The organism is Crossiella sp. CA198, from assembly GCF_052078295.1.
Taxonomy (GTDB): domain Bacteria; phylum Actinomycetota; class Actinomycetes; order Mycobacteriales; family Pseudonocardiaceae; genus Crossiella.
The window spans coordinates 56,374-171,716 of the sequence record NZ_JBQJIM010000023.1 but is presented as its reverse complement, the minus strand read 5'-3'; the positions used below and the strand labels follow the sequence as shown (position 1 = coordinate 171,716).

The 115,343-nt window shown below is 70.8% G+C and carries 82 protein-coding genes, 1 pseudogene and 1 riboswitch (2 of these 84 only partly in view); of the genes and pseudogenes, 44 read left to right on the top strand and 39 right to left on the bottom strand.

Annotation, left to right across the window (positions count from 1 at the left end):
- Positions 1-135, top strand: the final stretch of a protein-coding gene (locus tag ACTOWY_RS33405; RefSeq protein ID WP_441313585.1) for a multicopper oxidase family protein. 1,431 nt of this gene lie to the left of the window's left edge; only the last 135 of its 1,566 coding nucleotides appear in the window; the start codon falls outside the window, past its left edge; the stop codon is at positions 133-135.
- A gap of 131 nt (positions 136-266) precedes the next feature.
- On the opposite strand, the gene ACTOWY_RS33400 is transcribed toward ACTOWY_RS33405, so the two are convergent.
- The 3 genes from ACTOWY_RS33400 to ACTOWY_RS33390 form a co-directional block, all read right to left on the bottom strand.
- On the bottom strand, positions 267-1,019 hold the full coding sequence (locus tag ACTOWY_RS33400) for a class I SAM-dependent methyltransferase (protein WP_441313584.1): 753 nt from the start codon (positions 1,017-1,019) through the stop codon (positions 267-269).
- 96 nt (positions 1,020-1,115) lie between these two features.
- The gene (locus ACTOWY_RS33395; protein ID WP_441313583.1) at positions 1,116-2,132 is read right to left on the bottom strand and encodes a DUF4037 domain-containing protein; all 1,017 of its coding nucleotides are present in this window, start codon (positions 2,130-2,132) and stop codon (positions 1,116-1,118) included.
- Positions 2,133-2,176: 44 nt separating this feature from the next.
- Complete coding sequence (locus ACTOWY_RS33390) at positions 2,177-3,424, bottom strand: sulfite oxidase (protein WP_441313582.1); 1,248 nt, start codon at positions 3,422-3,424, stop codon at positions 2,177-2,179.
- A 139-nt stretch (positions 3,425-3,563) separates the two neighbouring features.
- Between ACTOWY_RS33390 and cobF the strand changes: the two genes are divergently transcribed.
- Positions 3,564-4,334 carry a precorrin-6A synthase (deacetylating) gene (gene cobF, locus ACTOWY_RS33385; RefSeq protein WP_441313581.1) on the top strand — a complete coding sequence of 257 codons (771 nt, stop codon included), beginning with the start codon at positions 3,564-3,566 and terminating at the stop codon, positions 4,332-4,334.
- Between the two features lie 39 nt (positions 4,335-4,373).
- Positions 4,374-4,580: riboswitch (cobalamin riboswitch) on the top strand.
- A 119-nt stretch (positions 4,581-4,699) separates the two neighbouring features.
- The gene (gene metE, locus ACTOWY_RS33380; RefSeq protein ID WP_441313580.1) at positions 4,700-6,934 is read left to right on the top strand and encodes a 5-methyltetrahydropteroyltriglutamate--homocysteine S-methyltransferase; all 2,235 of its coding nucleotides are present in this window, start codon (positions 4,700-4,702) and stop codon (positions 6,932-6,934) included.
- A gap of 66 nt (positions 6,935-7,000) precedes the next feature.
- Here metE and rraA read toward each other — a convergent pair whose 3' ends face one another.
- The 3 genes from rraA to aceA are packed head-to-tail and all read right to left on the bottom strand — an operon-like array spanning position 7,001 to position 10,355.
- Positions 7,001-7,495 carry a ribonuclease E activity regulator RraA gene (gene rraA, locus ACTOWY_RS33375; RefSeq protein WP_441313579.1) on the bottom strand — a complete coding sequence of 165 codons (495 nt, stop codon included), beginning with the start codon at positions 7,493-7,495 and terminating at the stop codon, positions 7,001-7,003.
- A complete protein-coding gene (aceB, locus tag ACTOWY_RS33370; RefSeq protein ID WP_441313578.1) occupies positions 7,492-9,054 on the bottom strand; it encodes a malate synthase A in 1,563 nt (520 codons plus the stop codon). The genes rraA and aceB overlap by 4 nt, the downstream gene beginning before the upstream one ends.
- A gap of 32 nt (positions 9,055-9,086) precedes the next feature.
- Entirely contained in the window at positions 9,087-10,355 is a 1,269-nt protein-coding gene (gene aceA, locus ACTOWY_RS33365) for an isocitrate lyase (RefSeq protein ID WP_441313577.1), read from the bottom strand.
- Between the two features lie 145 nt (positions 10,356-10,500).
- Between aceA and ACTOWY_RS33360 the strand changes: the two genes are divergently transcribed.
- Genes ACTOWY_RS33360 through ACTOWY_RS33350 form a run of 3 tightly spaced genes read left to right on the top strand, consistent with a single transcriptional unit; the run spans position 10,501 to position 14,400 of the window.
- Entirely contained in the window at positions 10,501-11,922 is a 1,422-nt protein-coding gene (locus ACTOWY_RS33360) for a short-chain fatty acyl-CoA regulator family protein (RefSeq protein ID WP_441313576.1), read from the top strand.
- Positions 11,919-12,689 carry an SDR family NAD(P)-dependent oxidoreductase gene (locus ACTOWY_RS33355; protein WP_441313575.1) on the top strand — a complete coding sequence of 257 codons (771 nt, stop codon included), beginning with the start codon at positions 11,919-11,921 and terminating at the stop codon, positions 12,687-12,689. Before ACTOWY_RS33360 ends, ACTOWY_RS33355 begins: the two co-directional genes overlap by 4 nt.
- A 49-nt stretch (positions 12,690-12,738) precedes the next feature.
- Positions 12,739-14,400, top strand: coding sequence for a serine/threonine-protein kinase (locus tag ACTOWY_RS33350; RefSeq protein ID WP_441313574.1), 1,662 nt, complete (start codon positions 12,739-12,741; stop codon positions 14,398-14,400).
- A gap of 133 nt (positions 14,401-14,533) precedes the next feature.
- Here the strand turns inward: ACTOWY_RS33350 and ACTOWY_RS33345 are convergent, their stop codons facing one another.
- Complete coding sequence (locus ACTOWY_RS33345; protein ID WP_441313573.1) at positions 14,534-15,586, bottom strand: hypothetical protein; 1,053 nt, start codon at positions 15,584-15,586, stop codon at positions 14,534-14,536.
- A 132-nt stretch (positions 15,587-15,718) separates the two neighbouring features.
- Between ACTOWY_RS33345 and ACTOWY_RS33340 the strand changes: the two genes are divergently transcribed.
- Positions 15,719-17,080: an NAD-dependent succinate-semialdehyde dehydrogenase gene (locus ACTOWY_RS33340; RefSeq protein ID WP_441313572.1), complete on the top strand. Its 1,362-nt coding sequence runs from the start codon at positions 15,719-15,721 to the stop codon at positions 17,078-17,080.
- 59 nt (positions 17,081-17,139) lie between these two features.
- On the opposite strand, the gene ACTOWY_RS33335 is transcribed toward ACTOWY_RS33340, so the two are convergent.
- Both ACTOWY_RS33335 and ACTOWY_RS33330 read right to left on the bottom strand, forming a co-directional pair.
- Positions 17,140-18,273 (bottom strand): serine hydrolase domain-containing protein, encoded by a 1,134-nt coding sequence (locus tag ACTOWY_RS33335; protein ID WP_441313571.1) that lies wholly within the window; start codon positions 18,271-18,273, stop codon positions 17,140-17,142.
- Positions 18,274-18,417: 144 nt separating this feature from the next.
- Positions 18,418-19,431 carry a saccharopine dehydrogenase NADP-binding domain-containing protein gene (locus tag ACTOWY_RS33330; protein WP_441313570.1) on the bottom strand — a complete coding sequence of 338 codons (1,014 nt, stop codon included), beginning with the start codon at positions 19,429-19,431 and terminating at the stop codon, positions 18,418-18,420.
- 71 nt (positions 19,432-19,502) lie between these two features.
- On the opposite strand from ACTOWY_RS33330, the gene ACTOWY_RS33325 reads away from it, so the two are divergent.
- From ACTOWY_RS33325 to ACTOWY_RS33315, 3 genes are all read left to right on the top strand, one after another.
- A complete protein-coding gene (locus ACTOWY_RS33325; RefSeq protein ID WP_441313569.1) occupies positions 19,503-20,465 on the top strand; it encodes a helix-turn-helix domain-containing protein in 963 nt (320 codons plus the stop codon).
- A gap of 404 nt (positions 20,466-20,869) precedes the next feature.
- Entirely contained in the window at positions 20,870-21,991 is a 1,122-nt protein-coding gene (locus ACTOWY_RS33320; protein WP_441313568.1) for a DegT/DnrJ/EryC1/StrS family aminotransferase, read from the top strand.
- Between the two features lie 98 nt (positions 21,992-22,089).
- Positions 22,090-23,064, top strand: a complete 975-nt coding sequence (locus ACTOWY_RS33315; RefSeq protein ID WP_441313567.1) for an ATP-binding cassette domain-containing protein — start codon at positions 22,090-22,092, stop codon at positions 23,062-23,064.
- Between the two features lie 79 nt (positions 23,065-23,143).
- On the opposite strand, the gene ACTOWY_RS33310 is transcribed toward ACTOWY_RS33315, so the two are convergent.
- The 3 genes from ACTOWY_RS33310 to ACTOWY_RS33300 are packed head-to-tail and all read right to left on the bottom strand — an operon-like array spanning position 23,144 to position 26,592.
- Positions 23,144-23,992: an ABC transporter permease gene (locus ACTOWY_RS33310; protein ID WP_441313566.1), complete on the bottom strand. Its 849-nt coding sequence runs from the start codon at positions 23,990-23,992 to the stop codon at positions 23,144-23,146.
- A 43-nt stretch (positions 23,993-24,035) separates the two neighbouring features.
- Complete coding sequence (locus ACTOWY_RS33305) at positions 24,036-25,400, bottom strand: NDP-hexose 2,3-dehydratase family protein (RefSeq protein ID WP_441313565.1); 1,365 nt, start codon at positions 25,398-25,400, stop codon at positions 24,036-24,038.
- Positions 25,401-25,410: 10 nt separating this feature from the next.
- Positions 25,411-26,592 (bottom strand): glycosyltransferase, encoded by a 1,182-nt coding sequence (locus ACTOWY_RS33300; protein WP_441313564.1) that lies wholly within the window; start codon positions 26,590-26,592, stop codon positions 25,411-25,413.
- A 354-nt stretch (positions 26,593-26,946) separates the two neighbouring features.
- Here ACTOWY_RS33300 and ACTOWY_RS33295 point away from each other — a divergent pair, with 354 nt between their 5' ends.
- The 11 genes from ACTOWY_RS33295 (at position 26,947) to ACTOWY_RS33245 (ending at position 43,398) form a co-directional block, all read left to right on the top strand.
- A complete protein-coding gene (locus ACTOWY_RS33295) occupies positions 26,947-27,945 on the top strand; it encodes a DUF1702 family protein (RefSeq protein ID WP_441313563.1) in 999 nt (332 codons plus the stop codon).
- Entirely contained in the window at positions 27,942-29,873 is a 1,932-nt protein-coding gene (locus ACTOWY_RS33290; protein ID WP_441313562.1) for a CRTAC1 family protein, read from the top strand. The genes ACTOWY_RS33295 and ACTOWY_RS33290 overlap by 4 nt, the downstream gene beginning before the upstream one ends.
- A complete protein-coding gene (locus tag ACTOWY_RS33285; protein WP_441313561.1) occupies positions 29,870-30,904 on the top strand; it encodes an enediyne biosynthesis protein in 1,035 nt (344 codons plus the stop codon). Before ACTOWY_RS33290 ends, ACTOWY_RS33285 begins: the two co-directional genes overlap by 4 nt.
- Complete coding sequence (locus tag ACTOWY_RS33280) at positions 30,897-36,602, top strand: SDR family NAD(P)-dependent oxidoreductase (RefSeq protein ID WP_441313560.1); 5,706 nt, start codon at positions 30,897-30,899, stop codon at positions 36,600-36,602. Before ACTOWY_RS33285 ends, ACTOWY_RS33280 begins: the two co-directional genes overlap by 8 nt.
- On the top strand, positions 36,602-37,114 hold the full coding sequence (locus ACTOWY_RS33275) for an acyl-CoA thioesterase (RefSeq protein WP_441313601.1): 513 nt from the start codon (positions 36,602-36,604) through the stop codon (positions 37,112-37,114). The genes ACTOWY_RS33280 and ACTOWY_RS33275 overlap by 1 nt, the downstream gene beginning before the upstream one ends.
- Positions 37,095-37,733: a hypothetical protein gene (locus tag ACTOWY_RS33270; RefSeq protein ID WP_441313559.1), complete on the top strand. Its 639-nt coding sequence runs from the start codon at positions 37,095-37,097 to the stop codon at positions 37,731-37,733. Before ACTOWY_RS33275 ends, ACTOWY_RS33270 begins: the two co-directional genes overlap by 20 nt.
- A 240-nt stretch (positions 37,734-37,973) precedes the next feature.
- Positions 37,974-38,693: a class I SAM-dependent DNA methyltransferase gene (locus tag ACTOWY_RS33265; RefSeq protein ID WP_441313558.1), complete on the top strand. Its 720-nt coding sequence runs from the start codon at positions 37,974-37,976 to the stop codon at positions 38,691-38,693.
- Between the two features lie 11 nt (positions 38,694-38,704).
- The gene (locus ACTOWY_RS33260; RefSeq protein WP_441313557.1) at positions 38,705-39,790 is read left to right on the top strand and encodes a diiron oxygenase; all 1,086 of its coding nucleotides are present in this window, start codon (positions 38,705-38,707) and stop codon (positions 39,788-39,790) included.
- A 170-nt stretch (positions 39,791-39,960) separates the two neighbouring features.
- Complete coding sequence (locus ACTOWY_RS33255) at positions 39,961-40,323, top strand: VOC family protein (RefSeq protein WP_441313556.1); 363 nt, start codon at positions 39,961-39,963, stop codon at positions 40,321-40,323.
- Complete coding sequence (locus ACTOWY_RS33250) at positions 40,320-41,645, top strand: aminotransferase family protein (RefSeq protein WP_441313555.1); 1,326 nt, start codon at positions 40,320-40,322, stop codon at positions 41,643-41,645. The genes ACTOWY_RS33255 and ACTOWY_RS33250 overlap by 4 nt, the downstream gene beginning before the upstream one ends.
- 4 nt (positions 41,646-41,649) lie before the next feature.
- The gene (locus ACTOWY_RS33245) at positions 41,650-43,398 is read left to right on the top strand and encodes an NAD(P)-binding protein (RefSeq protein WP_441313554.1); all 1,749 of its coding nucleotides are present in this window, start codon (positions 41,650-41,652) and stop codon (positions 43,396-43,398) included.
- Between the two features lie 21 nt (positions 43,399-43,419).
- Here the strand turns inward: ACTOWY_RS33245 and ACTOWY_RS33240 are convergent, their stop codons facing one another.
- Positions 43,420-44,484: a cobalamin-independent methionine synthase II family protein gene (locus ACTOWY_RS33240; protein WP_441313553.1), complete on the bottom strand. Its 1,065-nt coding sequence runs from the start codon at positions 44,482-44,484 to the stop codon at positions 43,420-43,422.
- A 538-nt stretch (positions 44,485-45,022) separates the two neighbouring features.
- Here ACTOWY_RS33240 and ACTOWY_RS33235 point away from each other — a divergent pair.
- Both ACTOWY_RS33235 and ACTOWY_RS33230 read left to right on the top strand, forming a co-directional pair.
- Positions 45,023-46,273 carry a methyltransferase domain-containing protein gene (locus ACTOWY_RS33235; RefSeq protein ID WP_441313552.1) on the top strand — a complete coding sequence of 417 codons (1,251 nt, stop codon included), beginning with the start codon at positions 45,023-45,025 and terminating at the stop codon, positions 46,271-46,273.
- Positions 46,270-47,223, top strand: coding sequence for an NAD-dependent epimerase/dehydratase family protein (locus ACTOWY_RS33230; RefSeq protein WP_441313551.1), 954 nt, complete (start codon positions 46,270-46,272; stop codon positions 47,221-47,223). Before ACTOWY_RS33235 ends, ACTOWY_RS33230 begins: the two co-directional genes overlap by 4 nt.
- On the opposite strand, the gene ACTOWY_RS33225 is transcribed toward ACTOWY_RS33230, so the two are convergent.
- Positions 47,173-48,462: a cytochrome P450 gene (locus ACTOWY_RS33225; RefSeq protein WP_441313550.1), complete on the bottom strand. Its 1,290-nt coding sequence runs from the start codon at positions 48,460-48,462 to the stop codon at positions 47,173-47,175. The two genes, ACTOWY_RS33230 and ACTOWY_RS33225, sit on opposite strands and share 51 nt — an antisense overlap.
- Positions 48,463-48,638: 176 nt before the next feature.
- On the opposite strand from ACTOWY_RS33225, the gene ACTOWY_RS33220 reads away from it, so the two are divergent.
- The 3 genes from ACTOWY_RS33220 to ACTOWY_RS33210 all read left to right on the top strand — a co-directional run bounded on the left by ACTOWY_RS33220 (position 48,639) and on the right by ACTOWY_RS33210 (position 50,467).
- Positions 48,639-49,211 (top strand): TetR/AcrR family transcriptional regulator, encoded by a 573-nt coding sequence (locus ACTOWY_RS33220; RefSeq protein ID WP_441313549.1) that lies wholly within the window; start codon positions 48,639-48,641, stop codon positions 49,209-49,211.
- A gap of 21 nt (positions 49,212-49,232) precedes the next feature.
- Entirely contained in the window at positions 49,233-49,712 is a 480-nt protein-coding gene (locus ACTOWY_RS33215; RefSeq protein WP_441313548.1) for a DinB family protein, read from the top strand.
- A 104-nt stretch (positions 49,713-49,816) separates the two neighbouring features.
- Positions 49,817-50,467: a hypothetical protein gene (locus ACTOWY_RS33210; protein ID WP_441313547.1), complete on the top strand. Its 651-nt coding sequence runs from the start codon at positions 49,817-49,819 to the stop codon at positions 50,465-50,467.
- A 120-nt stretch (positions 50,468-50,587) separates the two neighbouring features.
- Here ACTOWY_RS33210 and ACTOWY_RS33205 read toward each other — a convergent pair whose 3' ends face one another.
- Both ACTOWY_RS33205 and ACTOWY_RS33200 read right to left on the bottom strand, forming a co-directional pair.
- Entirely contained in the window at positions 50,588-51,328 is a 741-nt protein-coding gene (locus tag ACTOWY_RS33205) for a GAF and ANTAR domain-containing protein (protein ID WP_441313546.1), read from the bottom strand.
- Positions 51,325-52,047 (bottom strand): ANTAR domain-containing protein, encoded by a 723-nt coding sequence (locus ACTOWY_RS33200; RefSeq protein WP_441313545.1) that lies wholly within the window; start codon positions 52,045-52,047, stop codon positions 51,325-51,327. Before ACTOWY_RS33200 ends, ACTOWY_RS33205 begins: the two co-directional genes overlap by 4 nt.
- 199 nt (positions 52,048-52,246) lie before the next feature.
- Between ACTOWY_RS33200 and ACTOWY_RS33195 the strand changes: the two genes are divergently transcribed.
- Entirely contained in the window at positions 52,247-52,588 is a 342-nt protein-coding gene (locus ACTOWY_RS33195; protein ID WP_441313544.1) for a hypothetical protein, read from the top strand.
- A 32-nt stretch (positions 52,589-52,620) separates the two neighbouring features.
- On the opposite strand, the gene ACTOWY_RS33190 is transcribed toward ACTOWY_RS33195, so the two are convergent.
- Both ACTOWY_RS33190 and ACTOWY_RS33185 read right to left on the bottom strand, forming a co-directional pair.
- Positions 52,621-53,469 carry a hypothetical protein gene (locus ACTOWY_RS33190; RefSeq protein ID WP_441313543.1) on the bottom strand — a complete coding sequence of 283 codons (849 nt, stop codon included), beginning with the start codon at positions 53,467-53,469 and terminating at the stop codon, positions 52,621-52,623.
- Between the two features lie 146 nt (positions 53,470-53,615).
- The gene (locus ACTOWY_RS33185) at positions 53,616-54,404 is read right to left on the bottom strand and encodes a hypothetical protein (protein WP_441313542.1); all 789 of its coding nucleotides are present in this window, start codon (positions 54,402-54,404) and stop codon (positions 53,616-53,618) included.
- A gap of 477 nt (positions 54,405-54,881) precedes the next feature.
- Here ACTOWY_RS33185 and ACTOWY_RS33180 point away from each other — a divergent pair, with 477 nt between their 5' ends.
- The 3 genes from ACTOWY_RS33180 (at position 54,882) to helR (ending at position 59,217) form a co-directional block, all read left to right on the top strand.
- On the top strand, positions 54,882-55,565 hold the full coding sequence (locus ACTOWY_RS33180) for an SPFH domain-containing protein (RefSeq protein ID WP_441313541.1): 684 nt from the start codon (positions 54,882-54,884) through the stop codon (positions 55,563-55,565).
- Positions 55,566-55,702: 137 nt separating this feature from the next.
- Complete coding sequence (locus ACTOWY_RS33175; protein ID WP_441313540.1) at positions 55,703-56,926, top strand: glycosyltransferase; 1,224 nt, start codon at positions 55,703-55,705, stop codon at positions 56,924-56,926.
- 89 nt (positions 56,927-57,015) lie between these two features.
- Complete coding sequence (gene helR, locus ACTOWY_RS33170; RefSeq protein WP_441313539.1) at positions 57,016-59,217, top strand: RNA polymerase recycling motor ATPase HelR; 2,202 nt, start codon at positions 57,016-57,018, stop codon at positions 59,215-59,217.
- A 39-nt stretch (positions 59,218-59,256) separates the two neighbouring features.
- Here helR and ACTOWY_RS33165 read toward each other — a convergent pair whose 3' ends face one another.
- Positions 59,257-59,796: a DUF5994 family protein gene (locus ACTOWY_RS33165; protein ID WP_441313538.1), complete on the bottom strand. Its 540-nt coding sequence runs from the start codon at positions 59,794-59,796 to the stop codon at positions 59,257-59,259.
- Between the two features lie 155 nt (positions 59,797-59,951).
- Positions 59,952-60,515, bottom strand: a complete 564-nt coding sequence (locus ACTOWY_RS33160) for a hypothetical protein (RefSeq protein WP_441313537.1) — start codon at positions 60,513-60,515, stop codon at positions 59,952-59,954.
- A 124-nt stretch (positions 60,516-60,639) separates the two neighbouring features.
- Between ACTOWY_RS33160 and ACTOWY_RS33155 the strand changes: the two genes are divergently transcribed.
- On the top strand, positions 60,640-61,641 hold the full coding sequence (locus tag ACTOWY_RS33155; protein ID WP_441313536.1) for a TerC family protein: 1,002 nt from the start codon (positions 60,640-60,642) through the stop codon (positions 61,639-61,641).
- Between the two features lie 319 nt (positions 61,642-61,960).
- Here ACTOWY_RS33155 and ACTOWY_RS33150 read toward each other — a convergent pair whose 3' ends face one another.
- From ACTOWY_RS33150 to ACTOWY_RS33140, 3 genes are read right to left on the bottom strand one after another with little or no spacing between them, the layout of a single operon-like run.
- Positions 61,961-62,434, bottom strand: a complete 474-nt coding sequence (locus ACTOWY_RS33150; protein ID WP_441313535.1) for a DIP1984 family protein — start codon at positions 62,432-62,434, stop codon at positions 61,961-61,963.
- A 42-nt stretch (positions 62,435-62,476) separates the two neighbouring features.
- On the bottom strand, positions 62,477-62,857 hold the full coding sequence (locus ACTOWY_RS33145) for a hypothetical protein (RefSeq protein WP_441313534.1): 381 nt from the start codon (positions 62,855-62,857) through the stop codon (positions 62,477-62,479).
- Positions 62,851-63,459, bottom strand: a complete 609-nt coding sequence (locus tag ACTOWY_RS33140) for a 2'-5' RNA ligase family protein (RefSeq protein WP_441313533.1) — start codon at positions 63,457-63,459, stop codon at positions 62,851-62,853. The genes ACTOWY_RS33145 and ACTOWY_RS33140 overlap by 7 nt, the downstream gene beginning before the upstream one ends.
- Before the next feature lie 317 nt (positions 63,460-63,776).
- On the opposite strand from ACTOWY_RS33140, the gene ACTOWY_RS33135 reads away from it, so the two are divergent.
- Complete coding sequence (locus ACTOWY_RS33135; protein ID WP_441313532.1) at positions 63,777-65,882, top strand: amidase; 2,106 nt, start codon at positions 63,777-63,779, stop codon at positions 65,880-65,882.
- 44 nt (positions 65,883-65,926) lie between these two features.
- Here the strand turns inward: ACTOWY_RS33135 and ACTOWY_RS33130 are convergent, their stop codons facing one another.
- On the bottom strand, positions 65,927-67,531 hold the full coding sequence (locus ACTOWY_RS33130; protein WP_441313531.1) for an alpha/beta hydrolase: 1,605 nt from the start codon (positions 67,529-67,531) through the stop codon (positions 65,927-65,929).
- Between the two features lie 78 nt (positions 67,532-67,609).
- Positions 67,610-68,431, bottom strand: coding sequence for an SMI1/KNR4 family protein (locus tag ACTOWY_RS33125; RefSeq protein WP_441313530.1), 822 nt, complete (start codon positions 68,429-68,431; stop codon positions 67,610-67,612).
- A 101-nt stretch (positions 68,432-68,532) separates the two neighbouring features.
- On the opposite strand from ACTOWY_RS33125, the gene ACTOWY_RS33120 reads away from it, so the two are divergent.
- The 3 genes from ACTOWY_RS33120 (at position 68,533) to ACTOWY_RS33110 (ending at position 71,882) form a co-directional block, all read left to right on the top strand.
- A complete protein-coding gene (locus ACTOWY_RS33120) occupies positions 68,533-69,771 on the top strand; it encodes a sugar efflux transporter (RefSeq protein ID WP_441313529.1) in 1,239 nt (412 codons plus the stop codon).
- Positions 69,768-70,271 carry a peptide-methionine (S)-S-oxide reductase MsrA gene (gene msrA, locus ACTOWY_RS33115; RefSeq protein WP_247765247.1) on the top strand — a complete coding sequence of 168 codons (504 nt, stop codon included), beginning with the start codon at positions 69,768-69,770 and terminating at the stop codon, positions 70,269-70,271. The genes ACTOWY_RS33120 and msrA overlap by 4 nt, the downstream gene beginning before the upstream one ends.
- 111 nt (positions 70,272-70,382) lie before the next feature.
- Positions 70,383-71,882, top strand: a complete 1,500-nt coding sequence (locus tag ACTOWY_RS33110; RefSeq protein ID WP_441313528.1) for an alpha/beta hydrolase — start codon at positions 70,383-70,385, stop codon at positions 71,880-71,882.
- A gap of 46 nt (positions 71,883-71,928) precedes the next feature.
- Here the strand turns inward: ACTOWY_RS33110 and ACTOWY_RS33105 are convergent, their stop codons facing one another.
- The 5 genes and pseudogenes from ACTOWY_RS33105 to ACTOWY_RS33085 all read right to left on the bottom strand — a co-directional run.
- Positions 71,929-72,105, bottom strand: a complete 177-nt coding sequence (locus tag ACTOWY_RS33105; protein WP_441313527.1) for a hypothetical protein — start codon at positions 72,103-72,105, stop codon at positions 71,929-71,931.
- Positions 72,106-72,301: 196 nt separating this feature from the next.
- A complete protein-coding gene (locus tag ACTOWY_RS33100; RefSeq protein WP_441313526.1) occupies positions 72,302-76,306 on the bottom strand; it encodes a type I polyketide synthase in 4,005 nt (1,334 codons plus the stop codon).
- 51 nt (positions 76,307-76,357) lie between these two features.
- Positions 76,358-81,853 carry an SDR family NAD(P)-dependent oxidoreductase gene (locus ACTOWY_RS33095; RefSeq protein WP_441313525.1) on the bottom strand — a complete coding sequence of 1,832 codons (5,496 nt, stop codon included), beginning with the start codon at positions 81,851-81,853 and terminating at the stop codon, positions 76,358-76,360.
- A gap of 33 nt (positions 81,854-81,886) precedes the next feature.
- On the bottom strand, positions 81,887-83,146 hold the full coding sequence (locus ACTOWY_RS33090; RefSeq protein ID WP_441313524.1) for a cytochrome P450: 1,260 nt from the start codon (positions 83,144-83,146) through the stop codon (positions 81,887-81,889).
- Between the two features lie 284 nt (positions 83,147-83,430).
- A pseudogene (locus ACTOWY_RS33085) lies at positions 83,431-92,649 on the bottom strand (SDR family NAD(P)-dependent oxidoreductase); the annotation flags it as partial.
- A gap of 734 nt (positions 92,650-93,383) precedes the next feature.
- On the opposite strand from ACTOWY_RS33085, the gene ACTOWY_RS33080 reads away from it, so the two are divergent.
- Positions 93,384-94,340 carry a cyclase family protein gene (locus tag ACTOWY_RS33080; RefSeq protein ID WP_441313523.1) on the top strand — a complete coding sequence of 319 codons (957 nt, stop codon included), beginning with the start codon at positions 93,384-93,386 and terminating at the stop codon, positions 94,338-94,340.
- Positions 94,341-94,347: 7 nt separating this feature from the next.
- Here the strand turns inward: ACTOWY_RS33080 and ACTOWY_RS33075 are convergent, their stop codons facing one another.
- A complete protein-coding gene (locus ACTOWY_RS33075; protein ID WP_441313522.1) occupies positions 94,348-95,133 on the bottom strand; it encodes an SDR family oxidoreductase in 786 nt (261 codons plus the stop codon).
- The gene (locus ACTOWY_RS33070) at positions 95,130-95,810 is read right to left on the bottom strand and encodes a TetR/AcrR family transcriptional regulator (RefSeq protein WP_441313521.1); all 681 of its coding nucleotides are present in this window, start codon (positions 95,808-95,810) and stop codon (positions 95,130-95,132) included. Before ACTOWY_RS33070 ends, ACTOWY_RS33075 begins: the two co-directional genes overlap by 4 nt.
- 237 nt (positions 95,811-96,047) lie before the next feature.
- Here ACTOWY_RS33070 and ACTOWY_RS33065 point away from each other — a divergent pair, with 237 nt between their 5' ends.
- Entirely contained in the window at positions 96,048-96,695 is a 648-nt protein-coding gene (locus tag ACTOWY_RS33065) for a maleylpyruvate isomerase family mycothiol-dependent enzyme (RefSeq protein WP_441313520.1), read from the top strand.
- 55 nt (positions 96,696-96,750) lie between these two features.
- On the opposite strand, the gene ACTOWY_RS33060 is transcribed toward ACTOWY_RS33065, so the two are convergent.
- The 3 genes from ACTOWY_RS33060 to ACTOWY_RS33050 form a co-directional block, all read right to left on the bottom strand.
- Positions 96,751-97,254, bottom strand: coding sequence for an RICIN domain-containing protein (locus ACTOWY_RS33060; RefSeq protein WP_441313519.1), 504 nt, complete (start codon positions 97,252-97,254; stop codon positions 96,751-96,753).
- Between the two features lie 28 nt (positions 97,255-97,282).
- Positions 97,283-102,955, bottom strand: coding sequence for a tetratricopeptide repeat protein (locus ACTOWY_RS33055; RefSeq protein ID WP_441313518.1), 5,673 nt, complete (start codon positions 102,953-102,955; stop codon positions 97,283-97,285).
- A 203-nt stretch (positions 102,956-103,158) separates the two neighbouring features.
- Positions 103,159-107,379, bottom strand: a complete 4,221-nt coding sequence (locus ACTOWY_RS33050) for an nSTAND1 domain-containing NTPase (RefSeq protein WP_441313517.1) — start codon at positions 107,377-107,379, stop codon at positions 103,159-103,161.
- Positions 107,380-107,477: 98 nt separating this feature from the next.
- Between ACTOWY_RS33050 and ACTOWY_RS33045 the strand changes: the two genes are divergently transcribed.
- Entirely contained in the window at positions 107,478-108,281 is an 804-nt protein-coding gene (locus tag ACTOWY_RS33045; protein WP_441313600.1) for an alpha/beta fold hydrolase, read from the top strand.
- 6 nt (positions 108,282-108,287) lie between these two features.
- Here ACTOWY_RS33045 and ACTOWY_RS33040 read toward each other — a convergent pair whose 3' ends face one another.
- Positions 108,288-109,208 (bottom strand): M56 family metallopeptidase, encoded by a 921-nt coding sequence (locus ACTOWY_RS33040; protein WP_441313516.1) that lies wholly within the window; start codon positions 109,206-109,208, stop codon positions 108,288-108,290.
- The gene (locus tag ACTOWY_RS33035; protein WP_441313515.1) at positions 109,205-109,567 is read right to left on the bottom strand and encodes a BlaI/MecI/CopY family transcriptional regulator; all 363 of its coding nucleotides are present in this window, start codon (positions 109,565-109,567) and stop codon (positions 109,205-109,207) included. Before ACTOWY_RS33035 ends, ACTOWY_RS33040 begins: the two co-directional genes overlap by 4 nt.
- A 98-nt stretch (positions 109,568-109,665) precedes the next feature.
- Here ACTOWY_RS33035 and ACTOWY_RS33030 point away from each other — a divergent pair, with 98 nt between their 5' ends.
- Together ACTOWY_RS33030 and ACTOWY_RS33025 are read left to right on the top strand one after the other, a co-directional pair.
- The gene (locus tag ACTOWY_RS33030; RefSeq protein ID WP_441313514.1) at positions 109,666-110,673 is read left to right on the top strand and encodes a C40 family peptidase; all 1,008 of its coding nucleotides are present in this window, start codon (positions 109,666-109,668) and stop codon (positions 110,671-110,673) included.
- Between the two features lie 55 nt (positions 110,674-110,728).
- Positions 110,729-111,598: an aminoglycoside phosphotransferase family protein gene (locus ACTOWY_RS33025; protein ID WP_441313513.1), complete on the top strand. Its 870-nt coding sequence runs from the start codon at positions 110,729-110,731 to the stop codon at positions 111,596-111,598.
- Between the two features lie 29 nt (positions 111,599-111,627).
- Here ACTOWY_RS33025 and ACTOWY_RS33020 read toward each other — a convergent pair whose 3' ends face one another.
- The gene (locus ACTOWY_RS33020) at positions 111,628-112,464 is read right to left on the bottom strand and encodes an MBL fold metallo-hydrolase (RefSeq protein ID WP_441313512.1); all 837 of its coding nucleotides are present in this window, start codon (positions 112,462-112,464) and stop codon (positions 111,628-111,630) included.
- A gap of 177 nt (positions 112,465-112,641) precedes the next feature.
- Here ACTOWY_RS33020 and ACTOWY_RS33015 point away from each other — a divergent pair, with 177 nt between their 5' ends.
- From ACTOWY_RS33015 to ACTOWY_RS33005, 3 genes are all read left to right on the top strand, one after another.
- Positions 112,642-112,881: a helix-turn-helix domain-containing protein gene (locus tag ACTOWY_RS33015; RefSeq protein ID WP_441313511.1), complete on the top strand. Its 240-nt coding sequence runs from the start codon at positions 112,642-112,644 to the stop codon at positions 112,879-112,881.
- A 46-nt stretch (positions 112,882-112,927) separates the two neighbouring features.
- Complete coding sequence (locus ACTOWY_RS33010; RefSeq protein ID WP_441313510.1) at positions 112,928-113,431, top strand: GNAT family N-acetyltransferase; 504 nt, start codon at positions 112,928-112,930, stop codon at positions 113,429-113,431.
- 79 nt (positions 113,432-113,510) lie between these two features.
- On the top strand, positions 113,511-114,380 hold the full coding sequence (locus ACTOWY_RS33005; protein ID WP_441313509.1) for an AraC family transcriptional regulator: 870 nt from the start codon (positions 113,511-113,513) through the stop codon (positions 114,378-114,380).
- Positions 114,381-114,443: 63 nt separating this feature from the next.
- Here the strand turns inward: ACTOWY_RS33005 and ACTOWY_RS33000 are convergent, their stop codons facing one another.
- Positions 114,444-115,094 (bottom strand): O-methyltransferase, encoded by a 651-nt coding sequence (locus ACTOWY_RS33000; RefSeq protein ID WP_441313508.1) that lies wholly within the window; start codon positions 115,092-115,094, stop codon positions 114,444-114,446.
- A 72-nt stretch (positions 115,095-115,166) separates the two neighbouring features.
- Here ACTOWY_RS33000 and ACTOWY_RS32995 point away from each other — a divergent pair, with 72 nt between their 5' ends.
- Positions 115,167-115,343: the 5' portion of a TetR/AcrR family transcriptional regulator gene (locus ACTOWY_RS32995; protein ID WP_441313507.1), read on the top strand. It continues 432 nt past the right edge of the window; only the first 177 of its 609 coding nucleotides appear in the window; it begins with the start codon at positions 115,167-115,169; its stop codon lies beyond the right edge, outside the window.

Here is a 115,343-nt window from a genome sequence, read left to right as displayed (position 1 = left end):
ACCGTCGACCTGAGCCCCGGCGAGGCGGTGGAGGTGATCACCCGCTTCGAGGGCTATCGCGGACGCTATGTCTTCCACTGCCACAACGCCGAACACGAGGACATGGCCATGATGGCCAACTTCGAGGTGATCTAAGCCCCCACCGTGTTGGCCGTTGTCGTACGGTGTGTTGGCCGTTGTGGACGGTGTGTTGGCCGAAGGGCGTACCAGATCGGCCAACACCGTGTACGACAACGGCCAACACGCCGGCGAGGTGCGGGCTGGACCTAGGCGGGTAGTTCGCCGGTGATCAGCAGGAACGGCGCGCGGTCGCGTTCGGCGGTCCAGCTGCGTGCGCGCAGCAGCCCGGGATCGGCTACCCCGGCCGCGTCCGCCAGTCGCGGGGTGCGCCGGGACATGACCCGGAAACCCGCGCCGGTCAACAGCTCCAGGTAGGTCGACTCCGGCCAGTGCACGTCCACCGTGCCGATCCAGCTGCCGTCGGTGCGCTGTACCTGGACCGGCAACGGCTCACCGGCCGCGTAGCTGTGGCCGGGCACGCCGCGCCGGAACCCGCTGAACTCGCCGTTGGCCTGCGCCGGATTCGGGCCGAGCACGGTGAACCGTCCGCCGGGCCGCAGCACCCGGCTGACCTCGGCGACCATCCGCTGCAGCCGGTCGAGTTCGGGCACGCAGATGAACATGAAGCAGGACATCGCCGCGTCCACCGAGTCATCCGGCAACGGCAGCAGATCGGCCTCGCTGAGCCGGTAGTCGATCCGCGGATGGGGTTGCCTGGCCGCGATCTCCAGCATGGCCGCGGAGAAATCCGTTGCCACCACCGAGATGGCGTGCCGGTCGGCGAACCACCTGGTGACCGTGCCCGGCCCGCATCCCAGGTCCAGCAACCGGTTCCCGGCCCGCAGACCGAGTTCGCCGGGCACGAACGGGTAACCGAGCAGCCAGCATGCCCCGTCGTCCCAGGTGTCGTAGTCCTCGGCGATGTCCTGGGTCGCCCAGCTCTGCGCGGCGTGGGTCACAAGGAGGTCAGGGCGGTAGTCACGGTGGTGATTCCCTTCGCGGACGATGTTGACCACTCACCGTGGCACCGATGATCGGCTCAGCGGTACAGCCGATCAGTGAAATCCGCGATCCATGGGCAGTTCGCGCAGCTCGGGATCGCGGATGGTGGCGCGCAGGGCCGCGGTGAAGCGCTCGGCGTGCAGCACGAGGTAGGGGCGGTCGTGGAACGGGCGTGGGCTGGGATCGACCGGGTCGGTGAGAGCGGCGTCGTTGTGCAGGGCGGCCACCATCGCGCTGGCTGCGCTGAGGTGCTGTTCGCGGTCCGGCCAGTCGGTGGCGGCGATCGCGGCGGTGAGCAGTGGGGTCAGCCGGGCGGCGCAGGGCAGGCGGGCGAAAGCGCTGCCGAGCCATTTGCCGTAGGGCGGGTAGACCCGGTTCAGCAGCAGGCACAGCCGGATCAGGTCGCGGGCCAGCCGGGCGGCGATAATCGCGGAACCAAGATCGTCGCCGACCTCCGCGCAACGGCCGGGGAAGGGTTCTTCCTGGCTGAGGCGTTGCCATTGGCAGGCCAGCAGGTAGCGCCACACGTCGTCGGGGTACCAGGCCAGCGCGCGCCGGGCCGGTTCGAGCTGGGCCAGGCCGTCGTGCCAGACCGCGCCCGCGGTGACCTCGGCGAGTGCCTGCGTTGGCGTGCCCAGCCAGTCGCGGGTGCTGATCCCGTCTCGTGGGTCGAAGCCGAGCCGGCCGGTCAGCCAGGCGCCGAGGTCGGCGATCTCCACCCCGTGCTGGACAGGTCCGCTGGTCGGGCGCAGGTGCCGGGTGCCCCGCTCGCCGGTCGGGACCAGGTTGGTCGGGTAACCGGCGATCGCGGTGGGCAGCCGCTCGGCCAGCAGTCCGGACACCTCCACGCCGTGTTCGGCGAGGTCAGTCGGGTGCAGGAACAGTTGCAGGCGTGGTCCCCAGTCGTGGTCGGTGGAGCGGGCGGTGTCGAAGCCGAGGACCTCGGAGCCGGGGCCGATCAGCGCCGCGCTGTGCGCCAGCCCGGGGAAATGCCGGTCCAGCAAAGGGCGGACGGCTTCCCGGTAGAGGCGGGCGGCGAGTTCCACACCCGGGATGAACGCTGGTGGCACGTCCGGCAGCGTGCCCGGGGCAGGGCCGGTGAAGCGAGCGGGTTTCAGCCGACCGTCACCGGGTGCCGCACCACCGCGCCGAAGAGGTAGCCGAACCGGTTGAACGGCACCTCCCTCGGCTGGGTCGCGCCAGTGCTGTCGGTGGCCTCGGCCAGCAGCGTGTACGGGCCCGGCCGCTCCGGCCGCCAGGCGAAGGTCCACGGCAGCCACGCCTGGTCCCGGCTCAGGCGACGGGGGTGGGCGGGTCGCCAGCTCGCGCCGCCGTCGGTGCTGATCCGGACCCCGCGCACTCGCCCTGCGCCCGACCAGGACCGCCCGGTCAGCAGGCGCGTCCGCCCCACGGCCAGCCGGGCCTCGCGCGGCAGCTCGAAGGCGCTCTTGGTGACCTGGCTGGTCAGCGGCGCGCTGCCCTCCTGCGGGTAGCTCGGGCCGAACAGGCGGTAGAACTGAGTGTTCCACGGCGAGAACAGCGGCCGGTCCGCCACCTCGATCTCGCCAACCCACTTGATGCTGGAGATCCCGGTCCAGTTCGGCACGATCAGCCGCACCGGGAATCCATGGTCGGGCGGCAGCGGTTCGCCGTTCATCTCATACGCCAGCAGGGTGTCCCGCAGCGCCTTGGCCACCGGCAGCGGCCTGCGCACCCGGCCCAGGTTGACCTGCCCGTCCACGAACTCCGGGTCCAGGCCGCTGGGCAGCACGTCCACCGCGGCCCCGGTCAGCCCGGCCCGCTCCAGCACCGTGGCCAGCCGCACACCGCGCCAGCGGGCCACGCCGACCCCGCCCAGCGTCCACGGGGTGCCGGGGGCCGGAGTGCCCTGCTGGGAGCCGTAGAAGCTGCGGCCGTTGCCCGCGCACTCGACGAAAGCGGTGCTCGACTCGGCGGGCATGCCGAGCAGGTCCTCGTAGCTGAACTCGACCGCCCGGTCCCGGCCCGGCGCGCCGTGCAGGCCGGTGCCGAACAGCCGCAGCCGCCAGCTGCGCGCGTCGATCAGCGGGGTGCCGGTGTGGTTGCGCACGAAGAACCGGTCGGTGGGCACCAGATGGCCCTGGCCACGCATGGCTTCCCAGCGCATCTCGGCGTTGGTGCCGTGCGGGATGAACAGCTCGGGCGGCAACGGTTTGACGATGGTGGCCGGGCGATCGGCCGCGGTGGCCAGCGGTCCGGCGGTCGCGGACAACGCCGCGGCGGCCCCCAGACCGGCGGTCAACCGGAGCAGTCCGCGGCGGGACAGACCCGCCAGCCGCTGCCGGTCGTAGGCCGTCTCATCCGTCAGGTCGCGATAGGACATTGGGCCAGTATTGGCTGGTCCAGGGCCTGAAAAGGCTAGTTGCCCCGAGGGCCACCCCATCGAGCCGACTCCGGGGAGAACTGCGAGATCCGTTGTGACGGACAATCGGTGCACTGGGACGGCGAGGAACGGGGTACGGGTGCGGCGGGTGGTCGAGGTGGTCGGCATCGGGGCGGGCGATCCCGGGCAGATCACGGTGGAGGCGGTGGACGCGCTGCGGCGCGCCAATGTGGTGTTCTTCCTGGACAAGGCCGGGCAGGCGCGCGAACTCTCGGACCTGCGCCAGGTCATCCTGGACACGCACGTGCCCGGCGGCGGGTACCGGGTGGCGCGGGTGGACGATCCGCAACGGCGACGCGACTACGACGGTTACGTCGAAGCGGTGGCGGACTGGCGGGCGCGGCGGGTCGAGCTGTGCGCCCGGATGATCGCCGAGCACCTCGGTCCCGAGCAGACCGGGGCGTTCCTGGTCTGGGGCGATCCCGCGCTCTACGACAGCATCATCGCGGTGGTCGAGGGCGTGCTGGCCGGCGGCGCGGACTTCGAGGTGCGGGTGCGGCCCGGCATCAGCAGCCTGTCCGCGCTGGCCGCCCGGCACCGGATCACCTTCAACCAGATCGCCGGTGCGGTGCAGATCACCACCGGACGGCGGCTGGCCGCGGGCTGGCCCGAGGGCGTCGACGACGTGCTGGTGATGCTGGACGCGGGCAACACCTTCCTGAAACACCTGGACGAACCGGGTGCCACCATCCACTGGGGCGCCTACGTGGGCACCGCGGACGAGATCCTGATCGCCGGGCCGCTGGCCGAGGTCGCCGAACAGATCGTGGCCAGCAGGCAACGCGCCCGCGACGCCAAGGGGTGGATCATGGACTCCTACCTGCTGCGCCGTCCTGCCGGTGGGTCGTAAGGAAAATCCCAGATCCTGAGCGAGGCTCCCGCGGTGCGCTACGCTCGCGTGGCTGGTGGTTCGCCCGGCCGTGGAACGGCTTGGCGAGGCAAGAGGGAACCCGGTGTGAATCCGGGACTGCCCCGCAGCGGTGAACGGGAACGAAAGCCGTCATCAAGCACTGCGCGCGAGCGTGGGAAGCGACGGCCGGTAGGAGCGAGCACGGCGCCCGTGAGTCCGAAGACCTGCCACTGGTCCGTGAGCCCGCCGGGTTCACGGTGGTCCGGAAGCCTCTCGGGTGGGCTTGTGCGGACGCGGCTTCGTGCCGCCCGCCGGCGTGCCCTGGGACCAATCCGGACTCCCGCACGCTCGCGAGGAGAGAGCTTGTGACCAGCGGTATCGGCGCCACCGTCCTGGGCTATCCGCGGATCGGTCCGCGCCGGGAACTCAAGCGCGCGGTGGAGCAGTACTGGGCGGGCCGCATCGGCCGGGACGCCCTGCTCGCCACCGCCAAGGAGTTGCGCACCTCCACCTGGCTGGAACTGCACGACGCGGGACTGGACTCGGTCCCCTCCAACACGTTCTCCTACTACGACCAGGTGCTGGACACCGCGGCCCTGGTCGGCGCGGTCCCGGCACGCTTCCGCCAGGACCACGACCTGGACACCTACTTCGCCGCCGCGCGGGGCACCGACGAGGTGCCGCCGCTGGAGATGACGAAGTGGTTCGACACCAACTACCACTACCTGGTGCCCGAGATCGACCAGGACACCGTGTTCTTCCTGGCAGGCGGCAAGCCGATCGAGGAGTACCGGGAGGCCAGGGCGCTGGGCGTGGACACCCGCCCGGTGCTGCTCGGCCCGGTCACCTTCCTGTTGCTGGCCAAGGGCGCTGACCCACTGGCCCGGCTGGACGACCTCCTTGCCGTCTACGTCGAGCTGCTCGGCGCACTGGCCACCGAGGGGGTGTCCTGGGTGCAGTTCGACGAACCCGCCTTCGCCGCGGACCGCACCGAGGAGGAGCTGGCCGCGCTCGGCCGCGCCTACGACCGCCTCGCCGCGGTGCCGAACCGGCCGAAGCTGCTGGTCACCGGCTGCTACGGGTCACTCGGCCCGGCACTGCCGGTGCTGGCCGGGAGCGCTGTCGAGGCCATCGCGGTCGACCTGGTGGCCGGGAGCACCGAGGGCATCGCCAGCGTGCCTGCGCTGCGGGACAAGACCCTGGTCGCCGGGGTGATCGACGGCCGCAACGTGTGGCGCGCGGACCTGCGCCAGGCGCTGGCCAAGGCGGTCTCCCTGGCAGGCGCCGCCAAGGAGGTCGTGGTCGGCACCTCGTCCACGCTGCTGCACGTGCCCTATGACCTGGACGCCGAGACCGGTCTGGCGCCCGAGGTCCGCTCGCGGCTGGCCTTCGCCCGGCAGAAGGTGCGCGAGGTCGTGCTGCTGGGCCGGGCACTGCGCGAGGGCGCCACCGGCGAGTGGGCGGAGCAGGCCGTGCAGGCCACCGCCGAGCCGCGGCGCGACGACGCGGTGCGCGCCAAGGTGGCGGCCCTGCGGCCCGCGGACCGCCTGCGCGCGCCCTACGCCGAGCGCGCGGCCGCCCAGGACGCGTTGCTGGGCCTGCCCCCGCTGGCCACCACCACCATTGGTTCCTTCCCACAGACCGGCGAGATCCGCACCGCGCGGGCCGGCCTGCGCACCGGGGACCTCACCCAGGCGCAGTACGAGGAGCGGATGCGCGCCGAGATCGCCAGGGTGATCAAGCTCCAGGAGGACATCGGCCTGGACGTGCTGGTGCACGGTGAGCCCGAGCGCAACGACATGGTGCAGTACTTCGCCGAGCACCTGGACGGCTTCGCCACCACCGAACTCGGCTGGGTGCAGTCCTACGGCTCGCGCTGCGTGCGGCCGCCGATCATCCACGGCGACGTCACCCGGCCCAGGCCGATCACCGTGGACTGGGCCAGCTACGCCCAGTCGCTGACCGGCAAGCCGGTCAAGGGCATGCTGACCGGCCCGGTGACCATCCTGGCCTGGTCCTTCGTCCGCGACGACCAGCCGCTGGGCCAGACCGCCGACCAGGTGGCGCTGGCCCTGCGGGAGGAGATCGCCGACCTGGAGGCCGCGGGCATCCGGATCATCCAGGTCGACGAGCCCGCGCTGCGCGAACTGCTGCCACTGCACGCGGCCGACCAGCCGGAGTACCTGGAGTGGTCGGTGGGCTCCTTCCAGCTCGCGGTCGCCGGGGCCGCGGTGGGCACCCAGATCCACACCCACCTGTGCTACTCGGAGTTCAGCGAGGTCATCGACGCCATCGACGGTCTCGGCGCGGACGTGACCACCATCGAGGCCGCCCGGTCCAAGATGGAGGTGCTGGAAGACCTGCGCGCCACCGGTTTCAGCCGCGGCGTCGGTCCGGGCGTCTACGACATCCACTCCCCGCGGGTGCCCAGCCAGGACGAGGTCATCGACCTGGTCGCCGCCGCGGCCGCCGCGGTGCCGCCCAAGCGGCTGTGGATCAACCCGGACTGCGGGCTGAAGACCCGCGGTTACGCCGAGGTCGAGCCCGCCCTGCGGCACCTGGTCACCGCGGCCCGCAAGGTCCGCGAAACCCTGGGCTGATAACGAGAAACGCGGGTGGTGCGCGGGGGAGACATCCCGCGCACCACCCGCGAACCCGCCCGATCCCTAGACGGGCGGGTGATCAAGCACGACCACGCCGTCGTGGTCGCTGACCAGGAAATCGCCAGGGCGGAAGGTGATCCCGCCGAACTCCACCGGCACGTCCACCGCCCCGGCCCCGGTTTTGGCGCTGCGCCTGGGATTCGTGCCGAGCGCCTTGATCCCGAGGTCCAGGGTGCGCAGCGCCGCGGCGTCCCGGACCGCGCCGTGCACGACCAGGCCGCGCCAGCCGTTGCGCCGGGCCAGTTCCGCGATCAGGTCGCCGACCAGCGCGGTGTGCAGCGACCCGCCACCGTCGACCACCAGCACCCGGCCCTGTCCCGGTTCCGACAGCACCGCCTTGAGCAAGGCGTTGTCCTGCAGACAGGAGACCGTGCGGACCGGTCCGGCGAAGACCAGCCTGCCGCCGAACTGGCGCAACTGGGTGTCGCAGCTGCGCACCGCGTCGCCTTCCCGGTCGGCCAGATCGGCGGTGGCCCACCGCGTGGTCGCGGTGGTCATGACGCGCGCACGGCCAGGTGAGCAGCGTAGGCCGTGGTGGTGAAGAACGACGGTGGCCGCTCGGCCAGCGCGTTCGCGGTGAACAAGGCACGCACCGCGTCCCGGCGTTCCGGCCGGATCTCCAGCAATTCCTTGTCCAGCATGGCCTGCACCAATTCCTCGCTGACCATCCCGCCCTCGGCCAGCGGGGTGATGTGGTACAGCCACTGCCACACCTGGCAGCGGGCGATCTCGGCGGTGGCCGCGTCCTCCATCAGGCCGCCGATCGAGGCCGCCCCTGTCCCGTCCAGCCAGGCCTGGAAGTACTGCGCCGCAACGGAGATGTTGCCGCGCAACCCGGCCTCGGTGACCCGGCCGGGCGTGTGGTCCACGGCCAGCAACTCGGTCGCGGTGACTGTGACGTCCGGGCGCTGGCGGTCCAGCTGGTCGGGTTGGGTGAACGCGGCCGCGCACACCGGGACCAGGCCGGGGTGGGCCACCCAGGAGCCGTCGAAGCCGTCCCCTGCCTCACGTTCCTTGTCCTCACGCACTTTTTCCAGGACCACGGTGTTGGATTCGGCGTCCCGGCTGGGGATGAACGCGGCCATGCCGCCGATGGCGTGCGCGCCGCGCTGGTGGCAGGTGCGCACCAGCAGTTCGGTGTAGGCACGCATGAACGGCACCGTCATGCTCACCTGGCCGCGGTCGGGCAGCACGAACTCCGGGCGGTGGCCGAAGTTCTTGATGACACTGAAGATGTAGTCCCAGCGGCCCGCGTTGAGCCCGGCGCTGTGCTCGCGCAGTTCGTAGAGGATCTCTTCCATCTCGAAGGCGGCGGTGCTGGTCTCGATCAGCACGGTGGCCCGGATGGTGCCTTGCGGGATGCCGAGTTCCCGTTGGGCGTAGGTGAAAACGTCGTTCCACAGCCGGGCTTCGAGGTGGTTCTCCAGCTTGGGCAGGTAGAAGTACGGCCCGTGCCCGCGCTCGATCTGCCGCTGGCCGCAGTGGAAGAGGTAGAGGCCGAAGTCGAGCAGACTGGCCGAGATCGGCCTGCCCTCCACCACCACGTGCTTGTCCACCAGGTGCCAGCCGCGCGGCCGCACCACGATGGTGGCCACTTCCTCGCCGAGTGCGTAGTGCTTGCCGCCCTCGGCGGTGAAGTCGATCCGCCGCTCGATCGCGTCGATCAGGTTCAGCTGGCCCGTCACGATGTTGGACCAGGTGGGTGCGGTGGCGTCCTCGAAATCGGCCATCCACACCTTCGCGCCGGAGTTGAGCGCGTTGATCGCCATCTTGCGCTCCGGCGGCCCGGTGATCTCCACCCGGCGGTCGCGCAGGCCCGGCGCGGGCGGGGCCACCCGCCACGTCGGATCCTCGCGGATGGCCCGGGTCTCCGGCAGGAAGTCGGGCAGCCCGCCCTCGGCGAAGAACTCCCGCCGTTCCCGCCGCGCGGCGAGCAGTTCGGCGCGGCGGCCGGCGAACCGGTCGTCCAGCCGCACCACGAACTCGATCGCCTCCGGTGTCAGGACCTCCTCGAACCGCTCGCCGCGCGGGCCGGTGAGCTGGACTCTGCTGGGCACGATGCCTCCTCTGCGGTCGCTGGGACGGGGACTCAGGCGAACTGGGCGGCTTCGGTGGACTCGGCCAGCGCGGTGGTCGAGGCCGCCGGGTTGATCGCGGTGCTGACCAGGTCGAAGTAGCCGGTGCCGACCTCGCGCTGGTGCTTGGTCGCGGTGTAGCCCTCGGCCTCGGCGGCGAACTCGCGCTCCTGCAGCTCCACGTAGGCGGTCATGCCGGTGGCCGCGTACCCCTTGGCCAGGTCGAACATGGAGTGGTTGAGCGCGTGGAAGCCGGCCAGGGTGATGAACTGGAACTTGAAGCCCATGTGCCCGAGTTCGCGCTGGAACTTGGCGATGGTGGCGTCGTCCAGGTGCCGCCGCCAGTTGAACGAGGGCGAGCAGTTGTAGGCCAGCAGCTGGTCCGGGTACTCCGACTTGATCGCCTCGGCGAAGCGGCGGGCCACCTCCAGGTCCGGCGTGCCGGTCTCCATCCACAGCAGGTCGGCGTGCGGGGCGTAGGCCAGGCCGCGGGCGATGCAAGGCTCGATCCCGTTGCGCACCCGGTAAAAACCCTCCGCGGTGCGCTCGCCGGTGACGTAGGGCTGGTCCCGCTCGTCCACGTCACTGGTGATCAGGTTGGCGGCCTCGGCGTCGGTGCGGGCGATCACCAGCGTGGGCACGCCGGCGATGTCGGCGGCCAGCCGGGCGGAGGTCAGCGTGCGCACGTGCTGGCCGGTGGGGATGAGCACCTTGCCGCCCAGGTGGCCGCACTTCTTCTCCGAGGCGAGCTGGTCCTCCCAGTGCACGCCTGCCGCGCCGGCCGCGATCATGCCCTTCATCAGCTCGAAGGCGTTGAGCGGGCCGCCGAACCCGGCCTCGGCGTCGGCCACGATCGGCGCCAGCCAGTGCGGCGCGCCCGGCTCGTTCTCGGCGTGGCTGATCTGGTCGGCGCGCAGCAGCGCGTTGTTGATCCGGCGGACCACCTGCGGCACCGAGTTGGCCGGGTACAGGCTCTGGTCCGGGTAGGTCTGGCCGGACAGGTTGGCATCGGCGGCGACCTGCCAGCCGGAGAGGTAGATGGCCTTGAGCCCGGCCCGGACCTGCTGCACCGCCTGGTTGCCGGTCAGCGCGCCGAGGGAGTTGATGTAGTCCTCGGTGTGCAGCAGCTCCCACAGCCGCTGCGCGCCCAGCCGGGCCAGGGTGTGCTCCTCGACCACGCTGCCGCGCAGCCGGACCACGTCCTCGGCGGTGTGCGTGCGCTCGATACCGGCCCAGCGGGGGTCGGTGGCCCAGTTCTCCGCAATCTGCTTCGCGCTCAACATGTTCTCGACATTGGCAGGAATTCACCGCACCGGTCGAGACCCGCAACCTGCCAATTTCTGAAAATCTTCAACCGCGATTCTGCGAATCTTGCGAATTCGAGAATTAGCCACAATGCCCTAGGGTGGTCATCACGGGAGGTGCGGGATGGCCAAGACCTTCGTCGGCGGCAGGGTGCGCAGGCTCCGCGAGGAGCGCGGGCTGAACCAGGTCGACCTGGCCCGCTCGCTGGGCATCTCGCCGAGTTACCTCAACCAGATCGAGCACGACTCCCGGCCACTGACCGTGCCGGTGCTGCTCAAGATCACCGAGACCTTTGGCGTGGACGCCTCCTTCTTCGCCGCCCAGGACTCCGCCCGGCTGTTCGCCGAACTACGCGAGGCCCTGTCCTCGACCGACGTATCAGCAGATGACCTGCGAGAACTCGCCACCGCCCGGCCCGAGCTGGCCAAGGCGGTGATCGCGTTGCACCGGCGCAACCAGCACCTCGACGAGCAGCTCGGCCTGCTCGCCGGGGACCGCGCGGCGGAGTCGGTGATCGGCGCGCACGAGCGGGTCCGCGACTTCTTCTACACCTACGCCAACCACTTCCCCGGCCTGGACGACGCGGCCGAGCAGGTGGCCGGGGTGATCGGCATCCGGCCCGGCGAGGTGCGGGCCGCGCTGACCGCCAGACTGGCCGACAAGCACGGTGTGCACGTGCGCACCATGGTGGGTGATGTAGCTCATAAGGGTTCGGCTGGTGAATTGCACCACTTCGATCCGGCCACCCGGACACTGAGTCTTTCGCTGAACATGCGACCGGGGCAGCAGGCATTCCGGATGGCCACCCAAATCGCGTTACTGGAATTCGGCGACGCCCTGGACGCCATTGTCCGGGACAGCGCCGAGCCGGAGGGCCCGGTCCGCTCGCTGATCCGGGTCGGGCTGGCCCGCTACGCCGCGGCCGCGCTGGTCATGCCCTACCGCGCCTTCCACCAGACCGCGGAACGGCTGCGCTACGACATCGAACTGCTGGCCGACCACTTCGCCATGGGCTTCGAGACCATCTGCCACCGGCTGACCACCCTGCAACGGCCCGGCGCACGCGGGGTGCCGTTCTCCTTCGTGCGGGTGGACCGGGCCGGGAACGTGTCCAAACGCCAGTCCGCCACCGGTTTCCACTTCTCCAGGGCAGGCGGCACCTGTCCACTGTGGAGTGTCTACAGCGCCTTCTCCGCGCCTGGCAGGGTGATCACCCAGGTGGCCGCGATGCCGGACGGCCAGCGCTACTTCTGGGTGGCGCGTACCGTCTCCCGCAGCCGCGGCGGCTACGCGAGTCCCGGCAAGTCCTTCGCGGTCGGCCTGGGCTGCGAGATCCGGCACGCGGGGCGCCTGGTGTACTCGGCGGGCACCGACCTGGACGACGCGGACGCGGCCACCCCGATCGGCCCCGGCTGCCAGACCTGCGACCGCCCACTGTGCCCGCAACGCTCGTCCCCACCGATCGGCAAACCCCTGCGGGTGGACGAGAATCGGAGCACGTTCGTGCCGTATCCACTGCAACCGTTCCGGGAGGGATCACGGTGACCGAGCCACGAGGTGTGCTGGTGACGGGGGCGTCCCGGGGCATCGGCCGCGCGGTCGCACTGGCCTTCGCCCGCGCGGGCGAGCGGGTCGCCGTGCACAGCACCCGGCCGCACGCCGAAGCCAAGTCAACCCTGGCCGCTCTCCCCGGTTCCGGCCACGCCCTGGTCACCGGCGACCTGGCCGACCCAGCCGCGGCCGCCCGGATCGCCGCCGACGCCATCGCGGCCCTGGGCCAGGTGGACGTCCTGGTCAACAACGCCGGCGTCGCCCCCACCGCCGACAATCGCCACGCCCCAGCCGAAGTCGCCTACGCGGACTGGGTCGCCACCTGGCAGCACATGGTCCAGGTCAACCTGCTCGGCGCCGCCAACGTCACCTGGGCGGTGACCCGCCACCTCATCGACCGCGGCGCCCCCGGCAGCATCGTCAACATCGGCTCCCGCGGCGCCTACCGCGGCGAACCCACCCACCCCGCCTACGCCGCGACCAAGGCCGCCCTGCACGCCCTCGGCCAATCCCTGGCCATCGCCCTCGCCCCGCACCACATCGCGGTGACCTCGGTGGCCCCCGGCTTCATCGCCACCGAACGCCAGCAACCCAAACTCGCCGCTGTCACCGGCGAGGCCCTCCGCCAGGAAAGCCCCTTCGGCCGGGTCGGCACCCCCGAGGAAGTCGCCCACACCGTCCTCCACCTCGCCGACCCGGCATCAACCTGGACCTCCGGCACCATCATCGACCTCAACGGAGCCTCCCACCTCCGCCCCTGACCCGCTGGATTCCGGCCACAAGCGCAGCCAGGCGGCCTAGGATCCCCGCATGCAGCCCGGCACGGTGATCGCGAACAGGTATCGGCTGGAGCGCGTCATCGGCGCGGGTGGCATGGGGGTGGTCTGGCAGGCGACCGATCTGGAGTTGCGCCGGGAGGTGGCGCTCAAGGTCGGTGAGAGCGAGCAGTTGCGCCGGGAGGCCCGGATCGGGGCCGGGCTTCAGCATCCGAATGTGATCGCCGTGCACGATGTGGCCGAGCAGGATGGCCAGCGCTGGCTGGTGCTGGAGTACCTGCCCTCCCGCAGCCTGGCCGAGATCCTGCACGAGGACGGTCCGGTGTCCGCGCGCACGGCGGCCGGGATCGGCGGGCAGATCGCGGACGCGCTGGTGGCCATGCACGAGCGGAACATGGTGCACCGCGACATCACCCCGGCGAACGTGCTGGTCACCGCCGAGGGCGTGGCCAAGCTGACCGATCTGGGCATCGCGAGCTGGTCCCAGGTCACCCGCACCGGCAGCGCCCAGGTGGCAGGCACGGACGGATTCCTGGCCCCGGAGGTGCTCGCGGGCGGGTTCGCCACCCCCGCGATCGACCTGTACGCACTCGGCGCGACCCTGTCCGCCGCGGTCGAGGGGCTGCCCGCGACCGGTCCGGGCCGCGCGCTGACCAAGGTGCTGGCCGAGTTGACCAACCCGGATCCGCGGCTCCGCCCCTCCGCCGCGCGGGCCAGGGAGCTGTTCCGCAAGGCAGCCGCTGACCTGCCCCGCCGCCGGAAACTCCTGGTCACGGCCGGCATCGGCCTGGTGGCAGTCACCGCGGCGGCCATCGGACTGGTGCCGGACTGGGGCGCCGTGCCACGGAACACCACCACCGCGGGTGCCACCCTCCCGGCCTCGGGCGCGGTCTTCGTCGGCGACCCGCGCACCGTCGAAGCCTGCGGGCTGATCGATCCCCGCGAGCTGGACCGGTTCGGCGCGACCAGGTTCGCGGCCGAGCGCGGGCCGTTCAACGCCTGCCAGCTGCACACCCAGCTGCGCCCGAACCTGGAGGTGGATCTGTACGTCCGGCTGGAAACCGGTCCGGACGCCGACTCCTTCGAGGTGCCACGGCCACCCGTGGCGGTCGCCACCGAACCGCTGCCGGTGCGCGAGGATCGCGACGGCGATCAGTGCCGGCGGATCGTGTACCTGCCGGGCGGATACCGGGTGGTGATCTCGGCCTGGCAGAACGAGCATCCGCCGGAACTGTGCTCGCTGGCCGAGGCCCTGGTGCCGGGTGTGCTCAAGGCATACCACCGCGGCCCGCTGCCCCGCCGCGTCACGCAGTCCGGCTCGCTGGCCGCGCGCACCGCCTGTGACCTGCTGCCCACCGCGAAGCTCACCGGTCCGTTCGGCACCAGCGAGATCACCCGCGAACCGGGCCTCGGCGGCTGGAGCTGCTTCTGGACGGCGCCCGGCGCCGACCCGGCGGTGCAGGTCAACTTCTACCGCACCGACCCACCCGAGGACGGCCAGGTGCGCACGATCGCCGGTCGTGAGGTGGTGCTGCTCCCGGAAGGCGCCGGGGACAACAAGTGCCTGGCCTCGATCACCTTTCGGCGCGACCAGCTTGAGCGGATCGAGATCATCTGGCGCAGTGCCCAGCCCTCGGCCCAGCGCTGCGCCGCGGTGACCGCGCTGGCCACCACGATCGCGGAAAGCCTGCGCTGACCCAACTCTGAGCGGGTAACGGCTCGACGTGCTGCCCCGGCAGCACCTGTCGGTTCCGGGGGTGGCCCTACCGGCGCTGAGTCCGGACCTGGCAAGGCCGCCCGCCGCTGCTAGACCGCCGGCGGGCGCACTCTCACGCCGGGTTGCAATTGCTGACGGGACCAACGGGAGCCGGGCTGAAGGTGCAGATGGCTCCGTCCCCGCCGCCGTCCACGACGCTCTCCTTGTAGTTGCTGTCGCCCTGCTTGCTCTTGTCGCTGTTCCGGCCACCGGTCAAGGTGATCTTGTCCACGCCCCGGCCGCCGTAGACCCTCCCGGAGTGCTCCATGTCGGGGTAGTCGAGGCCGTTGGCGGCACCACCCGCGAGGTCCTCGCAGCCGATCTCCAGCGCGTCCCCTCCGGTGAGGGTGATGGTGTCCGCGCCGTCCCCACCGTGGACCACTCCGTTGTTGGCGTTGTCCCCACAGGCCGCGGTCCCACTGTGACCAGCGGTCAAGGTGATGATGTCGTCCCCGTCGCCGCCAGTGACGATACCGCGGCCGGTATTGCCCGCCGGTACCACGCCGGTGGTGTCAGCGCCGGCCCAGCCTCCGGTGACGATGATCGTGTCGTTGCCGCTGCCGCCGTGGACCTCACCGCTGTTTCCGGATAGTTCCCGGTCGAGGAAACGCGGGTCGCCGCCGATGAGCAGAGTGTCGTCGCCGTCGTCACCGAAGACGTCACCCTCGTTGGCGGTGCGGGTGATGTTATGGGTACTGAACTTGTCGTTGCCCGGCCCGAGGTTGACCACATCGATCTTGGCGTCGACGAGGTCCACCCCGCCGAACTCCACATCGTCGTCGCCCGCTCCGGCGTTGACAGTGATGGGCTCGGTGCCATCCTGGTCTTCGGTGATGTGGCACTTGATGATGTCGGCGCCATCAGTGCCGGTGATCGTCGCGCGACCGGCCTCGCTGACGCCGTTGGTGCCCACACCGTTGACGGTGCAGACGAAGTCCTGCGCTGAGGCCACCGGGGCAGTCAGCACACCAAGCACAACGGTCATACCGGCGGTCAACGCCAGCACGGGATTCCTGCGACGCATTGTTGTCCCCTCCAGGTAGAAGGAACTCAGCATGACTGTCCGTACGCCCATGAGCACTATCCGCGACGGTGTTCGGTGCGTTTTACGCTCGTTGTAACTCATCGAACGAGTGAGAGCCCGTGCCCGGCGAGACCGGCGGTCCGGTGACCCCACCCACTCGCGACACGGTATACAGACGCCTGCATACGGTATACGTTTAGCTTTGACAGCGTGGCGAACGGAGGCTGGCGTCACATGTACACGGTCACCAACCCGGCAACGGGTGAACTGGTCGAGCAGATTGCCAACGCGTCCGATGAGGAGGTGCTGGCGGCCATCGAGCGGGTCCACCAGGGCTTCGCGGCGTGGCGGCGGCGGCCGGTGCAAGAGCGGGCCAGCATTGTGCTGCGGGCGGCGGAACTCTTCGCCGAGCGGGCCGAGGAACTGGCCGCGATCATGACGCTGGAGATGGGCAAGCGGGTCGGCGAGGGCCTCGGTGAGGTCGGCGTGGTCGTGGACATCTTCACCTACTACGGCGAACACGGGCCGACACTGATCGAGGATGAGCCCCTCGCCATCCGCGGTGGCGAGGCGGTGATCACCAAGGAGCCGCTGGGCGCGCTGCTGGGCGTGATGCCGTGGAACTTCCCCTGCTACCAGGTGGCGCGGTTCGTCGCGCCGAACCTGGTGCTGGGCAACACGATCCTGCTCAAGCACGCCTCGATCTGCCCGCGGTCCGCGGTGGCCATCGAGCGGATCCTGCATGACGCGGGCGTTCCGGACGACGTCTACGTGAACACCTTCGCCGCCAGCAGGCAGGTGCCTGCGATCCTGGCCGATCCGCGGATCCAGGGCGTGTCGCTGACCGGCAGCGAACAGGCCGGGATCTCGGTGGCCGCGGAGGCCGGGCGGAACCTGAAGAAGGCGGTGCTGGAGCTGGGTGGCGCCGATCCGCTGATCGTGCTGGACTCCGCCGACCTGGACGAGACCGTGCGGGCCACCGCGACCGCCCGGATGCGCAACTGCGGCCAGTCCTGCAACGCACCCAAGCGCATGATCGTGCTGGCCGACCTCTACGACGACTTCGTGGACCGGATCAGCAAGCGGGTGGCCGAGTTCTACCTCCCCGGCGATCCGGCCGACCCGGCGACCAAACTGCCGCCGCTGGCCTCGGCGGCGGCCGCGGACGAGGTGGCCGGACAGATCGAGAAGGCGGTCCAGCAGGGCGCGACGCTGCGGGCCGGTGGGCACCGGGTACCGGGGCCGGGGGCCTTCCTGGAGGCGACCGTGCTCACCGATGTGACGCCGGAGATGGACGCCTACCGGGAGGAGATCTTCGGGCCGGTGGTGCTGGTGTTCAAGGCCGAGACCGAGGAGGAGGCGATCGCGATCGCCAACGACTCGCCGTTCGGGCTGGGCGCGAGTGTGTGGGGCACCGATCCGGTACGACTGCGCCGGGTCGCGGAGCGGATCGAGGCCGGCATGGTCTACCTGAACAGCGCGGGCGGCTCGCAGGCGGACCTGCCCTTCGGCGGCATCAAGCGTTCCGGCATGGGTCGCGAGCTGGGCCCGGCCGGGATCGAGGAGTTCATGAACAAGAAGTCGCTGCGGCTGTAGCGCCAACGGTTCTCCGGCTCCGGTCGCCGACGTGGTCTCGTCGGCGACCGGAGCCGGAGTCACTTCCGGCAGATCGCGTGCTCGACCAGTCGGTCGGCGGCCGCGTCCTCGGCCCGGGTGCCGCCGTCCAGCGAGCGGGACACGATCACGCTGGTCCGGCCGTCCTCGGTGACCGCGTTGCCGGTGAGGTAACCGGAGGTGCCCCCGGCGTGCGACCAGACCCAGGTACCGCAGCCGAGTCGCTGCCGCGCCATGCCCAGCCCGAACTCGTACCCGGGCTTGCCCACCGGGACCGTGGTCTTCATCTCCGCCAGCTGGGCGGGCGGCAGCAGTCGCGCACCCAGCAGCGCCCGCCAGAACCGGCCGAGGTCCGCGGTGGTGGAGACGATCTCCGCCGCCGCGCCGACCCAGCCGAGGCTGATCTCGGTGCTGCGGAACAGGTTCCCGGTTCCGGTGTCCTTGGTGTAGCCCTCCGCGTGCGGCCGCGGCAGGTGCGGCGAGTCCCCCGGCAGCGAGGTGTGCCGCAGCCCCAGCGGCTCGATGATCCGCCGCCGCACCTCGGTCCGCCAGGACGCTCCGGTGACCTTCTGCACGATCATCCCGGCCAGCACGTAGTTCACGTTGGCGTATCCCCATGCCTTGCCGGGTTCGAAGACCGGCGGGTGCCGGACACCGCGGGCCACCACTTCCTCCGGTGGCAGCCGCAGGAACTGGTGCGCCCGGAACCCCTGCTCGGTCGTCAGTTCCCGTTCCACCTGGTGCGGGTAGTCGTAGAGACCGCTGGTGTGCTGCAACAACTGCCGGATACTGATCTTGTTCCCGTCGTTGCCGTTGCCCTGCACCAGGCCGGGCAACCACTTCTGCACACTGTCTACAAGGGACAGTCGTCCCTCGGCTTCGAGCTGGAGCAGCACGACCGCGACGAAGGTCTTGGTGTTGCTACCGATCCGGAAGTGCCCGTCCACCGGCACCGGCACCCGCCGCCCCAGCACCGCGGTCCCACTGGCCTCGGCGAAGCGACCGGTTGGCGACACCACCCTGGCCTGCACGCCGACCGCACCCGCGTCCCGGATCGCGTCCAGGTCCGGCCGCAACACCGACCGCCCATTCCCAGCGGCCAGTGCCGGACCGGCCGCCAGCGCCGCGATCAGCACCGCGATCGCCAGCGCACTCCACTTCGTCCTGCCACGCATGAACAGTTCCACTCCCCTGCCTCGGTCAACGGAACCGACGGTAGGCGGCCGGAGTCGGCCGGTCGCTGCGGCAGACTGCCGTCTCCGGGGTGGGGACAGCCCTACCAACCGGTCGGTCGGCCGACTGCCCCGGCGCGCGCAGCCCTACCTACCGATCGGTCGGGACAGGTGCACGGGCTCCAGCGACCGCAGGAACTCCCTGGCATCGAACAACTCCCCCGCGGTGACCGCGCCGACCGGCGTGACCGCGGCACCCAGCAGGCGGGCGACCGCACCGGCCGCCAGCGGTCCGCTGACCCCGTAGATGTCCCGCCCGGACGCGCTCGCCCGGCGTTGTTCGCCACCCCGGCTGACCACCACGTCCACCTGGAAGGTCTGCGCGGACCGGCCCAGTTCGTCCACCGGGACCGGCGGCGGCGTGGCCGGATCCTTGATGTCGGCCAGCGCGCCGGTGCTGATGTGCACGGTGATCCGCGGCGTGCGCAGGTGGTGCGCGATGGTCACCTGGTCGGCGCTGGACATCTCGGTGAGCTGCTGCTCGCCGATCGGGTCAGGGAACTTCCAGTTCAGCGTGCTCCGGACGCTGGGTGGCGGGACGAACCGGCCGTCGACGTAGACCACGTGGTTGCCCGCGTTGCGGGCGCCGGTGCGGCGGCTGCCCACGGTGGGCAGCCAGCTGTCCAGCGCGATGGCGACCTGCACGTCGTCGGCCTCGGTCCAGTCCGCCGCGGCCGCGGTGGCCAGCAGATCACCGAGCCCGCCGTAGAAGGCCATCGCCGGCACCACCGCGACTCCGGCCCGCCGGGCCGGTTCGTCGAAGCGCGCCAGCAGATCCAGGGTCACCGCCTGCTCGGCGGCGACGTCGACGTAGTGCGCGCAGGCCCGGATCGCGGCCTCGGCCACCGGCACGGCGGTGTCGATGAACGGCCCGGCGCAGTTGACCACCGCCGCCACCCCGGCGAAGGCCCGGTCCAGCGAGTCCGGGTCGTCAACGTCGGCCACCCGCGGCGGCTGATCGAGTCCCAGCGCCAGCAACCGTTCCCGGTCCCGGCCAACCGGGATCGGGGTAAAGCCCAGCTCGCTCAGCTGGGTCAGGACGAACTTCGCGGTGTGCCCGTAGGCCCCCATGACCGCGACCAGCTTGTTCTCAGTGCTCACGGGACCAATCCTGATCGTCCGCCAGCCTGCGCACGAGTGTCTGATTCGACAACATCCGTACACTTTCGGACATGCGTTCCGTCGTACTGGCCCTCTATGAGGGAGCCATGCTGTTCGAGGCCGCCACCGCGATCGAGGTTTTCGGCGTCGACCACGGCGCCCTGGCCAGTCCCTGGTACGACTTCACCGTCTGCGGCGCGAAAGCAGGTCAGCTCGGCGCGGTGGCCCGGGTGCCCAGCAGCACCGGCTTCGCCCCGGTCCGCACCGCGCACACGGTGATCATCCCGGCCTACCACGACATCGACCGCGACCCACCCGCCGACATCGTCAACGCCCTGCGGGCCGCGCACGCCCGCGGCGCCCGCATCGTCTCGCTGTGCACCGGCTCGTTCGTACTCGCCGCCGCCGGCCTGCTCGACGGCCGCCGGGTCACCACCCACTGGGCGCACGCCGACCAGCTCGCCCGGCGCTACCCGCGGATCACCGTCGACGCCGAGGTCCTCTACGTCGACGACCACCCGTTCCTGTCCTCCGCCGGCAAGGCCGCCTGCATGGACCTGTCCCTGCACATCGTCCGCACCGACTACGGCGCGAGCACCGCCAACGCCCTGGCCCGCAGCCTGGTCGTGCCCCCGCACCGGGCAGGCGGCCAGGCCCAGTTCATCACCGCCCCAGCCCCACCCGACGGCACCCACCTGCAGGACCTGATGCGCTGGGCCACCGAACACCTCGACCAGCCCCTCACCGTCCAGGATCTGGCCACCCGAGCCAGCATGAGCACCCGCAACCTGGCCCGCCACTTCATCGCCACCACCGGCAGCACCCCGTTGCGCTGGCTGCACAACCAGCGCGTGCACCGGGCGCAGGAGTTGCTGGAGACGACGGACGCGAGCGTGGAGGCGATCGCGCAGCGAACCGGAATGGGCACAGCGGCGACGCTCCGCAGGCACTTCAACCAAACGGTCGGCGTCGCACCGGACACCTACCGCCGAACCTTCCGCGGCCGCCGGGACACCCGGCCCGATCCGGCCTAAGCACCCAGCCAGCAACACCCACCCCCGCGCTGGCCGTTCCGGTCGGCGTGTTGGCCGTTCTGGACGGTGAGTTGGCCGTTCCGGACGGTGAGTTGGCCGTTGTCGTACGGCGCTGGTGGCGAGTTCGCCCTGGCGTGCCGATCTTCCGGCGAGTTGGGCCAACTGGTACGCCCGTTTTGCCCAAGCGGGCGTACCAGTTGGCCCAAGTGGTACGGAGGTGCGGATCACGCCGCCGATTCGCCAACAGCGTCGTCCTACGGTGTGTTGGCCGAGTGGGCGTACCAGTTCGGCCAACACCGTGTACGACAACGGCCAACACGGCGTTGTCCTAAGTGGACGGATGGGGGCTGGCTCCGTCCGGTCGGCGGTGCACCGCGGGCATTCGCCGCGCCACACTGGGATTCATGACCACTCATGTCTGGGACTACCTACCGGAGTTCGAGCGCGAACGGGCCGACATCCTCGACGCGGTCGACACCGTCTTCCGCTCCGGCCAGCTGATCCTGGGCGCCAGTGTGCGCGGCTTCGAGCAGGAATTCGCCGCCTACCATGGCATAAAACACTGCGTGGCCCTGGACAACGGCACCAACGCGGTCACACTCGCCCTCCAGTCCCTCGGCGTCGGCCCCGGCGACGAGGTGATCACCGTCGCCAACACCGCCGCCCCCACGGTCGTGGCCATCGACGGCGCCGGGGCGACGCCGGTCTTCGTGGACGTCCGCCCCGCCGACTACCTGATGGACACCACCCAGGTGGCCGAGGCGATCACACCGCGTACCAAGGCAATCGTGCCCGTGCACCTGTACGGCCAATGCGTGGACCTGGCCCCGCTGCGCGCACTCGCCGCCGAGCACGGCCTGCTGATCGTGGAGGACTGCGCCCAGTCCCACGGCGCCCGCCACCACGGCGAACCCGCGGGCACACTCGGCGACGCGGCGGCGTTCTCCTTCTACCCCACCAAGGTCCTCGGCGCCTACGGGGACGGCGGCGCGGTGCTCACCGGCAGCGCCGAGGCGGACCGGAACCTGCGCCGATTGCGGTACTACGGCATGGAACACGGCTACTACGTAACCGAGGTCCCTGGCCACAACAGCAGACTGGACGAGGTGCAGGCGGAGATCCTGCGCCGCAAGCTACGCCGCCTCGACGACTACATCGCGGCCCGCCAACGGGTGGCCCGGCGGTACGAGGAAGCGCTCGCCGACCTCGCCGCACCGGGTGGACTGGAACTGCCCGCCGTCTCCCCCGGCAACAACCACGTGTACTACCTCTACGTCCTCCGCCACCCGCAACGCGAGACGATCCTGGAACGCCTGCGGGAGCAGGACATCGCGCTCAACGTGAGTTACCGGTGGCCGGTGCATCTCATGTCCGGGTTCGCGCATCTGGGCTACGCCAAGGGATCCCTGCCAGTGACCGAGCGGCTGGCCGGGCAGATCTTCTCGTTGCCGATGTACCCCTGCCTGCCCACCGGCTTGCAGGACAAGGTGATCGGCGCACTGCGGACGGTGCTCGGCTCGCTGTGAGCGCAAAAATGCGATAGCCGGGATAGTTTTTCCGGCAAGGAAATGAGCGTCCGTTTTGGGGGATTGATCCCTTCGCCGGGTCTGGCTAGCGTGGGTCCATGCGTGCACCCGCGGAGCAGCCCGCGATCCAGGCAGTGGATCTGGTCAAGGAATTCGACGGGAAACGGGCCGTGGACGGGGTGAGCTTCGCGGTGCCGCCGGGCCGGGTGCTCGGGCTGCTCGGGCCCAACGGGGCGGGCAAGACCACCACCGTGCGGATGATGACCACGTTGCTGCGGCCCACTTCGGGCACCGCGCGGATCGCCGGGTACGACGTGCTGACCCAGCCGGATGAGGTGCGCCGCCGGATGGGCGTGATCGCGCAGTCCACCACGGTGGACGAGATCCTCTCCGGCCGGGAGAACCTGCGCATGATCGGCAGCCTGTACGGCATCACCGGCAAACGGCTGGCGGCCCAGGTGGACGCGTTGCTGGCGCAGTTCCTGTTGACCGACGCGGCCGATCGCGCGGTCAAGACCTACTCCGGCGGCATGCGGCGGCGGCTGGACCTGGCCGCCGGCCTGCTCGCCTCGCCGCCGGTGCTGTTCCTGGACGAGCCGACCACCGGACTGGACCCGCGCAGCCGCCTGGAACTGTGGGATGTGCTGCGGGAACTGGTCCGCGGCGGCACCACGCTGCTGCTCACCACCCAGTACCTGGAGGAGGTGGACCGGCTCGCGGACGAGATCGTGGTGATGGACCAGGGCCGGATCGTGGCCACCGGCACGCCGCTCCAGCTCAAGGACCGGGCCGGGAGTTCCGCGCTGGAGGTGATCGTGGCCAATCCGGGTGATGTGGCCGCGGCGGCGGAGCTGATCCGCACCCAGCGCGGCGAGGTGTTCCGGGATGAGGGCACCGGCAGGCTCACCGCCCCCGCCGAGGGCATCGACGACCTCATCCGGCTGGCCACCGCGCTGGCCGCACAGGGCATCGCGGTGGACGACATCGCGCTGGCCCGGCCCACCCTGGACGACGTCTTCCTCAGCCTGACCGGCCACCGCGCCGAACCGGTGGCCGCCCAGGCTGAGCAGTGACGTTGTCGGCGCCGAGTTGGCCCAAGTCGTACGCCGAGTTGGCCCAACCGGGCGTCCCAGTTGGGCCAACTCGACCGGGTCAGCGCTCGGTGCGGCGGTAGTAGGCGCGCAGCGACAGCGGTGCGAAGACGGCGATGATCAGCGCGGACCAGAGCAGGATGGACAGGATCGGGTAGTGCAGCGGGAGTTGGGCGTCCGCGGGGGCGGCGGCGCCGTTGCCCCAGAGTTCGCGCAGCGACTGGACGAGTGAGGAGACCGGGTTCCACTCGGCGATGGCGCGGATCCAGGACGGCATCGGCTCGGTGGGCACGAAGGAGTTGGCCAGGAAGGTGAACGGGAACAGCGAGGCGAACAGCAGGCCCTCCACCGACTCCGCGGTCCGCATCACCGAGCCGACCAGGATGCCCACCCACACCATCGCGAAGCCGAACAGCAGCACCAGCGCGAACCCGGCCAGCCCGCTCAACGGATCGGTGTTGACCCGCCAGCCGATGATCAGCCCGGTGATCGCCACGATGACCACCGCGATCGACTCGTGCGCCAGCCCGGTGACCGAACGGCCGACCAGCACCGCCGAGCGGGCGATGGGCAGCGAGCGGAATCGGTCGATGATGCCCTTCTCGATGTCTCCGGTGATGCCGGTGGCGACAATGAACGCGGCGAAGGCGATTGTCTGCGCAATGATTCCGGGCAGCATCCAGCCGCGGTAGTCGAATCCGCCCGGCACCGTGATGGAGGCGCCGAAGACGAAGGCGAACAACAGCACGAAGACAATCGGCTGGGCGGTGACATCGATCAGCATCTCCGGCATGCGCCGGGTGTGGGTCGCGCTGCGCTTGACCATGATGGCGATCTGCCGCGGATAGGACACCCGGAACGCGGCCGGGTCGAGCCGCGGGGTGTCGGCGGTGGGTGAGACGGTCGTCATCAATCCTCCCGATTGACTTCGTGCTGACGGGCGGACGCGCTGGTCAGAGCTGTACTCCCGCGCTGTTCACGACCGCGAGGAGGGTGCGCGCCGAGACGTTCACATAATGCGGATGCTGGGCCAAGGCGGTGAGCTGCCCCGGAGTTACCCAGAAAAATCCGGGTGGTGCGTCGACCTCCGCGTCGATCACGAGATACCTGCTCTCCGCATGGCGGAACCGGCCACCTTCCTCGGAGTGCACGGCCTCATACCGGACCTGTCCCAGCTCCGCCGATTGGACGATATCGAGAAATGCCGGCCGTTCACCAGGGGGTAGGTGCCGATAGTTCGCCGGGATGCATTGCACGGTGGGGCCGAGTTCGACCGTGGTGGCGAATCCGCCCTCCACCCTGGCCCTGGCCAACAGGTGCGGCACCCCGCTCAGCCGCCGGGTGAGGAAGGCGACCACGCCCTGCCCGACCGGCTCCAGCAACGGCTGGGTCCAGGCGGGCACCTCGCGGTTGCTCGCCTCCACCGCGTAGGCCTTCACCCGGAAGTAGCGGCCGTGCTCGTGCTCGATCGCGTGCGCGTCCCGCCGCCAGCCCGCGACCCTGGCCAGCGGGATCAGGTCGGTGCGGACCTGGTGCCGGGACCGCTCGCGGCCGAACCAGGAACGCACCTGGGCGTCGGAGTGCAGGGCGGTGCTGCCGGAGTGCACCGGCGCGCAGCCGAGCACGGTGCGGGCGTCCATGTTGACCACGTTGTCCCGCCGCAACAACTCGCCGAGCTGGCCCAGGGTCAGCCAGCGGAAGTCCTGGTGCGGCGGCACTTCGGCGGTGGTCTCCACGATCACGTTCTGGTTGGCCTTGCGCAGGAACCAGGCGCCGTGCTCGGACTGGAGCACATCGGTGACCACGGTGCCCGCCCTCGGCTGCCGGAAGTGCTCCAGGAACCGCACCGGCGCGCCCTGGTGCACCCGGGTGTAGTTGCTGCGGGTGGCCTGCACGGTCGGCGCCAGCTGCACCAGGTGCGGGTTGCCCGGCTCCATCTTGGCCTGGGTGAGGAAGTGCAGCACCCCGTCGAACTCCTTGACCAGGAAGCCGAGGATGCCGATCTCCGGCTGGTCGATGATCGGCTGCTGCCACTCCGGGAAGTGCTCCTGCTCGGTGCGCACGTGCAGTCCGGCGACCCGGAAGAACCGGCCGCTGCGGTGGCTTAGGTCGCCCGAACCAGGTTGGAAGGACCAGCCTTCCAGGGCGGCGAACGGGATCTCGCCGACCCGGTACCGGTTGGCCAGCACCCTGGCCCGCAGCCAGCCGCTGACCTCCTCGGTGCGCAGGCAGGCGCCCTCGCCGGTGACCGCGGCGGAGCGGGCCAGCCGCGCGGCCAGCCTGCCGTCCTCGCGCAGCTGCAAACCGGCCGCGATCACCGCGATCTCCTTATCCGATAAGGCTTTCCAGGTCGCGGATCAGCGTGTCGTCCACCGGGGGCAGGGCCAGTGCCCGGCGCTGGATCGCCTTGGCCCGGCGGCGGAACCCGGGTTCGGTGAGCACCCGCCGGCAGGCGTCGGCGACCTCGCCGGGGGTCAGCGCGGTCCAGTCGAGCTTGATCGAGATGCCCAGCTCGGTGCAGCGCTGGGCCACGTCGAAGGCGTCGAAGAGCAGGGGCACCGACACCATCGGCACGCCGTTGGCCAGCGCCATCCGCACCGTGGACGGGCCGGAGTGGGTCACCACCAGGTCCACGCAGCGCACCAGCAGCGCCTGCGGCACCCATTCGGCCAGGTGCACGTTGGGCGGCACCGCGTCCCGCGCGACCGGGGCGTCGGTCTCCCAGTCGGCCGCCTTGCCGGTGGAGACGATCGCGGTGCAGTCCAGCTCGCCGAGTCCGGCGATCACCGTGGACAGCGGTTTCGCGTACTCGGGCAGCGTGGCGGCCGCCGTGCCGAAACTGGCGTAGACCAGGGGTTTGTCCGGGTCCAGCTCGGTGATCCAGTCCGGCAGGTGCTGGCCGGGGCGGACCGCCTCCGGCCGGTAGTGCCGGATGTTCGGGATCGCGCTTTCCTCGGGCTGGAACTCCGCCGGGGCCAGATCCACGTGCAGGTGGGCGAAGGCGCGGCTGCCGTCGGGGTCCGGCGGCAGGTCGAGCTGGGCGCGCAGGTCGTTGAGCGCGGCGGTGACCCCGGGGACCAGGAACTTGTAGTTGTAGTCCAGCACCGCGACCGAGACGTGCGGCAGGCCGAGCTTCTCCGCGGCCAGGTAGCCGCCGAACTCGCAGGCGTCCCTGATCACCAGGTCCGCCTCCCACTTCTGGATCACCCCGGCCACCTCGCGGGCCATGATCGCCGCGCCTTCGCCGCAGAACATCTCCACCATAAAGCGGGTAGTGAAATCCGCCATTTGGTCAGGAAGCACCGTCTCTTCGGCGGAATCTATGAACTCGCGGACCCAGTCCTGCCCAGCCGGGATGAACTCCAAACCCAGCTCGGAGATGACCGGATTGCTGAAGCGTTCCGGCGCACAGATGGCGACCTGGTGCCCGCACCGGGCAGCCGCGGCGGCAATCGGCGCGAGGCTCAGAATGTGGTCGTAGGCCGGTGGGGCAGTGCACAGAATACGCATGTCAGGGCGTCCCCTCGACGCGGGTGTAAATTAATTGCCGAACGGTCTTTGCCCCCAGACCCCGGCCGTCCCGAAGCTACAACCAGCGACGAGACGACGCAAGCCTTGCTTGCTCCGGCAATCAACCGGCAATTAAGCTACACCGTAATGATCAAGGACAATTGTCTATGATCCGCATACCGGTAACGCAGACGCAATGAGACCGGCTGTTGACGATCGTCCGATTTGACCGGTATGCTCGCCGGAGATTGCGACCCGTCGCTTATATGCGACTGATTGTGCGTCGGGATATTGATTATCTCGATCGGTCCGGAAGCATGTCGCCAGCGCGTGTTATGCCCTGGGGGTGTCCAGTTGCATGCTGAGCGCACATTAATATCGCCACTGGTTCGGCTGGGAAAGCGGCTGCGCCGGCGGGCGCTGCTCCTCGATCCACGCGAGGCCACCCTGGATCACCGCGGCTTCGCGGTGACCACGCAGGCCAAGCGCGAGGTGCTGGACACCGTCGGCCGGTCCTTCGTGCACGGCTACAACGCCGGGGTGGACGAGCCCGATCCGCACCGGCTGGCCGAGCTGATCACCGCGGCCGTGCCCGCCGCGTACCAGGGCTTCGCCTTCGAGGGCGCGGCCATGTCTTACACCATCCTGGACACCCTGCCCCCCGGCGGTGATCGGCTGGCCGCGTTGCTGGCCGGACCCGGGCGGCCGCACCGCTACCTGGTGCACTGCGGTGCGGGCTGGGCCTTCGCCCGGCTGCGGCTGCACCCCCGGCTGGACCGCACCGACGACACCCTGCTGGCCTGGCTGATGTTCGACGGCTTCGGCTTCCACCAGGCCTATTTCGCCGCCCCGCACAAGGTGCACGAACTCCGGCCGAGCCCGCGCTGGCGGGAGCAGCAGCGCCGGGTGTTCGACCAGGGCGTGGGCCGGGCACTGTGGTTCGTCGAGGGCGCGGACGTGCGCCGGGTCGCGGGCCGGATCGGCGCGTTCACCGGTGGCAGGCACGCCGATCTGTGGGCGGGCGCCGGACTCGCCGCCACCTACGCGGGCGGGGTCAGCGACGAGGAGTACCGGCAGCTGGTCGAGCTGGCCGGACCGTATCGCCCCGAACTGGCCCAGGGTTGCTGTGCGGCGGCGACCGCGCGGGTCACCGCGGGCCTGATCCCCGAGGGCGCCCAACGCGCCTGCGCCGTGCTGGCCGAACGCAGTGCCACCGCGGCACACGAGCTGCTGCACGAACGCCTCGCCGCCCTGTCCGGGCACGGCGAGACACCGACCTACCAGCAATGGCGCGCCAGTGTGCAGGACGTGTTCCGCGGTGCGCCCGTTCGAGAAGCGCGGGCCACACCATGACTTTCCCCCAGCGACGGCAGGTTCCCGGACTGGTCGCGGCCGTGGTGGTCGCGGCACTGGCGGTGCAGACCGCGGCGATGGCCGGCGGGCCGGGCGATGATCCCGGACTGCGCGGCCGGTTCGACTTCCAGCGGCAGGCGCTCACCTCCAAGGCGGTGGACGGTATTCGGTTCGTGCGCGAGCTGCAGCCGGACTACCAGCGGATCGAGGCGTGGGTCTCGGCCACCGGCTCGGCGGTCGCGCTGACCGATCTGGACGGCGCGGGCACCGCACGCGATGTCTGCCTGACCGACCCCCGCACCAACACCGTCACCCTCTCCCCCGCCCCTGGCACACCACCGAGGTTCCAGCCGTTCACCCTGGAAGCGGGTCCGGTCCGGGACCGCACGATCGCGCCGATGGGCTGCCTGCCGGTGGATCTCAATGAGGACGGCAGGCTCGATCTGCTGACCTACTACTGGGGCCGCACGCCAATCGCCCACCTGCGCAAACAATCCCAGACCGAGCTGAGCCCGGCCGCCTTCACCACGGTGGAGGTGCTGCCCGGCTCGACCGAACGCTGGGCGAGCAGTTCCGTGCTGGCCACCGACGTGGACGCGGACGGGCACCTGGACCTGGTGGTGGGCAACTACATGCCGGACGGCAACCGGCTGCTCGACCCGACGGTGGCGCGGGACGAGAAGATGGAGATGCACTCCTCGATGTCGGCCGCGGCCAACGGCGGTCGTAACCGGCTGCTGCGCTGGACCGGGGCCAGTGGCGGGGACACGCCGACGGTCCGGTTCGCCGACGACTCGGCCGCGCTGCCGCAGGCCAGCTCCTGGACCCTGGCCGTCGGCGCGCACGACTTCGACCGCGACCAGCGGCCGGAGCTGTACTTCGCCAACGACTTCGGCCCGGATTACCTGCTGCGCAACGATTCCCGGCCGGGACAGGTCAGCTTCACCGTGTTGCGCGGCGAACAGGGCTTCGGCACACCCAAATCGAAGGTGATCGGCAACGACTCGTTCAAGGGCATGGGCGTGGCCTTCGACGACATGAACGGCGACGGGCACACCGACATCTTCGTCAGCAACCTCACCGCCCCCTTCGGCCTGCTGGAAACCCACTTCGCCTGGATCAACACCGGGCGCTGGTCCCAAGACGCGCCAAGGGGAATCGCGCCGTTCGAGGACCAGGCCGACCAGCTGCGGGTCTCCCGTAGCGGCTGGTCCTGGGACGCCAAGTTCGGCGACTTCGACGGCGACGGCACCCGGGAACTGGTGCAGGCCACCGGGTTCGTCACCGGCGAGACCAATCTCTGGCCGCAGGTGCAGGAACTGGCCATGGGCAACGACCTCATCCAGCGGCACGTGGGGCTGTGGCCGAACCTGCCCGCCGGCGCGGACGTTTCAGGCCGGGAGCACAACGCCTTCTTCGTCCGCGGCCCCGGCGCCGAGTGGACCAACGAGTCCGCCCGGCTCGGCATCGACGAACCCGGCGCGAGCCGCGGCATCGCCACCGGCGACGTGGACGGCGACGGACGGCTGGACTTCGCGGTGGCCAACCAGTACGCGGAAAGTTACCTGCACACCAACAAGTGCACCAGCTGCGGCCGCACACTGTCCCTGCGACTGTTGTTGCCGCCCAACGCTTCCTCGGGTTCGGCCAAGGTCCTGCCCACCGAACCCGGTCAGCTCGGCTCCCCCGCCGCGGGCGCCACGGCGAGCGTGCGGCTGCCGGACGGCCGGGTGCTGCGGCAGGAGGTCGACGGCGGCAACGGGCATGCCAGCGTGAGCAGTCCGGTGCCGCACTTCGGCCTCGGCGGCCTACCCGACACCACGGAGCTGCCGGTCGAACTGGCCTGGCGGGATCGCACCGGAACGGTCCAGCGCGCCACTGTCACGGTGCGCCCCGGCCGCCACACCGTCTTACTGGGGGCGTCGTGAGCACACCGAGGGACCGGGACTCCATCCCGCCGTTACGCCGACACCTGCTGACCATCGCCTCGATCATTCCGCCGCCGGACAAGCGGATCTCGGCGCTGCGCCGGTTCGCCACCTCGATCACCATCTTCACCGTCCTCGGCTACCTCTGGCTCGGCTTCGAGGCCTCCGCCGCGCAGATCGCGGTGCTGCTCGGCACCGCCTACGCCCTCGAAATCGGCCTGGAATCCCTGGAGGCGTGGGCCAACGGGTTCCGGCCGCGTTTCCTCGGTGGCGGGGTGATCGGATTCGTCAACTTCATGCTGCCCACGCACATCACCGCGCTCTCCCTCGGGCTGCTGATCTACGCGGGCAACCTGCTGTGGCCCTACGCCTTCGCCGCGGCGCTGGCCATCGGGTCCAAGTACATCCTGCGTGTGCGGATCAACGGGAAGCTGCGGCACTTCCTCAATCCGTCCAACCTGGCCATCGCGGTGGCGCTGACCGTGTTCCCCACGGTGATCGGCCCGGCGCCGATGTACCACTTCACCGCGCACGTCTCCGGCGCGCTGGACTGGATCATCCCGCTGATCCTGGTCGCCTTCGGCACCCTGCTCAACGTCAAGCTCACCCGCAGGGGCCCGCTGATCGCGGCCTGGCTACTCGGCATGGCCGCCCAGGCGGTGTTGCGCGGACTGCTGTTCCCGGAAGAGAACTCGATCCTGTCCGGGCTTGGCCTGATGACCGGCACCGCGTTCCTGTTGTTCACCAACTACATGATCACCGACCCCGGCACCTCCCCGACCGGTAAATGGCAGCAGGTGGCCTTCGGGCTCGGCTCGGCCGCGGTCTACGGCGTGCTGGTCAGCTCCGGCGTGGTGTTCGGGCTGTTCTACTGCATCGCGATCGTGTGCGCGATCCGCGGCGCCTACCACTGGAGTCTGGACCTGTCCGCGCGCTCGACGGCCAAGGCGAGCCAACCGCTGGTCGCGGTGGAGGCGCCCAGTCGCAACGGCCGCGCGGGCGCGGTGGCGCTGGAGAAGACCGATGCCTGAGTCGATCGCGGTCATCGGGCTGGGCTGCCGCTATCCGGACGCGGACAGTCCGCGGGAGCTGTGGGAGAACGTCCTTGCCCAGCACCGTTCCTTCCGGCGCATCCCGCCGGAACGGTTGCCGCTGGCCGACTACCACAACAACGATCCGACCGCGCCGGACCAGTTCTACAGTCCCTACGCCGCGGTGCTGGCCGACTACGCCTTCGACCGGCTGCGGCACCGGGTCAGCGGCGCGACCTTCCGGGCGGTGGACACCACGCACTGGCTCGCGGTGGACGTGGCAGAACGCGCGCTCACCGACGCGGGATTCACTGACCTGGCAGTGCATCCGGACCGGGTGGGCGTGGTCGTGGGCAATACGCTCACCGGCGAGTTCTCCCGCACCGCGGCCTTGCGGCTGCGCTGGCCGTACGTGCGCGGGCGGGTGGACGCGGTGCTCCGCCGCGGCGGCTGGTCAGCCGATACCCGCGCCACCCTGCTGGGCGAGCTGGAGATCGAGTACAAGGCGCCGTTCGAGCCGATTGGCGAGGAATCCCTGGCCGGTGGGCTGTCCAACACCATCGCCGGCCGGGTCTGCAACACCTTCGACCTGCACGGCGGCGCCTGGACGGTGGACGCGGCCTGCGCATCCTCACTGCTCGCGGTGATCAACGCCGCCGACACGCTGAGCCGCGGTGACGTGGACATCATGCTCGCCGGTGGCGTCGACCTGAGCCTGGATCCGTTCGAGCTGGTGGGTTTCGCCAAGGTCGGCGCACTGGCCCCGCGGCTGATGCGGGTCTATGACAAGGATTCCGAGGGCTTCTGGCCCGGCGAGGGCTGCGGATTCGCCGTACTGGCAAGGGAAGAGGACGCCCGCCGGTGGGGCGCCAGGATATACGCGGTGCTGCGCGGCTGGGGCGTGTCCTCGGACGGGCGCGGCAGCATCACCCGCCCCGAGCAACGCGGGCAGGCCCTGGCGGTGCGGCGCGCCTACGCCAGGGCCGGGTACGGCAGCGACACCGTGGGCCTGTTCGAGGGGCACGGCACCGGCACCGCGGTGGGCGACGCGATCGAGCTGGCCACCCTCACCGAGGCCCGCCGCGGCGCCGATCCGGCCGCGTCCCCCGCGGTGATCGGCTCGATCAAGGCCAACATCGGGCACACCAAGGCCGCCGCCGGAATCGCCGGACTGCTCAAGGCGATCATGGCCGTGCACGAGCGCACCCTGCCCCCGGTCACCGGCTGCGACACCCCGCACGACCTGCTCACCGGCCCCGACCCCAAGCTCCGGGTGCTCCGCGAACCCGAGGCGTGGGCGCCGGAGTTGTTGCCACGCGCGGGAATCAGCGCGATGGGCTTCGGCGGAGTGAACACCCACCTGACCCTGGAAGGCACCCCCGCGCCACGGCGGAGCGTGCCGATCGCCCGGCAGCGGCTGCTCGCCCGCACCCCGCAGAGCGCCGAGATCATCCCGTTCGCCGCCCCCGATCTCCGTGCGCTGGCCGAGGACATCGACCGGCTGCGCGCGCAGACCGAGCATCTCAGCTTCGGCTCGGTGCGGGATCTGGCCATCCTGCGCTGCTCGACCACCAAGGCCGGGCAGCCGGTGCGCGCGGCGATCGTGGCCGACACACCGTTCCGGCTGGACGGGCAACTGGCTCGGCTGCGGTCCTGGCTGGACGCGGGTCACACCCGGATCGACGTCGCCGCCGGAGTGTTTTTCGGGCAACCCCAACGGATCCCGCGCATCGGCTTCCTCTTCCCCGGCCAGGCCGCGCCGGTCTACCTCGGCGGCGGGGTGCTGCGCCGCCGCTTCGAGCAACTCGCCGAGCTGTACCCGGACGCACCGGGATCCGCCGTGGGCGACCGCACGGACACCGCGCTCGCGCAGCCCTCGATCGTGCGCGCCGCGCTGGCCGGGGTCGCCGCCCTGACAGAGCTGGGCATCCACGCGGACGCGGTGCTGGGGCACAGCATCGGCGAGCTGGCCGCGCTGTGCTGGGCGGGCGCCACCGCCCCGCACAGCGCGGTGGACCTGGCCGCCGTACGCGGCCGCGCCACCGCCGAGCACTCCGCCACCGGTGGCGCGATGGCCGAACTGGTCGCCGACGAGGATGTGGTGGCCCGGCTGGTGGACGACCTGCCGGTGACCATCGCGGCCCTCAACGCGCCGGACCGGATCGTGCTCGCGGGCGCCACCCCGGCGATCGAGGCCGCCTGCACCCGCGCCCGCGCCAGGGGATTCCGCGCCACCCGGCTGCCGGTCACGCACGCCTTCCACTCCCCACTGGTAGCCGAGGTGGCCCGGCGGTTCGCCACCGACCTCGCGGGTATCGCCTTCGATCCGGTGCGGCCCGGCATGATCTCCACCGTGCTCGGCGGCGAACTGCCCGCGGACACCAACCTCGCCGCCTACCTGGCCGGGCAGATCACCTCGCCGGTGCGGTTCAGCGCGGCCCTGCACCAGCTCGCCGACCGCTGCGACCTGCTCCTGGAGGTGGGCCCCGGCGCACTGCTCACCGGACTGGCCACCGCGCAGGTCAGCATCCCGGTGGTGGCCACCGACTGCGGCGGCGAGGACATCCGCGGCTTCCTCACCGCGGTCGCCGCCGCGCACGTGCACGGGGCCGAGGTGACCCTGGCCGGACTCGCCGCGGGCCGGGTGCAGCGGACCGCCGATCCGTTGCGCCGCCCCGGTTTCCTGGCCAACCCGTGCGAACTGGTCGCCGCGGACCTGCCCGGCGAGTCCGCCCCGGTCCTGCTGCCGACGCCCCGACCCGCACCCAAAGAGTCCACTGTGGACACTGAAGGTGATCCGTTCACCGTGGTGCGCGCGCTGGTCGCCAAACACGTCGAACTGCCGGTGGAATCCCTGGAACCCACCCACCGGATGCTGGCGGACCTGCGGCTCAACTCGATCACCGTGGCCGAACTCGCCGGTCTGGCCGCGCGAGCCCTCGGCGTGGCCCCACCCGCGGTGCCCACCGACCTGGCCGATGCCTCCCTGGCCGAGTTCGCCGAGGTGCTCGCCCAGCAGCCACCCGCCGACACCGAACTGGACACCCCGCCACCGGGTGTCGCGCCCTGGGTCCGCACCTTCGGCGTGCACTGGCACTCCGTCGCAGCGGCCACCCGGGTGCCGGAGATCGCCTGGACCGTGCTCGCCGAGGACGGCGACCTGCTCGCCCCAGCCCTCGCCACCGCCTTCCCGAACACCGCAGGAACCCCGGGTTTCCTCATCCACACCAGGGGCGCCCGCACCCACGAAGCCGCGCACTGGCTGGTACACGCCGTGCAGCAGGCCATCCAGACCCCGGCCAGGATCGCCATCCTGCACCACGGCGAGGCCGGTGGGCTCGGCCGCTCCCTGGCCCTGGAACAGCCCGGCCGCCCGGTCCGCCTGATCGAGATCCCGGCCGCGCCCAGCGCCCAGGTGCTCGCCCTGGCCCAGGCCGAAGCCGCCCAGGGGCACGGTTTCGCCGAACGCCGGATCGACCAGGCAGGCCACCTCACCGAACCCGTGCTCCGCCCACACCCGGCTGGACGCGCGCCCAAAGCCCCACCGCTGACCGGCAACGACGTGCTGCTGGTCCCCGGCGGCGGACGCGGCATCGGCGCGGAAAGCGCCCTCGCGCTGCTCGCGGACAACGACGCCGCGGTCGCCGTGCTCGGCCGCGCCGACCCGGCCGAGCAGCCCGAGGTCGCGCTCACCCTGGACCGGCTGCGCGCGGGCGGGCGGCGGGTCCGCTACCTGCGCGCCGACGTCACCGACGCGGACGCGGTCAAACACGCCATCGACGAGATCGGCACCGACCTGGGCCCGGTCACCGCCGTGCTGCACGCGGCAGGCGCCAACCGGCCCTGCGGACTGTCCACACTGGACGCCGCCGCGGTCAGCGCCACCCTGGCGCCCAAGGTGGACGGCCTGCGTAACATCCTGGACGCGGTCGAACCCGGCTGCCTGCGCCTGGTGATCGGCTACGGCTCGATCATCGGCCGGATCGGCATGGCCGGCCAGGCCGACTACGCGCTGGCCAACGACTGGCTCGGCCTGGAGATCGCCGCCGCCGCGGAACGCCTGCCCGGCTGCCGGTTCCGCACCATCGAATGGTCGGTCTGGTCCGAGATCGGCATGGGTGCGCGACTGGGCAGCGTGGCCGCGCTGGCCACTGCCGGAGTGGACGCGATGCCACCGCAGACCGCCACCCGGGTGCTGCGCGAACTGCTTGCCACACCAGCGGAATCCACCAGCGTGGTGGTCACCGGCCGGTTCGGCTTCCCGCCCACGGTCAGCACCGGCGCACCCGAGTTGCCGCTGACCCGGTTCCTGGAACGGCCGCGGGTGCACTATCCGGCGGTGGAACTGGTCTGCGACAGCGATCTCACCGTGCCAAGCGACCCGTACCTGGCCGATCACGCACTGGCCGGAACCTGTTTGCTGCCAGGCGTTCTCGGCCTGGAGGCGATGGCCCAGGCGGCCACCGGACTGCGGGGCGGCGAGGTCACCGGGTTCGCCGGCATCGAGCTGACCCGGCCGGTCACCGTGCCCAGCGACGGCGGCCGGGTGCTGCGGGTGGCCGCCCTGGACCAGCCGGACGGCCGGATCGAGGTCGTGGTCCGCGCCGACGACACCGCCTACGCCGTCGACCACTTCCGCGCCCACCTCACCGTGGCCCCCGAACTCCAGCCACACCAAGGGTTCGAACCAGCACCGACCGCCGGGCCGCCCGTCGAACTCGATCTCGGCCGCGATGTCTACGACCGGCTGCTCTTCCACCACGACAACCTGCGCCGGGTCCGGGCCTACCGGGAACTGCGCGCGCGGCGATGCGTGGTGGAGATCGACGCCCGCCCCGGCGACACCTGGTTCGGCGAGTACCAGCCCCAGCACCTGCTGCTCGGCGATCCGGGCGCGCGAGACGCCTTCATCCACGCCCTGCAAGCCTGTGTGCCACACCGGCGCTGCCTACCCGAACGGATCGACCGGATCACCCGCCACCGCCCACTGGCCGGACGGCTGATCGTGGACGCGGTGGAGACCGGTCGCGACACTGACACGATCACCGTCGACCTGGTGGTGCGCGAACGCTCCGGCGCGATCTGTGAGACCTGGACCGGCCTGTCCCTGCGCGCGATCGGCCCCCTCGACACCCAGTCCCCTTGGCCCGCCGCCCTGCTCGGCCCCTACCTGGAACGCAGGCTGGACGACCTGCTCGGCCTGGGCCGGATCGGCCTCGGCGTGGCCACCGGCGACCGCGAACCCGCCGGCCTGGCCGCCGCCGCCCGCGCCGCCGGTCACAACCTCGAACTACACCACCGCGCCGACGGCAAACCCCTCGCCCCCGGCACCGAGATCTCCCTTGCCCACCAAGGCGGACTGACCCTCGCGGTGGTCGCGGACCACCCACTCGGCTGCGACCTGGAAGCCGTCCGCCCGCGTACCAGGCAAGCCTGGACCGACCTGCTCGGCCCGGACCGGCTGCGGGTGGCCGAACAACTCGCCGAAGACCTGGACACCGCGGCCACCCGGCTCTGGTGCGTGCTCGAATGCACTCGCAAGGCCGGTCGCACACCCGGCATTCCCCTCCTGCGGTCCACCGCCGAGGACTGGGCACTGTTCACTGTGGACGGTCACCGCTGCGCCACCGCCCTGCTCCGGGTGCGCGGGCTCGACCACCCGGTGATCTGCGCGGTGCTCGAACCGGAGGCGCCGTGATGGACATCCCCGCCTTCGAGCACCGGCACCTGGTGACCTTCGAGGAGACCAACGCGCTCGGCAACGTCTACTTCACGCATTACCTGCGCTGGCAAGGACAATGCCGCGAACTGTTCCTGCGCACCAGCGCGCCCGAGGTGCTGGCCGAACTCGGCGAGCGCACCCTGCTGGTCACCACGCACTGCTCCTGCGAGTACTACGCCGAACTGCACGCCTTCGACGAGGTGCTGATCCGGATGCGCGTCGGCGAGGTGACCCAGCACCGGCTCACCCTGCTCTTCGAGTACCTGCGCGGCGGCCAGCCGGTCGCCCGCGGCAGGCAGGGCCTGGCCTGGTTCACCAGGGACGGCGACCGGCCACGGCCCCGGCCGGTGCCCGCCGCGCTGCTCACCGCCGTGGACACGGCGGTGGCCGCCTACCAGCGAAACGGAATCCCACCCGAAACTTCGCCATCAGGCGGAGGTGCGCACAACCCGACAATGGAGGACAACGATGGTCACACGATTACGTGAGCGGACCACGACGAGCGTGGACGAGCGGATCGCCGCAGCCCTGACCCACATGCAGCCGCGAGTGCTGCTGGGCAACGGCCAGCTCGGCTACCGGACCACGGTGGAGACCACCATCGACGTGGTGCTCGGCGACGGCAGCGACCCCGCCGCCCCGCGCGAGCAGATCAAGCTCACCTCCCTGGAGAGCGAAATCGCGATCCCGGACCCCGTGCTGCTCAGCGACGGCAGCCTGCGGTTCGACTGGGAGACCTACCGTTTCATCACCACCGGGGTCAGCACCGTGCTCTTCGGCACGGACACCCCGATCCGGATCCTGATGGGCCGCGGCGTCGACCCGATGATCCGGCCCACGCTGGGCCACTGCCTGGTCCCGGCAGATGTCACCTTCGGCACCGTGCCGGTGCCATGCGTCTCCGAGGTCAACCTGGTCGTGGAGACGCCGTTCGGGCGCCTGCACAACCGCGGTCCGGCGATCATGCGGGCCATGGTGACCTCGGTGCCGCCGATCGGTGAGGCGTTCATCCAGCAGGGCGTGGTCAAGCTCTACAGCGAGGAAGGCGACGAGATCGCCACGAAGGAGGCGACCGCGAGCACGCTCACCGGGATCATCTCGTCCTGACCGGTGACCGAGATCGGGCCACCGCCGGCCCGAAGATCGCGGGGCGGCCGGGCTGAGGAGCTGACGAGCTGACCGGTCTGACGCGCGATCGATCGGGAGGGCGGGTTCGCGCGTGCCAACCTGCCCCGTGCCGCCCTCCCACCCGACGCCGAGTTGGCCCAAGTCGTACACCTGGTTGGCCCAACTGGACGTCCCACTTTGGCCAACTGGACGGTTCACACGTAGGGAGAGGCGGCACAGATGGAGAGCGAGACCTACGGCGAGGTGTTCGCCGAGGTGTTCGACTCGGTGTACGGCGGCACCGCGCCCAAGGACGAGATCGCCACCCTCGCCGAGCTGGCCGGACCGGGCCCCGTGCTGGAACTCGGCGTCGGCACCGGCCGGGTGGCCATCCCGCTGGCCGAGGCCGGCCTCGAAGTGCACGGTCTGGACAACTCACCGCGGATGCTGGCCGCGCTGGCCGCCAAACCCGGCGGCGCGGCCATCCGGACGGTCACCGCGTTGCTGCCGGACATCCCACTGGCGCAACGGTTCCGGCTGATCTCCTGCGTGGACAACACCCTGCTGCTGTTGCGCACCCAGGAACAGCAGCTGCAGTGCGTCACCAACGCCGCCGAGCACCTGACCGAGGACGGCGTGCTGGTGCTGGAAACGTTGGGGCAGCTCGATCCCAACGGGGCGGGCTCCGGGATCGTGCTCATCCACATGGGCAAGAACAGCGCGGTGCTGTGGGCCACCGAGGCGAACTCGGCCACCCAGCGGTTCAGCACCAGGGAGATCATCCTGGCCGACAACCAGGTCCGGGTGCTGCCCTTCCGCGGCAGGCTGGTCTCCCCCGCCGAACTGGACCTGATGGCGCGGCTGGCCGGTCTGCGGCTGCGGGCGCGATGGGGTGGCTGGAGTCAGGAACCCTTCACCAGCGCCAGTTTCCTCGCGGTGTCGGTCTTCGAGAAGGTTTAGGAAGGCATCCGGTGAGCACCAGGCGTTACGCACTGCCCGTTGAGCAGACCAAGTGGTCGCTGTCCACCAGCTCCACCGTGGTCTTCGACTGGGACTACGACCCCAGCCAGGACCGGCTGCTCGGGCTCTACGAACGCGGCAAGGCCAAGCAGTGGGACGCCAACGAGCGGATCGACTGGTCGATCCCGTTCGACCCGACCTCGCCGGAGCACGAGCCCGACCACTACCTGCCGCTGTTCGGCTCGCCGGTCTTCGAGCGGATGACCCAGGCGGAGCGGAACGAGTACCGGCACCACGTCACCGCGTTCAACAACTCCATGTTCCTGCACGGCGAACAGGGCGCGCTGATCTGCGCGGCGCGGGTGGTGGAGACCGTGCCCGAGCTGGATGCCAAGTTCTACGCCGCGACCCAGGTGGTGGACGAGGCCCGGCACGTGGAGATCTTCTCCCGGCTGGTCCGGGAGAAGATCGAACTCGCCTACCCGATCTCGGCGCCGATGAAGGAACTGCTCACCGCGGTGCTAGAAGATCCGCGGCCGGACATCGTCCAGCTCGGCATGCAGGTGCTCATCGAGGGCCTGGCGCTGGCCGCGTTCGCACTCGGCCGGGACTCCACCACGCACCCGCTGTTCCGCACCATCAACGCCTACGTCATGCAGGACGAGGCCCGGCACGTCGCCTTCGGCCGGATCGGCCTGCGTGATCTCTACCGGCAGCTGACCGCCAGGGAGATCGCCGAGCGGGAGGAGTTCGTGGTCGAGGCCTGCCACCTGATGCGGGACCGGCTGATGGGCGAGGAGGTCTTCGAACGGCTCGGGCTGCCGGTGCGGGATTGTCTGGAGCACGTGGAGCATTCGCCGTTCATGCGCGGGTTCCGGTCCCAGCTGTTCTCCCGGATCGTGCCCGCGGTGCAGGACATCGGCCTGTGCGGGCCGAAGGTGCGGCGGGCCTTCGAGGACATGGGCGTGATCCAGTTCGAGGCGGTGGACCTGGACGCGACGCACGCCAGGGACGACCGGGTGGCCGATGAGGTGGAGGCCGCCGACGCCGCGCGGGTGGCCCAGGTTGCGGCGACGATCGAGGCGGGTGAGCAATAGGCCAGTTGTCTGAGTAAATGGCCGAGACGTGCGGAGAAATTGTGTACACAGAGAGCCTGAACAATGCGCACACGATCCGGCGAAGGACCGATCAATGCTCGACCGGGATGTCCGTTTCGTGTAGGTTGAGCCGCGCCAAGTTTCACTCCTATCCACTGGAGGGCAGTTAATTGACGGCCGGAGACCAGAACATCGACAGCGTGCTCGCCGGCGTTGCGGTGGCTGATTTCGAAGCTGCGCAGTCCTGGTACTCGAAGCTTTTCGGACGTGAGCCCGACGTCGTGCCCACCGAGGGAATCGCGGAATGGCAGCTCGCGCCGAATGCCTGGGTGCAGCTCACCGAGAACCCGGACCGGGCGGGCAAGAGTTCGGTGGTGATCGGGGTCCGCGATCTCGCCGCACAGGTCAAGTCGGTCGAGTCGGCCGGATTCACCCCTGGTGCGGTGGAGGAATACCCGGGCATCGTCAGGACGAGCACCATTTTCGACCCCGAGGGCAATGAAGTGACCTTTGTGGAGGAGTTGACCGAGTGAGTGAGGCGTCCAGCGAAGTCGCGGAAGTCCCGGTCCCGTCGATTCCGGCGGATCCGGTGTGGAACCCGATGTCGGACTACTCGTTCATGGCCGAGCACGGTGTGCGGATCGTATCGGGCTCGGGTGTCCGGGTACGTGATGATCAAGGCAACGAGTACCTCAGCGGGACCGCCGGACTGTGGAATGTGACCTGCGGGTTCGGTCATCCCGACATCCTGGACGCCATCACCACTCAACTGAAGAAACTCTCCTATGGCACGTTGTTCCTGTTCTCCCACGAGCCCGCCACCACCCTCGCCCGCCGGCTGCTGTCGATCGCGCCGCCCGGACTCACCCGGGTGCACTTCAGCACCGGCGGCGCGAGCGCGGTGGAGACGGCGATGAAGGTGGTGCGCCGGTATTTCCGGTTGGTGGGACAGCCCGAACGACGGCTGATCGTGTCGCTGGACCGCTATTCCTGGCACGGCACGCTCTACGGCAGCATGAGCGTGACCGGCGAGGACATCGAACAGCGGGCCTACGGCGCCGATCTCAGCGGGGTACGCAAGATCCCCACTCCGCGCACCGCCGGCGATCCGCCCGGCGCGACCGCGCTGACCGCGTTCGCCGAACTGGTCGACGCCGAGCGCGGGCGGATCGCCGCGGTCATCCTGGAACCGGTGCTGGCCTCCGGCGGGGTGATCCCGCTGCCGCCGGAGTACGTCGCCGAGGTCAGCAAACTGTGCCGGGACAACGGGATCCTGCTCATCGCCGACGAGGTGGCCACCGGTTTCGGCCGGACCGGCCGGATGTTCGGCGGCGAGCACTACGAGCTGCGCCCGGATGTGCTGGTGCTGTCCAAGGGCATCAACAGCGGCTACCTGCCACTGGGCGCGGCACTGTTCAGCGAGCCGATCTTCGACGCGTTCCGGCGGGCCGGTTTGCCGTTGCTGCACGGGGAAACCCAGGGCGGCAACCCGGCGGCCTGTGCGGCCGCGATCGCCACCCTGGACGTGCTCGACCGCGAAGGACTGGTCGAGAACTCCCGCGTGGTCGGCGAGTACCTGCTCAACCGCCTGGAGCCACTGCGCTCCCGTCCGGCCGTGCAGGATGTGCGGGGCCGCGGCCTGATGATCGGGATCGAGCTGACTCCGCGCGGTGGCAAGGGTCCGGCGTCGATCCCGGAGGTGATGACCGCGGTGATCGGCTGCCGCCTGCGCGGTCTGCTGGTGCACCCGCTGCTGGCCAGTGGCGGCATCGGGCTGTTCCCGCCGTTGACGCTGAGCACGGCCGAGGCCGATCAGGTGGCCGAGGTGCTCGACCAGGTCACGGCCGCCGGGTGAGCCGGTGGGCGCCGGGGAGCTGACACCGCGACTGGTGGTCGACGGGATCGCCGACGGCCCCGCACCCGCGACCGGGTTCGCGGACGCCGAGGAGAGCTACGACCTGGTGGTCGCCGGGGCCGGGATCGCCGGACTCGCGGCCGCCTACTTCTGGCAACGCGACATCCAGCCCGGCGCCCGGATCCTGTTGCTGGACCCGGCTTCCCAGCCCGGCGGGCACGCCACCCGGAATGAGTACACAGTGGACGGTCACCGACTGCTCGCCACCGGCGGCTCGCAGGCGATCACCCGGCCCAGCACCTACCCGGCCAGCGCCCGGGACCTGTTGCGCGAACTGGGCATCAACACCGACCGCTTCCACCAAGCCTGCGATCCCAGGCACTACCGTCGGCACGGCGCGGGCGGCCTCGGCGTGTTCTTCCACCGCGAACACTGGGACCACGACCACCTCGCGGTGCTGCCACCCGGTACCAAGTGGACAGACGCCCTGGCCAACGCGCCCATGCCCCCAGCGGCCCGCCGCCAGCTCGGCGAACTCCTGGACCGCTGCCCAGACTGGCTCAGCGGCCGGGACCGCGCGGCCAAACTCGCCGCCCTGCGGGTCCGCACCTGCGCCCAGGTGCTCACCGACTTCGCCGACCTGCATCCCGCCGTACACCGATTCCTGCTGCGTTCCACCGCGGTCGACTCCGGCCTGAACTTCGACCAGCATCCCGCCCTGGACGCCGCGCTGATCGGCTTCCCCGGCCTGTCCGGCCTGCGCATCGGCTACGACGGCGATCCCTGGCCCGGCTTAAGTAAAACCGGCAGGCAGTTCTGGTACAGCGAAGAAGCGCCGATCTACCGCTTCCCGGACGGCAACGCCACCATCGCCCGCGCCCTGGCCCGCGCACTGATCCCCGCGCTCACCCCGGCGCGCACCGTCGACGAGCTGCTCACGGCCACCCTGGATCAGTCCCAATTGGACAGTCCACAGCAGAACGTCCGGATCCGCTTGCACAGCAAGGTGGTCGAGGTCCACAACACCCGCTCAGCGGTCTCCATCGCGCACACCGCGCCCGGCGGCCACCACCGGGTCACCGCCAGAGCCGTGATCCTGGCCTCCTGGACCGCCGGCCTGCCCGCCATCGTGCCGGAACTGTCCACCGCCCAACGCTCCGCCGCGGCCGCCACCGGCCGCTATCCCTTGGCCTACGCCAATCTCGCCCTGCGCGACTGGAAACCCTGGCAGCGCCTGGGCATCAACCGCCTCACCCTGCCCTCTGGTCACTGGCAGCGCGGCGCCCTGGAGTTCCCGGTCCGCATCGGCGACCACCAGCCCAGCTCCAGCCCGGAAAACCCGGTGCTGGCCAACTTCTTCGGCTGCTTCACCAACCCCGGCGTGCCCCCTGCGGTCGGCGCCGCCCAGGGCCGCCACTGGCTGATCAACCACGGCCCGGCCGAACTGGAGACCAGCCTGCTCGACACCCTGACCCGCATCCTCGGCCCCGCCGGATTCGACCCGGACCGCGATATCGCCGCCCTGACCGTCAACACCTGGCCGCACGGCTACGCCCGCTACCTGACCCTGCCGCACGACGCCGACCGCTGGCCGGACGGCCCACTCCCCGGCGACCTCCTCGCAAAGGGCGTCGGCCGGATCCGGATCGCGGGCGTGGACGTGGCCAACCACCCCTACCTGGACGGCGCCGTGCACACCGCGCACACCGCGGTGCACGAGCTGGCCAGGGTGGCCGGGCCGGGGTCGCGATGACCCCGGCCCGAGCCAGAACCCTTACGCCCCAAGCACCTCCGCTGCCAGCTGGGTACCCCGAACGCGGGCCTCGATCTTGGCGAAGGCGGTCTCCCGCGAGGTCGAGGTGTCATCGGCGAACGGCGCGAACCCGCAGTCGTCACAGGTGCCCAACCGCTCCAGCGGGAGGTACTCGGCCGCTATCAGCACGCGGTCCCGCACCTGTTCGGGGCTCTCCACCACCGGATCGATCGGATCGATCACGCCGACGAAGATCCGTTGGTCCGGCCGCGAGTGCTCGCGCACGATCTCCAGCACCCGCCGCGGATCCGGTTCGCTGGCCAGTTGCAGGTAGAACGCGCCCGCGTGCAGCTGGAACAGCTTAGGCAGCAGTCCGGCGTAGTCGACGTCCAGACTGTGCACCGAATCCAGGTCGCCACCGGGACAGGTGTGCACGCCGATCCGGGCCCGCTCCTCGGCGGAGAACCGGTCCAGCACCAGGTTGTTCAATCCGATGAAGTCAGCCAGCACCCCGCCGGAGGGATCCAGTTTGAGCGACAACCGCCCCTCGGTGAAGTCCAGCTGCACCGAGGCCGCGCCCGCGTCCAGGCACTGCCGGATGTCCCGCTCCGCCTCATCGGCCAGCTCCGCCAGGAAGGTCTCCCGTGGATAGCCGTCGATCCCGTCCGCCGGGTAGAGCAGGCTCAGCGCCGAGGGCGCGATCACCGGCTGCTTCACCGGCAGCTCGGTCAGCCCGAGCGCCTTGTTCAGGTAGGACACCGCGAACTCGCCATACCTGAACGGCCCGGCCGTCAACCGGGGCAGCTGCCGGGTGTGCCCGTCCGCGAACGGGATTATCGCCCCGTCCGCGGCCAGCGCCAGCCCACCCCGCAACGGGTAGGTGGCGAAACTCGGCTTGCCCTGCTCGCCATCGGTCAGCACCGGCGAGCCGGTCTTCGCCAACCGCTCGATGGTCTCCGCCAGCGCCCGATCCACCAGAACGTCAAGCCCAGCCTGGTCAATCGTCCCCGCTGCCAACGCGGCCAGTCCGTCCTGCAGGTACTTCGGCCGCGGAATGCTGCCGATCGTCTCGGTGGGAATGGTCATGGTCATCCTCCCGGAAAAGTGAGGAACCGCAACACATCCAACCTAGCGAGACCAGCACGGCTCCGGCGTCGCCCAAGCAGGGCAACAGAAACCTAAGCAACCACCCAGAAGCACCCACCCCCACCGTGTTGGCCGTTGTCGTACACCGAGTTGGCCGTTATGGGCGGTGAGTTGGCCGTTGTCGTACGACTCTGTTGGCGAATTCGCCCTGGCGTGCCGATCTTCCGGCGAGTTGGGCCAACTGGTACGCCGGTTTGGCTCAAGTGGGCGTACCAGTTGGCCCAAGTTGTACGGGGTGTGGATCACGCCGCCGATTCGCCAACAGAGTCGTCGTACGGTGTGTTGGCCGTTGTGGTCGGTGTGTTGGCCGTTGTGGACGGTGTGTTGGCCGTTGTGGACGGTGTGTTGGCCGTTGTGGACGGTGTGTTGGCGCACGGGCGTACCAGTTCGGCCAACACTGGGTACGACAACGGCCAACACGCCGGCGAGTTGCCGGGGCACATGCTTAGAGATCCCGTTGCAGTGAAGGGAATCGTCCATGATCACGCCGGGCGCCACCGCGGGGCTGCCGACTGTCCCATGCCGGATCTGTCGTGGCCCGGTCACCGAATTCCTGAACCTGGGCCAGCATCCGCTCTCCGACGCCTTCCGCCACCCCGAGGACGACAGCGAGGAGTTCTACTACCGCCTCGCGGTAGGACAGTGCGCGGACTGCACCATGACCCAGCTGATGGAAGAAGTGCCCAGGGAACGCATGTTCCACGAGTCCTACCCGTACCACTCCTCCGGCTCGGCCGTGATGCGCGCGCACTTCACCAGCCTCGCCCAGCACCTGCTGAGGACCGAACTCACCGGCCCCGACCCGTTCGTGGTCGAACTGGGCTGCAACGACGGTGTCATGCTGCGCACCGTGCACGCGGCAGGCGTCCGGCACCTGGGCTTCGAGCCCTCCGGCGGCGTGGCCGCGATCGCCACCAGCCAGGGTATCCGGGTCCGCACCGACTTCTTCGAGGAGGCCACCGCGACGGCTGTCCGCGAGTCCCACGGCCCCGCCGACGTCATCTACGCGGCCAACACCATCTGCCACATCCCCTACCTGGACTCGGTTCTACGCGGCGTGCACACCCTGCTGGCCGAGCGCGGCATCTTCGTCTTCGAGGACCCGTACCTGGGCGACATCCTGGACCGGACCGCCTTCGACCAGATCTACGACGAGCACTTCTACTACTTCACCGCCCGCTCGGTGCACGCCCTCGCCCACCGCGCCGGCCTGGAACTCGTTGACGTGCAACGCCTCCCGGTGCACGGCGGCGAACTCCGCTACACCCTGGCCCGCCCCGGCCGCCGCCCCGTCTCCCCCGCCGTGGCACAACTACTCGCCGAGGAAGAGCACCGCGGCCTGGCCGAACCCGCCACCCTGCACCGGTTCGCGGCCAACGTGGCGCGCACCAAGGAGAACCTGCTCGCCCTGCTACACGACCTGCGCGCGCAGGGCCACACCGTGGTCGGCTACGGCGCCACCGCCAAGAGCGCCACAGTCACCAACTTCTGCGGCCTCTCAACGGATCTGGTTGCCTACATCTGCGACACCACCCCGGCCAAACAGGGCCGCCTCTCCCCCGGCGCGCACCTCCCGGTCCGCCCGGTCTCGGCCTTCGCCGAGTACTATCCGGACTACGCGCTGCTGTTCGCCTGGAACCACGCCGAGGAGATCATGGCCAAGGAACAGGACTTCCACGCGGCAGGCGGCCGCTGGATCCACTACGTCCCCGAGGTGCGCCTGCGGTGACCGGCCACCGCGCGATCATCTTCGGCGGCACCGGCTTCGTCGGCAGCCATATCGCGGACAACCTGGCCGCCCACGGCTGGACGGTCCGCACCACCGCCCGCGGCACCCCGTCCCCGGCCCACCCCTTCCACCCCCTGGACCTCGCCACCATCTCCCCTGCCGAGCTGGCCGCGTTCCTGGACACGCACCGCCCCGACCTGGTGGTCAACGCCACCGGCAGCAGCTGGGGCCTGACCGACGACCAGATGTCCACCCGCTGCCTCACCCTGACCCGGCAACTGCTCGCCGCCCTGGCCCTGTCCCAGCGCACGCCCCGCCTGGTGCACCTGGGCTCGGTCCTGGAGTACGGCCCCACACCACCCGGAACAGCTGTCCGCAGCCAGGGTCCACCGCCGGAAACCGGCTACGGCAGGGCAAAACTCGCCGCCAGCCAGGCCGTGATCGCCGCGCCCAACGCCGTGGTGCTGCGCCTGTCCAACGCCGTCGGCCCCCGCCTGCCCGCGTCCAGCCTGCTGGGCAAGGTCGCCGCCACCCTGATCCAAGCCGCGCAGCGCCATGAACCAGCCCACCTGTCGCTGTCCCGCCTCACCGCGCACCGCGACTACATCGACGTGCGCGACGCCGCCGAAGCCGTGCGCGCCGCGGCCACCGCCGACGTCTCCGGCGAGATCATCGACATCGGCCGCGGCACCGCCGTCCCGGTCCGGTCCCTGGTTGACCTGCTCATCGAGGTCGCAGGCATCCCGGCGACGCTGACCGAACACGACAACGGGGACTGGCGGTCCACAATGGACTGGATCCAGGTGGACCCTGCCAGGGCCGCCACCCTGCTGCACTGGCAACCCCGGCACACCCTGCTCGACTCCATCCGCGCGTTCTGGTCCGCGGCCGCCGGACACTCACTGACCGCGCTGGGCGGCGACCGCGGCGGTCACCGGGAACGTCCGTAGCCCACGGATCGCACTGGTATCCCGGCGTTCCGGCGTACCGGCCTGCCGCAGCGACGGCAGTCGCTCGGCCAAGGTCCGGAAGACGATCTCACCCTCGATCCGGGCCAGCCGGGCGCCGAGGCAGTAGTGGATCCCGCTGGCGAAGGCCAGGTGTTCCGGCCCGGCCTCCCGGGTGATGTCGAACCGCTCCGGCCGCTCGTACGCCTGCGGATCCCGGTTGCCTCCAGCCAGAATCGCCACCACCGTCTGCCCTGGCTTGATCGTCTGCCCGGCCAGCTCAACCTCGGTGTGCGCCACCCGCGAGGTGCTCTGCACCGGCGAGTCGTACCGCAACGCCTCCTCCACCGCGGCCGCCGCCAGCTCCGGCTTCGCCCGCAACCGGGCCCACTGCTCCGGATGCTCCAGCAGCGCCCGCATCCCGTTGCCGATCAGGTTCACCGTGGTCTCGAACCCGGCCACCAGCAACAACAACGCGGTGCCGTGCAACTCCCGCGCGGTCATCCGCTCCTCGCCCACGGCAGTCGCCAGCGTGCTGATCACATCGTCGCCCGGCTCCACCGCGCGTTCCCGCAACAGCCGGTCGAACAACGCCACCAGGTGCTCGGTGACCGCGGTGACCTCCCTGGCCTGCCGCATCGAACTGACCCCGTTGAACCCCTCGATGATCACCTCCCCGTACTCGGCGAAGGCCCCCCGCTCGGCGTCCGGAATGCCCAGCAGATCGCTGATCACCGTGATCGGCAGCGGCGTGCCCAGGTCCTGCACCAGGTCGAAGCTCTCCCGCCCGCTCACCTTGTCCAGCAACGAGTCCACGATCGCCCGCACCCGGGGCCGGTACGCCTCCAGCCGCTTGGGGTTGAACGCGGGCATCGCCAGGCGGCGCAACCGGGTGTGGTCCGGCGGATCCAGCTCCACGAACCCCGCCGGTGGCGTCGGCACCGGCGCCCCCAGTAACCCGCCCTGCCCACGCCCGCCCACCGTCGTCACCCCGAACCGCCGATCCCGCAGCACCTGGTTGCACAGCGTGAACGAGCTGGTGGCCCAGGTGCCGCTGAGCCCGCGGTAGAGCGGCCCGCGCTGCCGGATCTGTTCGTAGAGCGGATAGGGATTGTCCCGCCAGCGCGGGTGTTCCAGCTGCACGACCAGATCACCCAGCTCGCTGAGCAGCCAGGTCGCGGCCCGCCCGGCCCGCAACCGCGACCGGAGCCAGAACGAGGCGACCGCGCTGGAGTTGTTCATCGATTCCCTCTCATCTTGACCGGCTACCGCTACCTTGTTGGCAGGCCGCCACGCCGCGACCGCACCGCCGCGGCCTCGACAGAATGGGACATCAATGTCCCACTTTGGGGCCGTTGTGACCCATTACAAGACATGCCTGTTCTCGTCATGGCACAACTTAGTACTGCAATGGCACCATGACGAGCGACACTCGGGAGTCGAACACTCCGAGCCGGACGCGCGCGGCGATCCTGGACGCGGCGATCACCGTGCTGGCCCAGCGGTCCGCCGCCTCCCTGGCCGAGATCGCCGACGCCGCCGGAGTCGGCCGCAGCACCCTGCAGCGGCACTTCCCGGAACGCTCCGACCTGATGGCCGCGATCTTCCAGCTTGCCGTGCAACGGGTGCGTGCCGCACTGGCCGGGGCAGCCCTGACCGAGGGCACCGCCGCGCAGGCGTTGCGCCGCGCGGTGCACGCCTACCTCGAACTGCCCCCCGAACTGATCCGGGTGTGCGACGAAGCCGAACAACGCGGCGAGGCCGACTGGCTGGACGCGGCCTTCGCCGAGGTCGAACAGCCCATGCTCGCGTTGCTCACCCGCGCCCGCGCCGAGGGCCTCCTGGACCCCTCGCTCAGTCCGGAGTGGGTGTACAAGGCGCTGTGGTGGAATCTGCTCGCCGGGTTCGAGGCCGTCGGCGAGGGCCTGATGGACAGGGAACAGGCCGCGGAATCGGTCAGCCGGCAGCTGGAGCGGGGTTTGCCAGGGTAGTGCGACGGACAGGAGACGCTGATGGGTTCGTTCGATGTGCCGCTGGCGGATGAACGCACCCAGCTCGAAGCGTTCATCGAGGACTACCGCGGTGCCATGGAGTCGACGCTCGACGGCCTCACCGAGGAACAGGCCCGCCGCAGACTCGTCCCGTCGGCGACCACGCTGCTCGGACTGCTCAAGCACGTCACCTGGATGCAGCGGGTGTGGTTCGAGGAGTGCGTCGGCGGCACCTCCCGCCGGGAACTCGGCCTGGTGCGAAGCCCGGAGGAATCCTTCCGGCTCAACGAGGACGACACCATCGCCTCGGTCACGGCGGCTCATCGGGCCGCCTGCGCCACGGCCCGGACGGTGATCGCGGACCGGTCACTGGATGTTGTCGTGACCGGCCACCGGAGCGGACCGCGCACGCTGCGCTGGGTGTGCCTGCAGGTGCTGCGGGAGCTGGCGCACCATCACGGCCACGCCGACATCCTGCGCGAACAGCTACTCGCCGACTGAGTCCCGCGACCAGGTCCAATTCGATTGCGCCTGGCGTTCCACTGACCGATCCTGGAACGTTCCGTCCAAGGTGGACAGACGAAGTGGACCGGATGGACGACCCGATGAGAACACCGATCTCCGTGCACCACGCTCGCCTGGACGGGCGGGACTGGCGGGTGATCCGACCGGCCGGCGGGTTCGCGCGCGCCGGATTGTGGGATATGGATCGCTGGTGGCAGTTGCAGGTCGACCGCGGCTCGGCCTACCGGCTCGGCGTGCTGTGGCTGCTGGCGGCCCGCTCCCGGCACACGATCATCCACGTGCCGCTGCGCACCGGCGACCAGGCGGTCGGGGCCGATCCGCGGGGCAGGCGGATGGATCTCGTGTTGTCCCAGCACAGCCTGCAGTTCCGCGCCGCGCACTGGCCCCGGCTACGGGCCGCCTTGGGCAAGGGCAAGCAGGCGACAGCGCAGCTGCCGGACGATGATCTGCCGGATCCGGCCGGGATCGACTACCGGGCGCGGCACCACCGGGAGAACCGGGATCTGCTGAACGAGCAAGTGCACGCCGACACCGTGTTCCTGGCGGGCAGCGCACCGGTGTTCCGGCAGACCGCCTCCCTGTTCTTCGACCTCGCCCAGCTCACGCCGGAGCCGGGGCCGGACAGCCACGTGTGCACGGAGTTCCACTCGGGTGACGGCGTGCTGGGCAACGCGCGGCAGATCCACGTCGAGTACCACTCTGACTGGGCTACGCCGGCGCAACAGCTTTGACCCCGCTCACGTGCACGCCGCCGATCCGGGCCGGGGCAACCTGCCCGGCGTGCTCGTAGACCTCGCACAGCCACGGATCCGGCACCGTGGGTTCGTTCAGCCTGGTGAGCCCGGCTCCGGCTACCGGGGTGGCTTGACCTTGGTCAGCTCGGCCACCGCGGGCGAGCGCGAGATCACCTGCTGGGCCACGTCGGCGAGGAACTGATTGGTGTTGCGGGCGTGGTCGCGCATCAGCGCGAACGCGTCCGCGATATCGATCTGCAGCCGTTCGGTCAGGATCCCCTTCGCCTGCTCGATCAGGATGCGGCTGTTGAGCGCGGTCTGCAGCTGCTCGGTGACCATCTCGCTGTGCCGCAACGCCCGCACCTGCAGGATGCTGATCGTGGCGACGTTGGCGAAGGACTGCGCCAGCGCGATCGCCTCGGCCGAAATGCCGCCCGGCGTGGTGCCGAACAGGTTCAGCGCACCGATGATCTCCTCCCGCAACCGCATCGGCACCGCGTGCACCGCGGTGAAGCCCTGCTCGGCCGCGGCGACGCTGAACCGCGGCCAGCGCCGCGGCTCCGCACCCAGGTCCGGGCAGCCAACCGAGGTTCCGGCGCGGAAGCAGTCCAGGCAGGGCCCTTCCTCGTCCTGCAACTGGAACAGCTCCAGCAGCCGGGCCTGGTCGGTGGAGGCGGCCACCAGGCTCAGCGCGCCGCGCTGGTCCACCAGCAGGATGCCCGCCGCGTCCACGTCCAGCAGTTCGACACAGCGCTCGGTCAGGGTGTGCAGGAAGTCGATGGTGTCGAACCCCAGCACGAGGGTGTCCGCCAGTTCGACGAAGGTCTGCGTGACCCGCCGGTCCAACACGTGGCTCACCTCTGTTTCTCGTTGGTGTCCGGGGTGAATCTCAGTCTGCGCGCCACCACATCGGCCGCGACCTCGGAGAGCCGGCGGTCCGTACCGTAGGCGTGTGCCCGCAGGCGCAGGAAGGCCTGGTCCAGATCGGTGTCCAGCTGCACCGACACCATGCCGGTGGCCTGGTGCACCACAGCCCAGCGGCCCTCGGGTTCGGTGTGCGGCAACCCGTCCGCGTCCGCCGCCGGGTTCGCGGACGGGTTGAGCAGCAGCGTTGTCGCGGTGTCCGCGCACACCAGCGCGTCCGCCAGTTCGGTCGCGGAGAGCGGGCCGCCGACCTCCCGGCAGATCTCCAGCGCACCCAGCACGATCGCCCCCAGTGTCAACGGGACCACGAACACCGCGGCCACTCCGGCCGCCACCGCCGCCGGGGCGAAGGCGGGCCAGCGCCGGGCGGTGCCGGGGTCGGCCAGGCGCGGCACGAACACCGGCTGGTTCCCTCGCACGACTTCGGCCACCGGACCCTCGCCGAGGGTGGCCCGCAGCTCGGCCATCTCTTCACCCACCGATCCGACTACCTCGACGGGTTCCACCGCGCCAGCCAGATAAACCGCCACCCCGCTCGCGGTCAATCCGATCCGGCAGGCGAGGCAGACGTGCCGGATGCTGACCGGCTGCCGATCGGACCTGGCGATCTCATCGATCATCACCAGGATGTCGCGGCGCCGATCCGTGCCCACCTCGGTCACCTCTCGCCACCCGCGCTCCCGGTGCGTACACGTTAGCCCGACCCCGCGGGCGCGCGCACTTCACCCGGCCGCCAGCGGTCACCACAGGTCACTGGCACTATGCTCAGTGTCCCCACCTCACCGCCCCAGACCCCGGCGGCGCCACGACCGCGAGAACGGAAGTGCTGCCGTGCCCCGGGACTGTTCCAGCATGGCCTTCGCTGAGTTGCTCACCCATATCCAGGATCGCGAGTGGGCAGCCATGGTGGAGCTACACAACCAGCTAGGCGAGCAGGTGTTCCATGCCTGCCACGCCATCACCGACGACGAACTGGCCGCCGAGCTGATCACCATCGACGTGTTCGTCCAGGTCTGGGACCAGCCCGGCGCGCTCGCCGGCCCGGCCGCCCCGGCCGACCGTGCCGCGCTCGCCCGCGCCCTGGTGGCCCAGGCCCGGCACCGGGCCGTGCTCTGGTGCGTCGGGGAGCCGCGGGCGGAATCCGGCCTGGACGTGGTGAAGCCGCCCGTGGCGTACGGGCGGCTTCCCTCCTGACCGGGCAGTGCCTGAGCTGTCGCGGAGCCGGACTACCCGGTGCAGTTCGGGACCGCCGGGACACTGCCGACGCAGTTGTTCGGCGTGTTGGCGCTGATCGGGGTGTTGTTGGTGGTCATGATGCCGCCTGCCCGGTAGGCGCCGCCCGCGGTCAGCAGCGCGTGGTTGCCGGAGATGGCGGTCTGGGTCATGGTGGTCGCGGTCGAGTTGACCGCCGCGATGCCGCCGCCCTGGGATCCGGTGTTGCCGGTGACGGGCATCGGGCTGCCGGAGACCCCGGTGGTGGTCAGCGTGCCGCGCAGGCCGTTGTAGATCCCGCCACCCTGCAGCACCGCCGTGTTGCCCGAGATCGGGCTCCTGGTGAAGGTCGCCGCGGGCGCGGTGCCGGTCGGGGTGTCGGCGTTGGCCAGACCGCCACCGCTGAGAGTGGCCAGGTTGCCGGTCAGGCTGCTGTTGGTGAAGGTCACCGCGCCGCGGTTGAGGATGCCGCCACCATTGCCGATGACGCTGCCGTTGGTGATCGCGACCGAGGTGGTCAGGGTGAGGTTGCCGGTGGCGCTGACCTCGGCGATGCGGAAGAGCAGCAGCGAGGAACGCGTGATGATCGCCGGGCCGAGCATCTCGATACGCGTGGTGATGACCGGCAGTCCGTTGCCGAGGCCACCATGGGGAGAGGTCAGGGCATAGGTGCAGCCACCAGCCAAGGCGAGGGTGTCCGCGGCGGGGGTGGAGTTGGCCAGGTTGACCGCCGCGACCAGAGCGTTCTCGCCACAGGCGACGGGGATGGTGGCGGCCTGCGCCACCGGGGCCGCCAGGGTGGTGCCACCGGCCAGGATGCCGGCCGCGAACAGCACCTTGAGGATTGTGCGGGTCTTTCGCATAACGCCTTCTGTTCCCACAAATAACTGTGCCCGAAAAAGACCCCGGCTCGCACAATTTGCGGCACCGGGGTCCAGGGTTGCAAAACTCAAGCTACGCCGTCACACGGTCGGCGCATACCGCCGTACGCCGATTGGCCGCATTTTCCTCAAGCAGTGCAGCCCGGCACCGACGGCACGCTGCCCACACAGTTATTCGGACTGTTCGCACTGATCGGCGAGGTGTTGACCGTCACATTTCCGGATAACCGGAAGAATCCGCCCGCGGTGCCGGTCGCCGAATTCCCGGAAATCGGCGTGCTGGTCAGGGTGAGAATCCCGTCCACCGAGGCGAGGCCGCCGCCCCGCGCACCCTGATTGCCGCCGGTAACAAAACTGCTGGTCAGGGTGGCCGTGCCGAAGCTGTACAGGCCACCGCCGTCGGCCGCCGCGGTGTTCCCGGACAGGGTGCTGCCGGTCAGCGTGACCGCGGCCGCGCCGCCACCGCTCTGCACACCGCCGCCGGTGCCCGCCGCGGTGTTGCCGGACACGGTGCTGTTGGTCAGGGTCAGCGCGCCGAAGTTGAGGATGCCACCGCCGTTGCCCGCGGGCAGCAGACCAGCGGCCGAGCCGTTGCTGATGGTCACCGCCTTGAGGGTGAGGTCGCCCGTGGTGGCGACCTGGAGGATGCGGAAGGCGCTCGCGCCGCTGCGGGTGATGGTGTTGCCGTCGCCCTCCATGGTGATGGTGGTGGTGATGGGCGGTAGGCCGACCGATCCGTGCACGCCGTCGTCACCGTGGCCTGCGGTCAGGTTGTAGGTGCAGTCCGGGGTCAGGGTGATCACACCGCCGCCTGCCTCGTTCGTGGTGTTGACGGCGGTGACCAGCGCTGCTTCGGTGCATGGCACCGCGGCGTGGGCGGTAGCCGGCAGGGAAATACCGGCCCCGACCACGAGCATGGTTGCGACGGGAATGACTCGAACCGCGCGATTTTTGCGCATGAAAACTCCTCAAATTGTTACCGATAACGATCGAAGCGCCAGAATGACGCGACCGGCCGCCGGGGTCTCGTGCGGGGAATTTCTCACTCCACTGTAGACCCGGGCGACAGCAGCGCACCCACTCAAATCCGTGAATACACGATCGTGGCGCAGCCCGGAAATGCTCTGGGCCATGTGGGTTACCGCCAGACATAGGGTGCGAGCGAATGTCTAGTCACCGGCAACGTTAATGATCTCCACGAGGACGGCGAGAATCACCCGCGGGTGCGCAGCTGGGTGGTGATGAAAAAGCGAGTACGCTGGCGCCAAGTGCCCCGGACCCCGGCGTGACCTCGACCGACCGAGGGGCTGTCCGATGACACAAGCCGATTCAGTTCGCCTGGACATGACCGTCCCAGGGATCGCCGAACCCCACCAGAGCACCGCTGCGCCAGGGTGATCTGGCTACTGGCGAAACTGGGCTGGGCCACCGAGGTCCGCTGGACCAGCCCGGCCCAGGTGCGCATCCCTGCGCCGGATCCGCTTGCCCCGGAACAGATCCGGCACATCACCGCGTGTGCGGCGCAGAACGTGCACGCCGCGATCGACCAGATCGCCCAGACCACGCTGCGCAAGGTCGTCGGGCAGCACACCCTGGATCAGACCCTGTCCGAGACCGACCGGATCAACCTGGACATCCGCCAGATCCTCGACGTGGCCACGGTCGAATGGGGCGTGGAGGTGACCCTGGTGGAGCTGAAGGACATCCAGTTGCCCGACAGCATGAAACGCGCGATGGCCCGGCAGGCCGAGGCCGAGCGGGAAAAGCGCGCCAAGATCATCAACGCCGAGGGCGAATCCCTGGCCGCCGCCGCGCTGGGCGAGGCATCCGACACCATGATGGCCCACCCGCTGGCCCTGCAGCTGCGCAACCTGCAGACCCTGGTCGAGCTGGGCGTGGACAAGAACACCACCGTGGTCTTCCCGGCGCCGCTGATGAGCACCATCGGCGAACTCGGCACCTTCCTCGCCCGCGAGGCCGCCGCGGCGAGCCCGCACACCGGGGCCCAAACCGCTGCCATTCCGGCGCAACCAGCCGCACCGCCGCCGGACCGGCCGTCACAGGTCGCACCGATGTAGTCACAGCGAGCGGAAAGGGGATTACCCGCGCCTTTCCACTCTCAACTTATAGCGCACCCCGGGTCTTGCGGCAAGGCCCGGGTAGTGCCGCAGAATCACCGGCCTAAGCCAGGATCTGCGGAAATGGGAGTTGCCGAATGCGGGTGTTGTTGTCGACTTACGGTTCACGCGGGGACGTCGAGCCGGTGCTGGGGCTCGCGGTGCGCCTGCGCGAACTCGGTGCGGAGGTGCGGGTGTGCGCGCCGCCGGACTTCGCCGAGCGGGTGGCGGGCGCCGGGGTCGAGATGGTGCCGGTCGGCCTGTCCGCGAGCGAGCTGACCAAGGCGCGGCCGCCGGTCTCGGAGTTCCCCCGGTTCGCGGCCGAGCTGATCGGCCACCAGTTCACAGGGGTGCTCGACGCGGCGCGGGACTGCGAGGCGATGGTGGTCACCGGCATGCTGCCGATGATCGCCGGCGCGCTGTCGGTGGCGGAGAAGCTGGGCATCTACGCGGCCTCGGTGGTCTTCCAGAAGCTCAGCCTGCCCTCGCCGCACCACCGGCCGATGGCCTACCCGGGCCACCCGTTCCCGCCGGAGGTGACCGATAACCGGGAGCTGTGGAAACTCAACGCCCAGACCGTGAACAAGCTCTTCGGGGACGCGCTCAACACCAACCGGGCGGCCAACGGCCTGGCCCCGGTGACCAACGTGCAGGACTACCTCCATGGCGACCAGCAGTGGCTGGCCACCGACCAGGTGCTGGACCCGTGGCACCCGACCCCAGACCTGGACGTGGTGCAGACCGGCGCCTGGATCCTGCCGCACGAGCGCCCGCTGCCCGCCGACCTGGAGGCGTTCCTGGCCGCCGGTCCGCCGCCGGTGTACGTGGGCTTCGGCAGCATGCCCATGCACGCCGCCACCGATGTCGCCCAGGTCGCCATCGACGCGGTGCGCGCGCTGGGTCACCGGGTGGTCGTGCTGCGGGGCTGGGCCGGGCTGGACCTGATCGACGACCGGGCGGACTGCTTCGCCGTCGGCGAGGTCAACCAGCAGGCGCTCTTCCCCAGGATGGCCGCGATCGTGCACCACGGCGGCGCGGGCACCACCACCACCGCGAGCCGCTCCGGCGCGCCGCAGGTGATCATCCCGCAGATCGCTGACCAGCCTTATTGGGCCGGGCGGGTGGCCGAGCTGGGTATTGGCGCGGCACACGAGGGCCCGGCGCCGACCGTCGGGTCGCTGACCGCCGCACTGCGTATCGCGCTGGCCCCCGGGACCCGGGAGCGGGCGCGGGAGGTGGCGGGCACGATCCGCACCGACGGGGCGCTGGTGGCCGCGGAACTACTGCTTGAGACCATCAAGTCGCGCAAGGCACGGGCTTGACAAAGGGTGGACAATAAAAAATCGGCGTGCCCTCCATGAATTGGAGAACTCGCCGAACCTGGTACCAGTTTAAACGCGATGAGGGGCCTGTGTCAAATCAGGAGTACGAAGCGGAATTGCGGTCCGAACGGAACTACGTGGCCGGGCTCTACACGCGGCTGGACGCGGCCCGGGAGCGAGTGGAGGCCGAGTACACCGCGGCCCTCGGCGGCACCGGCGGCACCCCGATGGAACGGGACGTCCAGGTGCGCGCCTCGGCCAAGGAGCTGAAGCGGCTGCACTTCGGCGACAACGGGCTGTGCTTCGGCAGGCTGGACACCCTGACCGGCGAGCACTCCTACATCGGCCGGATCGGGCTGTTCGACGAGGACAACGAGTACCAGCCGGTGCTGCTGGACTGGCGGGCGCCTGCCTCCCAGGCGTTCTACATCGCCACCGCGGCCAGCCCGGAGAACATGCGCAGGCGCCGCCAGTTCCACACCCGCGGCCGCCGGGTGCTCGATTTCACCGATGAGGTGCTCGGCCGCCCGGACGGGGACGCGCGTGGTGACGCGGCCCTGCTCGCGGCGGTGAACGCGCCGCGCGGTGAGGGCATGCGCGACATCGTGGCGACCATCCAGGCCGAGCAGGACGAGATCATCCGGCTGGACCACCCCGGGGTGCTGGTGATCGAGGGCGGTCCCGGCACCGGCAAGACCGTGGTGGCCCTGCACCGGGTCGCCTACCTGCTCTACACCCAGCGGGAGCGGATGGAGCGGCATGGCGTGCTCGTGGTCGGGCCGAACCCGGCCTTCCTCAACCACATCAGCCGGGTGCTGCCCTCACTCGGCGAGTCCGATGTGGTGTTCATGACCACCGGCGATCTGGTGCCCGGCCGGCACATCACCGCCGAGGACGGCCCGGAAGCCGCGCGGCTCAAGGGATCGCTGAAGATCCTGGACGTGCTCGCGGCCGCGATCGCCGACCGGCAGGAGCTGCCAGAGGAGCCGCTGCCGGTGGAGCTGGAGGACGTCACGGTGCGGATCGACGCCGCCACCGCGGAGTGGGCCAGGGAGGAGGCCCGCGCGACCGGCCTGCCGCACAACGAGGCCAGGGCCAAGTTCACCGAGATCATCAGCTACGTGCTCACCGAACGGGCCATCGCCCGGATCGGCAAGGGCTGGCTCACCAGGGAGGACAAGGTCGCCTGGGAAAGCATGCGCAAGGATCTGATGATCGAGCTGGGCAAGCACGAGGGCTTCGCCGCGGCACTGGACGCGCTCTGGCCGCTGCTGACCCCGGAAACCCTGCTGGGGCCGCTGTTCTCCTCGCCAGAGCGGCTGCGGCTGGCCGGCGCGGACCCGGTGCTGTGGCGGGCCGACGGCGAGGCGTGGACGGTCTCGGACGTGCCGCTGCTGGACGAACTGGTCGACTTGCTGGGCACCGACAAGGCCGATGAGGCCGCCGCCGAGCGTCAGCGCAAAGCCGAGGCCGAGTACGCCAAGGGCGTGCTGGACATCATGACCGGCCGCGAGGACTCGATGGACGACGAGGACCACCTCTACGCCACCGACCTGCTCTACGCCGAGGACCTGGCCGAGCGGTTCGAGGAGCGGGACACCAGGGAACTGGCCGAACGGGCCGCCGCGGACCGGGACTGGACCTACCGGCACATCGTGGTCGACGAAGCCCAGGAACTGTCCGAAATGGACTGGCGGATCCTGATGCGGCACTGCCCCGGCCGGTCCTTCACCGTGGTGGGCGACCTCGCCCAGCGCCGCTCGGAAGCCGGTGCGCGGTCCTGGGGCGAGATGCTGGAACCGTACGTGCCTGGCCGCTGGGTGTACCGGTCGCTGACGGTGAACTACCGCACCCCGGCGGAGATCATGTCCGTCGCCGCCGCGGTGCTGGCCGATTTCGCCCCGAGTGTGCAACCGCCGGAGTCGGTGCGGGCCTGCGGGGTGCAGCCGTGGTCCCGGCGGGTCGGCGCGGCGGAACTGGCCGCCGCCATCGCGGAGTTCGTCCGGGCGGAAGCGGGTCGCGAGGGCACCAGCATCGTGATCGGGCCGCCGGGACTGCCCGGGGTGGTGCCCGCCTCGGAGACCAAGGGCCTGGAGTTCGACGCGGTGCTGGTGGTGGAACCGGAACGGATCCTCGCCGACGGCCCGCGCGGCGCGGCCGAACTCTACGTCGCGCTCACCCGCGCCACCCAGCGCCTCGGCGTGCTGCACCAGGGCCCGCTGCCACCGGCTCTGGCCGGACTCGACCCCGCGGGGACACCGGTCCCGGCCGGGAGTCCGCGGCTGGTCTGACCGCGCACGCTGACCGCCACTGCCAACCGGTGGTGGCGGTCAGCGGAACCGGCCGCCGTCGAGTTCCCAGCGCTGCATCGCCGGGTCCAGCCACTCCAGCAGACCGACACCCGCCGACGCGCCGAGGTTGACGGTGAGCAGCGCGGTGACGCTGTCCGCGTTGCCGCGCCGGGCCGCCGCCATCATGATGTCGTGCGCGATGGCAGGCCGGGTTTCCGGTGGCACCACAAGCAAAACCAGCCGTTGCCTGCCGCGCCCGGTCACCGTCACGGTGTCCGGCTGCTGCGCCCGGAACCCCTCCACCCGGACACTGCGGGTGTGCACCGGGAGCCTGCGCGCGGTCGGCTGCCACATGGTCAGGTTGAAGGTCACCCGCTCTACCCGGCCCAGCCGGATGGTGAGCACCGGCAGCAGCGCGGTCAGTTCGGCGGCCAGGTCCCTGGTGCGGGGCCACCACGCCCCGTCGACGAATCCGGTGGCGCGGGTCTGGGGCTTGAGCCGCAGCCGAGGGGCGTTTCCCGGCGGCTCGATCGAGGCGGGGGCCAGCGGGGCGGCAAAGGGTGCGTGCGGGCTCGACATCATGCCGATGGTCCCGTTCCCGGCCGTGAACCCGGCCGAACTGGGAATCGTCGGGGACGACGCGGGCTTGACCGCTCGCGTTCGAGATGCTCCCGACCGCACCAACACTACGCCCCTTGTCCAGTGCGACAAGGGGCGTAGTCGGCAGGTGAGCGCTACTTGAGGAAGCCCAGCGAGACCTGGGCGGCGAGCACGGTCGCGCCCGCGTCCGTGGCGCAGGCGGCCTTGAGATGCCGCATGACCTCGGTCCGGTTGGTGAGCTGGATCGCCAGCGCCCGGCCGTCCACCGGACCATCGCTGAGTGTGATCTTGCCGCTCGGCTGCGCGTCCTTGAGCTTGATCTCCGCGCTCAGGGTGCTCTTCTGCTCCGAGCTGCCATCGGCCAGCAGCCAGGTGAACGCGAGATCGAAGTTGGCCGACACCTCCCCGCAGGTGCCGTCCGCGCTGCCCGCCTCGGGCATGGTGATCTCCGCGCCCACGATCCGCTGGTCGTCGGTCAGGTCCGGCCGGGTGTCGGTGCAGGCCGCGGTGGTGGCGTCCATGGTCAGCTCGACCGTCGCCGATTCGTCCATGGTGAGTCCGGCGGAGGCGCGGGCGACGGCCGCGGTGGTGCAGACCAGGTCCGGCTCGGCCGGGGCGGCCAGCGCCGGGGCGCCGAGCAGGGTGAGGGAGACGGCGATCAGTGGGACGGACAGTCGCGAGATGCGTGAATGGCCCATGCCTCGACCCTCGGCGGGCCACCCGGACCCGGCAACCCGGGTCGCGCCAGTTCAGTAGAACGTGTGAGCAAACCCCGGCGAGGCGCACCACCACTGGCGCGCGGGCGTTTGGTTGACTGGGATCATGCTCGAGATCAGCGCGCTGACCTGGATCACGACCATCGGACTGATCATCGCCCTGCTCGCGGTCGATCTGATCCTGGCGGCTGTGCGGCCGCACAAGGTCGGGTTCCGCGAGGCCACCGCGTGGTCGGTGTTCTACATCCTGGTCGCGATCGCCTTCGGCGTCTGGTTCGCCTGGCAACACGGCGGGCAGTTCGGCACCGAGTACTTCGCCGGGTACATCGTGGAGAAGAGCCTCTCGGTCGACAACCTGTTCGTGTTCGTGATCATCATGACCACCTTCGCGGTGCCGGAGGAGCACCAGCACAAGGTGCTCACCTTCGGCATCGTGCTCGCGCTGATCATGCGCGCGATCTTCATCGCCCTCGGCGCGACCCTGTTGTCCTTGTTCTCCTTCATGTTCCTGCTCTTCGGGCTGCTGCTGATCTTCACCGCGGTGCAGTTGTTCCGGCACCGCGACGAGGACCCCGACGTCGAGAACAACATCATGGTCCGCACCGCCCGCCGCCTGTTCCCCACCACCGACACCTACGTCGGCGGCAAGCTGTTCACCAGGGTCGACGGCCGTCGCCTGGCCACGCCGCTGTTCGTGGTGCTGCTGGCCATCGGCAGCGTGGACCTGCTCTTCGCGCTGGACTCGATCCCGGCGGTCTTCGGCGTCACCGAGGCGCCCTACATCGTCTTCACCGCCAACGCCTTCGCCCTGCTCGGCCTGCGCGCGCTGTACTTCCTGGTGAAGGGCCTGCTGGACCGGCTGGTCTACCTGTCCACCGGGCTGGCGCTGATCCTGGCCTTCATCGGCGTGAAGCTGATCCTGCACTGGGCGCACGTGGACATCGACCCCCGGGTGCCGGAGATCTCCACCGCGGTCAGCCTCACCGTGATCATCGGCGTGCTGGTCGTGGTCACGGTGGCCAGCCTGGTCAAGACCCGCAACGACCCCTCGGCCAAGGCGCACCCGGGTTCGCTGCGGGCCACCCGGGATCGGGAGGACCCGGCCTGAGTGCTGCTCAGCGACCGGACTGATCACCGCCGTGCTGGCGCTCACCTTCGCGATGCGCCCGGCCGCGAGGACGAACCTCGCTGGCCGGGCGCTGAACACGCGGAAGTGCCCCTGACCCGCCCTCACCGCTGCCGGGAACCTGCACGTGGTGGTGAACTGTGCCGCTTACACGGTCACTTGTGCGTAGTGCTGGGCTGCTCTGTCCTGCGGGGAATCGAACCCCAAGCGCTGCCCACCGCGCACCACAGTTGATCGGTTATACCGCCGATCGTCGGTTCGTGCCCGCCTTCCCGGAACCGGCTACCTGCTTTCCGCGCACTCAGTCCAGCAGGTCAACCTCCCAGTTGGCCCGCTGGATGCGCACATCCACCTCGCGCAGCTCCCGTGCCACCCGGTCCGCCTCGGCCCGCACCTCGGACACGGGCAGCGCGGGCAGCTGGCGGAGTTCGGAGCGCAACTGGCGGAAGTTCTGGTTGCGGCCGGCGGCCGCGTCGGCGGCCGAGACCAGCACGCTGTGCCGCAGACGCAGGATGTCCCGGCGCGCCAAGGCATCGGTGACGGTGCCCGCGCCCAGCCGGGCGGCGGCGTTGGTGCGGTTGATCCGGCGGATCAGGTCCTCCAGCTCGGCCAGCGCCACACCCGCCTCGCTCAGCAGGGCGGCGGCATCCTCCCCCGGATCCTCACCCTCCTGGTAGCGCGCGTTCGCCACGATCCGCGAACGCAACTGCTCAACCCGCTTACCGGCCTCGGCGCGCAACGCCAACGCCTCCGCGAGCTTCATCTCCCCGGTCATGCCACTGACGCTACCAACCGGGGCCACCGGGTTTCCGTCCACTCAGGAGCGTTCGCGATGGGCGCGAGCGAGTTCGGCCGCGTACCGCGCCGCGTCGAACCGGACCTCGGGCAGGAACAGGCTGTCATCGTCCGGATCGCGCCACTGATCCCAGACGACCTGCTCGCCGTCGCGGCGCACGCGGACCAGGATCGCGCCGCAGCAGCCCCAGGTGCACTCGGCCTCGGCGAGCATCACCTCCCTCGGCTCCGCGCCGGGCAGCAGCGGGCTGTCCGGCCCCAGCAACGCCCGCGGATCCTTGCCCGGCCCCCGGTCGAACACCGGCGCGAGCAGGTCCTCATCGTCGACCAGGAGCCGGACCTCGGCCAGGTCCCAGGCGGAGTCCGCGGGCCGGATCACGGTTACGCGCAATCGACTCAGCACCGCCCCAGCCTAAGCGCGGCGAGTTCGGTCCAGCGGAACTGGGCCAGCTCGGCGTCGACCAGCACGTCCACCAGCCGCACCCGGTCCACGGTGAGCGTGGCCCGCAGATCCGTGGCATTGCGCAACCTGCCAGCCACCACCCCCGAATCACCCTCGCCGACCGCGTAGCCCAGGGTGATGTGTGGTCGGCCACTCACATATCCCACCGCCGCCGCCCCGAAGACCTCAGCCGCGGCCGAGCGCACCCGGCTGATCAACTCAATGAAGTCCCGGTCCGGCACCAGATCCAGCGCGATGCTGCTCCGCCCGGCGATGGCGGGCCCGGCGGTCACCGTGAACGCGGGCACCTCGGCGACCGCCGCGCGCAGCCGGTCGGTCAGCTCCGCGCGCTGGGCCGCGCCGACCTCGCCGGCCGGGATGCCGTCGACCACCAGCAGGGTGGCGTGCAGCCATTCCGCCGGTTGCCGGGCCACGAAGTCCAGTTCCGCCAGCACGTCCCGGTACGCCTCGACCAGCGGCGCGATCTCGGCCGGGCCGGGGACGAAGTAGACGTGCAGCTTGGTCCAGTCCGCGGGCCAGCGCTTCCTGAGCTGCTCCACCATGTACGTGTCCACAGCGGCGAAATCCTAGAGCCTAGGCAACCCCGCCCCCGTGTTGGCCGTTCCGGACGGCGAGTTGGCCGTTGTGGGCGGTGTGTTGGCCGTTGTGGGCGGTGTGTTGGCCGTTCCGGACGGCGAGTTGGCCGTTGTGGGCGGTGTGTTGGCCGAATGGGCGTACCAGTTCGGCCAACACTGTGTACGACAACGGCCAACACGCCGGTGCTGGGGTATTCAAATACCGAAAGAGCGGTGACAGCGAAGATCAGCATGCTGGAGCGTGGACGGTGGCCCGCCCGCCACGTTTCCGCACGGAGGAACACATGCACGTTCTGCGTACCCGGGCGCGCGCGATCGCCGCGCTCGGGGCCGGGCTGGCGCTGGTGGCCGTGGGTTGCACCGGCCCCGATCCCGCTCCCCCGCCACCACAACCGTTCGTGCTGGCCGAGGCGAGCATCGCGGAGGTGGGGCGGGCGCTCAGTTCGGGGGCGCTCACCAGTGTCGAGCTGACCGCGATGTACCTCAACCGGATCCGGGCCTACGACGTCAACGGGCTGCGGCTGAACTCGGTCGTGGTGCCCAATCCGGACGCGCTCGCCGAGGCCGCGGCGGCGGATCAGCGGCGGGCGACCGGCAAGCCGCTCGGGCCGTTGGACGGGATTCCGTACACGGTCAAGGACAGCTACCTGGTCAAGGGGCTCACCGTGGCCGCGGGGTCGCCCGCCTTCGCCGATCTCACCGCGCGCGGGGACGCCTTCACCGTGCGGAAGATCCGCGAGGCGGGCGGGGTGCTGATCGGCAAGACCAACATGCCGCCGATGGCCGCCGGGGGCATGCAGCGCGGGCTGTACGGCCGCGCGGAGAGTCCCTACAACGGCAACTACCTCGCCGCGGCCTGGGGTTCGGGGTCCTCCAACGGGTCCGCGGTGGCCACGGCGGCGAACTTCGCGATGTTCGGCATGGGTGAGGAGACCGTCTCCTCCGGACGGTCGCCTGCCTCGAACAACGGGCTGGTGGCCTACACGCCCTCACGCGGGGTGCTCTCGATTCGCGGGAACTGGCCGCTGTTCGCGGTAATGGACGTGATCGTGCCGCACACCAGGGGCGTCGGTGATCTGCTCACCCTGCTGAACACCATCGCGGTGCACGACGAGGTCACCGCCACCGACTTCTGGCGGGACCAGCGTGCGGTGGAACTGCCGCCGGTGGACAAGGTCCGGCCCGCCGACTACACCGCGTTGCAGGATCCGAACTCGTTGCGCGGCAAGCGGTTTGGCGTGCCGAGGATGTATGTCGGCGAGGATCTGGGTGGTACCGCGCCGATCGAGGTGCGGCCGTCGATCCGGACGTTGTGGTTGCGGGCGGCCGAGGATCTGCGCAAGCTCGGCGCCGAACTGGTGCCGGTGGACTTCCCGGTGGTGCACAACCTGGAACAGAACCGGGTCGGCGCGAAGCCACCGCACGAACGCGGTCTGCTGCCGGCGAATCTCCTCGAAGTCATGGCCAGGGTCGACGCCTACAGTGCGGAGCGGTTCCTCAAGTCGGTCGGTGATCCGAAGCTGACCTCCTGGACCCAGGTCGACCTCGACAAGGTCTTCCCCAACCCGCCCGGCTCGGTGGATGCGCAGGAAGGTGTGGACAACGCCGAGTTCTTCCGCAACCACCCGCTGCTGGTGGCCGCCGGGGTGCCCGGCCAGTGGAGCGAGGTGGCCGGACTGGCGGAATCCTTGCGGGGACTGGAGAAAACGCGCAAGGCGGACTTCGAGGACTGGCTCGCGGGGCAGCGACTGGACGGGGTGGTGTTCCCGGCCAACGCCGACATCGGCCGGGCTGAGTCCGATGTGGACAAAGCGGCCAACGTCGAGGCGCTGCGCAACGGGGTGCGGCTGTCGAACATGAACCAGCACCTGCGGTTGCTGGGGATTCCGAGTGTGTCGGTGCCGATGGGCCTGATGGCCGACACCCGGATGCCGGTGAACCTGACCTTCGCCGGCCCGGCCTACCAGGACAACAGCTTGCTCTCCTTCGGATACGCCTATGAGCAGGCCACCCGGCACCGGGTGCCGCCGACCCGGTCGGCCCCGCTGGCCGATGAGACGGTGGAACTGGCCAAGAGCCCGTTCCCGCAGCCGGGCAGGCGCACCGAGCACAACGCGCCGCAGGTGAAGCTGTCCGCCGAACTGGGCGGGGCGGGCTTGCAGATCACCGGCTCGGCGACGGACTCCGGAGGCGTGGCGCAGACCCGGGTGTACGTCAACGGGGAACGGATCGCCACCGGCGGGGACGAGCGGTCCTGGACGGCGGAGATCCCGGTGGAGAAGTACCGCCGTCCCGGCGCGTTCCAGGCCAAGGAACTGCTGGTGCTCGCGGTGGTCAAGGACCGCGAGGGCAACACGGCGGTGCAGACCACGACGGTGAAGCTGGGCTGATCCCGGTCCGGGCCCTGCCGTGGCTGGCAGGGCCCGGTTCCGGGTCACTGGATGCCGCTGGTCTCCAGTCGCCGCACGATGCCGCTCGCCTGCTCGATGAGGTTCGGCTCGGTCAGCGGGATCTGGGTGGCGCCCGCGGTGTCCGCCGGGATGTCGGCTGGCTTGTCCACGCCCGCGCATTCCGAGCGGGTGGCCGGCAGGATGCCGTCGACCAGGTAGCGGTTGACCGCGTTGTCCACGCAGGCGCCGCCGCTGCCGTACTGGCCGTGCTCACCGTCGTTGGGCACGCTGATCAGGTGGTGCCGCAGGGTTTCCGCCATCACCACGCCGTTGGGGTAGGCGGTCTGGGTGTCACCCTCGGCGTGCACGACCAGGCCCGTCGGGTAGGCGGTGCGGGTGATCTGGGGCAGTGGTTCGGTGCGGGTGAAGCCGCGGAAGGCGCAGTTGGTGGGGGCCAGGAAGGACACCGTGTTGCCGTAGGGGTGGGTGTCCCGCCACTGCCGCATGTCCCGGTAGTACTGCTGCTGGTCACTCGGCCAGTCCCACTCGCACAGCACAGCCTGGAAGACGCCGGCGTTGGTCGGCTTGATCAGCGAGCGCTTGGCCAGCTCCAGCAGGGTGGCGGTCTCCTTGGCCAGCTCCGGATTCCCGTTGCCGGACAAGGAGTCCAGCAGCTCGCGGACCTGGCGGGAGAAGCCGGCCCAGACCGCGCGGTAGCGGGTGTAGAAGCCGGTGAAGACGTCCAGGTCCTTGACGGTGGCCAGGCCGCCGACCGGCTTGGTGGCCAGCGTGGCCGCGATCCGGTCCAGCCCCGCGCGCACCTGGGCCGGGGTGCTGCCCAGCTTGAAGGTCTTGTCCCGCGCGGCGGTCCAGGTGGCCCAGGAGTCGAAGTTGAACTTGATCGAGTGCGCCGAGTCGATGTCCTGCTCGTGCCAGGTCTTGTTCGGGTCCATGGCCGAGTCCAGGACACTGCGGTCCAGCAGGCGCGGGAACAGGGTGCCGTACATGGCGCCCAGCCAGGTGCCGTAGGAGTACCCGAAGTAGTTGATCTTCTTTTCGCCCAGCACACCGCGGATGACGTCCATGTCCCGCGCGGTGTTGCGGGTGGTCACGTGCCTGCGGTAGTCCCCACCGGCCCGCATACAGCCGTCCTCGACGTCCCTGGCGGCCGCGGTGAAGCTGGGCAGTTCCGCCTCGGTGGGCCGGGTGGGCAGGGGCAGGTCCAGCAGGCTCGACGCACAGCGCAGCTGGGTGGAGGCGCCCACCCCGCGCGGATCGAACCCGATCACGTCGTAGAGCTGGGCGACCGGCTGGTTGGCGAACCGGTTGGGCAGCCCCAGCCCCGACCCGCCGGGCCCACCAGGGTTGACCAGCAACACCCCGCGCCGCCTGGCCGGATCCTTGGCATTGAGCCTGCTGATCGCGACCTGGATCCGCTCCGCGCCTGGCTTGGCGTAGTCCATCGGGACCACGATCGTCGCGCACTCCAGGGTCGCCGCGGCCGCGCACTGGCTCCACGTGACCTGCTGCTCGTAGAAAACCTTGAGCTTGCTGGGCACCGCCTCCGCACCGGCCACCGCCGGTAACCCACCCGCGCCGAGCGAGGCCACTGTCGCCACGGCCAGCACACTCCACTGCCTCAACCGCACACCGATCTCCCTGTCTGCTGTGGAAGATCGATCCTGGCGTGGCGAGTGAGTGGGCGGCAGGGCGATGTGACCGGGGCCTCAGTGCACCGGATCCGGCCCCCACATCGGGTAGGCCCAGGTGTCCGGGTCGCCCAGGTTATGGGCGCACAACCCGGGACCGCGGCCCACGAGTTCGGCGACCAGCAGTTCGGTCAGCGTGCCGGGGAAAACCTCGCCGGTGTCGGAGTCGACCAGCGGCCAGGCCGCCGGATCGGGCCCACTGGTGTCCCAGCACAGCTGCTGGCGCCCTTCGCTGATCAGGCAGGTCAGCAGCCCACCCGGCTCCGGGTGCACGCGATAGCCGTCGAGGTCGTCCAGGAAGTGGGCGTGGTCGCGATGCACGGACACCAGCTCTTCCGGCGGGGAGGGGAACAGGCCGTTGAGCACCGGCTGCGAGCCGTACTCCTCGAACAGCAACCGGTAGTCCGGCGGCAGCGGGCAGCCCAGCTCCCGTTCCAGCGCGGCCCAGTCGTAGTGATGCCCGCCGCCGGGCCCGAGGAGAGTGCGCAGCTGGGCCAGCGGATCACGCGGGCCGGGCAGCCCGGACAGCACCGGCAGGTCGAGCTGACCGGCGCCGAGGCGGTGCAGGAACTCCGTGGTGCTGATGTTCAGCTGCTGCTCGCCGTCCCCGGCCACCACCACCAGCCAGCTCACCGGGTCCGGGTGAATCGGCAGCCACCAGCAGGTCTCGCCGGTGTCGAACACGCCCCACAGCAGGGCATCGGGGTGCGGCGGAGTGTGCCGGGACTGCTCGGCGGCCATGTCCGCGGGAGCGAGCAGGCGCACCCCGGTCACCGGGCCTGGGCCGTGTTCGGTCAGCAGTGCGCGGTAGTCCACGGGCAGGACCGGAGCGGAGGTCATCCCCGGATCCTGACAGCTCACCCTGACAGCGCGGCCGAGGCGCCGCTCACATCCTGGGAATTCGCTACGACCGGTCCCGCCTCGCCGGTGAGGATGCCCGGGTGAGTGTCACCACCGAGGCCAGCGCACCCCCACTGACCTTCCGCACCCTGCTCCCCCTCGCCTCGGTCAGCATCTCCGTCGGCCTGGCCGCCGCCGTGACCCTGCCCTTCATCGGCCTCTTCCTCACCACCCAGATCGGCGTCGGCCCGGTCGAACTGGGCGCGTTCCTGCTGGTCTCGCCGTTGGCGGGACTGGTGGTAAGCGCCTTCCTCGGGCGCTGGTCGGATCGGCGGGCAGTGCGGCGGAACCTGCTGGTGGGCGGGGCCGTGGCCGGGATGCTCGGATCGCTGGTCTTCGCCGTGGTGCGGGACTACTGGGTGCTGCTGGCGGTGTCGGTGTCGCTGCTGGCGATCGCGTCCTGTGTGCTGGCGCAGATGTTCGCCTATGCCCGGCAGGCGGTGGAGCGGACCGGGTCGGCGCGGGCGCCGGTGGTGATCAGCGGTCTGCGCACGGTGATCTCGCTGGCCTGGGTGGGCGGGCCGCCACTGGCCGCGTTGCTGGTGTCCTGGACCGGGTATGTCGGGCTGTACCTGGCCAGCGCCGCCTGTTACGCGCTGGTGGCGGTGTTCGCCTCGCGGTTGCCCGAACTCGGCGGGGTGAGCGCGCCGGCGAAGCGGGCCGAGGCGGCGGGTGGGATCGCGCGGCCGCAGGTGGTGTGCGCGGTGCTGGCCTTCGCGGTGTTGCAGGGCGCGTTGTCGCTGGGGGTCAAGGCGTTGCCGTTGTTCGTGACCACCGATCTGGGCGGCACCGAGGCGGACGCGGGGCTGATCCTGGGGTTGTGCGCGGCGCTGGAGATCCCGTTGATGCTGTGGTTCGGGGTGCTCGCGGTGCGGCTGGACCAGCGGCGGCTGGTGCTGCTCGGCGCGGTGGTCGCGGTGGTCTACCAGTCGGTGATGGCGGCGACCCTGGCCACCTGGCAGGTGGCGGCGGCGCAGGCGTTGAACGCGGTGGTGATCTCGGCGCTGATGGGGGTGGGCATCTCCTACTTCCAGGCGCTGGCGCCGGACCGGCCGGGGTTCACCACCACGCTGTACAGCAACACGCTGACCGTGGGCGGCATGCTGGCCGGGCCGCTGCTCGGGCTGGCCCAGACCCTCGGCTACCGCAGCGCGTACCTGATGAGCCTGGGGCTGGCCGTGCTCGGCGTGGTGCTGCTGATTACAACCGGGATCATCGGCGGACGTGGGAACGTTGTGCCTGGTGGGTTGGACCAGCGAGAGAGCGGAGCGAGCAGATGACCGCGGCAAGTGAGAAGGCTGTCCTGGCCGGTGGCTGTTTCTGGGGCATGCAGGACCTGTTCCGCAGGCACCCCGGCGTGCTCGCCACCCGGGTCGGCTACACCGGCGGCGAGGTGCCCAACGCGACCTACCGCAACCACGGCAACCACGCCGAGGGCATCGAGATCGTCTTCGACCCGGCCCAGCTGAGCTACCGCCAGATCCTGGAGTTCTTCTTCCAGATCCACGATCCGAGCACCCGTAACCGGCAGGGCAACGACATCGGCGCCAGCTACCGCTCGGCCATCTTCTACACCGATGAGGCGCAGAAGCAGGTCGCGGAGCAGGTCATCGCCGAGGTGGACGCCTCCGGCAAGTGGCCGGGCAAGGTGGTCACCGAGGTGAGCCAGGCCGGGGACTTCTGGCAGGCCGAGCCCGAGCACCAGGACTACTTGGAGCGCTACCCGAATGGCTACACCTGCCACTACGTGCGGCCGGAATGGCAGCTCGGCGAGCGGTGACCCTGGTCTTACCCTGATGTTCCTGGCGGTGGGATCCGATCATCGGCAGTATGGGCGTGTGTGAGAACCGTTACTCAACACACACGTGCGAAACGTCCGCGTAACCGAGCATTGCTCACGTTTGTCGCGGGCGCGCTGGCCGTGTCCGGTGCGGTGGTGGCACCGGGCGTGGCCTCGGCCGAAGCAGCCGTCAAGCCCGTCAACTGGCAACCCTGTCCGGGCGCGCCCACAGTGGACTGCGGGAGCGTCGAGGTCCCGGTGGACTGGGCGAATCCGGCCGGGGAGAAGATCCAGATCGGCCTGGCCCGGCGCAAGGCCAAGGATCCGGCCAAGCGCATCGGCGCGGTGCTGATGGACCCGGGTGGCCCCGGTGGTTCCGGCGTCGCCTCGGTCAAGGGCTCCGAGCAGTTCACCGAGGCGGTGCGGGCTCGCTTCGACCAGGTGGGCTTCGACCCGCGTGGCATCAACACCAGCAGCAAGCTGCTCTGCGACAGCGAACTGGCGAGCAAGGCGACCGCGGCGCGGCACCCCACCAGCCAGGCCGACTTCGACCAGCTGGCCTCGCTGAACCGCCAGCTGCACGACAGCTGCCGGGCCAACTCGGGCAAGCTGGCCGAGCACGTGGACAACCTGAACACCGTGCGCGATATGGACGCGATCCGCGCCGCGCTCGGTGAGCAGAAGCTGACCTACGTCGGCTACTCCTACGGCAGCGTGATGGGTCAGCAGTACGCGGAGAAGTTCCCGCACCGGGTCCGGGCGCTGGTGCTGGACGGCAACATGGACCACAGCATGAACACCGCCTGGGACTTCATGCGCAGCGAGACCGCGCCGGTGGAGCAGGCGTTCATCGAGTTCGCCAAGTGGTGTGACACCACCGCGAAGTGCGCGCTGTACGGCCAGGACACCAAGAAGGTCTACGCCGAACTGCGTGCCAAGGCCAAGGCTGGCACCCTGGTCGGCCCGAACGGCAAGGTGGACTTCTACCAGCTGTCCAGCTACGCCTTCGGCACCACCCGCCCCGCCCAGTGGGGCACCGTGGCCACCGCCCTGCGCGGCCTGCGCGACGGCGCCGCCACCGACGGCGCGGTCACCACGCTGGCCGGACCGGTCGCCAACATCCCCTACCCCAGCATCTGGTGCAGCGACTGGCGTTACCCGGTGCGCGACTACGCCGAGTACCAGCAACTGCGCGACCGGCTGGACAAGCGCTTCCCGAACGTGCAGTGGACCCCCTATGTGGAGCACGCGCTGACCTGCGTGAACAGTGGCACCAAGACCACGAACCCGCAGCGCAGGCTGGACATCAAGGGCGCGCCGCCGCTGGTGATGATCGGCAACATCCACGACCCGGCCACCGTGTACGAGTGGAACGTCACCGCGGCCCGGCAGAGCGGCGCCCGCCTGATCACCTACGAGGGCTGGGGCCACACCGCCTACCGCCAGAGCGGGCCGAGCCCGTGCGTGAACGTGGCGGTCGACGAGTACCTGATCAACCTCAAGCCGCCGCGCTGGGGCCTGACCTGCCCGGCCACCGAGGTCCCTGGCGGGACCGGGCTGGACGCGCGCGAACTGCAGCAGCCTGAGACCGGCCCCTACCTGGCCGGCTGATCCGGAGGGTGGCCACGGACCACATGCCGGTCCGTGGCCGCCACCGCTATCCGGCGGCGATGGTGACCAACGCCGCCACCATGACGGTGTTGTCCCGCGCGTCGGCGACCTGCGTGACCGTCCAGGTCCGCGGCTCGGCCAGGCTGGCCCGCGACCGCTGCCGACGGCAGTCCCGGCACCAGCGCCGGGAGAGGTCATGCCGGGCGCAGTGAGTTGTCCTCATGGCGTTCACGCTACGTCGGCGATTCGGCCGTTTACCCGTTCTGGCAACAAAACGTGTGTTTTCGCCGCACTGCCCATGAGAAAGTCACGCCACGCCGTCCGCCCGGAACAGCTGCTGTTTCCGGTTGCTCCACATTTCCTCCCTACATCGTTGGCAGGAAACAGCTTCCCAGCCTCGTTGGACGTATCCACCGCGTCTACCGGCCGGGCAGCACCTCCGGCAGCCAGGCGTGCAGCCGTTCCGACACCACATCGGCGTGCCGGGACAGCATGGTGAAGTGGTCGCCGGGAATGGGTTCCTTCCGGTGTACCAGATCCAGTGGGAACTGGCGGTCGGTGGGATTCGCCGAGATGCCGCCAACCGCTTCGGAAGCCGTGAGGTGCAGGATCGGGGCCTTGATCGGCTGGGGGTGCCAGTCGCCGAACATGCGGTTGTAGCCGCCCATGGCGCCGATCTGGCCGGTGGTGGTGGCGGTGCGGTCGTCCCGGCCGACCGAGGCGGCCATCAGGTCGCGGCGGCGGATCTGTTCCTGCATGAACTCGCTCTGGTTCTCGGTCTGGGCGACCTCGGCGTCAGGCAGGTAGGTGTCGATGAGCAGTAGCGCGGACACCGGGACGCCCTCGGCTTCCAGGTGTTCGACCAGGCCGTGGGCCAGGTAACCGCCGGAGGAATAGCCGGCGAGCAGGAACGGGCGGTCCGGGAACTGGGCCAGCACTGGTTTGGCGAGCATGCGGAACAGGGCGGGGCGGTCGGCGGGGAGAGGGTTGTCGCCGGTGAAGCCGGGGGCCCACAGGGACCAGACCTCGGAGGCGGGGCGCAGCGCGGAGTGCAGGTAGGTGTAGGGCAGGTCGAGGTTGGGGAAGATCGGCGGGGTGAGGCCGATGATCAGCGGGCCCTCGCCGCCGTCGCCTACCTTGATCAGTTCGGCCAGGTCCCTGGGATCGTCCTGGGTGAAGGTGTCGCGGGTTTCGGAGACGGCGCGGGCCAGGCGCAGGGCGGCGTTGAGTTTGCCGCTCTCGATGGCGCCGATGTAGACCGCGGCCAGGCTGTCGGACTCCTGCGGCTGCTCGGGCGCGTTCCCGGGAACGTTCACGGGCGTGGACAGGGTGTCTTCCTCGGCCATTTCGGCGAGTTTCTCCACCGCGAGTTCGGCCAGGTCGAGCACGGTGGGGTAGTTGAGGATGTCGCCGAGGGAGAACTCGATGCCGGTGGCCGAGGTGACCCGGTTGCGCAACTGCATGGCGCTCAGCGATTCCAGGCCCTGATCGCGGAAGGTGTCCTCCAGGGGCACGTCCTCGGTGCCGGGGTGGTTGAGCACCACGGCGACGTGGCTGCGGATGATGTCGACGAGTTCGGTCTCCCGGACCTCTTCGGGCAGCGCCCACAGCCGGGCGGCGGGCGAGGTCGCGCCACCGGCGGGCAGGGCCTGGCCGTCGGCGGTCATCCGCGGGGTCTTCCACTCCCGGTCCAGCCAGTAGCGCTCGCGCTGGAAGGCGTAGCCGGGCAACGGGATCCGCCGCGCGCCCGTCCCGGCGAAGACCGCCTGCCAGTTGATGGCGGCACCGGCGATGTAGGCCTCGCCGAGGGCGCGCACAAATCGGGGCAGGCCGGCGTCTTCCCGGTTGAGGGTGCTGGTGGCGACCGCGGAAATTCCTGCCGCGTCAATGGTTTCACTGACCGGGTGCACGAGCAGCGGGTGTGCGCTGACCTCGACGAAGATGCGGTGGCCGTCAGCCAGGAGGGTGTCGGTGGAGCGGTCGAAGCGGACCGGTTCGCGGATGGCCTGGTACCAGTACCCGGCGTCCAGTTCGGCCGCGCCCACCCACTGGCCGGTGCGGCCGGAGACCAGTGGCACGGTGGCGCGCTGCGGTGACAGGTCGGCCAGTTCGGCGATCAGGTTGTCCCGCAAGGGTTCCATCCGCGGGGTGTGCGAGGCGACCTCGACCTGGACCCGGCGGGCCCGGATGCCCCTGGTCTCGCAGCGGGCGAGCAGCTCGGTGACCGCCTGCTCCTCCCCCGACACGGTGACCGCGAAGGCGCTGTTGACCACCGCGATCCACAGCCGGTCCGCCCAGTCGGCCATCAGCGCGCGGGCGTCGACCTCGGGCAGCGGCAGGGTCAGCATCCCGGCCGGTCCGCCGTCGAGCACGGCCATCAGTTTCCCGCGCACCGCGGCGATCCGCATGGCCTCGGGCAGGGTCAGCGCGCCCGCGGCCCAGGCGGCGGCGACCTCGCCCTGGGAGTGTCCGGCGATCGCGCCCGGGGTCAGGCCGACCTCCCGCCACAGCGCGGTCAGCGCGATCATCACGGCCACGTTGACCGCCTGCACCACCTCGGTACGGTGCACGGGTGGCGCACCCGGCGCGCCGTGCAGCACCTCCCACAGCGACCAGGACACGTGCGGGCGCAACGCCTTCTCGCACTCGTCCAGGGTGCGACGGAAGGTCTCCGACTCGGCACTCAGCGCGGTGGCCATGCCTGCCCACTGCGCGCCCTGGCCGGGGTAGAGGAAGGTGACGCTGCCGTCGCCGACGGCGTTGCCCGCGATGACCGCGTGCGAGCCGCGGTGGGTGGACAGCGCGGTGAGCGCCTCGGTCAGATCCTCCAGGGTGCGGCCGAAGATGACCGCGCGGCAACGCAAATGGGTGCGTGCGGTGGCCAGCGAGTGGGCCAGGTCGAGAGGGTCCGGCTTGGCGCGCTCGATGTGGGTCAGTAGCGCACCTGCCTGTACTGGCAGGGATTCCGGGGTCTTGGACGAGATGACCCAGGGCAGCAGCGGCAGGGTGCGCGTGGCCGCTTCGGCTGCTTCGGGCTCGGGTTCGGCGTGTTCGAGGATGACGTGCGCGTTGGTGCCGCTGACGCCGAAGGAGGACACGCCGGCGCGGCGCGGCCGTCCGGTCTCCGGCCACGGCAGCGGCTCGTCGAGCAGGGCCAGCGCGGCGCCGTCCCAGTCCACCCGGGGGTTGGGCGCACCGGCGTTGAGGGTTTTGGGCAGCACGCCGTGCCGCATGGCCAGCAACACCTTCAGCACGCCCGCGACCCCGGCGGCGGCCTGGGTGTGGCCGAGGTTGGACTTCACCGCGCCCAGCAGCAGCGGCCGGTCCGCGGTGTGCGCCCGGCCGTAGGTTGCTTGCAGGGCTTCGGCTTCGATCGGGTCGCCGAGCACGGTGCCGGTGCCGTGGGTTTCCACCATATCGACGTCGGCGGCGGAGAGTGTGGCGGCGGCCAGGGCGGCGGTGATCACGCGTTGCTGGGCCGGACCGTTGGGGGCGGTGAGGCCACTGGAGGTGCCATCGGAGTTGACCGCGGAGCCGCGCAGCAGGGCGAGCACCTGGTGGCCGTTGCGGCGGGCGTCGGAGAGTCGTTCCAGCACCACGAGTCCGGCGCCCTCGCCCCAGGAGGTGCCGTCGGCGGTGGCGGAGAAGGGTTTGCAGCGGCCGTCCGGGGCCAGGGCGCGCTGCTGGGAGAACTCCACGAACAGCAGCGGGCTGGACAGGATGGTGACACCACCGGCCAGTGCGAGGGAGCATTCGCCGTTGCGCAGGGCCTGGGCGGCCAGGTGCATGGTCACCAGGGATGAGGAGCAGGCGGTGTCGACGGTGATCGACGGGCCTTCCAGGCCGAAGAAGTAGGACAGCCGCCCGGAGGTGACGCTGGGCGCGTTGCCGATGGAGAACTGGCCGATGAGTTCCTGCGGCACCTCGGTGACCGCGGCGGTGTAGTCCGAAGTGGACAGTCCGATGAAGACACCGGTGCGGCTGCCGCGCAGGCTGGCCGGGTCGATCCCGGTGTCCGCGACGGCCTGCCAGGCCACCTCCATCAGCACCCGCTGCTGCGGGTCCATGCCCAGCGCCTCACGCGGGGAGATGCCGAAGAAGCCGGGGTCGAAGTCGGCGGAGCCGGTGACGAACCCGCCCTCGCGGACGTAGGACTTGCCGGGGGTGCCCGGTTCCGGGTGGTAGACCTGGTCCTCGGTCCAGCCCCGGTCGGCCGGGAACCCGGTGATCACGTCCCGGCCCTCGGCCAGCACGTCCCAGAGTTCCTCCGGCGAGGACACCCCGCCACCGAAGCGGCAGCCCATGCCGACCACGGCGATCGGGTCCTCGGCGGCGTTCTCCAGTTCCCGCAGGCGTTCCCGGGTCCTGGCCAGCTCGGCGGTCACCCGCTGGAAGTACTCGAGGAGTTTGGGGTCATCGGCCATGGCAGATCAATCCTTCGGGCTGGGTGGCGGACGGGAGGCGGTGGCGGCTGCTCACGGGCTGCCCAGCTCTCGGTCCACGAAGGCGTACAACTCCTCGGCCGAGGCGGTCCGCAGACCGGCCGCGACGTCCTGACCCGGGCTGTCCCCGAGCGTGTCGAGCAACGTGCGCAACCGCTGCCGGAGCAGTTCGCGCGCCTGGTCGTCCGCGCCGAGGGCGCGCTGCCGGACGGCGTCCTCCAGTGCGGTCAGCTCGACGCCGGGATCGGGGGTGGTTTCCGTTGCGTCCGGGGCGATTTCCTGGCCAAGGTGACCGGCCAGCGCGGCCGGGGTGGGATGGTCGAAGACCAGCGTGGCTGGCAGGCGCAGGCCGGTCGCGCTGTTGATCCGGTTGCGCAGTTCCACCGAGCTGAGCGAGTCGAAGCCGAGATCGCCAAAGGCGCCCTCGGCCGGAACCTGGTCGGCGGAGGTGTAGCCGAGCACGGCGGCGACGTGGCCGCGCACCAGGTTGGTGAGCTGCCGGTCGCGTTCCTCCGGGCTGAGTCCGGACAGCCGCCTGGCCAGGGCCTGCGGGGTTTCCGATGGCGCGCCGCCGCGTTGCCCGGCGGCACTGCGCCGGGAGGAGCGGCGGACCAGGTCGCGCAGCAGCGGCGGGATGCCCTCGGCGCCGAGTTTGCCGACCGCGCCCAGGTCCACCCGGATCGGCACCAGGTAGTCCCGGCCGGTGGCCAGTGCGTCGGTCCACAATGCGAGGCCCTGGGGGTCGGTGAGGCCGAGGATGCCGGTGCGGTTGAGCCGGGCCTGGTCGGCGGCGGCGAGGCCACCGCCCATGCCGTCCGCGCCGCTCTGCTCGTCCGCGGCCCACAGGCCCCAGCCGAGGGAGACGCCGGCGAGTCCGGCGGCGCGGCGGCGGGCGATGAGCGCGTCCAGGAAGCTGTTGGCCGCGGCGTACGCGCCCTGTCCCGCGGTGCCGAAGACCCCGGCGGCGGAGGAGAAGCAGACGAACATGGCCAGGTCGAGGTCCTTGGTCAGCTCGTGCAGGTGCCAGCCGCCGTCGACCTTGGGCCGCAACACGTTCTCCAGTTGCTGCGGAGTGAGCGTCTCGACCAGTCCGTCGTCGAGGACCCCGGCGGCGTGGATGACCGCGGTGAGCGGGTGCGCCGCCGGGATGTCGGCGAAAACCCGTTCCAGGTCGGTCCGGACGGCCACATCGCCTTGGGCCAGCACGGTTTCCGCGCTCAGCTCGGCCAGGTCGGCGAGCAGTTCGGGCGGGGCGGTGCCACGACGGGAGAGCAGCACGATCCGCCGGGTGCCCTGGCTGGCCAGGTGCCGGGCGAACACGCCGCCGAGCCGGCCGCCACCACCGGTGATCAGCACGGTGCCGTCAGGGGCGGGTTCGCGTTGCGGGTCGCCGGCGGTGGCCCGGTGCAGCCGGGGCGCGTACACGGTGCCGTCGCGCAGGGCGAGCTGTGGTTCCCTGGCGGCCTTGGCGGTGGCGACGGCCAGCAGTGGCCAGCAGCGCAGGTCGTCGGTGTCGATCAGCAGCACCCGGTGCGGGTGTTCCATTTGCGCCGAGCGGGCCAGTCCCCAGGCCGCCGCGGTGACCGGGTCGGGCTGTTCGCCGGGCAGCACGCCCAGGGCCTGCTCCGAGCACAGCACCAGCGCGGACTCGGCGAAGCGCTCGTCACCGAGCCAGTCCCGGAGCAGTCCGGCCAGCTCACCCACTGCGGTGCGCACCGCGTCCGTCTCCCTACCGACCGGTCGGTAGAGCCGCGAGAAGACGACCTCGGGGGCGGGCATCCCGTCGTCGACCAGTGCGCCGAGGGCGGCCAGGTCGGGGGCCTGCTCCCCCAGTGCGACCCAGTCCCGGGCGGTGTCCGCGGACAGCGGCAGTGGCACCCAGTCCAGACCGAACAACGCGGAGCTGTCCTCGGCCGGGCCGTGCAGGTGCGCGGCGTCCTTGGGCAGTGGCCGGAACAGCAGGGAGTCGATGGTGGCCACGGTCGCGCCGGAGCCGTCGGCCAGGGTGATGGCCACATCGCCGTTGTCGCCGGTGATGTGCACCCGCAGCATGGCCGCACCGGCGGCGAACAGGGAGAGTCCGGACCAGGAGAACGGCATCGAACCGTGGCCCTGGTCGATCGTATCGAGCTGCGGGCCCAGGCCGACCGCGTGCAGCACGGCATCCAGCAGGGCCGGGTGCAGGTTGTACCGCTTGGCATCGCCCGCCGCGTCCACCGGCAGCGCGACCTCGGCGAACATCTCCGGTCCGGCCGGGCTGTCCCGCCGCCAGAGCGTACGCAGTCCGCGGAAGGCCCCTTCGTAGGAGAAGTGCCGTCCTTCCACGACTTCGTCGTAGACCTCGGAGACGTCGATCTCCACCACATCGGTGGGCGGCCACTGCACCAGCGTGGCTTCCGGCACCGCCGTGCGTACCCCGACGAACCCGGTGGCGTGACCACGCCAGCTGCCGGAGTCGTTGTCGGGGCGGGAGAACACCCGCACCGGGCGGCGGCCGGACTCCTCCGCGGCGCCCAGCACGACCTGGACCTGGACGCCGCCGTCCGTCGGCAGCGCGAGCGGGGCTTCCACGGTCAGCTCCTCGACCGCGTCACAGCCGACCTGTTCGCCCGCGGCCAGCGCGAACTCCAGGAACGCCGTGCCCGCCAGCACCGGGATGCCGCGGATGATGTGCCCGGCCAGCCAGGGCTGGCTTTGCAGGGAGAGGCGGCCGGTGAGCACCACGCCGTCGCCGTCGGCGGCGCTGAGCACCGCGCCCAGCAACGGATGTCCGGCCGCTTCCAGGCCCGCGGACTTGAGGTTGACCGAATCGCCGTCGGGCACCAGCCAGTAGTGCTCGTGCTGGAAGGCGTAGGTGGGCAGGTCGGCGATCCGGGCCGGGGCGGCGGGCAGCACCGCGGCCCAGTCCACGTCCACCCCGCTGTCGTGCACGGCACCGAGGGCACGCAGCAGGCTCTCCGGCTCGGCGTGGTCCTTGCGGCACACCGCGATCGCGACCTCGGCCGGTCCGGCGTCCTGGCGGGCCAGCGCGGTGAGCACCGCGTCGGGGCCGAGTTCCAGGAAGGTGCTGACGCCGTTCGCGCGGGCGGTGCTCAGGCCGTCGTGGAAGCGCACGGCCTGGCGCACGTGGTCGGCCCAGTAGCCGGGTGAGCGCAGTTGTTCGGCGGTGGCGATCCGGCCGGTGAGGTTGGAGATCACCGGGATGGCCGGTTCCGCGGTGGGCAGGGCGGCCACGATGTCGCGGAACTCGGCGAGCATCGGCTCCATCAGCGGCGAGTGGAAGGCGTGGCTGACCTGGAGCCGCTTGGTCTTACGGCCCTTGGCAGCCCAGTCCGCCGCGAGCGCGTCGACCTCGACCGCGTCACCGGAGATGACCACCGAGTCGGCCGAGTTCACCGCGGCGATCGATACTAGGTGCTCGCGTCCGGCGAGTACCGCGGCGACCTCTTCTTCGGTGCCCTGCAAGGCCACCATCGCACCGCCGGTGGGCAGCGCGGCCATCAGGCGACCGCGGGCGGCGACCAGTTTGGCCGCGTCGGACAGGGTCCACACTCCGGCCACGTGCGCGGCGGCGATCTCGCCGATGGAGTGCCCGAGCAGGTAGGCGGGCCGCAGTCCGCAGGATTCGGCGAACCGGTACAGCGCGACCTCGACCGCGAATAGCGCGGCCTGGGCGAAGTCGGTGCGGTGCAACAGTTCCGCGTCGTTCGCGAGCACCGCACGCAGCGGGTGCGGCAGATGCTCGTCCAGGTGCCCGCACACCTCCTCGAAGGCGGCGGCGAAGGCCGGGAAGGTCTCGGCGAGGGCCAGTCCCATTCCCGGCCGCTGCGCGCCCTGGCCGGTGAAGAGCACGCCGAGCGAGCCGGTGCCGGGCACCGTGTCCCCGGCGCTGCTCTCGGCGACGCGGCGCAGTTCGGCAGCCAGTTCGGCCTTGTCCCGCCCGAACACCGTGCGCCGGTGCCGGAAGTGGGTGCGCCCGGTGGCCAGTGTGCGGGCCACCCCGGCCGCCGGGGCCTGGTCCTGTTCGGCGAACTCGGCCAGCCGGGTGGCCTGGGCCCGCAGTGCGCCTACGGTTTTGCCGGACACCGTCCACGGCAGCACCGGCAGCACACCGTCCCCAGTGGACTGAATGTCCTCGGCGGGCGGCTCCTCCAGGATGATGTGCGCGTTGGTGCCGCTGATACCGAAGGAGGAAACTCCCGCGCGGCGGGGGTTCCCGGTCTCCGGCCAGTCCACCGGTTCGGCCAGCACGCTCACCGCGTTGACGCCCCAGTCCACCTTGGGTGTCGGCGCGTCCACGTGCAGCGATTTGGGCACCCGGCCGTGCCGCATCGCCATGATCATCTTGATCGCACCGGCCACCCCGGCCGCGGCCTGGGTGTGCCCGATGTTGGACTTGAGCGAACCCAGGTACAGCGGTCGCCCGTCCGGCCGGTGCTCGCCGTAGGTGGCCACCAGCGCGGTGCCCTCGATCGGATCGCCCAGCGGCGTCCCGGTGCCGTGCGCCTCGACCACGTCGACCTGTTCGGGCGCCAGGCCCGCATCCGCCAGCGCGGCCCGGATGACCTCCTGCTGCGCGGTGCCGTTCGGCGCGGACAGCCCGTTGCTGGTGCCGTCCTGGTTGATCGCCGAACCACGCAGCAGCGCGAGCACCTGGTGCCCGTTGCGCCGGGCGTCGGAAAGTCGTTCCAGCAACAGCAATCCGGCGCCCTCGGCCCAGATCGCGCCGTCGGCCGCGGCGGCGAAAGCCTTGCTGCGCGCGTCTTTCGAGGTCACTCCCTGCCCGCAGAACTCCACGAAGGTCCCCGGCGTGGCCAGTACGGTCACCCCACCGGCCAAGGCCAGCCCGCACTCCCCCGCCCGCAATGCCCGCGCCGCCAGGTGCGCGGCCACCAGCGAGGAGGAGCACGCGGTGTCGATGGTGACCGCGGGACCGCTGAAGTCAAAGGCGAAGGCGATCCGGCCGGAGATCACGCTCATCGTGCTGCCGGTGATCGCGTACTGGGAGTACTGCGTGGTGCCCTGCCACAGCATCTGGTAGTCGTTGCTGGACGCGCCCGCGAACACCCCGGTCCGGCTGCCGGCCATCGACTCCGGCGGGATGCCCGCGGACTCGAAGGCCTCCCAGGCCAGTTCCAGCATCAGCCGCTGCTGCGGGTCCATCACCAGCGCCTCACGCGGTGAGATGCCGAAGAAGGCGGGGTCGAATTCGCCTGCCCCGTCCAGGAATCCGCCCTCACGCACGTAGGTCCGGCGGGCCTGCTGGGAGTTGGGGTCCGGGTCGTAGAGGTCCTGGATCGGCCAGTGCCGGTCGCGCGGGAACGGCGAGATCGCGTCCACCCCGCCGTCGACGAGATCCCACAGCTGAGCAGGGGAGGCCACGCCGCCGGGCAGCCGGCAGGACATGCCGACCACCGCGATCGGCTCGTCGTGCTGCTGCTCGGCCGCGCGCAGCCGTTCCCTGGTGGCGAGCAGGTCCGCGGTCACCTTCTTCAGGTACTGGCGGATCTTGGCTTCGTCGCTGGACATCGGATCACCTCTGGGCGGAATAGGCAGGCGAGATCAGGGCGTGAAGGTGATGCGCTGGGTGTCGAGTCCGCGCACCACCACGTGCCTGCGGTAGCTCAGCGAGTCCTCGTGCACGTGGAAGTCGTGCAGGCGTTCGGCGACCGTGCGGAAGACGATCTCGGCCTCCAGCTTGGCCAGGCTGTTGCCCAGGCAGTAGTGCGCGCCGACGCCGAAGGCCAGGCCCATGCTCTTACTCTGCCGCTGGATCCGGAACTCATCGGCCTGCGGGAACTCGCGTTCGTCCCGGTTGCCCGAGCCGATCACCAGGGTGACGATGGTGTCCTTGTCGATGTCGATCCCGTTGACCTGCTTGCCTTCCAGCGCGACCCGGCCGATCAGCAGGATCGGGCAGTCGTAGCGCAGCACCTCGTCCACAGTGGACATGGCCAGCGACGGGTCCTGGCGCAGCTGGGCGAGCTGGTCCGGGAAGCGGGACAGCGCGAGCAGGCCGTTGGTGATCAGGTTGGTGGTGGACTCGTGCGCGGCGATGAACACGGTGGCCACGGTGTTGGTGACCTCGCGGCGGCTGAGCTTGCGGCCGTCGTGCTCGGTGCGGATCAGGCTGGAGATCAGGTCCTCGCCGAGGTTCTTGCGCCGCTTGAAGATGAGGTCGGCGAAGTAGGCGTGCACCGTGGTGGTGGTCTGGGTGAGCCGGATCAGCTCGTCCCTGGTGAAGGTCTCGGCGTTGTGGAAGCTGGCCACCAGGGTGGGCAGTTCGGTGGACAGCGCCATATCGCTGGACCACTCGCGCAGCTGCGGGATGTCCTCGGCCGGGATGTCGAGCAGTTTCGCGATCACCCCAAGGGAAAGTCCGGTGGCCAGGTCCTCAACCCCGTCGAACTCGCCGTCGGCGATGAACTTGGCGAACAGCGAGTCCACGATCTCCCGGATCCAGGGCTCATACCTGGCGGTGATCCGCGGCGTGAACGCCTTGGTGACCAGCCTGCGCTGCCTGCCGTGCGCCGGATCATCCAGGAAGAAGATCGAGTTGAGCACCGGTTCCTCGGTGGCCTCCGGGAAAACCCGGCGCATCGCGGGCGAGGCGAGGGTGTCGTTGCCCATGGCGGCGTGATCACGCAGGATCGCCATGCAGGTGGCGTAATCGCTGATGATCAGCGACCCGTCGTCGGTCTCGATCGGCCCCATCTCCCGCCACTGGGCCAGCATGGGGTAGGGATCGGCGAGGGTTTCCGCCTCCAGCAGGGCGTACAGCGGGTTGTCGCGGCTCGCGACCCGTTCCCCGGCGAGGGTCATCGTGTTGGCTCCCTTGGTCATCGGTCTTCGGCGAGCACGCCGTCAATCAGGTCGAAGATCTCGTCATCGGTGGCGCTGTCCAGGTCCGGCTTTGCTGTCTCCGCGCGTTCCCTGGACTGCCAGGACCGCAGGATCCGTTCCAGCGTGCTGGTGATCGCCTCACCCCGGCCGACCGCGCCGGGCCGCAGTTCCGACAGCGCCAGTTCCAGTTCGCGCAACCGGGTCATGGTGGTCTGGACCGCATCGCGCACCCCGCAGCCCAGGGCCTCGATCAGGTGCCGGGCCAGGGCTGCCGGGGTGGGGTGCTCGTAGACCACGGTGGCGGTCAGCGGGGCTCCGGTCGCGGTGCTGATCCGGTTGCGCAACTGGACTCCGGCCAGGGAATCCAGGCCGAGTTCGCGGAAGGACCGGCCCGGCGGGATGTCGCCCACGTGGTGGCCGGACACGGCGGCCACGTGCGAGATCACCACCTGGGTCAGGTAGTTCTCGCGTTCCTCGGCTGGCACATCGTCCAGGCGCACCGAGGCCGGGCCGGGAGGCGGGTCGAGTTGCCCGCCGGGAAGGTTGTCGCACAGGTGGCTGGGGCGGATGGCGTTGTGTGCGGCGGCGAATCGGGACCAGTCCACCTCGGCGATCGCGTACTCCGGACCACCCGCGGCCAGTGCGCGACCGAGCGCGTCGAGCGCGGCCGCGGCGGGCATCGCGGTGATTCCCCTTGCCCGCCAGGTAGATTCCAGTTCGGTCGTGGCCATGCCGGTGTCCGCCCACGGCCCCCAAGCCAGGCAGGTGGCGGGTAGGCCGAGCGCACGCCTTTGGTGCGCAAGGGCTTCCAGTATCGCGTTGGCCGCGCTGTAATTGCCCTGGCCGGGCGAGCCGACCGTGCTGGCCAGCGAGGAGCACAGCACGAAGAAGTCCAGGGGGTGATCGCGGGTGAGGTCGTGCAGGTGCTGCGCGCCGCCCACCTTGGCCGCGAACACGGTGGCGAACCGGTTGGGTGACAAGGATTCCAGCACACCGTCGTCGAGTACCCCGGCCGCGTGCACGACGCCGGAGAGCTTGTGGTCGGCGAGCAGGTCGGCCAGGGCGTCGCGGTTGGCGATATCGCAGGCGGCGATGGTGACCTCGGCGCCTGCGGCGGTGAGTTCGGCATGCAGATCCGCCGCGCCAGGGGAATCCGGGCCCTGCCGTCCGATCAGCAGCAGGCGGCGGGTGCCACGGGTCGCCAGCAGCTGGGCCACGTGCCCGCCCAGTCCGCCGAGGCCGCCGGTGATCAGCACGGTTCCGGTGGTGTCCGGCACGACGCTGGGCCGGGCGGGCACGGTGGCGAGTCGGCGGACGAACACGCGTCCGTCGCGGATCGCGGCCTGGTCCTCGCCGCCGAGTGCGGCGCGGAAGGCGAGCCAGTCGGCGTCGGCCGGCTGCTCGGGCAGGTCGATCAGCCCGCCCCAGCGGCCGGGTGCTTCCAGTGCGGCGACCCGGCCCAGTCCCCAGACCCCGGCCTGTTCCGGCCGCGGCACGGTGTCGCCCGCGCGGGCCCGGATCGCGCCCTGGGTGAGCGCCCACACCGGGGTGCCCTCGGGCACGGACTGGAGCAGGGCGAGGGTGGCGGTGACCGCGCGCGGCACGCTCGCCTCGCCGATCACCGGGTCCAGCGCGAGCAGCGACACGATCCCAGCGCTGGGCGGGAGCGCCTCGGTTCCATTGCACCGCAACACTTCTGCGGCGTCGAGAGTGCGCGCCACCGCGTTGGCGATCTCGTCGAACTGCTCCCCCGGCGGCGCGACCACCAGCCACGGGCCGGTCAACGGCAGGTGCTTCGGGGTGGCCGCCGACCATTCGACCACGTGCAGCAGCGGGTCCCGGAACGGCTGGGCAGCCCGCATCGGCAGCCAGTACCGCTCTCGGCTGAACTGGTAACCCGGCAACGTCACCCGTCGACCACCCGCACACCAGGCGGCCCAATCCACTGTGACACCACGGGTGTGCGCACCAGCAAGTGCGCGCAGCACGGATTCCTGGCCGGGACGGCCCTTCGGTAGTACCGGCAGAAACTCCGCGTCGGGCTGAATTTCCTGGCCGAGGGCGCTGAGCGTGTTTCCCGGCCCGATTTCGAGGTAGGTCCCGGCCGCCAGCGTGCCAAGGCAGTCGTGGAACCGAACCGGGTGCCGGGCATGCCGGACCCAGTACTCCGGGGTGCGCAGATCCGTTGCGGCAGCAGGGCGTCCGGTGACCGAGGAGATCACCGGGATGGTCGGCTGGTGGAATTCCAGCGTGGCCAGCACTTCCCGGAACGGCGCGAGCATCGGGTCCATGTGCGGGGAGTGGAAGGCTTGCGCCACATCGAGTCTGCGTGCGTGCGGGGTACGGGCGGCCAGTTCCAGGACGATATCGGTGGTACCGGAAAGGACCACCGAATTCGGGCCGTTGATGGCGGCGATGGCGACCTGGTTTTCTTGGCCACGCAACAGTTCTCGGGCTTCGGCCTCGGTGGCGCGGATGGCGACCATGGCGCCGTCGCGGTCCAGCTCATGCATCAGGCGACCGCGGGCGGCGATCAGGGCGCAGGCGTCGGGCAGGGACAGGACCCCGGCGACGTGCGCGGCGGCGATCTCGCCGACCGAGTGCCCGGCGAGCGCGTCCGGGGTCACGCCGAACGCGGTGATCAGCCGGTACAGCGCCACTTCCACGGCGAAGACGGCGGCCTGGGTGTGGTCGGTGCGGGTGAGGTCGGCGGTGAAGGTGAGGGGGTGGTCGAGGTGCTGGTTCAGTTCGGCGGTGACGGCGTCGAAGGCGGCGGCGAAGCGGGGTTCGTCGCGGTAGAGGTCGGCGGCCATGCCGGGGAACTGGGCGCCCTGGCCGGGGAAGAGGAAGGCGGTGGGGCCGTCGTGGACCTCGCCGGTGATGGCGGTGGCGGTGGTGATGGCCTGGTGGAGGTCGGGTTTGGTGCGGCCGAGGTAGACGGCGCGGGCGGGGAGGTGGGCTCGGGTGGTGGCCAGGGAGTGGGCGATGTCGAGGGGGGCGTTGGGGTGGGTGAGGAGGGCGTGGGCTTGGCGGGACAGGGCTTGGGGGGTGGCGGCGGAGACGAGCCAGGGCAGGAGTTTGGGCTGGGGCTCCGGCGCAGAGCCCGGCGCGGGCTGGGGCTCGGGCTTCGACTCGGAGCCCGGCGCGGGCACGAGCACGGGCTGGAGGGCGGATTCCGGCTCGGGCACGAGCATGGGCTCAGGTCCGGGTCGCGCTGCGTTCGGGTTGGGCCGTGCGGCGGTCTGGAGCACGGCTGCGGCTGCGGGCAAAGTCGCAGTGTCCGGCGCGGGCTGGGCAGCGATCTCCGGCGCGGGCGCGGCTGCGGGCAATACCGCGGCGTTCGGTGCGGGTTCCGGAGACAGTTCCGGTGCGGGCTGTTCCAGGATCACGTGTGCGTTGGTGCCGCTGATCCCGAACGACGAAATCCCCGCCCGCCGCGGTCGTTCCGTCTCCGGCCAGGTCACCGCCGCGCCCGCGAGTTCCACCGACCCACCGGCCCAGTCCACATGCGGACTCGGCCGGTCCAGGTGCAGCGTCCCGGGCAGGACTCCGTGCCGCATCGCCATCATCATCTTCAGCACCCCGGCGACACCCGCCGCGGCCTGGGTGTGCCCCAGGTTCGACTTGGCCGAACCGACCAGCACCGGGCGGTCGCGGTCCTGGCCGTAGGTCGCCAGCAATGCCTGGGCCTCGATGGGGTCGCCGAGGGTGGTGCCGGTGCCGTGGGCTTCCACCGCGTCCACTTCGGACGGTCGCAGGCCGGCGGCGGACAGGGCCTCCTGGATCACCCGGCGCTGGGCGGCGCCATTCGGTGCGGTGAGGCCGTTGGAGGCGCCGTCGGAGTTGATCGCGCTGCCGCGCAGGATGGCCAGGATCTGGTGGCCGTTGCGGCGGGCGTCGGAGAGTCGTTCCAGCACAACGAGGCCGGCGCCTTCGCTCCAGGCGGTGCCGTCGGCTGCCGCGGCGAAGGGTTTGCAGCGGCCGTCGGGGGCCAGGGCGTAGACCTTGGCGAATTCGACGAACAGGGTGGGGGTGGTCATCACGGTGACGCCGCCGGCCAGGGCCAGGGTGCATTCGCCGTCGCGCAGGGCTCTCGCGGCCAGGTGCATGGCGACCAGGGCGGAGGAACACGCGGTGTCCAGGGTGATCGCGGGGCCCTCGAAGCCGAAGAAGTAGGCGAGGCGACCGGAGGCGACGCTGCTGGCGTTGTCGATGGAGACCTGGCCGCTGAGGTCGGCCGGGATCTCGTGCTCGCGGTGGGCGTAGTCGCTGCCCATGGTTCCGGTGAACACCGCGGTGCGGCTGCCGCGCAGGGTGGCCGGGTTGATGCCCGCGGATTCCAGGGCGTGCCAGGCGACCTCTAGGAGGATGCGTTGTTGCGGGTCCATCACCAGGGCTTCGCGTGGCGGGATGCCGAAGAAGGCGGGGTCGAACTCGGCGGCGTTGTGCAGGAAACCGCCGCGCCGCACCGAGTTCCGGTCGGCGCCGAGGTCCCAGCCGCGGTCGGTGGGGAATTCGGTGGTGACGTCCCGGCCTTCGGCCAGCAGTGTCCAGAGGTCGTCCACTGTGGACACTCCGCCGGGGAAGCGGCAGCCCGCGCCGACCAGGACGATCGGGTCGTCCTCGGGTGCGCTCGGGGCGGTGACCGGGGCCGGGGTGGTGGCGGTGCCGCGTAGGTGGGCGGCGAGCTGGGCGGGGGTCGGGTGGTCGAAGACGGCGGTGGCGGGCAGGCGCAGGCCGGTGGCGGCGCTGAGGCGGTTGCGCAGTTCCAGGCCGCTGAGCGAGTCGAAGCCGAGGTCGCGGAAGGCCCGGTCCGGGTTGATCTTGCTGTCGTTGCCGAGCACGGTGGACACGGTGCTGAGCACCAGGTCCAGCACCGCGCGTTCGTCGCCGGGTACGAAGTTGACCGGTTGGGTGCGGACGGCGGCGCGGCGGCGGGGGGCGAGCAGGCCGGCGAAAATGGGTGGCCGGTCGGCGGAGTCGCGGTCGGTCAGGTCGAAGCGGGCGGGTACGGACAGCGCCGGGCCGGTCAGGGCCGCGTCGAACAGGGCCAGGCCGTGCTCCTGGGCGATGGGGCGCAGCCGGGACCGGGTCAGCCGGGCGTGGTCGGTGTCGCTGAGGTGGCCGGTCATGCCGGACTCCGGCGCCCACAGGCCCCAGGCCATCGAGGTGGCGGGCAGGCCGTGTGCCCTGCGGTGCGCGGCGAGCGCGTCCAGGTAGCTGTTGGCGGCGGCGTAGTTGGCCTGGCCGCGGGTGCCGATGATCCCGGCGACCGAGGAGAACAGCACAAACGCGGTGAGCGGGAGGTGGCGGGTGAGCTGGTGCAGGTTCCGGGCGCCCTCGATCTTGGGCCGGGACACGGTGTCCAGCTGTTCGGGGGTGAGCGCGTCCACCGTGCTGTCGTCCAGGACACCGGCCGCGTGGATCACCGCGGTGAGCGGGTGCGTGACGGGGATGGCGGCGAGCAGGGCGGCCAGGGCTTCGGCGTCGGCGACGTCGCACGGGATCACCTCGACCTGGGCGCCCGGCAGGTCGGGGGCCTCGGCAGGGCGGCGGCCGGTCAGGATCAGGTGCCGGACGCCGTGGTTGGTCACCAGGTGGCGGGCGAGGGCGCGGCCGAGGGTGCCGGTGCCGCCGGTGATCAGCACCGTGCCGTCGGGGTCGAAGCCGACCGGCTCGCCGGGTTCGGTGCAACGGGCCAGGCGTGGGGTGAGCAACTGGCCCGCGCGGACGGCGAGTTGTGGTTCGTCGCAGGCGATCGCGGTGTCGAGGTGGGCCGGGTCGTCCAGGTCGACCAGGGCGAAGCGGCCGGGGTGTTCGGACTGCGCGGTGCGCACCAGGCCCCAGACCGGGGCCGCGTCGAGGTCGGTGACGTCCTCGGTCGTGCTGGTGGCGATGGCCCGGTGGGTGACGATGACCAGGACGCCGTCGCGATCCTGGGCCAGCCAGTCGCGGAGGGCGCCGAGCATCTGGTGGGCACCGGTGGCGGGCAGGACAACGGTATTGCCGGTGCGGGCGGCTCGCGGTGGGACCGGGACCCAGTCGAGGTGGAACGGGGTTCGGTCGCCGCCGAGCAGGTCGGTGCGCACCGGGCGCAGGGAGACCGACTCGATCTGGGCCACGGGTGCGCCGGTGGGGTCGGTGATGGTGACCCGGTAGGCGTCCGGGCCGGACGGCGACAGCGTGACCCGCACCGTTGACGCGCCGGTGGCGTGCAGGGACACCCCGTCCCAACCGAACGGTAGGCGGAGGTTCTGGTCGGCGCCGAGCAGCAGCGGGTGCAGGGCGGCGTCGAGCAGGGCCGGGTGCAGGCCGTAGCGGCCGGGTTCGGTGGGCAGGGTGACCTCGGCGTACCGGGTGTCGCCGTCCTGCCAGGCGCGCTGGAGACCCTGGAACACCGGGCCGTACTCGTAGCCGAGGTCGGCCAGCCGCTGGTAGGCGCCGTCGAGGGTGATCTCCTGCGCGCCGGGTGGCGGCCAGACCGACGGGGCGGTCGGTTCGGGTTCCCCGTGGCCGAGGGCGCCGGTGGCGTGCTGGATCCAGGGTTCGTCGCGGGCCGGGCGGGAGTAGATCGCCAGCGCGCCCGCACCGTCCACGGTGACCTGGAGGTCGATGGTGGCTGTGGCGGGCACCAGCAGTGGGCGGTGCACCACCAGGTCGTCGAGCCGGGTGGTACCGATCTGTTCACCGGCGTGCAGCGCGAGTTCGGCGAAGGCCGCGCCGGGCAGCAGCACCGTGCCGTTGACCGCGTGGTCGGCCAGCCACGGGTGGGTGCGCCGGGACAGCGTTCCGGTGCACACCAGGCCATCGCCACCGGCCAGCACGACCGCGGCGGTCAGCAGCGGGTGGTCGGCGGAGGCGCTCGCGGCGGCGGTGGGCAGCAGCCAGAAGCGTTCCGGCTGGAACGGGTAGGTCGGCAGGCCGGTGAGGCGTCCGCCGGGGAAGGCCCGGTCCAGGTTGAGGTCGATGCCGTTGGCCTGTGCCTCGGCGGCGGCCAGCAGGAAGCGGGGCAGGCCGCCTTCTTCGCGACGCAGGGTGCCGAGGGTGACGCCGTCCTCGGTGTGCTCGTCCAGGAGCCGGCGCAGGCCGACGGTGAGCACGGGATGGGTGCTGCACTCCAGGAAAGCGTGCTGTCCCTTGGCGATCAGGCCGCGGACGGCGGTCTCGAACTCGACGGTCTGGCGCAGGTTGGTGAACCAGTAGCCCGCGTCGAGTCCGGCGGTGTCGAACTGCTCGCCGGTGACCGTGGAGTGGAACGGGATCTCGCTGGTGCGCGGGCGGATCGGGGCCAGCAGGGTGTGCAGTTCGGCGCGCAGCAGGTCGACCTGGGGTGAGTGCGAGGCGTAGTCGACTGGGAGCAGCCGGAAGCGCACGCCCTCGGCCTCCAGCGCGACCGAAAGTTCTTGCAGCGCCTGCGGATCGCCGGAGACCACGGTGGCTTCGGGACCGTTCACCGCCGCCACGCACAGCGCACCGGCCCAGGGCTGGATCCGCTGCTCGGCCGCCTCGCGGGACAGTCCGACCGAGGCCATCCCGCCCAGCCCGGAGAGCGCGCGGATCGCCTTGGCGCGCAAGGCGACCACTCGGGCGCCGTCGGCCAGGGACAGCGCACCGGCCACGGTGGCGGCGGCGATCTCGCCCTGGGAGTGGCCGACCACCGCGACCGGGTGCACGCCGTGTGCCTGCCAGAGCGCGGCCAGGGAGACCATCACCGCCCAGGTCACGGGCTGCACAATGTCCACAGTGGACAGTGCGATCTCATCGGCGAGCACCTCGGTCAGCTGCCAGTCCACGAACGGCGTCAGGGCCTGCTGGCAGGCGGCCATCCGCTCGGCGAAGACCGGGCTGGCGGCCAGCAGTTCCAGGGCCATGCCGGTCCACTGGGTGCCCTGGCCGGGGAACACCAGCACCGGGCGCACATCCCGTTGCGCGGTCCCGGTGACCACCTCCGACGCGGGCAGGCCGTTGGCGAGCGCGTCCAGTCCGGCGCGCAGGGTGTCCCGGTCGGCGGCGAGGACGGCGGCGCGGTGCTCGAACCGGGCCCGGCCGGTGGCCAGGGTGAATCCGGCGTCGGCCAGGTCGGTGTCCGTGCGGTCCAGGTGGGCGCGGAGGCGGGCGGCCTGGGCCCGCAGCGCGGTCAGCGAGGTCGCGGACAGCAGCAGCGGCACCACACCGGTTTCCGCGTCTCTACCAACCGGTCGGTCGGGGGCCTGTTCCAGGAGCACGTGCGCGTTGGTGCCGCTGATGCCGAAGGAGGAGATCCCGGCGCGGCGCGGGCGGCCGGTCTCCGGCCAGGGGGTGTGCTCGGCCAGCGGGCGGACCGCGCCGCTGGCCCAGTCCACGTGCGGGCTGGGTTCGGTGAAGTGCAGGATCCTGGGCAGGGTGCCGTGCCGCATGGCGTGCACCATCTTGATCACCCCGGCCACCCCGGCGGCGGCCTGGGTGTGCCCGGTGTTGGACTTGACCGAGCCGAGCAGCAGCGGCTCCTCGCGGTCCTGGCCGTAGGTGTTGAGCAGTGCCTGGGCCTCGATCGGGTCGCCGAGGGTGGTGCCGGTGCCGTGCGCCTCGACCGCGTCGATGTCCGAAGTGGACAGACCGGCGACCGAGAGTGCCTGCCGCACCACGAGTTCCTGGGCGGGACCGCTCGGCGCGGCCAGTCCGTTGGAGGCGCCGTCGGAGTTGACCGCGCTGCCGCGCACGATGGCGTGCACCCGATGCCCGTTGCGCACCGCGTCGGAGAGCCGTTCCAGCACCAGCATGCCGCAGCCCTCGGACCAGGCGGTGCCGTCCGCGGCCGCGGAGAACGGCTTGCACCGGCCGTCCGGGGCCAGTCCGCGCAGCCGGGAGAACTCGACGAACATCTCCGGGGTGGCCATCACGGTCACCCCGCCGGAGAGCGCGAGATCGCTTTCGCCGCGGTGCAGTGATTCCGCGGCCAGGTGCAGGGTGACCAGCGAGGAGGAACACCCGGTGTCCACGGTGAGCGCGGGGCCGTGCAGCCCGAGCACGTAGGCCAGCCTGCCGGAGGCGACGCTGGCGGTGTTGCCGGTGATCAGGTGGCCTTCCAGGCCGTCCGGCACGGTGTGCACCCTGGGCGCGTAGTCGTGCATCATCACGCCGGTGAACACCGCGGTCCGGCTGCCCCGGATCGACGGGGCGGCGATACCGGCGTCTTCCAGCGCCTCCCAGGCGGCGGTGAGCAGCAGGCGTTGTTGCGGGTCGGTGGTGAGCGCCTCACGCGGGGACATGCCGAAGAACGCGGCGTCGAAGTCGCCCGCGCGATCCAGGAATCCGCCGTGCCGGGTGTAGGAGCGGCCGGGCCGGTCGGGGTCGGGATCGTAAAGCGAATCCAGGTCCCAGCCGCGATCCGCCGGCATTTCCCCGATCAGGTCGGCAGCACTGATCGAGGCCTGCCACAAACCCTCCGGCGTGGTCACGCCGCCGGGATACCTGCAGGCCATCCCCACGATCGCGATCGGCTCACGCACTGCACTGCCCCCAGGGTGGTCGGCTCCGGAAGGTGTGGTCCAGATGCTAGCCACGGAAAATAAGCCTCAGCCCGAATACGGAAAGGCTCTGATGATTTTCGCTGATTTATCGGCGGAATCGATTACATCTGTCAGCTGACGGGAACCCGTCAAAGAGTGACCGATTCCGGTCAGCGCTGCAATGGATCAAGCACTAATGATCATTCAGGACTGTGCACGGTTATCGACCCCTTGACGCGACTAGGCGACCGGCCCCCAGTTGGCCGTTCGGCGCAGAGACTAACACGAGGGCCGGAGAAGGAAATCGAATTGGAAAAGCTGGAATAGGGGTTGTCGCCCCAGTTCGGCCGTGGTGCGACCCGGCCGCGCCTGCGGCCATTACCACTCCGGGTCACCGGATGTGCCGGGTTCAGCCAGGAGTTAACCGGGTTGAACGGCTGCTGCCGGTGAATGCGCCGGACGCGATAGTCCGGGCATGACTCAACGGGACCAGCAGACCGTCGCCACGGCGGCGGCCACTTCCACGGCGCGGTGGGCCCGACCGATCCGGCGTGCTGCCACCGGTCGGCTCACCTACCGAACGGTTGGTTCGGGCGCTGGCCAACTTCAGGGCGCGGTGGAAGCGGATCGGTGTGCCCGGGTGACGCACCACCAGCAGCACAGGGGTGCCGTACCCTTCAGCGGGCTTTTGTGCCTCGAACCCCGTGACCGGAGGAGTCGATGCTGGAATGACGGCAGAGCGACCGATGCCCACCCAGGACGAGGTGCTCGGGTACTTCGACACGCTGTCGAACTGGGGCCGGTGGGGCGCGGACGACGAGCGCGGCACGCTGAACCACATCACCGACGAGGTCCGGCTGGCGGCGGCGCGGGCCGTGCGGCACGGCCGGAGCGTGTCATGCGCGTGGGAGATCGCCGTACCGGCGGAGATGGAGCGGTCGACCACGAGCTGCCCGTGCGCGGCCGACATGCCGGGCGCCGAGAACATGCCGGTGCCCGGGTTCCGCGATGACCGGCACTGGGGCTTCTCGAACGAGCGGCTCGGCATCATGTTCCACGGCAACACCATCACCCACGTCGACTCGCCGTGCCACATCTTCTGGGACGGCGCGATGTACAACGGGCGATCGCACTCGATGGTCGACGCCACAACGGGATCAGCGTGGGCGGCCGTCACCGCGGCGGCGAACGGGATCGTCACGCGCGGTGTCCTGCTGGACATCGCGGCGGTCCGCGAGGTGCCGTGGCTGGCACCGGGGCAGGGTGTGTTTCCCGAGGACCTTGAGGAGGCCGAGCCTCGCCAGGGGGTGCGGGTGCGCTCCGGCGACGCGGTGCTGCTGCGGACGGGCTATGGCCGCGCCCGGCACGAGGCCGGCCCGTCCGGCGGTATCACCCAGGCCGGCTGGCACGCCTCCTGCCTGCCCTGGCTGCGGGACCGGGAGGTCGCGCTGATCGGCGCGGACACCCCCCAGGACGTTCAGCCGTCGGGGTACGCGGACGTGTTGATGCCGGTGCACGCCGTGGGCCTGGTCGCGATGGGCCTGTGGCTGCTCGACAACTGCGATCTGGAGGAGTGCGCGAGCACGGCTGCCGAGCTTGACCAGTGGGACTTCCAGCTCGCGGTCGCGCCGGTCCGCTTCGCCGGCACCTCCGGTAGCCCGGTCAACCCGATCGCCACCTTCTGACCGCGGGTCACCGCTGCCGGTCCGCACCTCCGGCAGCTGAGGAAACACCTGTAACCCCGGCCAGGTAGTCCGCGCCGCCGACGTACACCGTGTACCCGCTCGGCACCGCCGCCGACGCCGCGGCCACCACCTCGCTCGCGAACTCGGCGATCGTGGGCAGCGCGCCGGCCTCGGCGCGGCGGGCCTCGATGGCACCGGGGTTGGCGCGTTCCAGCAGGGTGGGGGTGATGGTGCCCTCGATCATGTCGCCGGAGACGACCACCAGGCTGATCTCCCGGGCTGCCAGGGCCGGGATGCGCTCGCGCAGCGCGTCCTCGCCCGCGCGTTTGCTCGCGGCCACCGGCTCGTACACGTCGTAGCCGAGGCGGCTTTCGTGGAAGTGCGCCTCATGGCTGGTGACGAAGACGATCCGGCCGGACGGCGGCAGCAGCGGCAGCGCGGCCTCGACCAGGGACACCTGGGCGTCGCGGTTCAGCCGCAGCGCGTAGCCGGCGGCACGATCGCGTTCCAGACCGCCGGAAGCGTTGAGCACCACCAGGTCCAGTCGCCCGGCCCGGTCCCGGATCTGCTCGATCATCGCGGCCACCTCGGCCGGGTCGGTGAGGTCCGCGCGCACCGCAACGGCTGTGCCGCCCGCGTGCGCGATCTCCCCGACCACCCGGTCGGCGCGCCTGCGCTTCTCCCGGTAGTTCACGAACACCGTGGCGCCCTCGGCCGCCAGCAACCGCGCCGTTTCCGCGCCGATCCCCCGGGATCCCCCGGTCACCAGCGCGATCCGCCCGGCAATGCTCATTTCCGCCCCTCCATCCGGTTGACCATCGTGTCCGCGCCCGCCGTGACCTCCGCGCTGCGCGGCACCCGCCCTCGGGCGAGCCGGGTGCTCACCGCGGCCCCGAATCCGGCCATCCGGACCACCTCGTTGACGAACTCGTCCAGGTCCGCCGGCCAGGGCAGCGAGGGCTGGTTGATCAGCAGCGAGGCGCAGCCGTGCATGGCCGACCACAGGCTCAGCGCGAGCCTGCGCGGTTCGCCGTGCAGCACACCGGTGGCCACGCAGGCGGTGACCGCGTCGACCATGTAGCCGAAGCAGGCCTCCGCCGCGGGCGAGGTCTCGGTGCGGCGCAGCATCAGCACCCGGTACTGCACCGGGTGGTCCAGGGCGAACCGGATGTAGGCGCGGCCGCACTGGCTCAGCGCGATGAACGGGTCGGTCAGCCGGGCGCAGGCCTCGCGGATGCGGCTGCCCAGGCCGTCCCACGCACGCAGGCACACCGCCTCGACCAGCTCGTCCTTGCTGGCGAAGTGCCGGTACACCGAGGGCGTGGTGACGCCGACCCGCTCGGCCACCGCGCGCAGGGTGAGCACCTCCTCGGTGCCGGCCTCGACCAGCATCCGCTCGGCGGCGAGGAGCACTTCCTCCCGCAGCCGACCGCCCTCACCCGGGTTGGCCCGCACTCTCCGGCTCGACACCGGACCACAATGACACTGTCAACCTGACGGCGTCAACTTCCGGCCGGCGTGCGGAGGAGGAGGAACTTCGCGCCCGTGCGCACCATGGCCGAGGGCCGCCCTGGCTGCCCGAGGTGGCCGAGGTGGTGACCGAGATCCTGCTGCTGCTCGCGCCGCGACATCTCGCCGAACGGCTGCGCTGAACCGGTCCGCAGGGCAGGCTTGGACTGTCCACTGTGCTCTTGGAAGGGGTTTCCCGTGTCCGCCAGGCGATCGACCGACTCGGCCAGCACGCTTGAACTGGCCCGCGCCGAACGCGCGGACCTCCTGGACTTCCTGCGCACCCTGCCCGCCGAGCAGTGGGAAGCGCCGACGCTGTGCGATGGCTGGCGGGTGCGGGAGGTCGTCGCGCACGTCATCAGCTACGACGGCCTGACCCTCGGCAAGGTCGCGGCCCAGTTCGCCCGCGGCCGGTTCAGCCTGGACCGCGCCAACGCGCTCGGCCTGACCGACTTCCGCACCCTCTCCCCCGCGGAACTGCTCGACGCGTTCGCGGGCCACCTCCGGCCACGCGGGCTGACCGCCGGTTTCGGCGGCATGCCCGCCCTGCTGGACGCGCTCATCCACCACCAGGACATCCGGCGGGTCCTGGACCTGCCGCGGGAGATCCCGGCCGATCGACTGCTCCGGGCCTTGCGGTTGTCCCGGCTGGCACCGCCGATCGGCGCGTGGTGGCGGTCCAGGGGCCTGCGGCTGGTGGCCGAGGACGTGGACTGGACCGCGGGTTCCGGCGCCGAGGTGCGCGGCAAGGGCGAGGCGTTGCTGATGGCGTCGGCCGGGCGCCGGGTCCCGGCGGCGGAGCTGACCGGGCCCGGCGCGCCGGTGCTGCTCGCCCGCGCGGGCTGAACGACACCGGCCGGCCGGCGGTGCGGGACCGCCGACCGACCGGTTGGTAGAGGTGTCAGGAAGCCGGGGGCTCCCAGCGGGTCGGGGCCCACTTCTGCCAGTCGATGTTGAAGCAGGTCCGCACCACCACGTCAGACGGCGTGCTGTGCTGCACCTGGCCCGCGGTCAGGCACAGGTCCGACACCTGGGACCGGACCTCCACCGCCACCGCGATCGGGTCCCGCTGGACGAACTTCCAGCGCTGGCTGGGCGTGTCCGCGCAGGGCTGCTGCACGACATCCGCACCGTTGCTGCCGTTGAGCACGGTCAGGCACAGGTCCGAGATCAACGACTGGTAGGTGTACCAGCCGCCGCCCTTGTCGGCCCGGCGCCAGGCCTGCGTCTTCGTGTTGTCGCACCGCTCGTAGCCGATGTAGGCGCCGGGTTCCCGGCTGCCCCACAGCGGGGCGAGGCAGCCGTTGCCCGAATTCGGGCTGGTGAGGTAGTCCTCGGCGGCGCTGGCCGGAGCGGCTCCGGTGCTGATCAGCAGTCCGGCCGTGGCCAGGACCAGCGCCAACATGCGTTGTCTCATCATGGTTTCCCTGCCCTCAGCCCTGGAGTGCGGTCAGCTTCTGCTTGGCCGCGTCGAGTTTGGCCTGGTACTTGGCATCGGCCGCGGTGAGCCGGGTGTAGATCTCCACCGCCTCCTTGGCCATGGTCACCGCCTCGGGCTTCTTCCCGTTGCCGACCGCGTAGTCGGTACCCGGGTTGAGCAGCCAGGTCGCGAGGTGGTCGGCGTAGGAGGGTCCCTTCAGCGCCACCGCCCGGACCGCGGCGTGTCCTTCCTGGACCTTGGTCAGGCCACCGGCCTTGTCGCCCTTGTTCCAGGTGCGGATGCCCTGCCACACCAGGGCATCGGCCTCGTGCAGCTTGTGGTCGGGCTGCTGCGGGTCCTGCTGGGCCAGCTGCCGGTAGGTGCTGATCGCCTCACCCAGCAAGGCGATGGCCTCGTCGTGCTTGCCGGTATCGGCCAGGAAACCGCTGGCGGGCATGCGGATCCACTGCGCGAACGCGGTGGCGTAGCCGGGTCCCTTGGCCACCAGGGTGCGGGCCAGGTTGACGCCCTCCAGGGTCTTGTCCCGGCCCTTGTCCTTGTCTCCCTTGTAGAACATCCGGTATCCCTGCCACACCAGGGCATCCGCCTCGTTGAGCTTGTACTCGAACTTCTGCGGCTCCTGCTGGCTCAGCTGCCGGTAGGTGCTGATCGCCTCACCCAGCAAGGCGATCGCCTCATCGTGCTTGCCGGTCTCGGCCAGGTAGCCACTGACCGGCGTGCGGATCCACTGCGCGAACCCGGCGGCGAAACCGGCTGCCTTGGGCGCCAGGGCACGGGCCACGGCAATGCCTTCCAGTGCCTTGTCCCGGCCCTTGTCCTTCTCGCCCTTGTTCCAGATCCTGGTCCCCTGCCACACCAGGGCATCCGCCTCGTTGAACTTGTGTTCCAGCTTCTGCGGTTCCAGCTGGGCGTTCCTGCGGTAGGTGGTGACCGCCTCGCCCAGCAAGGCGATCGCCTGGTCGTGCTTGCCGGTCTCGGCCAGGTAGCCGCTCACCGGGGTGCGGATCCACTGCGCGAACGCGGAGCCGAAGCCGGGTCCCTTGGCCACCAGGGGGCGCGCCAGGTCGATACCCGCCAGGGCGCGGTCCCGGCCCTTCTCCTTCTCCCCCTTGTTCCAGATCCGGGTGCCCTGCCACACCAGGGTGTCCGCCTCGCTCAGCTTGTGCTCGAACTTCTGCGGTTCGTACACGCTGAGCCTGCGGTAGAGCGCGATCGCCTCGTCCAGCAACGTGATCGCCTCATCGTGCCTGCCGGTCTCGGCCAGGTAGCCACTGACCGGGGTGCGGATCCACTGCGCCAGCGTGGCCGCGTAGCCGGGGCTCTCCCGGACCAGTTCGCGGGTGAACTGGAGTGCTTCCTTGGCCTTGACCACGGCCTGCTCGCGTTCACCGCGGTTCCACAGCCGGGTGGCCTCGGTGAGCAGCGCCTCGTTGTGCTGGTGCCGGGCCTCGGCGGTCAGCTTGCTGATCGCCTCCGGCGCGGACCAGGTGATGCCGTCGGCACTGGTGGACACGCTGACCCGGTTGGTGTCCACGGCATCCCGCCAGATCGCGGCCAGCTTGCCGCCGACCACGCCCAGCGAGGGCGTGCCCAGCGCGTGCGCCTGGGCGTGCAGGGCCCGGGGTGCGACCCAGTTCGCGCCGTCGCCGGTGTCGCTGACGGACAGGCCATCGTTGGCCGCGTTGCGCCAGACCGCGAACACCTTGTTGTTGTGCACGGTCAGGCTCGGCGCGACCGGTGACCTGGCGGCGCCGGCGTCCAGCACCTTCTGGTTGGCCCAGGTCACGCCGTCGTTGCTGAACGCGGTGTAGAGCGCCTCATCGCCCTCCCCGCCCCGCCACAGCTGGGCAAGGGTGCCGTTGTTGAGCGAGGCCAGGCCCGGCGCCGCGGCGGTGGCGCCGTTGTTGACCACCTGCTGCGGCCGCTTCCAGTTCTTGCCGTCGTGGCTGACGGTGAGGTACTTGCCCTGGTCCGCGCCCTTGAACAGCAGGTGCAGCTGGTCGTTGTGCACGGTCAGGCCGATCCCGCCGGTAGCCAGCGGAATGGGCGCCAGCCGGACCGGTTCGGTCCAGGTCTTGCCGTCAGTGCTGGTGGACACGGCGATGGTGCGCTCGTTGTTGCCGTCCTTCCAGGAGAACGGCCCGCTCTGCCAGGCCGCGACCAGCTTGTCCCGGAAGGCGGTGATGGCCGGGACCTCACCCGCGGTGTGCGGGCCGGCGACGGTGACCGGCGGCCACCACGCCTTGCCATCGGCACTGGTGGCCACCAGCACCTCGTCCTGTTTGCCCTGCCACACCATGAAGTGCTTGCCGCCCAAGGTGGCCCGCGAGCTGCCGCCGAGTCCGCCGACGGTCTTGCCGATCTCCGCAGGCGGCACCGGGTTGGGCTCGCCGGGCGGGTCCAGCACGTAGTTCGGGTGGGTGGCCTTGGTCTGGATCCGCAGCGAGCGCATCAGCGCGGTGATCGTCTGCGGGTCCTGCGCGGCCGGATTGGCCACCAGATCGGTGGAGTAGTACTCGATCCGCTCGCCCAGCGCGCCCCGGCGCTGGCCGCCGATGGTCACCAGGCAGCGGGCCACCGGATCCGGGGTGGTGACCTCGGCGGGCGCCGCGGTGCAACCCGGGATCTCGGCCTGGCTGAACACCTTCTGCTCGTGCAGCGCGTCCTTCTCCGCCAGCTGGTTCTGCGCGGCCTTGCTGAACAACGCGGCCAGCGGACTGATCTCGTTCCTGATCTTGCGGACGTTCAGCGAGGACGGGACCGCGCGGTCGCCGTAGAGCAGGGACCGCAGGCGTTCGTCGCTCTGCAACGCGGTCGGGAAACCGAGTTCCAGGTAGGCCCGCAGCAGGCGCAGGTTGGTGTCGACCGCCTTGGCCTCGGGCAGCTTCGGCTCGGCGTCCTTGAGGTCGTTGGCCACCAGCGCGTAGTAGCGGGCCCGCCGCTCGGCCAGCGTCTTACTGATCCGCGGGTAGCTGAGGTAGGTGTCGTCCTCGGTCATGGTGCCCTGGGGCTCGTACTTCGGCGCGTTCTTCATCCTCGGGAAGAAGTCGACCGGGTTCATCGTGCACGAGCCGTCCAGCGGTTCGTCGTCATGGGGCTGGACACCGGGGTACCGGCACCGCTCCACCGTGCCCACGCCGCTCATCCTGGCCAGCGCGGTCTCGTTGGTCTGCCCGGGAATGACCCCGCGGACCTGGAACTCGACGTTGATCCGGACCAGCTTCGTGCTGCCCTGGGTCACCGACTTCGTGCAGCCCACCGGCGGGTCCGGCGACCACTTGCACGGGATCCGGGTCGGGCCGTCCAGGTCGTACCGGCCGTAGGAGTGGTCCATCGCGGACACCGTGGCCCAGCAGGTCCGCAGCTCCATGGTGGGGTGCAGCTGCTTCAGCACCCGCACCGGCGCGGGCAGCTTGTCGCTCTTGATCAACTCGGGCATGGCCGCCAGCCCGGTCTCCCCGGTCGGGGTGTAGCAGTGCTGCACCTCGACGTCGTCCCGCTTCATGAACCCTTCGACCGGCTGGTTCCGGTCGCCCCAGAGGCTGAACGGCCGGGTGGGTTCCTGCACGGTGGAGTCGAACTCGTACTTCTTCAGGCTGTTGGCCAGCGCGATCATCCGCAGCGAGTTCTCCTCCTGCAGACCGCCCAGCAGCGAGTTGGTCGCCACCCAGGGGCCGGTGGTCGGCTTGAACCGCGGCTGGTTGAACCGGCGGGCCGCGCCGACCACGTCACCGCCCGCCTTGAGCAGGTCATCGACCCTGGCCACGCCGAACTTGCCGTCGCCATCGGGATCCACCAGCGGTTCCTGCGCGGCCAGCGCCGGGTTCTGGTCCATCAGCACGGCGTAGGCGCGCATCGCGGCGGCCAGCAGGGTCGCGTTCGGCGTGCCCGCGGCCGGCTTGTTGTGCCCGTACTGCGGCCCGAAGTTCTCCTCGGCCCACTTGGTCAGGTAGTTCACCAGCGCGGTCGGGTTGTTGGTGGCCAGGATCCCGGCCGGCGGCACGTCCTGGGGTTCGCGCATGAACACCGCGCTGCGGGCGAGGTCGTCCCCGGCGTCGGAGTAGGCCTCCGCGCCGAACTTGTAGGTGTCGTTGCCCTGGTCGTAGGAGGGGATCGGGCGGTTCTCCCGCGCGGCGTAGTCGACGTACTTGCGGATCGCGTTGCGGAACGGGGTGGCCGCGTCGGCCTGCATACCGGCCAGGATCGCCTGGATGTCGCCCTGGAAGTTGGTGGCGATGGTCAGCAGCGCGGAGTGCAGGTCCTTGATCTGCTGGGTCAGCTGGAAGTTGGACTGCGCGATGGCGATCAGCACCTGGTCGAACTTCATCAGCATGTCGCCGTACATCAGGTTCAGCGTGGCGTCGATGCGGTCGAAGCGGGAGTTGACCTGGGTCTGGAACGCGATCAGGAAGTCCTTGAGCTGCTTGAAACTCTCCCGCATCTCGGTGTGCATGCCCTGGATGGCCTGTAGTTCCGGGCTGGGTCCGCCGCCACCGCTGCCGAGCAGGCCGACCAGGGTGGTGATCAGGCCGACCGCCGCGCCGATCACGGTGCCGATGGCGGGCACGATCGAGCCGATCGCCGCGCCCGCCGCGATGGCGGTGCCCAGCGCGGCCACCGCGTTGATCATCGGCAGCACGTGCTTGCCGATCTTGTACAGGGTGTCGGCGAACTTCACCAGGTCCGCGGCGTAGCGCGGGCTGAGCACCTTGGCCACGGTGGCGAAGGCGGTCAGGCCGCCCTTGACGTAGTCCAGGTAGGTGTCGAACTTCTTGGCCTGTTCCTCGAAGTCCTTCAGTTCCTGCTCGGAGGGCTTCTTGATCTCGCCGGTGTTCTGGTCGACGTGGTCCTTGACCCACTGCATGGCCTGGCCCAGCGGGGTGTTCGGCGAGTTCGGGTCGCCGAGCACCTTGATCAGCGGCTTGATCTGCTTGTTCAGCGCCTCCATGCCCTGCTTGAAGCCCTGCTGGAAGCCGGCCTGGATGGCATCGACGTCGATGACCTTCTTGACCTGCGGCAGCTGCTTGAGGGTGTCCAGCGGCGCCACCGGGTCCACCGCGGCGGTCTCGGCCACGGTGGCCTTGCCGAGCCGGGTCTTCCAGGTGCTGTTGAGGGTCGCGTCCCGGCCGGCCGCCTCACGCAGCGCGGTCCAGATCGTGGGCGCGATCTCGATGGAGGACACGGTGAACTGCTGCAGCACCCCGCGCAGTTCCTCCGGCGAGTTGGCGCTCTTGAGATCGCGTTTGGTCAGCGCGCCGAGCAGCGTCTTGAGCTGCTTGCCGCCCTTGTCCACCTCGGGGACGGCGTAGAGGGCCTCCACGCCGCGGCCGAGGGTGTCCGGCACCAGGTCGCGTTCGGTGGCCGGGGCCACGGCCAGGCCGACCACCCGTTCCACGTCGGCGGCGTGCCGGTTCAGCGCGTCCGCGGTGGCGGCCGGGTTCTTGGCCCGCCAGTCCAGGAGTTCGGCGCTGAGCAACAGGTTGCGGTCGTGGGTGCGGCCGTTGTCCTTGAGCTGGACGGCGGCGCTGAACACCGCGCTGGCCAGCTGTTCCGGGGTGATTCCCGGTTCGGCCGCGGCCGCGTTCGGGGCGGCGAGCCCACTCGCCAGCACCGCCGTGGCCACGACAGGCGTGACCAGGCGTCTGGCGAATCCGGTCAGATTCATCAACGTTCCTCGCGATCGGGGGGCGCGGCCGGTACGGCACGGGGGGCGTGATCACCCGGGCCGGAGCCTGCCCAGCGGATCGGCCGGATTCCAGGTCGCGGCGTATCCCCCTGCCCGGGGCAACTGGGATACACTCGCTGACCAGCGGAAATCTTCACGGGGGCACCGAGTGTGCCCTTTCGGGCGACCGGTTGGCCGGGCGCTCAGGGGCAGCCGGAGACCTGGCGGGCGGGTTCGGGGAGCTGGCCGATCCGCTCCTCGGACAGCTTGGCCGGGCCCACCGCGGCGCACACCGCCGCCCGCCGCGCGCCTGCGTCCGCGGGCAGCACGGTCGGCGCGGGCACCACCTGGTAGAGCAGGCCGCCGGGTGCGGTCTGGGTGCGTTCCTCCTCGACGCCGAACCAGCCGCCGCGCCACACCACGGTGAGTGGACCGGGTTGCCTGCCGGGCCGGATGCCGTTGTCGGCAGGCAGGTTCTCCGGCACGGTGAGGTCGGCGGCGGTGCGCACCCGGACTGTCTCGTCGTCAGCGGAGAGGGTGAGTTCGGCGGCGGGTTCGGGCAGGGCCAGGGTGTCGGTCCGGCGGCGGGTGGCCAGGTCCCAGAGTTCGACCCGGTCCGGCAGGGCCACCGCGAAGGTCTGGCCTGCCGGGTCCACGGCGAGTGCGGAGACGTCCCGGGAGAACTCGAACGGCAGGGTGAAGGCGGTGTCCGGGACCTCGGCGCCGTCGGACAGGCGCAGCCGGCGGACCTGGCCGTCGGACTCGGTGATCAGCGCGGTCTCGCCGAGCGGGAGGACCTGGGTCAGGCCGACCGGGGTGTTGTCCTTGTGCCGCAACGGGACGGTGGCCGGCGGGTGCAGCCGGTTGCCGGTGCGCAGGTCCCACCGGGTGATGGTGCGGTCCAGCACGGTGGTCAGTTCGGTGCCGCCGGTGAAGGTCAGGCCGACCGGGGTGACCAGGACGGGCTGGTTGCCCAGGCCCAGTTCGGTGATCTTGGTGAGGGTGGCCGGGTCGTAGACGGTGACCACGAACTGGTGCTCGGTGGCGGTGTCCCGGCGCCGGGCGACGGCCAGCCGGGTGCCGTCCGGGGACAGGGCCATCGACTTGGGCGAGAACGCGTCGAGGGGGTGCCTGCGCTGCTCGGCCGGCACCAGCCCGGTGCGGCGCTGGGTTTTGAGGTCCCAGGTCTGCACGGATCCGTCGAGCAGTTGCACGTGCAGCCGGGAGCCGTCGGGGGCCAAGCGCAGGTTCTCCGCCGAGGCCACCGCGGAGTCGATCGACTCCAGCGGCGGGATGCGCAGGCCGACCAGGGTGCTGTCCGCGGCCAGCACCACCCGGCCGGAACCGTCCGGTTGGAAGGCGGCGGCGCGCACGGTCCAGCTGTCCTTCTCGTCCTTGCCCCACAGGGCCGGGATGGCGAAGCGGCGGTCCGGGGCACTGCCGTCCACACTCCACACCGCGAGCAGGTCGGGGCGGTCCGAGCCGGTGCGGAAGGTGGCCACGAGTTGCCGGGCGGAGGTGTCCAGGCGCTGGTTGTGCGGGCGGCAGGTGCTGCCGTGCACGGGCAGGTTCCGGTAGAACCTGCGCTCGGCGATGCCGATCACCACGCCTTGTTCCACCGTCTGGTCCTTGAAGCAGCCGCCCATCACTACGTCGTCGGCGGAGTTGGCCACCGGCAGGCCGCCGGGCATGGACGGCAGGTTCCGTGTGCCGCGCGGGCTCAGCTCCAGCAGCGGGTAGCTGCCGTCGGCGGCCTTGGTGTCCAGTACCAGCGCGGTGTCCGTGCCCCTGGCGGCCAGTGCGGCCGCCCCCACGCCTTTCTCGTCGCGCAGTGGGTTGGGCAGCTCCAGGGTGGTGCGCGCGCCCGAGCCGTCCAGGGCCAGCAGGGCCAGGGTGCGGCCGCCGGTCTCCCCGAAGGCGAGGGTCTTCCCGGTGCGGTCGAGCAGGAACGCGGCCGGGAACTGGGAGTTGAAGTTGCCGGGGAACGGGATCAGCCTGCGTACCTCGCGATCGGCGGCGAGGTCCCAGAGGAAGACGACGTCCTCGCCCTTGGCCAGGGACTGGGGGGTGAGGCGTTTGGCGGAGATCACGGCGTGGCCGGGGTCGAGGATGACGATCCGGTTGGCGAAGGTGAACTCCGCGGGCAGCGTGTAGGTGCGGTCGGTGTGCGCGCGGTCGAATTGCCGGATGGTGAAGCGGTTGGTGACACCGTCGGTGGCCGCGGCGGCGGTGGCGTCCGCGCTGACCGAACGGCTGGCGGCGCTGTTGCCGCCCATCTCCATGACCCGCTGCGCCAGCCGCAGGCCCAGGTAGTCCGCATCCGTCCGGCGGCGCACGGCGGGCGGTTCGGCCACCGCGGCTGCCCGCTGGTTGATCAGCAACCGTTCGGTGAGGGTGTCCGCCCGCTCCGCCCCGGCCTTGAGGGTGTCCAGCGCGGCGGCGGCGCGGGCCTCGGCCGCGCGGGCCTGTTGCCCGGCCACCTGGTCCCGCCACAGCAGCGTGCTGCCGGTGAGCAGCACGAGGACCAGCGCGGCCACGCCGATCCGGGTCAGCAGGGAGTTGCGGTGCGCGCGCTGCCCGGCCCGGATGTACTCGGCCTCGCCGGGCAGCACCTGGTCCGCGTGCGCTTTTTCCTTGCGCAGCGCGGTTTTCAGCGTGCTGCCGCGCGGTAGCAGTGCCTTCTCCCTGCCGGAGGCGCGCCACTGCCCTGCTTGCTGGTGCACGGTGTCCTGCCAGCTGCGGAACTCCCGTTCGGCGGCCAGCCAGTCACGCAGGCGGTCCCAGCCGTACACCAGCTGCTCGTGCGCGAGTTCGACCTTGCGCCCGCCGCGGTCGCTGTCGCTGACGGTGATCAGCCGGGTGGTGGCCAGGCTGTCCACCACCGCGGCCAGCGCCGGGTCCAGGTCGGCGGCGTGCAGTGGGCGGCGGGCGTAGCCGGTCTCGCCGATCGGGCTCAGCAGCTGGCAGAGCAGCCTGCGGGCGGAGTCCTGGTCGGGCAGGTCCTGCCACACCGTCTCGGCGTAGCGAGCGATCGCGCCGGTGACGCCGCCGATCCCGTCGTAGGCGGCGTGGTCGATGACGCCGCCGCGTTGCCGCTCCCACAGCATGGTCAGCGCGAACTGCAGCAGCGCCAGCGATCCGGCCGGGGTGTGCGTGACGATCCGCTCGACCAGGCCGGGGGCGTAGCCGGGCATGGCGGGGGCGCGCAGCGGGGCCTCGATGATCTCACGTAGTTCGGGCTCCGCGGGCGGGCCGAGCAGGGTCATCCGCTCGTTGAGCAGCTGCGCCATTCCCGACCGAGCGGTCAGTACACCGATCAGATCGCTGCGCACGGTGACCAGCACGGTGACGGTCCAGCCCGGCCGCGGCCCGGCGAGGTTGGCCAATGCGCGCAGCACGTCCTCTGGCTGTTCGGTCCCGCTGTGCTGCAGTTCCTCGAACTGGTCGACCAGGACCAGCAGTTTCCGCTGCCCCTCCCCCGGCGGCAGCAGGTCCGGGGCCGGGCCGGTGAGCAGGGCGCGGGCGGCCTCGGCGGTGGGGCTGTGCCCGGGCAGGTGCGGGCGCAACGCGGTGCACAGCCCGGTCCAGATGGTGGCCGAGGGCGTGGCCCGCAGCACCGCGACCCGGTAGCCGTCCCGCCGCAGCGCGGGCGCGACCCCGGCCAGGGCGAGGGAGGACTTGCCGCTGCCGGAGGGCCCGGCCAGCACGGCGAACCTGTTCTCCCGCAACGCGGTCACCAGTTCGGCGGTGCGCGCGGCGCGGCCGTGGAAGGTGTCCGCGTCCTCCTCGGTGAAGGGTGCCAGGCCGCGGAAGGGCGGCCGGACCAGTGCGAGCCGGTGCAGTTCCGGCCAGGCCTGGTTGAGCAGCGCGGCCGGGATCAGGTAGCCGGTCCGCCGGTGCGCCTGCCGTTCGGCCGCCGCGACAATACCGACCACCCCGTCGGCGGCGTGGTCCCAGACCGGCGCGCCGCTGAACCCCGGCGCGAGGGAGAACCCGCCGGTGCGCTCATCGTCGATCTGCACCATGCCCGAGGCCGAACTGCCCCGCAGCACCCCACTGGCCCACACACCCTGGTCATGCCCGACCGGCACGCCGAACGCCCGAACCTCGTGTCCCCACACCGCGTCCACCGACACCACCCGGGCTGCCGCCGCGGCCTCCGGCGCGCGGTCCAGGACCAGTCCGGCGACATCACGTTCTGGATCCCAGGAGGCCACCGTGGCCTCGACGAACTCCCCAGGGGCGACCAGCGGGAAGTCCACCCGCACCGGTAACCGCGGCGCGGGCCCGGCCAGGGGCACCCCCAGCGCGTCGGCGACCACGTGCGCGCAGGTCAGCACCTGCCGCGGCCCGACAAGGCAGCCCATGCCCAGTGGCTCACCACCGCGGAACAACCGGACCACCGACGCCGCAAGCGGATCCACCCGCACCCTCCCCGCCTCGGACTCCCCCCAGTGTCGCGGCACGCACCCGCTCCGTTACGCCAAGTTGCCCCTTCGGGCAGCGCTAACCTGCCCGCGTGATGATCGAGTCCACCTACCCTGCCGCGGACGGCCGCCCGCTGTTCTTCGCCACCCTGGGCACCGGCCCGCTGGTGGTGCTGCTGCACGGCGGCGGCCCCGACCACCGCAGCCTGCTCCCCCTGGCCCACCACCTGGCCGACCAGCACACCGTGGCCCTGCCCGACATCCGCGGCTACGGCCGCTCCCACTGCCCAGACCCGGCCCAGCACACCTGGAACCGCTACACCGAGGACGTGCTGGCACTGCTGGATCACCTGGGCGCCGAGCGAGCCGCGGTGGGTGGCACCGGCCTGGGCTCGACCATCAGCCTGCGCACGGCGTTGCGGCATCCGGACCGGGTCGCGGCCACCGTGCTGATCAGCGTCGAGGACATCGAGGACGACGCGGGCAAGGCCGCCGAGGCGGAGTTCCTGGCCGCCTTCGCCGAGCGGGTGCGGACCTCGGGGATCGAGGCGGGGTGGGCGCCGATCCTGCCGCGGCTGGCGCCGTTGATCGGGGAGCTGGTGCGGGAGGCGATGCCGCGGGCGGATCCGGCCAGTGTCGCGGCGGCCGCGGCGATCGGCGCGGATCGGGCGTTCAGCGGGATCGACGAGCTGGCCGATTTGCCGGTGCCGACGTTGATCTTCCCGGGCACTGACTATCGGCATCCGCCCGCGGTGGCGCGGGAGTTGCTGGGCCGTCTACCGAACGGTCGGTTGGCGAGCGGTGGGTTGACGGCGGAGTTGCGTAGCGCGGCGGAGCTGGCGGACGCGGTGGGTCCGGCGGTGCGGGAGTTCCTGGGCGAGTTCCACCGCCCGGTCTGACCAGGCTCAGTGCGCGCCGAGCACCAGCGACAGCACACACAGTTCGCTGACCGCGCTCGCCGCCCAGCCCGCGCTGACCACCGCGCAGGCGAGCACCAGCACCGGTGCCGCCCGACGCCAGTACCTACCGCTCGGTCGGGAGAGGTGCGCGATCCGGGCGGCCAGCTGCTCACCCGGGGCCGCCGTGTGGTGCGGGAAGGCGCGCAACGCGGCCAGCACCGCGGGCACGCCCTGCCCGCGGGCGGCGACGGCGTCCGCGTCCAGTTCGGTCAGCAAGGCCACCTCGGCCGGGGCGGCCCGGAACAGCGGCACGAACGGGAAAGCCTTGCGCAGTGCGGCGAAACTCGCCACCAGCAGGTGGTGCCGCCGGGTGCGATGGGCTTGTTCGTGGGCCAGTACCGCGGCCAGCTGGCCCTCGGGCGCCTGGCTGAGCAGGCCGGTGCTGACCACCGTGGGACCGGCCGCGCCTGCCAGGCTGTAGGCCAGGGGCTGGTCGTGCGGCAGGGTGACCACGTCGCGGCGGCCGGGGACCGGGGTGGCCAGCAGGGCCAGGGCGTCGCGGTGGTTTCCGGTGCGGTGGCGGACCCGGCGGGCGTGCGGGATCACGATCAGCAGCAGGCGGCTGACCAGCAGGGTCACCAGGAGCACCGCGGTGGTGTGCAGGCCGGACTCGGGCGCGAACAGGCCAGCCGCACGCAACGCTGTCCAGCACCGGTGGACAGTCGCGGACCAGGCCGCGGTGGTGACCTCGGGGAACAGCAGCAGCGCGATCCCGGCGGGCAGGGCGAGCAGCAAGCCGGTGGCGGTGAGCACCCAGGCGGTCAGGGCCAGGGCCGGGGACAGCGTGCGGCGGGCCAGCCGGAGGGCCGGGGCGGCGTACCAGGCCAGCGCCAGGGCGGCGGTGATCAGCAGCAGGCCCGCGGTCACCGGGGCCTGCCGTCCTCGCCGAGCACATCGCGCAGGGCGGCGGATTCCTCGGCGGAGACCGACTGGGCGAAGTGCAGCAGGACGGCGGCGGAGTCCGGGGACTCGTCGAGCACCTCGCGCAGCAGGCGGGCGGTCCGTTGCGCGCGGGTGGCGGTGGCCAGGTACCGGAACGCGCGGCCGTGTTTTTCCCTGGTGAGCCAGCCCTTGCGGCACAGCTTGTCCAGCACGGTCTGCACCGTGGTGTAAGCCAGCTCCCGATGGGGTTTCAGCGACTCCAGCACATCACGGACGGCTACCGCGCCCTCGGCGGCCCACACCACGTCCATGATCGCCGATTCCAGTTCACCCAGCCCGTGCACCTGCGCATTCTGGCACGTCCAGACCACCTCCCTCGAACTCCTACGCTCGATAGTAGTGTGACGGCGTGGCTGTCAAACCCAACCGTCGACCCGTTCGGATGACTCTGCTGATCGCCGCCCTCGGCGCCACCTCGGTGGCCGTGCCGGGTGCGGCGGCGGCCGATCCACCGCCGCCGGCCAACGCCTCCGAGGCGCTGACCAAGCTCACCGAGCTGAACAAGGAGGCCGTGAAACTCACCGAGGAGTGGCACAACACCCGCGACGACCTGGACCGGCGCCGCAAGGACCAGGACAGCGCCAAGACCCAGCTCGACCAGGCCAACCGGGAGGCGGGCACCGCCCGGGACAGCATCAGCACCTACCGGGTCGAGGTGGACAAACTGGCCGCGGCCTCCTTCGACAATGTCAGCCTCAACCCGGTCGCCACCCTGATGACCAGCGGCTCGCCCCAGGACTTCCTGGACCGGATGTTGTTGCTGGACATCATCTCCAGCGAACGCAAGGACACTCTGGAGGGCTACCGCCGGGCCTTACAGCTGGCCGAGACCGCGCAGCGCCGGGCCGAGGAGGCCGGTCGCCGCGCGGGCGAGGCCGAAGTGCAGGCGAACCGGCTGCTCGGCGAACTGGACCAGCGCAAGACCGAGATGGACCGGCGGGTGGCCAGTGCCAAGGCCCAGCTGGACCGGCTCTCCGCCCGGGACCGCGGCGCCCTCACCGGCGGCGGCCAGACCAACTACACGGTCAACGACATCCCACAGGGCCTGGCCCAGCAGGCCATGCAGAAAGCGTTGGGCCGTCAGGGAAAGCCCTACGTCTGGGGCGCCACCGGACCGGACACCTTCGACTGCTCCGGCCTGCTGTTCTGGTCCTACCGCCAGCTCGGCGTCACGCTGCCCCGCTCCAGCCGGGACCAGGCCAGGGTCGGCACCGCGGTGACCAGGGACCAGTTGCGGCCGGGTGATTTTGTGGCCTTCTACCAACCGGTCGGTCACATCGGGATCTACGTGGGCGACGGAAAGATGGTGCACGCGCCGCAGGGCGGTGACACGGTGAAGGTCTCCGGCGTGATGTGGGGCGATCTGGTCGCCATGCGCCGCCTGGGCTGAGCCGTCCGCTGGGTGGCAGGCTGCTCGGAATCACCGCTACCCACCGGAGCCGCACTTGACCTTCGACACCGCCCCGCCACTCCATGCCGCGCTGGCCAGACGGCTGGTCGACACCCAGTTCCCGCGATGGGCCGGGCTACCGCTGGTTCCGCACGCACCGGCAGGCTCGGATCATGTGATCTACCGGCTGGGCGAGGAGCTGTCCGTTCGGCTGCCCCGCCATGCCGGTGCGATCCAGCAGGCGCGGAAGGAAGCCGAGTGGCTGCCCCGGCTCGCCCCGCAGCTGCCTCTTGCCGTACCCGAACTGGTGGGGGTGGGCGAAGCGGACTTCGGCTACCCGTGGCCGTGGGCGGTGTCGCGCTGGCTGGACGGCGAGGTGGCGACCGTCGAGGCCCTGTCCGGCTCACATGAGGCCGCCGGGGTGCTGGCCGGGTTCCTGACCGCACTCCACCGGTTCGACGCCGAACCGACCGAGGACCTCACCGGCCGGCCGCTGGCGGCGCGGGACCCGGCAACGCGTTCGGCCATCGCCAAGGTCGGCGCCGCGTTCGACAGCGCGGCGATGGCCGAACTGTGGGACGCGGCCCTCCTCGCCGACGAACAGGACTGTCCACCGGTCTGGTGCCACGGCGATTTCCACACCGGCAACCTGCTGACGACCGGTGGCCGCCTCAGCGCGGTCATCGACTTCGGTGAGTTCGGTGTGGGCGATCCGGCCTGCGACCTGATCATCGCCTTCACCCTCCTGTCGGCCGAGACGCGAGCCATCTTCCGCGCCGCGCTCGACGTGGACGACGCCACCTGGACTCGCGGTCGAGGCTGGGCCTTGGCCACCGGTTTGAACGCCTATGTCTCCTACGCCGCGGTCAACCCCCGCGTCGCCGCGCAGACCACCCGCCAGATCACCCAGGCCCTCACCGGCTGACCACCGCGGCGCGGGCCAGGCGCCGATCGTCAGCCACGAGTGCCGCCGCGGTCGTTCCGTTCGGCGAGCCGCCGGGCTTGCCCGTCATGCACATCGCTCACCCACTCCCACCCGGGCTTGGCCGAGGGGCCGACCCGAGGGTCACTGGGCACCTGGCCCGCACGCAAGGCGAGCACGTACGCCCGATCCTGCTCGATCCGAGCGTGCACCTGATCAGTTCCGCCGACTGACCCGTGGCCGGGGACGACGACCTCGACCTCGTCCGCCACGCCCGCCAGCAACCGCAGTGCGGCGAGGTAGTCCTCGATCGGGTCAGCGGTGTCGCCCAGGTCGAGCATGGGAACCAGGACATCGGAAAGCATGTCCCCGGCGACAAGAACCCCGCGGTCCTCAATCACCAGCGCCGCATGACCCGGTGCGTGCGCTTGATGCTCGATGATCCGGACCTGCGGGCCATCCCAGGGAATCCGCACTGTCCCGGCGGGCAGGGCGGTGATGAGGCCGTACAGGTCCAGCGGCACCCGCTCGGCGATGCCCGTCGATTCCAGATGGGCGGTGATCGCGGCCTTCGCACCGGGATCGGACAGCTCTTCCCGGACCGTGGCCGCGCAGCGGGGCGTGCCATACCGCGGGGCCGCGCCGAACCGGGCATGCCACAGCAGGTGATCCCAATCCGGATGCGTCGAGAAACCGGCCACCACGGGCTGGCCCAACTCGGCCAGATCGTTGGCGAGGCAGACCATTTCGTGGTCCTGCACCCCGGGATCGACGAGCAGCACGCCCGCATGGCCTTGCACCACAACGGCGTTGCTCTGCACGAACTCGCTCTCGTGCACCAGCACACCTTCCGCGACCTGCCTCAGCACGGGCCCGCCTCGCTTACGCCGCGACTGGTGTGCCGGTGCGTTGATCGCTGTTCGGTGTCGTTCATGTCGTCGCCTCCTGGATCCGCTGGTGCGTCGGCACCGATCCTGGTCCGGGACCACGCGGTGATCAACGCGGAGTTCCGCCATGATTGTTCGGCCATGCTGAATAATCCAGGCATGGAACGGCAGGACATCGAGGTGTTCCTTACCCTGGCCGAGGAACTGCACTTCGCCCGGACCGCGGAACCCCTGCGGCTGGCCCCCGCCTCGATCAGCCAGACGATCAAGAAGCTGGAGCGCCGGTTCGGTGCGCCGCTGTTCACCAGGACCACGCGGCGAGTGAGCACGGTGTCCGGGTTCCAGGAGATCCTGGCCGCCACCTTCCTGCGCCACACCGGCGAGCCAGTGATCGAGTAGCGCGGTGCCTGATCCAGGCAGGCGGGGGTACCGTGCCGCGGTGCCCATGATCGAACGCCTTCGGCTTGACCACGCCGCGGCGGTACTCGCGTTCGAGCGGGAGAACCGCGCGTACTTCGCGGCCGCGGTGCCCGACCGGGGCGATGACTACTTCGCGGGTTTCCCGCGGCGGCATCGCGCGCTGCTGGCGGAGCAGGCGGCCGGGGTGTGCCATTTCCACGTGGTGCTCGGCGACAACGGCGAGGTGCTGGGCCGGGTGAACCTGGTCGAGGTGGCCGATGGCGGTGCCGAGCTGGGGTTCCGGATCGCGGCGCGGGCCGCGGGCCAGGGCCTGGCCACTGCCGCGGTGCGCCAGCTGTGCGCGCTGGCGGCGCGGGACTACGGACTGGAGAGCCTGCGGGCCTCCGCGGCGGTCGACAACCTCGGCTCCCAGGCGGTGCTGCGCCGCACCGGGTTCGAGCCCACCGGGGAGCAAGTCCTGCTGGCCGGGCGCCCAGGGCTGCGCTACCTGCTGCGACTGGCCGATCCCGTGCCGATGGACGGGCGCTGAATCGACTGATCGGATCGGTTCGCCGCGGTCGGGCGCAGGCGGGCGCTGTCGACCAGAGTTGAGGTCGAAGGGAGGCCACATGATCTCGGCACTCAACCGGCTGGTCGATCTGGTCGAGCAGCACCTGGGCGCGGAGTTCGACCTCGACGGGCTGGCCAGGGAGCTGGGCACGACCGGCTATCACCTGCGCCGGATGTTCTCGTCCCTGGCGGGCATGCCGCTGTCGGAGTACGTGCGCCGGCGGCGCATGACCGTCGCCGCCGCCGACGTGATCCTGGGCGAGCACGATCTGCTCAGCATCGCCGTCCGGCACGGCTACGGCTCAACCGAGGCATTCGGCCGGGCATTCCGGGCGGTCCACGGCGCCGGTCCGAGTGACGTCCGCCGCGACGGCGGTCCCCTTCGCACCCAACCACAACTCAGGTTCCGCCTGACCGTCGAAGGAAACATCCCCATGGACACCCGCATCCTCGACCGCCCCGCGTTCCGGCTCCTCGGCCACGCCACCCGCGTCCCGCTCATCCACCACGGCGTCAACCCGCACATCCAGCAGCACATCACCGCACTGCCGCAAGCCGAACACCAGCGGCTCAAGACCCTCGGCAACACCGAACCCGATGGCCTGCTGCAGGTCTGCGACGACCTCGATCCCGACAACACCGAAGGCAGCGAACTGACCTACCTGCACGGGGTGGCCGTCTCCCCGGACACCCCGGCCCCCGACGACCTCGACGGCATCGAGGTGCCGGCGGGCCGGTGGGCGGTCTTCCGCACCACCGGCCCCTACCCGCAGACCCTGCAGACGACCTGGGCCGCGACCGCGACCGAGTGGTTCCCTGGCAACCCGTGGCGGCTGCGGCCAGGACCCTCGATCGTCACGATCCTGGACCGCGCGGACGATTTCAGCACCGCGACCTGCGAACTGTGGCTCCCGGTCGAACCAGGCTGACCGGCGCCGCGGCGCCGACGGCCGGTCAGGGCGGCCTGACCGTGTCGCTGGCGCTGCCCGCGGTCACAGCCGGCAGCTGATCTCCATGCCGTCCTCGACCGGGAAAGTCACGCTCTGGTAGCCGTTTCCCGGGTCGCGGACGTAGTCGAGGTAGGGCTGCAAATCAGCCAGGTCGACGTCGTCGGCCACCACCAGGGTGCCAGGGGCCAGTCGCGGTTCCAGGAGTTTCAGCACTGGCAGGCACAGGTTTTTCCAGCCGTCGAGCAGGACGAAGTCGACCGGAGTGTCCTCGGCGAGGGTCTCGCGGGCGTCGCCGAGCCGGATCGTGATCAGGTCGTCCAGGCCGGACTCGGTGAAGGTGCGGCGGGCGGCCTCGGCCTTGGCCGCGCTGAGTTCGGTGGTGATGACGTGGCCGGAGCCGTTGTCGCGGACCGCGGCGGCCAGGTAGAGGGTGGAAATCCCGAATGAGGTGCCGAATTCGACCACGGTGGTCGGCCGGATGGCCCGGATCAGGTTGTAGAGCAGCCTGCCGCCCTGGGCCGAGATCGGCATGAAGATCTCCGCCGCGGCATCGGCCTGCTCCTGCGGCGTCGCGGCGGCGAAGTCGGTGCGCCAGGACGGCGGGAGGCGGGTCTCGTCCTGGTCGGCCGAGGCGAACATGCGGGTCAGCGCGGCGCTGACCCTGGGGTCTTCGAGAGTGCTGGAATGCGTCATGCGAGCCAGAGTAGACGCAACGGTTCGTCTAGTCTAGGCGGTAAGGTCGTACCCTCAGCCGCGGAGGTGGCGATGAAATCGGACGACGTGGCGGCGCCGCGGCATCGCGGCAATCGGCACGGACGCAGTGAGCAGGCCCGGCTCGCGGTGTTGGAAGCCGCCGATGATCTGCTGGTGGAGAAGGGATTCGCCGGGGTCACCGTCGAGGCCATCGCCGCGAGCGCCGGGGTGGCCAAGCAGACCATCTAC

Bases quoted from the DNA above. Each gene is read 5' to 3' on its own strand.
- ACTOWY_RS33165 (WP_441313538.1), bottom strand. From the start codon at position 59,796: ATGTCGAGCCCGCACGCACCCTTTGCCGCCCCGCTGGCCCCCGCCTCG.
- ACTOWY_RS33030 (WP_441313514.1), top strand. From the start codon at position 109,666: ATGACTCTGCTGATCGCCGCCCTCGGCGCCACCTCGGTGGCCGTGCCG.
- ACTOWY_RS33265 (WP_441313558.1), top strand. From the start codon at position 37,974: ATGGAGAGCGAGACCTACGGCGAGGTGTTCGCCGAGGTGTTCGACTCG.
- ACTOWY_RS33240 (WP_441313553.1), bottom strand. From the start codon at position 44,484: ATGACCATTCCCACCGAGACGATCGGCAGCATTCCGCGGCCGAAGTAC.
- ACTOWY_RS33155 (WP_441313536.1), top strand. From the start codon at position 60,640: ATGCTCGAGATCAGCGCGCTGACCTGGATCACGACCATCGGACTGATC.
- ACTOWY_RS33270 (WP_441313559.1), top strand. From the start codon at position 37,095: ATGGTCACACGATTACGTGAGCGGACCACGACGAGCGTGGACGAGCGG.
- ACTOWY_RS33290 (WP_441313562.1), top strand. From the start codon at position 27,942: ATGACTTTCCCCCAGCGACGGCAGGTTCCCGGACTGGTCGCGGCCGTG.
- ACTOWY_RS33000 (WP_441313508.1), bottom strand. From the start codon at position 115,094: ATGACGCATTCCAGCACTCTCGAAGACCCCAGGGTCAGCGCCGCGCTG.
- ACTOWY_RS33100 (WP_441313526.1), bottom strand. From the start codon at position 76,306: ATGGCCGATGACCCCAAACTCCTCGAGTACTTCCAGCGGGTGACCGCC.
- rraA (WP_441313579.1), bottom strand. From the start codon at position 7,495: ATGACCACCGCGACCACGCGGTGGGCCACCGCCGATCTGGCCGACCGG.
- ACTOWY_RS33225 (WP_441313550.1), bottom strand. From the start codon at position 48,462: ATGAACAACTCCAGCGCGGTCGCCTCGTTCTGGCTCCGGTCGCGGTTG.
- ACTOWY_RS33220 (WP_441313549.1), top strand. From the start codon at position 48,639: ATGACGAGCGACACTCGGGAGTCGAACACTCCGAGCCGGACGCGCGCG.
- ACTOWY_RS33135 (WP_441313532.1), top strand. From the start codon at position 63,777: ATGCACGTTCTGCGTACCCGGGCGCGCGCGATCGCCGCGCTCGGGGCC.
- ACTOWY_RS33340 (WP_441313572.1), top strand. From the start codon at position 15,719: ATGTACACGGTCACCAACCCGGCAACGGGTGAACTGGTCGAGCAGATT.
- ACTOWY_RS33315 (WP_441313567.1), top strand. From the start codon at position 22,090: ATGCGTGCACCCGCGGAGCAGCCCGCGATCCAGGCAGTGGATCTGGTC.
- ACTOWY_RS33080 (WP_441313523.1), top strand. From the start codon at position 93,384: ATGACGGCAGAGCGACCGATGCCCACCCAGGACGAGGTGCTCGGGTAC.
- ACTOWY_RS33320 (WP_441313568.1), top strand. From the start codon at position 20,870: ATGACCACTCATGTCTGGGACTACCTACCGGAGTTCGAGCGCGAACGG.
- ACTOWY_RS33195 (WP_441313544.1), top strand. From the start codon at position 52,247: ATGGCCTTCGCTGAGTTGCTCACCCATATCCAGGATCGCGAGTGGGCA.
- ACTOWY_RS33015 (WP_441313511.1), top strand. From the start codon at position 112,642: ATGGAACGGCAGGACATCGAGGTGTTCCTTACCCTGGCCGAGGAACTG.
- ACTOWY_RS33360 (WP_441313576.1), top strand. From the start codon at position 10,501: ATGGCCAAGACCTTCGTCGGCGGCAGGGTGCGCAGGCTCCGCGAGGAG.
- ACTOWY_RS33090 (WP_441313524.1), bottom strand. From the start codon at position 83,146: ATGACCCTCGCCGGGGAACGGGTCGCGAGCCGCGACAACCCGCTGTAC.
- ACTOWY_RS33210 (WP_441313547.1), top strand. From the start codon at position 49,817: ATGAGAACACCGATCTCCGTGCACCACGCTCGCCTGGACGGGCGGGAC.
- ACTOWY_RS33235 (WP_441313552.1), top strand. From the start codon at position 45,023: ATGATCACGCCGGGCGCCACCGCGGGGCTGCCGACTGTCCCATGCCGG.
- ACTOWY_RS33190 (WP_441313543.1), bottom strand. From the start codon at position 53,469: ATGCGAAAGACCCGCACAATCCTCAAGGTGCTGTTCGCGGCCGGCATC.
- ACTOWY_RS33175 (WP_441313540.1), top strand. From the start codon at position 55,703: ATGCGGGTGTTGTTGTCGACTTACGGTTCACGCGGGGACGTCGAGCCG.
- ACTOWY_RS33045 (WP_441313600.1), top strand. From the start codon at position 107,478: ATGATCGAGTCCACCTACCCTGCCGCGGACGGCCGCCCGCTGTTCTTC.
- ACTOWY_RS33325 (WP_441313569.1), top strand. From the start codon at position 19,503: ATGCGTTCCGTCGTACTGGCCCTCTATGAGGGAGCCATGCTGTTCGAG.
- ACTOWY_RS33055 (WP_441313518.1), bottom strand. From the start codon at position 102,955: ATGAATCTGACCGGATTCGCCAGACGCCTGGTCACGCCTGTCGTGGCC.
- ACTOWY_RS33005 (WP_441313509.1), top strand. From the start codon at position 113,511: ATGATCTCGGCACTCAACCGGCTGGTCGATCTGGTCGAGCAGCACCTG.
- msrA (WP_247765247.1), top strand. From the start codon at position 69,768: ATGACCGCGGCAAGTGAGAAGGCTGTCCTGGCCGGTGGCTGTTTCTGG.
- aceA (WP_441313577.1), bottom strand. From the start codon at position 10,355: ATGTTGAGCGCGAAGCAGATTGCGGAGAACTGGGCCACCGACCCCCGC.
- ACTOWY_RS33335 (WP_441313571.1), bottom strand. From the start codon at position 18,273: ATGCGTGGCAGGACGAAGTGGAGTGCGCTGGCGATCGCGGTGCTGATC.
- ACTOWY_RS33390 (WP_441313582.1), bottom strand. From the start codon at position 3,424: ATGTCCTATCGCGACCTGACGGATGAGACGGCCTACGACCGGCAGCGG.
- ACTOWY_RS33105 (WP_441313527.1), bottom strand. From the start codon at position 72,105: ATGAGGACAACTCACTGCGCCCGGCATGACCTCTCCCGGCGCTGGTGC.
- ACTOWY_RS33125 (WP_441313530.1), bottom strand. From the start codon at position 68,431: ATGACCTCCGCTCCGGTCCTGCCCGTGGACTACCGCGCACTGCTGACC.
- ACTOWY_RS33150 (WP_441313535.1), bottom strand. From the start codon at position 62,434: ATGACCGGGGAGATGAAGCTCGCGGAGGCGTTGGCGTTGCGCGCCGAG.
- ACTOWY_RS33075 (WP_441313522.1), bottom strand. From the start codon at position 95,133: ATGAGCATTGCCGGGCGGATCGCGCTGGTGACCGGGGGATCCCGGGGG.
- ACTOWY_RS33010 (WP_441313510.1), top strand. From the start codon at position 112,928: ATGATCGAACGCCTTCGGCTTGACCACGCCGCGGCGGTACTCGCGTTC.
- ACTOWY_RS33300 (WP_441313564.1), bottom strand. From the start codon at position 26,592: ATGCGTATTCTGTGCACTGCCCCACCGGCCTACGACCACATTCTGAGC.
- ACTOWY_RS33095 (WP_441313525.1), bottom strand. From the start codon at position 81,853: ATGTCCAGCGACGAAGCCAAGATCCGCCAGTACCTGAAGAAGGTGACC.
- ACTOWY_RS33060 (WP_441313519.1), bottom strand. From the start codon at position 97,254: ATGTTGGCGCTGGTCCTGGCCACGGCCGGACTGCTGATCAGCACCGGA.
- ACTOWY_RS33275 (WP_441313601.1), top strand. From the start codon at position 36,602: ATGGACATCCCCGCCTTCGAGCACCGGCACCTGGTGACCTTCGAGGAG.
- ACTOWY_RS33140 (WP_441313533.1), bottom strand. From the start codon at position 63,459: ATGGTGGAGCAGCTCAGGAAGCGCTGGCCCGCGGACTGGACCAAGCTG.
- ACTOWY_RS33310 (WP_441313566.1), bottom strand. From the start codon at position 23,992: ATGACGACCGTCTCACCCACCGCCGACACCCCGCGGCTCGACCCGGCC.
- ACTOWY_RS33345 (WP_441313573.1), bottom strand. From the start codon at position 15,586: ATGAGTTACAACGAGCGTAAAACGCACCGAACACCGTCGCGGATAGTG.
- ACTOWY_RS33160 (WP_441313537.1), bottom strand. From the start codon at position 60,515: ATGGGCCATTCACGCATCTCGCGACTGTCCGTCCCACTGATCGCCGTC.
- ACTOWY_RS33280 (WP_441313560.1), top strand. From the start codon at position 30,897: ATGCCTGAGTCGATCGCGGTCATCGGGCTGGGCTGCCGCTATCCGGAC.
- ACTOWY_RS33350 (WP_441313574.1), top strand. From the start codon at position 12,739: ATGCAGCCCGGCACGGTGATCGCGAACAGGTATCGGCTGGAGCGCGTC.
- ACTOWY_RS33185 (WP_441313542.1), bottom strand. From the start codon at position 54,404: ATGCTCGTGGTCGGGGCCGGTATTTCCCTGCCGGCTACCGCCCACGCC.
- ACTOWY_RS33215 (WP_441313548.1), top strand. From the start codon at position 49,233: ATGGGTTCGTTCGATGTGCCGCTGGCGGATGAACGCACCCAGCTCGAA.